Source organism: Phycicoccus sp. Soil803 (assembly GCF_001429685.1).
In the GTDB taxonomy this organism is placed as follows: domain Bacteria; phylum Actinomycetota; class Actinomycetes; order Actinomycetales; family Dermatophilaceae; genus Pedococcus.
Genome location: NZ_LMST01000001.1, coordinates 824,066 through 919,439, shown reverse-complemented (window position 1 = coordinate 919,439; position 95,374 = coordinate 824,066). Strand labels below are relative to the sequence as shown.

At 70.6% G+C, this 95,374-nt stretch carries 85 protein-coding genes, 2 tRNA genes and 1 pseudogene (1 of these 88 only partly in view); 39 read left to right on the top strand and 49 right to left on the bottom strand.

Annotated elements, in window-relative coordinates; translation table 11 throughout:
• Positions 1 to 238: 238 nt before the first annotated feature.
• Both ASG95_RS04315 and ASG95_RS04310 read right to left on the bottom strand, forming a co-directional pair.
• Complete coding sequence (locus tag ASG95_RS04315) at positions 239 to 931, bottom strand: 50S ribosomal protein L25/general stress protein Ctc (protein WP_056923126.1); 693 nt, start codon at positions 929 to 931, stop codon at positions 239 to 241.
• A gap of 150 nt (positions 932 to 1,081) precedes the next feature.
• A complete protein-coding gene (locus ASG95_RS04310) occupies positions 1,082 to 2,056 on the bottom strand; it encodes a DMT family transporter (RefSeq protein ID WP_057376692.1) in 975 nt (324 codons plus the stop codon).
• Between the two features lie 88 nt (positions 2,057 to 2,144).
• Here ASG95_RS04310 and ASG95_RS04305 point away from each other — a divergent pair, with 88 nt between their 5' ends.
• From ASG95_RS04305 to ASG95_RS04290, 4 genes are all read left to right on the top strand, one after another.
• On the top strand, positions 2,145 to 2,693 hold the full coding sequence (locus ASG95_RS04305) for a CGNR zinc finger domain-containing protein (RefSeq protein WP_057376691.1): 549 nt from the start codon (positions 2,145 to 2,147) through the stop codon (positions 2,691 to 2,693).
• 224 nt (positions 2,694 to 2,917) lie between these two features.
• Positions 2,918 to 5,161, top strand: coding sequence for an ABC transporter substrate-binding protein (locus tag ASG95_RS04300; RefSeq protein ID WP_057376690.1), 2,244 nt, complete (start codon positions 2,918 to 2,920; stop codon positions 5,159 to 5,161).
• An 11-nt stretch (positions 5,162 to 5,172) separates the two neighbouring features.
• A complete protein-coding gene (locus ASG95_RS04295; protein ID WP_057376689.1) occupies positions 5,173 to 6,441 on the top strand; it encodes a hypothetical protein in 1,269 nt (422 codons plus the stop codon).
• Between the two features lie 5 nt (positions 6,442 to 6,446).
• Positions 6,447 to 7,625: a hypothetical protein gene (locus tag ASG95_RS04290; protein ID WP_157581725.1), complete on the top strand. Its 1,179-nt coding sequence runs from the start codon at positions 6,447 to 6,449 to the stop codon at positions 7,623 to 7,625.
• Positions 7,626 to 7,630: 5 nt separating this feature from the next.
• On the opposite strand, the gene ASG95_RS04285 is transcribed toward ASG95_RS04290, so the two are convergent.
• Positions 7,631 to 8,917 (bottom strand): hypothetical protein, encoded by a 1,287-nt coding sequence (locus ASG95_RS04285; protein WP_057376687.1) that lies wholly within the window; start codon positions 8,915 to 8,917, stop codon positions 7,631 to 7,633.
• An 82-nt stretch (positions 8,918 to 8,999) separates the two neighbouring features.
• On the opposite strand from ASG95_RS04285, the gene ASG95_RS04280 reads away from it, so the two are divergent.
• The 4 genes from ASG95_RS04280 to ASG95_RS04265 are packed head-to-tail and all read left to right on the top strand — an operon-like array spanning position 9,000 to position 13,850.
• Positions 9,000 to 9,683 carry a hypothetical protein gene (locus tag ASG95_RS04280; RefSeq protein ID WP_056923133.1) on the top strand — a complete coding sequence of 228 codons (684 nt, stop codon included), beginning with the start codon at positions 9,000 to 9,002 and terminating at the stop codon, positions 9,681 to 9,683.
• Positions 9,680 to 10,843, top strand: coding sequence for a PP2C family serine/threonine-protein phosphatase (locus tag ASG95_RS04275; RefSeq protein ID WP_057376686.1), 1,164 nt, complete (start codon positions 9,680 to 9,682; stop codon positions 10,841 to 10,843). Before ASG95_RS04280 ends, ASG95_RS04275 begins: the two co-directional genes overlap by 4 nt.
• Positions 10,840 to 12,726 (top strand): FHA domain-containing protein, encoded by a 1,887-nt coding sequence (locus ASG95_RS04270; protein ID WP_057376685.1) that lies wholly within the window; start codon positions 10,840 to 10,842, stop codon positions 12,724 to 12,726. The genes ASG95_RS04275 and ASG95_RS04270 overlap by 4 nt, the downstream gene beginning before the upstream one ends.
• Positions 12,723 to 13,850 (top strand): BTAD domain-containing putative transcriptional regulator, encoded by a 1,128-nt coding sequence (locus ASG95_RS04265; RefSeq protein ID WP_057376684.1) that lies wholly within the window; start codon positions 12,723 to 12,725, stop codon positions 13,848 to 13,850. The genes ASG95_RS04270 and ASG95_RS04265 overlap by 4 nt, the downstream gene beginning before the upstream one ends.
• On the opposite strand, the gene ASG95_RS04260 is transcribed toward ASG95_RS04265, so the two are convergent.
• The gene (locus ASG95_RS04260; RefSeq protein WP_057376683.1) at positions 13,820 to 18,481 is read right to left on the bottom strand and encodes an FtsK/SpoIIIE domain-containing protein; all 4,662 of its coding nucleotides are present in this window, start codon (positions 18,479 to 18,481) and stop codon (positions 13,820 to 13,822) included. The two genes, ASG95_RS04265 and ASG95_RS04260, sit on opposite strands and share 31 nt — an antisense overlap.
• Before the next feature lie 274 nt (positions 18,482 to 18,755).
• On the opposite strand from ASG95_RS04260, the gene ASG95_RS21580 reads away from it, so the two are divergent.
• The 5 genes from ASG95_RS21580 (at position 18,756) to ASG95_RS04235 (ending at position 22,600) form a co-directional block, all read left to right on the top strand.
• Positions 18,756 to 19,928, top strand: a complete 1,173-nt coding sequence (locus ASG95_RS21580; RefSeq protein WP_057376682.1) for a hypothetical protein — start codon at positions 18,756 to 18,758, stop codon at positions 19,926 to 19,928.
• Between the two features lie 113 nt (positions 19,929 to 20,041).
• Complete coding sequence (locus ASG95_RS04250; protein WP_056923139.1) at positions 20,042 to 20,302, top strand: WXG100 family type VII secretion target; 261 nt, start codon at positions 20,042 to 20,044, stop codon at positions 20,300 to 20,302.
• 10 nt (positions 20,303 to 20,312) lie between these two features.
• A complete protein-coding gene (locus ASG95_RS04245; RefSeq protein ID WP_056923140.1) occupies positions 20,313 to 20,603 on the top strand; it encodes a hypothetical protein in 291 nt (96 codons plus the stop codon).
• Positions 20,600 to 21,709: a hypothetical protein gene (locus tag ASG95_RS04240; protein WP_057376681.1), complete on the top strand. Its 1,110-nt coding sequence runs from the start codon at positions 20,600 to 20,602 to the stop codon at positions 21,707 to 21,709. The genes ASG95_RS04245 and ASG95_RS04240 overlap by 4 nt, the downstream gene beginning before the upstream one ends.
• Positions 21,710 to 21,751: 42 nt before the next feature.
• Entirely contained in the window at positions 21,752 to 22,600 is an 849-nt protein-coding gene (locus ASG95_RS04235) for a hypothetical protein (protein WP_057376680.1), read from the top strand.
• 3 nt (positions 22,601 to 22,603) lie between these two features.
• On the opposite strand, the gene ASG95_RS04230 is transcribed toward ASG95_RS04235, so the two are convergent.
• Together ASG95_RS04230 and glmU are read right to left on the bottom strand one after the other, a co-directional pair.
• Positions 22,604 to 23,584 carry a ribose-phosphate diphosphokinase gene (locus ASG95_RS04230; RefSeq protein ID WP_057376679.1) on the bottom strand — a complete coding sequence of 327 codons (981 nt, stop codon included), beginning with the start codon at positions 23,582 to 23,584 and terminating at the stop codon, positions 22,604 to 22,606.
• On the bottom strand, positions 23,581 to 25,035 hold the full coding sequence (glmU, locus tag ASG95_RS04225; protein ID WP_057378712.1) for a bifunctional UDP-N-acetylglucosamine diphosphorylase/glucosamine-1-phosphate N-acetyltransferase GlmU: 1,455 nt from the start codon (positions 25,033 to 25,035) through the stop codon (positions 23,581 to 23,583). Before glmU ends, ASG95_RS04230 begins: the two co-directional genes overlap by 4 nt.
• Before the next feature lie 299 nt (positions 25,036 to 25,334).
• Between glmU and ASG95_RS04220 the strand changes: the two genes are divergently transcribed.
• A complete protein-coding gene (locus ASG95_RS04220) occupies positions 25,335 to 25,787 on the top strand; it encodes a hypothetical protein (protein WP_157581720.1) in 453 nt (150 codons plus the stop codon).
• A gap of 133 nt (positions 25,788 to 25,920) precedes the next feature.
• On the opposite strand, the gene ASG95_RS04215 is transcribed toward ASG95_RS04220, so the two are convergent.
• Complete coding sequence (locus ASG95_RS04215) at positions 25,921 to 26,202, bottom strand: PspC domain-containing protein (protein ID WP_057376677.1); 282 nt, start codon at positions 26,200 to 26,202, stop codon at positions 25,921 to 25,923.
• A gap of 266 nt (positions 26,203 to 26,468) precedes the next feature.
• Here ASG95_RS04215 and ASG95_RS04210 point away from each other — a divergent pair, with 266 nt between their 5' ends.
• Positions 26,469 to 27,842: a GAF domain-containing serine/threonine-protein kinase gene (locus ASG95_RS04210; RefSeq protein WP_235543354.1), complete on the top strand. Its 1,374-nt coding sequence runs from the start codon at positions 26,469 to 26,471 to the stop codon at positions 27,840 to 27,842.
• A 219-nt stretch (positions 27,843 to 28,061) separates the two neighbouring features.
• Here ASG95_RS04210 and ASG95_RS04205 read toward each other — a convergent pair.
• Positions 28,062 to 28,143, bottom strand: a tRNA-Gln gene (locus tag ASG95_RS04205).
• A 189-nt stretch (positions 28,144 to 28,332) separates the two neighbouring features.
• Here ASG95_RS04205 and ASG95_RS04200 point away from each other — a divergent pair.
• Positions 28,333 to 29,295, top strand: a complete 963-nt coding sequence (locus ASG95_RS04200) for a fatty acid desaturase (RefSeq protein ID WP_057376676.1) — start codon at positions 28,333 to 28,335, stop codon at positions 29,293 to 29,295.
• Between the two features lie 17 nt (positions 29,296 to 29,312).
• On the opposite strand, the gene ASG95_RS04195 is transcribed toward ASG95_RS04200, so the two are convergent.
• Complete coding sequence (locus ASG95_RS04195; RefSeq protein WP_157581719.1) at positions 29,313 to 30,143, bottom strand: peptidoglycan recognition family protein; 831 nt, start codon at positions 30,141 to 30,143, stop codon at positions 29,313 to 29,315.
• 83 nt (positions 30,144 to 30,226) lie between these two features.
• Between ASG95_RS04195 and ASG95_RS04190 the strand changes: the two genes are divergently transcribed.
• On the top strand, positions 30,227 to 30,826 hold the full coding sequence (locus tag ASG95_RS04190) for a TetR/AcrR family transcriptional regulator (protein WP_200961326.1): 600 nt from the start codon (positions 30,227 to 30,229) through the stop codon (positions 30,824 to 30,826).
• Between the two features lie 48 nt (positions 30,827 to 30,874).
• On the top strand, positions 30,875 to 31,528 hold the full coding sequence (locus ASG95_RS04185) for an O-methyltransferase (RefSeq protein ID WP_056923277.1): 654 nt from the start codon (positions 30,875 to 30,877) through the stop codon (positions 31,526 to 31,528).
• 14 nt (positions 31,529 to 31,542) lie between these two features.
• Here the strand turns inward: ASG95_RS04185 and ASG95_RS04180 are convergent.
• Together ASG95_RS04180 and ASG95_RS04175 are read right to left on the bottom strand one after the other, a co-directional pair.
• Positions 31,543 to 31,770, bottom strand: a pseudogene (locus tag ASG95_RS04180) (VOC family protein); the annotation flags it as partial.
• A 140-nt stretch (positions 31,771 to 31,910) separates the two neighbouring features.
• The gene (locus tag ASG95_RS04175; RefSeq protein WP_057376674.1) at positions 31,911 to 32,717 is read right to left on the bottom strand and encodes a methyltransferase domain-containing protein; all 807 of its coding nucleotides are present in this window, start codon (positions 32,715 to 32,717) and stop codon (positions 31,911 to 31,913) included.
• A 74-nt stretch (positions 32,718 to 32,791) separates the two neighbouring features.
• Between ASG95_RS04175 and ASG95_RS04170 the strand changes: the two genes are divergently transcribed.
• Positions 32,792 to 33,292: a MarR family winged helix-turn-helix transcriptional regulator gene (locus ASG95_RS04170; RefSeq protein ID WP_056923152.1), complete on the top strand. Its 501-nt coding sequence runs from the start codon at positions 32,792 to 32,794 to the stop codon at positions 33,290 to 33,292.
• 28 nt (positions 33,293 to 33,320) lie between these two features.
• Here ASG95_RS04170 and ASG95_RS04165 read toward each other — a convergent pair whose 3' ends face one another.
• A complete protein-coding gene (locus tag ASG95_RS04165) occupies positions 33,321 to 35,192 on the bottom strand; it encodes an ATP-binding cassette domain-containing protein (RefSeq protein WP_057376673.1) in 1,872 nt (623 codons plus the stop codon).
• A gap of 3 nt (positions 35,193 to 35,195) precedes the next feature.
• Complete coding sequence (locus ASG95_RS04160) at positions 35,196 to 36,131, bottom strand: 4-(cytidine 5'-diphospho)-2-C-methyl-D-erythritol kinase (RefSeq protein WP_057376672.1); 936 nt, start codon at positions 36,129 to 36,131, stop codon at positions 35,196 to 35,198.
• A gap of 153 nt (positions 36,132 to 36,284) precedes the next feature.
• Between ASG95_RS04160 and ASG95_RS04155 the strand changes: the two genes are divergently transcribed.
• Positions 36,285 to 36,989 carry a response regulator transcription factor gene (locus ASG95_RS04155; RefSeq protein WP_235543351.1) on the top strand — a complete coding sequence of 235 codons (705 nt, stop codon included), beginning with the start codon at positions 36,285 to 36,287 and terminating at the stop codon, positions 36,987 to 36,989.
• Positions 36,986 to 39,508: a DUF4153 domain-containing protein gene (locus ASG95_RS04150; RefSeq protein WP_200961865.1), complete on the top strand. Its 2,523-nt coding sequence runs from the start codon at positions 36,986 to 36,988 to the stop codon at positions 39,506 to 39,508. Before ASG95_RS04155 ends, ASG95_RS04150 begins: the two co-directional genes overlap by 4 nt.
• 12 nt (positions 39,509 to 39,520) lie before the next feature.
• Here the strand turns inward: ASG95_RS04150 and rsmA are convergent, their stop codons facing one another.
• The 4 genes from rsmA to metG form a co-directional block, all read right to left on the bottom strand.
• Entirely contained in the window at positions 39,521 to 40,387 is an 867-nt protein-coding gene (gene rsmA / locus ASG95_RS04145) for a 16S rRNA (adenine(1518)-N(6)/adenine(1519)-N(6))-dimethyltransferase RsmA (protein WP_056923156.1), read from the bottom strand.
• Between the two features lie 128 nt (positions 40,388 to 40,515).
• Positions 40,516 to 41,634, bottom strand: coding sequence for a resuscitation-promoting factor (locus tag ASG95_RS04140; protein WP_057376671.1), 1,119 nt, complete (start codon positions 41,632 to 41,634; stop codon positions 40,516 to 40,518).
• A 321-nt stretch (positions 41,635 to 41,955) separates the two neighbouring features.
• Positions 41,956 to 42,816, bottom strand: a complete 861-nt coding sequence (locus tag ASG95_RS04135) for a TatD family hydrolase (RefSeq protein WP_057378710.1) — start codon at positions 42,814 to 42,816, stop codon at positions 41,956 to 41,958.
• Positions 42,803 to 44,650, bottom strand: a complete 1,848-nt coding sequence (gene metG / locus ASG95_RS04130) for a methionine--tRNA ligase (protein WP_057376670.1) — start codon at positions 44,648 to 44,650, stop codon at positions 42,803 to 42,805. Before metG ends, ASG95_RS04135 begins: the two co-directional genes overlap by 14 nt.
• A 208-nt stretch (positions 44,651 to 44,858) precedes the next feature.
• On the opposite strand from metG, the gene ASG95_RS04125 reads away from it, so the two are divergent.
• Positions 44,859 to 45,803, top strand: coding sequence for a hypothetical protein (locus ASG95_RS04125; RefSeq protein WP_235543349.1), 945 nt, complete (start codon positions 44,859 to 44,861; stop codon positions 45,801 to 45,803).
• 186 nt (positions 45,804 to 45,989) lie between these two features.
• Positions 45,990 to 46,553 (top strand): hypothetical protein, encoded by a 564-nt coding sequence (locus ASG95_RS04120; RefSeq protein ID WP_057376668.1) that lies wholly within the window; start codon positions 45,990 to 45,992, stop codon positions 46,551 to 46,553.
• Positions 46,554 to 46,693: 140 nt separating this feature from the next.
• On the opposite strand, the gene ASG95_RS04115 is transcribed toward ASG95_RS04120, so the two are convergent.
• From ASG95_RS04115 to ASG95_RS04105, 3 genes are all read right to left on the bottom strand, one after another.
• Complete coding sequence (locus ASG95_RS04115) at positions 46,694 to 47,548, bottom strand: glycerophosphodiester phosphodiesterase family protein (RefSeq protein ID WP_057376667.1); 855 nt, start codon at positions 47,546 to 47,548, stop codon at positions 46,694 to 46,696.
• Positions 47,549 to 47,670: 122 nt separating this feature from the next.
• A complete protein-coding gene (locus ASG95_RS04110; protein ID WP_057378709.1) occupies positions 47,671 to 48,348 on the bottom strand; it encodes a response regulator transcription factor in 678 nt (225 codons plus the stop codon).
• Positions 48,345 to 50,444: a sensor histidine kinase gene (locus ASG95_RS04105; RefSeq protein WP_057376666.1), complete on the bottom strand. Its 2,100-nt coding sequence runs from the start codon at positions 50,442 to 50,444 to the stop codon at positions 48,345 to 48,347. Before ASG95_RS04105 ends, ASG95_RS04110 begins: the two co-directional genes overlap by 4 nt.
• Positions 50,445 to 50,631: 187 nt before the next feature.
• On the opposite strand from ASG95_RS04105, the gene ASG95_RS04100 reads away from it, so the two are divergent.
• The 3 genes from ASG95_RS04100 to ASG95_RS04090 all read left to right on the top strand — a co-directional run bounded on the left by ASG95_RS04100 (position 50,632) and on the right by ASG95_RS04090 (position 52,841).
• The gene (locus ASG95_RS04100; RefSeq protein WP_057376665.1) at positions 50,632 to 51,276 is read left to right on the top strand and encodes a hypothetical protein; all 645 of its coding nucleotides are present in this window, start codon (positions 50,632 to 50,634) and stop codon (positions 51,274 to 51,276) included.
• 142 nt (positions 51,277 to 51,418) lie between these two features.
• Positions 51,419 to 52,018: a DUF4126 domain-containing protein gene (locus tag ASG95_RS04095; protein WP_057376664.1), complete on the top strand. Its 600-nt coding sequence runs from the start codon at positions 51,419 to 51,421 to the stop codon at positions 52,016 to 52,018.
• A gap of 49 nt (positions 52,019 to 52,067) precedes the next feature.
• Complete coding sequence (locus tag ASG95_RS04090) at positions 52,068 to 52,841, top strand: CPBP family intramembrane glutamic endopeptidase (protein WP_057376663.1); 774 nt, start codon at positions 52,068 to 52,070, stop codon at positions 52,839 to 52,841.
• Here the strand turns inward: ASG95_RS04090 and rsmI are convergent.
• Positions 52,834 to 53,694 (bottom strand): 16S rRNA (cytidine(1402)-2'-O)-methyltransferase, encoded by an 861-nt coding sequence (rsmI, locus tag ASG95_RS04085; protein WP_057376662.1) that lies wholly within the window; start codon positions 53,692 to 53,694, stop codon positions 52,834 to 52,836. The genes ASG95_RS04090 and rsmI overlap by 8 nt on opposite strands.
• Before the next feature lie 98 nt (positions 53,695 to 53,792).
• Here rsmI and ASG95_RS04080 point away from each other — a divergent pair, with 98 nt between their 5' ends.
• Together ASG95_RS04080 and ASG95_RS04075 are read left to right on the top strand one after the other, a co-directional pair.
• Positions 53,793 to 55,349: a dolichyl-phosphate-mannose--protein mannosyltransferase gene (locus ASG95_RS04080; RefSeq protein ID WP_057378708.1), complete on the top strand. Its 1,557-nt coding sequence runs from the start codon at positions 53,793 to 53,795 to the stop codon at positions 55,347 to 55,349.
• A 336-nt stretch (positions 55,350 to 55,685) separates the two neighbouring features.
• Positions 55,686 to 57,305 carry a hypothetical protein gene (locus tag ASG95_RS04075; protein ID WP_057376661.1) on the top strand — a complete coding sequence of 540 codons (1,620 nt, stop codon included), beginning with the start codon at positions 55,686 to 55,688 and terminating at the stop codon, positions 57,303 to 57,305.
• 193 nt (positions 57,306 to 57,498) lie between these two features.
• On the opposite strand, the gene ASG95_RS04070 is transcribed toward ASG95_RS04075, so the two are convergent.
• Complete coding sequence (locus tag ASG95_RS04070) at positions 57,499 to 58,356, bottom strand: alpha/beta fold hydrolase (protein WP_057376660.1); 858 nt, start codon at positions 58,354 to 58,356, stop codon at positions 57,499 to 57,501.
• Positions 58,357 to 58,472: 116 nt separating this feature from the next.
• On the opposite strand from ASG95_RS04070, the gene ASG95_RS04065 reads away from it, so the two are divergent.
• A complete protein-coding gene (locus tag ASG95_RS04065) occupies positions 58,473 to 58,940 on the top strand; it encodes a MerR family DNA-binding transcriptional regulator (RefSeq protein WP_057376659.1) in 468 nt (155 codons plus the stop codon).
• Positions 58,941 to 59,077: 137 nt separating this feature from the next.
• Here the strand turns inward: ASG95_RS04065 and ASG95_RS04060 are convergent, their stop codons facing one another.
• The 5 genes from ASG95_RS04060 to ASG95_RS04040 all read right to left on the bottom strand — a co-directional run bounded on the left by ASG95_RS04060 (position 59,078) and on the right by ASG95_RS04040 (position 64,472).
• The gene (locus ASG95_RS04060; protein ID WP_057376658.1) at positions 59,078 to 59,893 is read right to left on the bottom strand and encodes a hypothetical protein; all 816 of its coding nucleotides are present in this window, start codon (positions 59,891 to 59,893) and stop codon (positions 59,078 to 59,080) included.
• Positions 59,894 to 60,070: 177 nt separating this feature from the next.
• Positions 60,071 to 61,555: a M81 family metallopeptidase gene (locus tag ASG95_RS04055; protein WP_057376657.1), complete on the bottom strand. Its 1,485-nt coding sequence runs from the start codon at positions 61,553 to 61,555 to the stop codon at positions 60,071 to 60,073.
• Between the two features lie 46 nt (positions 61,556 to 61,601).
• Complete coding sequence (locus ASG95_RS04050) at positions 61,602 to 62,300, bottom strand: copper homeostasis protein CutC (RefSeq protein ID WP_057376656.1); 699 nt, start codon at positions 62,298 to 62,300, stop codon at positions 61,602 to 61,604.
• Positions 62,297 to 63,268 (bottom strand): ROK family protein, encoded by a 972-nt coding sequence (locus ASG95_RS04045; protein ID WP_235543346.1) that lies wholly within the window; start codon positions 63,266 to 63,268, stop codon positions 62,297 to 62,299. The genes ASG95_RS04050 and ASG95_RS04045 overlap by 4 nt, the downstream gene beginning before the upstream one ends.
• A gap of 19 nt (positions 63,269 to 63,287) precedes the next feature.
• A complete protein-coding gene (locus tag ASG95_RS04040; protein ID WP_235543345.1) occupies positions 63,288 to 64,472 on the bottom strand; it encodes a YibE/F family protein in 1,185 nt (394 codons plus the stop codon).
• Between the two features lie 325 nt (positions 64,473 to 64,797).
• Here ASG95_RS04040 and ASG95_RS04035 point away from each other — a divergent pair, with 325 nt between their 5' ends.
• A complete protein-coding gene (locus tag ASG95_RS04035) occupies positions 64,798 to 65,073 on the top strand; it encodes a hypothetical protein (RefSeq protein WP_057376655.1) in 276 nt (91 codons plus the stop codon).
• A 9-nt stretch (positions 65,074 to 65,082) separates the two neighbouring features.
• Here ASG95_RS04035 and ASG95_RS04030 read toward each other — a convergent pair whose 3' ends face one another.
• Entirely contained in the window at positions 65,083 to 67,686 is a 2,604-nt protein-coding gene (locus ASG95_RS04030; RefSeq protein WP_057376654.1) for a response regulator, read from the bottom strand.
• A gap of 190 nt (positions 67,687 to 67,876) precedes the next feature.
• On the opposite strand from ASG95_RS04030, the gene ASG95_RS21715 reads away from it, so the two are divergent.
• Positions 67,877 to 68,284: a response regulator gene (locus tag ASG95_RS21715; protein ID WP_235543342.1), complete on the top strand. Its 408-nt coding sequence runs from the start codon at positions 67,877 to 67,879 to the stop codon at positions 68,282 to 68,284.
• Between the two features lie 53 nt (positions 68,285 to 68,337).
• On the top strand, positions 68,338 to 68,706 hold the full coding sequence (locus ASG95_RS04020; protein WP_162259361.1) for an Hpt domain-containing protein: 369 nt from the start codon (positions 68,338 to 68,340) through the stop codon (positions 68,704 to 68,706).
• Here ASG95_RS04020 and ASG95_RS04015 read toward each other — a convergent pair.
• A complete protein-coding gene (locus ASG95_RS04015) occupies positions 68,692 to 70,482 on the bottom strand; it encodes a HAMP domain-containing sensor histidine kinase (RefSeq protein ID WP_082592315.1) in 1,791 nt (596 codons plus the stop codon). The two genes, ASG95_RS04020 and ASG95_RS04015, sit on opposite strands and share 15 nt — an antisense overlap.
• 172 nt (positions 70,483 to 70,654) lie before the next feature.
• Between ASG95_RS04015 and ASG95_RS04010 the strand changes: the two genes are divergently transcribed.
• Positions 70,655 to 71,410, top strand: coding sequence for a S9 family peptidase (locus ASG95_RS04010; protein ID WP_056923176.1), 756 nt, complete (start codon positions 70,655 to 70,657; stop codon positions 71,408 to 71,410).
• 55 nt (positions 71,411 to 71,465) lie between these two features.
• Here ASG95_RS04010 and ASG95_RS04005 read toward each other — a convergent pair whose 3' ends face one another.
• Positions 71,466 to 71,921, bottom strand: coding sequence for a hypothetical protein (locus ASG95_RS04005; protein ID WP_057376651.1), 456 nt, complete (start codon positions 71,919 to 71,921; stop codon positions 71,466 to 71,468).
• 160 nt (positions 71,922 to 72,081) lie between these two features.
• Here ASG95_RS04005 and ASG95_RS04000 point away from each other — a divergent pair, with 160 nt between their 5' ends.
• Both ASG95_RS04000 and ASG95_RS03995 read left to right on the top strand, forming a co-directional pair.
• Complete coding sequence (locus ASG95_RS04000) at positions 72,082 to 72,804, top strand: response regulator transcription factor (protein ID WP_057376650.1); 723 nt, start codon at positions 72,082 to 72,084, stop codon at positions 72,802 to 72,804.
• Positions 72,801 to 73,847: a sensor histidine kinase KdpD gene (locus ASG95_RS03995; protein WP_057376649.1), complete on the top strand. Its 1,047-nt coding sequence runs from the start codon at positions 72,801 to 72,803 to the stop codon at positions 73,845 to 73,847. Before ASG95_RS04000 ends, ASG95_RS03995 begins: the two co-directional genes overlap by 4 nt.
• 273 nt (positions 73,848 to 74,120) lie before the next feature.
• Here the strand turns inward: ASG95_RS03995 and ASG95_RS03990 are convergent, their stop codons facing one another.
• The 6 genes from ASG95_RS03990 to ASG95_RS03965 form a co-directional block, all read right to left on the bottom strand.
• Complete coding sequence (locus tag ASG95_RS03990; RefSeq protein WP_235543340.1) at positions 74,121 to 75,062, bottom strand: carbohydrate ABC transporter permease; 942 nt, start codon at positions 75,060 to 75,062, stop codon at positions 74,121 to 74,123.
• On the bottom strand, positions 75,062 to 75,949 hold the full coding sequence (locus ASG95_RS03985) for a carbohydrate ABC transporter permease (protein ID WP_057376647.1): 888 nt from the start codon (positions 75,947 to 75,949) through the stop codon (positions 75,062 to 75,064). The genes ASG95_RS03990 and ASG95_RS03985 overlap by 1 nt, the downstream gene beginning before the upstream one ends.
• Before the next feature lie 128 nt (positions 75,950 to 76,077).
• Positions 76,078 to 77,433: an ABC transporter substrate-binding protein gene (locus tag ASG95_RS03980; RefSeq protein WP_057376646.1), complete on the bottom strand. Its 1,356-nt coding sequence runs from the start codon at positions 77,431 to 77,433 to the stop codon at positions 76,078 to 76,080.
• Complete coding sequence (locus tag ASG95_RS03975) at positions 77,430 to 78,284, bottom strand: PfkB family carbohydrate kinase (protein WP_057376645.1); 855 nt, start codon at positions 78,282 to 78,284, stop codon at positions 77,430 to 77,432. Before ASG95_RS03975 ends, ASG95_RS03980 begins: the two co-directional genes overlap by 4 nt.
• An 11-nt stretch (positions 78,285 to 78,295) precedes the next feature.
• Entirely contained in the window at positions 78,296 to 79,321 is a 1,026-nt protein-coding gene (locus tag ASG95_RS03970; RefSeq protein ID WP_235543338.1) for an SIS domain-containing protein, read from the bottom strand.
• A gap of 2 nt (positions 79,322 to 79,323) precedes the next feature.
• On the bottom strand, positions 79,324 to 80,322 hold the full coding sequence (locus ASG95_RS03965) for an SIS domain-containing protein (RefSeq protein ID WP_057376644.1): 999 nt from the start codon (positions 80,320 to 80,322) through the stop codon (positions 79,324 to 79,326).
• A gap of 289 nt (positions 80,323 to 80,611) precedes the next feature.
• Here ASG95_RS03965 and ASG95_RS03960 point away from each other — a divergent pair, with 289 nt between their 5' ends.
• Positions 80,612 to 81,703 carry a LacI family DNA-binding transcriptional regulator gene (locus ASG95_RS03960; RefSeq protein WP_082592314.1) on the top strand — a complete coding sequence of 364 codons (1,092 nt, stop codon included), beginning with the start codon at positions 80,612 to 80,614 and terminating at the stop codon, positions 81,701 to 81,703.
• Between the two features lie 35 nt (positions 81,704 to 81,738).
• Here the strand turns inward: ASG95_RS03960 and ASG95_RS03955 are convergent, their stop codons facing one another.
• From ASG95_RS03955 to ASG95_RS03935, 5 genes are all read right to left on the bottom strand, one after another.
• On the bottom strand, positions 81,739 to 82,758 hold the full coding sequence (locus ASG95_RS03955) for a LacI family DNA-binding transcriptional regulator (RefSeq protein ID WP_057376643.1): 1,020 nt from the start codon (positions 82,756 to 82,758) through the stop codon (positions 81,739 to 81,741).
• Between the two features lie 115 nt (positions 82,759 to 82,873).
• A complete protein-coding gene (locus ASG95_RS03950) occupies positions 82,874 to 83,923 on the bottom strand; it encodes a hypothetical protein (protein ID WP_057376642.1) in 1,050 nt (349 codons plus the stop codon).
• Positions 83,920 to 85,050, bottom strand: a complete 1,131-nt coding sequence (locus ASG95_RS03945; protein ID WP_057376641.1) for an ABC transporter permease — start codon at positions 85,048 to 85,050, stop codon at positions 83,920 to 83,922. The genes ASG95_RS03950 and ASG95_RS03945 overlap by 4 nt, the downstream gene beginning before the upstream one ends.
• Positions 85,047 to 86,549, bottom strand: a complete 1,503-nt coding sequence (locus ASG95_RS03940; protein ID WP_235543337.1) for a sugar ABC transporter ATP-binding protein — start codon at positions 86,547 to 86,549, stop codon at positions 85,047 to 85,049. Before ASG95_RS03940 ends, ASG95_RS03945 begins: the two co-directional genes overlap by 4 nt.
• 177 nt (positions 86,550 to 86,726) lie before the next feature.
• The gene (locus tag ASG95_RS03935) at positions 86,727 to 87,719 is read right to left on the bottom strand and encodes an ABC transporter substrate-binding protein (protein ID WP_057376639.1); all 993 of its coding nucleotides are present in this window, start codon (positions 87,717 to 87,719) and stop codon (positions 86,727 to 86,729) included.
• Positions 87,720 to 88,028: 309 nt separating this feature from the next.
• Here ASG95_RS03935 and ASG95_RS03930 point away from each other — a divergent pair, with 309 nt between their 5' ends.
• The gene (locus tag ASG95_RS03930; RefSeq protein ID WP_057376638.1) at positions 88,029 to 89,087 is read left to right on the top strand and encodes an aldose epimerase family protein; all 1,059 of its coding nucleotides are present in this window, start codon (positions 88,029 to 88,031) and stop codon (positions 89,085 to 89,087) included.
• 77 nt (positions 89,088 to 89,164) lie between these two features.
• On the opposite strand, the gene ASG95_RS03925 is transcribed toward ASG95_RS03930, so the two are convergent.
• Together ASG95_RS03925 and ASG95_RS03920 are read right to left on the bottom strand one after the other, a co-directional pair.
• The gene (locus ASG95_RS03925) at positions 89,165 to 89,512 is read right to left on the bottom strand and encodes a J domain-containing protein (protein WP_057376637.1); all 348 of its coding nucleotides are present in this window, start codon (positions 89,510 to 89,512) and stop codon (positions 89,165 to 89,167) included.
• Between the two features lie 582 nt (positions 89,513 to 90,094).
• On the bottom strand, positions 90,095 to 90,517 hold the full coding sequence (locus ASG95_RS03920) for an Hsp20/alpha crystallin family protein (RefSeq protein ID WP_057378702.1): 423 nt from the start codon (positions 90,515 to 90,517) through the stop codon (positions 90,095 to 90,097).
• 149 nt (positions 90,518 to 90,666) lie between these two features.
• On the opposite strand from ASG95_RS03920, the gene ASG95_RS03915 reads away from it, so the two are divergent.
• Positions 90,667 to 91,038 carry a MerR family transcriptional regulator gene (locus tag ASG95_RS03915; protein WP_235543335.1) on the top strand — a complete coding sequence of 124 codons (372 nt, stop codon included), beginning with the start codon at positions 90,667 to 90,669 and terminating at the stop codon, positions 91,036 to 91,038.
• Positions 91,039 to 91,238: 200 nt separating this feature from the next.
• On the opposite strand, the gene ASG95_RS03910 is transcribed toward ASG95_RS03915, so the two are convergent.
• The 4 genes from ASG95_RS03910 to ASG95_RS03895 all read right to left on the bottom strand — a co-directional run bounded on the left by ASG95_RS03910 (position 91,239) and on the right by ASG95_RS03895 (position 93,432).
• On the bottom strand, positions 91,239 to 91,799 hold the full coding sequence (locus ASG95_RS03910) for a HutD family protein (RefSeq protein ID WP_057376635.1): 561 nt from the start codon (positions 91,797 to 91,799) through the stop codon (positions 91,239 to 91,241).
• Between the two features lie 147 nt (positions 91,800 to 91,946).
• Positions 91,947 to 92,019: transfer RNA gene (locus ASG95_RS03905), tRNA-Ala, on the bottom strand.
• 103 nt (positions 92,020 to 92,122) lie between these two features.
• On the bottom strand, positions 92,123 to 92,923 hold the full coding sequence (locus ASG95_RS22265; protein WP_057376634.1) for an anti-sigma factor: 801 nt from the start codon (positions 92,921 to 92,923) through the stop codon (positions 92,123 to 92,125).
• Positions 92,920 to 93,432: a sigma-70 family RNA polymerase sigma factor gene (locus tag ASG95_RS03895; RefSeq protein ID WP_056922290.1), complete on the bottom strand. Its 513-nt coding sequence runs from the start codon at positions 93,430 to 93,432 to the stop codon at positions 92,920 to 92,922. The genes ASG95_RS22265 and ASG95_RS03895 overlap by 4 nt, the downstream gene beginning before the upstream one ends.
• Before the next feature lie 147 nt (positions 93,433 to 93,579).
• On the opposite strand from ASG95_RS03895, the gene ASG95_RS03890 reads away from it, so the two are divergent.
• Entirely contained in the window at positions 93,580 to 94,017 is a 438-nt protein-coding gene (locus ASG95_RS03890; RefSeq protein ID WP_056922289.1) for a DUF2231 domain-containing protein, read from the top strand.
• A gap of 75 nt (positions 94,018 to 94,092) precedes the next feature.
• Here the strand turns inward: ASG95_RS03890 and map are convergent, their stop codons facing one another.
• The gene (gene map, locus ASG95_RS03885; RefSeq protein WP_057376633.1) at positions 94,093 to 94,869 is read right to left on the bottom strand and encodes a type I methionyl aminopeptidase; all 777 of its coding nucleotides are present in this window, start codon (positions 94,867 to 94,869) and stop codon (positions 94,093 to 94,095) included.
• Between the two features lie 65 nt (positions 94,870 to 94,934).
• Positions 94,935 to 95,374 carry the final stretch of a hypothetical protein gene (locus ASG95_RS03880; RefSeq protein ID WP_057376632.1) on the bottom strand. 529 nt of this gene lie beyond the right edge of the window, so 440 of the gene's 969 nt are visible here — the last part of the coding sequence; its start codon lies off the right edge, out of view — the gene reads right to left on this strand; the stop codon is at positions 94,935 to 94,937.

Genomic DNA, 95,374 nt, shown 5'->3' with positions numbered 1-95,374 from the left:
GGCTACATCGTCATCCGCGTCGTCTGGTCGGACCTCGACCAGCCAGCGGAGGTGGCCTTCCGGATCCGGCGGGCGGTGGCGCAGGCGTCGGCCCTGGGCGCAGTCATGCCAGCGCCCTGAGATGACCACTGCGCCGCCGGCCAGACGCGGGCGCGGGCGGAGCGCCCTAGAGCCGGTATGCCGGAAGGCCAGGTCCGTGTCGGACCNTGGCCTTCCGGCATACAACGGTGAGTGGGACTCAGGCGTCCTCGGACTCGGCCTTCTCGCCCTCGGGGGCGTCGCCCTCGGCGGACTCGGCGGCGTCGCCCTCGGCAGCCTCGCCGTCGCCGGCCTCCTCGTGCTCGATGCCGGCCTCGGCCTCGGCCTCGGCCATCTCGGCGTCCAGCGCCTCCTGCGAGATCTGCTGGGTGATGTTGACGACCAGGGTGTCGGCGTCGACGACCAGGGTGGCGCCGGACGGGAGCACGAGCTCGGACGCCTTGATCTGCGTGCCGGCCTCGAGGCCCTCGACGGAGACGACGATGTTCTCGGGGATGTGGGTGGCCTCGACCTCGAGCTGGACGGTCTGGGAGTCGACGGTGACGACGGTCTCCGGAGCGGCCTCGCCCTCGACGTGGACGGGCACGTCGACGGTGACCTTCTCGCCCTTGCGGACGATGACCAGGTCGATGTGCTCGATGACGGGCTTGATGGCGTCGCGCTGCACGTCCTTGGCCAGGGCGAGCTGCTCCTTGCCGTCGATGACGATGGTGAGGAGCGCGTTCGCGACCTTCAGAGCCATCATCGTGTCGTGGCCGGGCAGGGTGATGTGCACGGGCTCGGCGCCGTGGCCGTACATGACGGCGGGGATCTTGTGGTCGCGGCGAATCTTGCGGGCAGCGCCCTTGCCGAACTGCGTGCGCGTCTCAGCGACGAGCTTGTTGTCAGACACGGAAATCTCCTGTGCGGTGGGGGACTCGAGGATGCGGTGGGCCTCGACGCGGGGCGCAGCACGGAGACCACACCGCGTCGAATTACGGACGTGACCGACCCCAGGTGGTGGCAGCCGTGCAGTGTCCCTCGCCGAGGCAACCCCGAGAGTCTAGGCGACGCCTGCGGGGAGTGGGAAATCCGCGTCCTCGGCGGCCGCCGGGCCCTGCTCCGGGCGACCCCGCCGCAGCTCGCCGAGGCGCACGGCGACCACCCCGGCGACGATGCAGACGCCACCGGCCAGCTGGACCAGGCCGGGCAGCTCGTCGAGCAGCACCCAGGCGAACAGCACGGCGAAGAGCACCTCGGTGAGGCCCACGAACGAGGCCACCGTCGAGCCCAGCATGCGGGCCGCCGTGACCCCGAGGAGGTATGCCGCGGCGGCGGCGATGAGTGCCAGCTCACCGATGGCGAGCCACCAGGGCACGTCGCCACCCACCAGGCTGACCGGGGTGGCGGCGAACTCGAGCGGGATGACGTGGACGGCGCCGAGGATGCCGAGGGCGACCGAGCCCGCGGCCATGCCGAGCCCGGCGAGCGCGACCGGCGGGAGGGTGCTGTCCTCGGCCGCCAGGACGAAGAAGGTGGCCAACCCGGTGGCGGCGACCAGGCCCCAGGCAACCCCGACGAGGTCGGGCCGGCTCTGGCCGGAGAGGTCGAGCACGAGGACCAGCCCCACGATCGCGAGGACGACGCCCAGGCCGGTGAGGGCGCTCGGGGCGCGACGGGTGCGCAGCCACACCCAGAGCACGACGAGGACGACACCGAGGTACTCCAGGAGCAGGGCCACGCCGACGTCGAGTCGCTGCACCGCATAGAAGTAGGCCACCTGGCAGCCGGCCACGGCGACGGCGCCGTAGGCAAGGATCGTCACGAGGTTGTCCCGGACGAGCGACCAGCGACCGCGCAGGGCCAGGATCGTCGGCACGGCCAGGACGAGGGTGGCTCCGGCCACCCGGAGCAGGACGATGGCGCCCGAGCTCCACCCCTCGACGAGCAGCGACTTCGCGAACGGACCGCTGCTCCCGAAGGTCGCCGCCGAGGCGAGCGCGAACCAGAGCCCGAGGCTCTTCGACCGTGCCGCCATGCCACTTCCCTTCGCTGCCTGCCATACCTGTAACGGGTCAAACGCCTTATACTCATGACGGTAGCGATCGAGGCGGTCAGGAGTCAAGATGCTTTTTGCCCATGACACAGAGGTGGCGCTGCGCGGGGCGGCCGCCCTGGTCAACACGGCGGCGACCCTGCCCACCGACACCGAGGACCTCGCCACCGTCGCCGACCTCGACGAGTTCGTCCGCGACTGGGAGTGGACCGGCGCGCACAGCGGTGAGCCGGCCGAGCTCGAGGCCGTGAAGGAGCTGCGGCCGAGGCTGCGCCGGCTCTGGACCGCCGACACCGACGACGCCGTCGCCCTCGTCAACGAGCTGCTCGCCGAGGCGGGGGCACTCCCCCAGCTGGTGCGGCACGGCGAGTGGTCCTGGCACCTGCACGCCACCCCACCCGAGGCACCGCTGGCCACGCGCATGGCGGTGGAGGCGGCGATGGCGATGGTCGACGTGATCCGCGCCGACGAGCTCGCCCGGCTCAGGGTCTGTGCGGCCGACGACTGCGAGGACGTGGTGGTCGACCTGTCCAAGAACCGGTCCAAGCGGTTCTGCGACGGCGGCTGTGGCAACCGCGCCAACGTCGCGGCATACCGGGCCCGCCAGCGACAGCGCTAGGCCACCGCAGGCAAACGCCCGCCCCGCCCGCCGCGCGCTCATCCCTTTGCGGGATGGTTCATCCCATATCGGCGACCACACTTTCGGCCAGGCGTCATTTGCGTGGTGAAGGGCCGGGCACATGGTCGATGGACGGGTGGGCTGTGCACGCCTTCCGTGCTGCCCCCACACGACGGGCTCCATCCTTCAGCGACCCTTCAGGGGTCAGGACTCTGCTGTGGCCCATGGATAGGCCGACCCCCCACGACGCACTGGCCCAGGTGCTGCGTGACCACGGTCGGGTCGTCGGCAGCAATCCCGACCGGGTCCGCGGCCTGCTCTCCGACATCCTCGGGGTCGACGGTCGAGCCTTCCGTGCCGAGGTCGACGCGCTCGTGGTCGCCTGCGAGGAGGGCGTGCCAGCCCTCCTGATCGGCACCGTCGAGTCGGCCGACTCGGCAGTCACCGAGGGAGTGGGGCTGCTCGAGGCACGTGGCCTGACGACGGACCGGGCAGCCGACGCGACCCTCACCTGGGCTTCGGCGCTGGACGCGCCGGTGTCCGAGTCCTTGTGGACGTCCCTGTCGTCCCGGCGATCTGACCCCACCCCAGGCCCGCGCGGCGGTGCGGTCCTGGCCACCGACGACACCTACCTCCCCCCTCCGCCGACGTTCGGCGCGTCTCCGGAGGCGCCGGGGACCTCCGCACCGGCCGCCCCTCCTCCGTCATCCGCCCCATCCAGGCCGACGCCGCCCCAGGACGTCCTCGACGTTGACGAGGCGGCAGGCCCCCGGTCTCGCCGGGTCGCGCTGACGATGGCGCCGGGGAGCAGGGTGCCGGTCGCCGCCGCACTCGTCGTGGCGGCTCTGGTCGCGAGTGCACTGGGAGCCAAGGCGCTCTGGCCCGACCGCCCAGACACCGCACACCCCCGTCCCGCGGCCGCGAGCGGGGGAACGCTGCGCATGACCGCGAGCAGTGCACTCACCTGGGACCCCATGGAGACGACCGACCCGGGCTTGCGCCTCCTGATGAACCGGGCGCTCTACCGTGGGCTCGTCGCCTTCGACGCCGCCGCCGACGACCGACCGGCACAGCTCGTCGCCGACCTCGCGACCAGCACCGGACGGACCGTCGACAAGGGAAAGACCTGGTCCTTCGAGCTGCGTCCCGACGTGCGGTGGGAGGACGGGACACCCGTCACCTGCGCCGACGCCAAGGCCGGGGTGGCCAGGGCCTTCGGAGCTGCCAGGTTCTTCGGCTACTCCTACGAGGCGGCAGTCCTCATCGACGTGCCGCAGGGTGCGGACGGGCTGCCGACCTACAAGGGGAAGGGCACCGCAGGAAAGGCGGCCTTCGACCGCGCGGTGAGCTGCGCGGGGTCGACGCTGACCTTCCGGCTCGCGTTCCCGGAGTACGAGTTCCAGCGCTACCTGGCCCTACCCGAGCTGGCTCCCTTCCGGGCCGCCCCCGCGGTGGGAACCGGCACCCGCTCACTGTCCAACGGACCCTACGTCGTGGACGCCAGGAGCGCCTCGGCCACCACGGTCGCGTTGGTGCGCAACGGCCGTTGGTCCGCGACCACCGACGGCCTTCGGCCGGCCTTCCCCGACCGCATCGAGATCACCACCGCGGACGTCGACGACGTCGCCGCGGGACTGGCTGCCGATGCCGTCGGGTACCGCCGGACGGTGACCCTCACCGCGCTCCCCGCAGCGGTCGACAGCGCCTTCGCCAGTGCTCCGGACCGCTCGCAGGTCGCCCCGGCCGGCGTCACCGAGCTCCTCGTCCCCAACCCCAGGACGGCGACGATGGCGTCGACGGCGAACCGCCGGGCGTTTGCGCTGTCGACCGACCGCGCGTCATACGTCGCCGCGATGGGCGGCCCGGCGTCCCGGATGGAGCAGCGTTCCACGGCGGGCACCTACCACAGCGGCCCCACCGTCGCGTTCGACCTGCAGCAGGCCCGCAACCTGCTGGCCGGCGACAAGCCGCGCCTGAAGGTGGCCTACCACTCCACTCCAGAGTCGGAGCGGGCCATGGCCGCGCTCTCCGCGGGGTGGAAGCAGGCCGGTTTCGCCGTCAACCTGGTCGCCTTCAAGGGCGACAAGGGCGCCTACGTCAAGGCCATGGCGGACGCGGCGACGACGACCACCTACGACGTGGTGCGCGCCGACCACGTCGACGGCCTCGACCGCTCCCGGACGGCCCAGAGCGTCGACCCCCGGTTCGTGGCCGGTCTGCCGGCCGCCGAGGCCGCGACCCTGACCTCCGCCATCGACAGCGCCATCGGGACCGCCCCGGGACCTGCTCGTGACACGGCCTGGCTCAACGTCGACGACGTCATCTCCGTCCTCGCCCTGCTGGTCCCGCTCGCCAACCGGGCGTCCCTCGTCGGCAGTGGCTCCGCGGTGCACGGGGCCACCACCTCACTCGAGTTCTCCGGGGCCATCGACCCCCTCCGCATCTCGCTCGCCCCCACCGAGTCCTGAAGGAACCTGCCATGTCCGAGAACCAGCCCGAGGCCACAGCCGAAGCCCTGCAGCGTGCCGTCCGAGACCTCGGTCGACGCGTCGGAGAGAGCCCCGACCGGGTGCGTGCCGTCCTCTCGGACGCCCTCGGCGCCGCCGCCCGCGAACACCGCTCCGAGATCGACGCGCTGGCCCTGGCGAGCGAGGAGGGGATCCCCTCGACTCTCATCGGCCGCGAGGAGTCGTTGCTCACCGAGTCGGACGTGGCCCTCGACGACGGCAGGCTCCGGGCTCGACTCGTCGAACGCGGGCTCTCCGACGGTGCTGCTGACTACGCCATCGGGGTGTGGGCGGCTGCCCTCGGGTCCGTCACCACCCTGAGCGCCACCGGGGGCCTGACCTCGGCGGTGTCCGGCCCGAGCGTGGGGTCGGTCTCCGATCCCGCGACGGAGCTGCCGCACGAGGGCGCAGCCGACGGCGCGGTCGACGACGCAGGTGATGCCGGAGGCATCCTCGGCTTCCCCGTGTCCGCCGACCAGCCGGCCCGCCACCGACAGGTGGTCCCACTGGGTCGACGCGTGATGGCGGGATCGGCGGCCGCGGTCCTGGCCGTCGTGGCCGGGGCGGTGTGGTTCTCGACGGTCGGCGACGGGACGGACCGGACGACCCTCACGGACTCCGCGCTGCGCAGCCCGAGCGGCACGACGACGTCGGGCGCGACCACGGCCACCACCGGTGCCGCGACGAAGGTCCCGCCGGTGACCGCCACGGCGACCACGAAAGCCCCCACCAAGCCGCCCACCAAGGCGCCCGCGGCGCACACCAGCACCTCGACGCCGCCGAAGCGCACGTCGAGCTCGACCCCGCCGAAGCGCACGTCGAGCTCGACCCCGCCCAAGAGCTCGTCGACGACGTCGAAGTCCGTCGCGCCGCCGCCCCCTGCGCCCAAGACCCTCAGGGCCGGCAACACGAGCGCAGCCTGGACCCCCAAGTTCTACGAGGACGGCATCGGGCAGTGCGTCGACTTCGTTCCTCCCAACGCAGCCGACAACCTCTGCCAGGCCAAGATCAACGTCGTCAAGTCGGGGACCGTGACGACCTGGTCGATCGCCAACGCGTCCTCGGTGAGCGGACACGGCTCGGTCAGCATCAGTGGCCACCAGATCCTCTACACCCCCCACCACAACGGGTACTTCACCGACACCATCAGGTACCGGCTCACCGGGAGTGGCGTGACCAGCAACTGGGCGACCATCGCCATCACGGTCTACTGCAATGAGCAGATGGGGTGCTGGGGGTGAAGGACGTGCGACTCACTGACCGTTGGTCCAGCCCGGTGGGCGAAGCGCTGGCCGCCGCCCTGGCGGGGAACCCCTTGGCGTTCGCCGGGCAACCCTCACAGCTGCGGCTCAAGCTGACCCGCCTGCTCGGCGACGACGCCCACACCTACCGCGCCGACGTGCACCTCGTGGTGACGGCGCTCGACGAGAACGTGCCGGCCGAGCTGCTCGCCGCGGCTCCGCTCACGTCGGCCGACCTGCACCGCCACGCGCAGATCCTGGCGCAGGCCCGCGGCTGGACGGACGACGCCGCGCTCACTGCGATCGGCCACTGGGTCCGAGCGCTCGGGATCGATGCGGCCGAGGCTCCCGACCCCGCATCCGTGTCGGATGGTGGCTGGGTCGGGTCGACACCGTCGGCCGGAAGCATCTCCAGCACCGACTCCGACCAGGCACCGGGCTCGACCCACGGTTCGGACGGTGCGGACCGGGGCGACGACCCCGATGGTCGCGCGACCGCGGCACCCGGCGGCATCGGAGTCCCCCTCACCTCGGGGGCGGAGGACGCATCCACGGTCCTGCCTCCCGACCGCAGGCTCGACCCGATGGCCACCGAGCTGCCCGACCGGTCGTCGGTGGTGGCACTCCCAGCAGAGCCCGCACCTGCGCCCACTCCCGGCCGCACCGGCGTCCCCGCCCACCAGGCCGGGGGCGAGGCCGCCCCCACGGTCCCCTGGCCCGCATCGTCCCGCTTCGCGGTTGCTCAGGCGATCCAACGCGAGGGCTTCCCGATCGGGGCCTACTACGCGTTCCGCGGCAGGAACCCGCACCTGAGGTATGCCGCCGTGGCCCTCTTCGCGGTCCTCGCTGCGGCCTCGCTCGTCCTCCCCGCAGGCCTGGCTCGCATGGGCGTCCTGGCGGTGCTCATCGCGGCGGTCCTCGTGGTCCCGCTGAAGCTCGTGCGCAACGGCATCATGGTCGTGGACGACAACGGATTCCGTTGGTATCCAGCACTTTCCAAGACTGGACCACCAGAGCTGAACGTCCCATGGTCAGGGGTCCAGGTCGCACCTGGCAACCCACCGCGGTTGCTCACGCCCCAGGGGGACCTGTGGCTCAAGGGTCGCACGGGCCTGGTCGAGGCACTCGAGTCGCGCACGCCAACGGCGCAGCAGCAGCCGTCGTCACCGGCGAGCCCCCGATGAGTCGGTCAGGTGGCCAGGCGGGCCTCGACGTCGCCGAGGCGGAGCACGGTGTCCGGGACGAGTGCCACGGCCTGTCCGGGTTCGATCTGCGTCGGCTCCCGCCCCGGGATCCGGGCCTCCCAGGTGGCACTGCCGGTGTTGCGCAGTCCCCACACGTCCCGCGTCGGGTGCCGGGTGACCTCTCCGACGGTGCGCTCGTAGTCGTAGTCCTTCGCGATGTGGTGGCGGTAGATCCGCGTCCCCGCGCCGAGCGCGAGCTCGGTGTGGGGGAAGACCAGGCGCATGGGCTTCGGCAGCACGGCCGAACAACCCCAGCAGGTCGTGGGGACGCCCGGCCCGGAGAAGTTCTCGCGGCCGCAGGCCTCGCAGGTCCGGACCGCGTCCAGGAGGCGCGCGAGGGTGGCGCGCCAGACACTCTCCCGGACCCGTCGCTGCGGGTTGCGGATGCCCTCACCGAAGGCCTGCACGAAGAGCCGCTTGACCGGTTCGGGGTGGATGGCCCAGTTCGCGAGCACGGTCTGGTGCTCGACCGGGTCGGGGGCGTTGGCGTCGTCGGTGGGGTCGAAGACGAAGAGGGCGCGGTCACCGAACAGGTCGCCCTCGGCATCGCGGTCCAGGCAGGGGTACTCGAGCTCACGCCGGCCGAGGAGGGGGTGGTGCACCATCAGCACGTAGAAGATGAGCACGGCCAACGAGTAGAGGTCCGTCTCGCTGCCCGGCTTGGCTTCCCCGCGCACGATCTCGGGGGCCATGAACCGGCGCGTCCCGAGTACGCCGCTCTCGCTCTCCCCGTCCACGCCCACGTTGTCGTTGTCGCAGATCAGGATCGCGCCCGACCGCGGGTCGAAGGAGACGTTGCCGAAGCTGATGTCGCGGTAGCAGAGGCCCTGCGAGTGCAGCAGCAGGAAGCCGTGCGCCATGCCCAGGCTCAACCGCACCGCCAGGGACGGGGTCACGTCGACACGGCCTCTCAGCATCTCCCCCAGACCCACGAACTCGGGCGGCCGGATCGGCATCACGTAGCCGAAGCTGCCGTCGGGTGCGCTGATCACCTCCATGGGCCACAGGAACATCGGACCCGGGCTGTGCCTCGCTGCGACGGCCGTGATCGCAAGGCGCTGCTTCTCGCTCACCGACCTCGCGGCATACCACTTGAGCGCCAGGCGTCGGGCCGAGCCGTCCTGGGGTACCAGCTCGTGGACCGTGCCCTGACCACCCTCGCCCAGGAGCCGGCCCACGGTCCACTGCGTGGCAGAGCGACGCAACGTCACCACGTCACCGGGCCTGACCACGGGCTGGCCCTCCCCTCCTCGTCCACGCCCATGATGGCACCCGCACCTCGCGCTCGGGGCCCGATTGCCCGGAGGTTCGACCATGCCTGAACGACCCGGCAGCCGACTCGCCCAGCGGCCCCTGCACTTCTTCATCCTCGCGGACTGCTCGGGGTCGATGGCCAGCGACGGGAAGATGCGGGCGCTCAACGCCGCGATCCGCGAGGCGCTCCCACACCTGAGCGAGGTGGCCGACGGCAACCCCCACGCCGACCTGCTGGTGCGGTGCATCGCGTTCGGCACCGGGGCCCGGTGGCACGTCGAGACCCCGACGCCGGTGGACGAGCTGGTCTGGGACGACCTGGGCAGCGGCGGCTACACCGACCTCAGTGCCGGCCTCGACCTGCTGAGGTCGGTCCTGACCGTGCCTCCGATGGAGACCCGCGCCCTGCCACCGGCCATCGTGCTGATCTCCGACGGCATGCCCACGGACGAGTACACCGAGTCGCTGGAGCGGCTCGAGGCCGAGCCGTGGGGCTCCCGCAGTGTCCGGATCGCCGTGGGGATCGGGCGAGATGCCGACCACGCGATGCTGGTGCGGTTCATGGGAGATCCCGATGCGGAGCCGATCCGCGCCAACAACCCCGAGGACCTGGTCGCGGCGATCCGCTGGGCGTCGACCCACGTCTCACGCGTCGCGTCGGCGCTCGCCCCGGCGGCCCCCGAGCCGGTGTTCAGCAGGGCTCCCCACGCCGCCGATGCCGATGCGTCCGAGGTGGTCTGGTGAGCCGAGGGGCGACCGCGTGGGTGGCCGAGGGCGCGAGCCGTCGCGGCTCCTCCCACGAGCGCACGGGCGCCCCCAACCAGGACGCGTATGCCGTGCGGCGCGTCGGCGCGTCGGTCGTCGCCGCCATCGCCGACGGACACGGAGGTCGTCGATACGTGCGCAGCCAGGTCGGGTCGACCCTGGCCGTGCGGCTGGCCATCGAGCTCGGCGCGGAGCTCCTGTCCGCGCGACGTCCCGACGCAGCAGCGGCGGCACGCGCCCTACCCGCCCGGTTGGTGCCCGCGTGGCGGGCGGCAGTGGATGAGCACTACGGCCGGCACCCGCTGACCGCCGACGAGGAGGAGAAGGCGGGGGGAGAGACCCGCGACCCGGCGATCCTGTACGGCGCGACGCTCATCGTGGCCCTGGCTGCCGACGACGTGGTCGCGGTCGCCCAGATCGGCGACGGGAGTGCCTTGGGGGCAGGTCCACAGCGCCTCGAGCACCTGGTGCCCGGTGATGACCGACTGGTCGCCAACGAGACGACCAGCCTCTGCCTTCCCACCGCGCTGGCTGACTTCCGTTGGGGCTCAGCACATTTCGACAGCGGGTCAGCCATCCTGCTGTCCACCGACGGGTACGGCAACTCGTTCGCCAGCGAGGGCTGGGAGGCCGAGGTGATGTCCGACCTGGTCGGCGAGCTGGACTCGCACGGCTTCGACGAGGTCGCGGGGTCGCTCGAGAGCTGGGCTGCCGACTCTGCGTCCGTCGGCGGCGATGACGTCACCCTGGTCCTGCTCTCACGAGCTCCCGTCGACACCCGTGGGCGCAAGCCGGGCTGGCTCGCCCTGGGAGGGCTCGGCATCCTGGCCGTGGCTGCGGCGACCGTCGTGGGACTGGGCAGCCGGGGTGACACCCCGACGCCGCGCGAGACGCCGGTCCTCGCCACCACCTCGACCCCGACTCCCGCCACGAGCGGAACCGCCACGTCGGGTGCGAGCTCCCCGACCCGCGCCACGCGATCCGACGCCCCGGCCCAGCCGGTCGACACCCCCGGAACGAGCACCGCGCCGACCACCGTTCCGCCGACCACCACCTCGGCCGCGAGCACCCCTTCACAGATGCCGGCCAAGAGCTCGTCGGCCTCGGCGAGCGACGCACCCACGGGCACCGGGTCATGAGCACCCTCGTCGTCACCACCCCGGCGGGCCGCACCGTCCACGAGCCCGGGACGAGCGTGTCCATCGGCCGTGACCACGACTGCACCATCCGCCTCGACTCACCGGTGGTCTCGCGCCACCACGGGACCTTCGAGTCCGTCGATGGCGCCTGGACGTTCCGCGACGAGTCCAGCTCGCTCGGGAGCTGGGTCGAGGGGCAGCGGGTGCGCGCGTACCCACTGTCGACCGCCGACGTGATCGTGCTGGGCCAGGGCGAGAAGGCCGTGCCCATCCGTGTCGAGACCCAGACCCTGGCGCAGCGACCCGGCGGACCCCTGGTGGCCGACCCAGCTCTGGACGCCGAGACCCTGACCACCGGCGACGAGCTGCTGCTCGAGTGCGCCGGCCAGTCCTGCCGGCTGGCGGCTGGACAGACGGCGGTCGTGGGTCGGGCAGACGACGCGACGATCGTCTCGCACAACCCGCGGGTCTCCCGCCACCACCTCGAGGTGCGCCACACCGGCACCGAGTGGGAGGTGGCGGACACCGGGAGCACCGGAGGCGTGTTCGCGCAGGGAAGGCGGGTCACCCGCATCGCCGTCAGCGGCACGGTCGAGGTCATGCTCGGCGACCCGGACGTCGGGGAGCGGCTCGTCGTGTCGAGCCAGTCACCACCAGCCCGGGCCCGGCGCGGCGACCTGCTCACCCGGCTCGGGGCGTTGGTCCCGGGTCAGCGCAGGACCGTCGCGGCAGTCGTGGCCGGGGCGTTGGTGGTGGTCGGTGTCGGTGGCTGGGGCCTCGCACGCGCGGTCTCCGGGCCGTCCGAGCCGGATCTGGACCGGCTGGCCCAGGCCACCGTCCGGGTCGTCACCGAGAGTGGGTCCGGGTCGGGAACCGTGGTCGACGCAGCGCGCGGACTCATCCTCACCAATGCCCACGTGGCGGCGCCGGATGCTCCCGGACAGGGTGTCGTGCAGGGCGTGCTGGGTCAGGCACTCACCCCGTCGCCCACGTCGATCACCATCGCCGTCTCCAGCGGCCGGGACCAACCAGCCACGGAGCGCTATCGCGCCGAGGTGGCCGCCGCCGACGGCTACCTCGACCTCGCCGTCCTGCGCATCACCGTCGACGACAAGGGCAGCGCCCTCCCCGAGGGCGCCCTCGACGACCTCGTCGACGTGGAGCTCGCCCGGTCGGCGGACGTCCGATCGGCAGATCCGGTCTGGGTGGTCGGGTTCCCGGGCCTGGCGCAGTCGGACGCCGCGACCTTCACGCGCGGGGTGGTCTCCGGCACGGTCCACGACCCGAGGCTCAAGGACGCCGTCTCGCTCTTCAACAGTGACGCCCGGCTCAACCCCGGGAACTCCGGAGGACTCGCGGCAGACGCGGACGGGCGGATCATCGCCGTGCCGACCCTCAACAAGCACACCCGCGATGACAGCCTGCTCGCGGGCCTGGTGCCGGTCGACCTGGCCCGGCCCCTGATCGACGCGGCAGCCAGGGGTCGGGCGTACACCAGCCCCTGGGTCGTCGGCGAGACCGAGGGGGCGGTCACCAGGCTGAGCCTCGGTCGCCCGGGGAGCTCGCCGGGGGTGACTGCGGGATGCGCCGAGTCCGGTGCCCGCAGCACCAGTCGGCGGCTCGGTGTCCTCGTGACGTACCAGGGCCTCGCCGACCTTCCCCACCAGGACTGGTTGGTGACGGTCAGCCGGAAGTCGGACCCGCTCCAGCGGCTGGGGCGGGTGTCGTCCGCGAGGCAGTGGCCGCTGAAGCTCCCCACTGAGGGGTGCTTCACCGCCACGATCGACATCGGCGAGCCACTCAGCCCCGGCACCTACGTCATCGAGGTGGGGCTGGGTGGCAACCACACGCGGATCGCCACCCTGACCTACACGCTGTCATGACGGATCGGTCGCGCCTCCTGCTGCTCGGGCCGGTGGACCTCCGGGTCGGGGACACCTCCCTCGTCCTCGGCGCCCCTCGCCACCGCGCGCTGCTGGCGCTGCTCGGTCTCGCAGCCGGACGGGTCAAGCCCGTGACCGCGATCGTGGACGAGCTCTGGGGCGACGACCCACCGTCGACCGTGGTCAACGTGGTGCAGGTGTATGTCGCGAGCCTCCGCAAGGTGCTCGCGCCTGCGGGACTCACGGCGTCCCTCGTGACCCAGTCGCCCGGGTACCGCCTGATGCTCCCGCCGGGCACCGTGGACGTCGAGCTCTTCGACCAGGAGCGGCGGGCCGGAGCGCGACGCGAGGCCCGCGGCGACCACCACGGCGCCGCCGCGGCATACCGCACCGCCCTCGACGAGTGGCGCGGCACCGCGCTGGCAGACCTCGACTTCGCGCCGTTCGTCGCGGTGGAGCGAAGCCAGCTCGAGGAGGCCAGACTGGCGGCCGTCGTGGGGTGGTTACGGTGCCTGGCGGCACTCGGTGTCCACGACGAGGCGATGCCGGCCGTTGAGCGGGAGCTGGCTGCCAACCCGCTCCACGAGGAGCTGTGGGGACTGCGTGCCACCATGCTCTACCAGGCCGGCCGACAGTCGGACGCCCTGACCACGCTGCGCCGAGCGCGGCGCCTGTTGTCCCGTGAGCTGGGGGTCGACCCCGGCCCGGGCCTGCTCGAGGTCGAGCGGCGGGTCCTGGCCCAGGACCCCTCCCTCACGCGGGTCGCGAAGCGGCCCCTCTCGGGATCGGCCGTGACCCACGTCGCGACCAGCGCCTCAGGGGGCTTCGCGGTGGTGCTTCCCGACGGTAGGCGCCTCGTGCTCGGCAGACGCGGAGCGGTCGTCGGGCGACACCCCGACTGCGAGATCGTCCTGGACCACCGGGACGTCAGCCGGACCCACGCCAGGATCGCCGCCACGAGTCGCGGCCACAGCGTCGAGGACCTCGGGTCGACGAACGGGACCGCGGTCAACGGTGAACCCGTCGTCCCCGGGCCCGAGGGCCGGCCCCTCTCGCACGGGGACCGCATCGAGATCGGTCCGCTGATCGTGCGCTATGAGGCCGGGCCCGCTGCGACCTCTTGATCCGGGTGACCCGGGAGACCGGCCTGCACCGCCCGGGCGTCCGGCGACACCGAGTCCGACGACCGCGCCGGCTCGACGTGGTCTGCCGGGTCCACGAGCCTGGTCACCTGCACCAGCTCGGCGCGGCCCCCAGCCACCAGGAAGCCACGACCCTGCACCATCGGCACGACGGTGGCGGGAAGTCTGACCTCCGCCGCCATGGCCGCCTCCGGCGTGGGCGCCAGGAGCAGCGCCACCCGCAGGCTGGCGAGGTACCGGGCCCACCCGTCGAAGAGCCGGGCCCAGTCGGCGGTCCGCGCCCCGACCACGGAGCGGAGCTCGGTGCCACGGGCATCTCGGAGGAGCCGGTCGAGCCGCTCGCCGGCGGACACGGGGGCTCCGATCGCCTCGGCGTCGTCGATCACCAGCACGACGGGGGCCGTGCTCGACTCGACCGCGGTGAGGAGGTCGTCGAGCTCCTCGGGGCCCTGGGCCACCGCGAGCTGGCGGGGCAGGGAAGCCCACCCACCGGCGGAACCCCGGCGGCGGGTGACGACCGCGAGGACGCGGCGCGGGTCCTCGACCAGCAGCCGGCCTGCGACGGTCTGGAGGGCGGTGGTGCGGCCGGTCAGCGACTCGCCCAGCACGACCAGGTGCGGTCCGTGGCGCGGCCCGAGCCAGACCGGAGAGGCATCGTCGCCGCCCACGCCGATCGGCACCTGGCCCGGGGGCCAGGTGTCGCGTCCGCTGGTGGCCTCCTCGCGGTGGTCGGAGGGGAGCCGGACGAGGAGGCGGGGTCGACCCTGCCCGTCGCCCCCACGCGACCGCGGCACACTCATCTGGTTGACGACCTGGACCTCGTGGCCGCCCCGGACCAGCGCCCGCCCGGGGAGGTCCTCGGGCATCTCAGCGGGGCTGAGACGCACGTCGACCACGGCGTAGTCGACGGCCTCCGGCTGCCGCAGCAGGATCTTGGTCTGGAAGTGCGAGGCCAGGGTCAGGCGCAGGTCGCTGACCTGGCCGCAGGTCATCACCACATGCACCCCGAGGCTGCGCCCCTGGGACACGAGGCTGAGCAGCTGGTCGTTGAGCCGGTCCTGGAGGATCGGCTGGCTGGCCTCACGGAAGGTCGGGTAGTCGTCGACGACGAGCACCACCCGGGCATCCACCGACGGGTCGAAGCCGTGCTCCCTGCGTTGCTCGACGACGCGCGCGACGCGGTCGACCAGGCCGGCCAGCAGCTCCAGCTCGTGGACCCCTGCGTAGCCGCCGGTGTGGGGAAGGTCCGCCACCTCCCGCAGGCTTCCGCGCCCGTCGATGACGTAGAGGTGGAGGAGCCTCGGAGGCCGGGCCGTCACGAGCTCAGCGACGATGCGTCGGACGGTCGTGGTGCGCCCCGAACGGAACACCCCGCTCACCAGCACGTTGGTGAGGGCGACGTCGAGGTCGAAGGGGCGTTGTCGCGCGGACTCCGGTTCGTCGACCAGCCCGAGCCGCACGGGGAGCCGGTCGTCCCCGTCCGACAGCGCAGCCCCGGCGCCGGCCAGGGCCGGGTCGTCAACGGCAAGGTCGTCGGTCAGGGGTGCGATCCAGAGCGAGGACGGGGCCGTCGCACCAAGGGCAGCGTGCGCGGCCACCGCCTCCGACACCAGTCGGTCGAGCTCGGTGCGCACCGGCCTCCCGACCCGGGTGTCCGGACGCCAGGTGGCTGGCGGCGGCTCCCCGAACGGCGTCACCCGCACGTCCACCGGTCCTGAGGTGGCGCTCCCGATCGTGACTCGCGCGGTCTGGAAGGCGACCAGGCTGCGCTCGGCCCCGCGCCGGAGGTAGGCCCGTCCGGGCGCGTCGTTGGGGATCTGGGCGGCGTCGCGCGAACCCAGGACCTCCATCGACTCCGCGTCGTTGACCACACGCAGGCAGAGCCAGATGTTCGTGTTCGCGCGGATGGCTGGGGTGATCACCCCTCCCGGGGACTGGGTGGCCAGCAACAGGTGGATCCCGAGACTTCTCCCTTGCGCCGCGATGGCGTCCAGCCTCGGCTTCACCCGCGGTTGTTCGGTGACCAGCAGGGCGAACTCGTCGATGACCACGAGCAGGGTGGGCATCGGCGGCGCCGCCACCAGCCGCTCGTAGGCCACGAGATCAGGCACTCCGTGCTCCGCCAGCACCCGCTTGCGGCGAGCGATCTCGGCATCCAGTGACGTGAAGGCGCGCTCGGACAGTCGCTCGGAACCATCGAGGTCCGTCACGTAGCCCACGACGTGGGGAAGCTGTTCGAAGGACGCGAAGGTGGCCCCACCCTTGAAGTCGATGAGGAACAGCACCAGTCGCTCGGGTGGGTGCTGCGCGACCAGCGAACCGATGAAGGACAGCAGGAGCTCGCTCTTGCCCGAACCGGTCGTGCCCGCGATGATCCCGTGCGGGCCGTCCCGTCGGAGGTCGACCGAGACCGGCCGTCCCTGGTCGTCCGCGCCGAAGCTGCTCTCGACGCCGGGTCCGGCGTCGAGCCAACGGTCGCCCACGGTCACCGCGTCGGAGAGCCCGGAGAGCTCGAGAACGCCCCGGGGGCCTGCCGAACCCCCGTCCAGGGACCTCGGGTCTCGCAGCCGCCCGAGGTCCACCGCGACGCGGCCGGCAGCCTCCGGAGCGACGACGGACGGGGAGAAGGGACCGATCGGACCGTCTTCCCACACGCCGTCGGCGACCACCTGACCGGAGGCGGACACGGTGCACACCACCTGGCACTCCGGCGGCAGGGACCGGGCGTCGTCGTCCAGCACCACCACGAGACCGTCGGCCGACGTGACCGCCCGGATGGCGTCGATCACCGCAGGGTGCGCCGAGCTGCCCTGTCCGACCACGAGCAGCACCCGCGCGTCTCCGCCTCCGCGCCCCGGGGCACCCAGCCGCAACGCGGCCTCGAGGTCACCCGGGTCCACGGCCCCGGTCGCCAGGAGTCGCGTCGCCGCCCGGGACACGTGGGGCAGCCACCGCACCCACCTCCAGTCAGGACCTGCACCCACGAGGACGATCCTCAGCACCGAGGGCGCGTGGAGGACGGCCGCCTCGAGCACGGCGGAGCTGACCATGCCGGTCACGGCCGGCCTGGGTCCGGCGACCCCGACGACTCCCGCGGGCGGTGTGACGATCGGGACGTCCGGGGTCGTGCGGTGGTGGTCGCGGCACGCGGCCAGCTCGTCGGCATACCGTCCGCTCGCCGGGTGACGGGCCCCCGAGCCGGTGACCTTGGCGGCGCGGGCGCGCGCTCCGGTGCCCAGACGCAGTCGGAGGAAGTCCTCGTCACCGGGGCGCCGCTCCCAGAGGCGGGGACCCTGTGCCGCCACCCACTCCGCCAGCTCAACCCGGTCGGGGCTGAGCGCCCGGAGGGTCTCGGCCTGCCTCCGTCCGATCTCCTCGAGCCGTTCGTCGAGGCGGCCGAGCTCGGTGTGGAAGGTCTTGACGCCGTGCTTGCGCCTCGACTGGTCGCCGAGGATGCCGAACCCGATGGTCGCCAGCCCGGCCACGGCCGCCACCCCGGCGAAGAGCATGGCGGCCGGGTAGCGGATCGCCACCACTCCGGCCGCCAGGACCGCGACCAGTCCCGCCGCGACCTGCCAGCCCACGCCACGCCCGGAGAGCTCGGTGCCCTCGGGCAGGTCGGGTGCTGCGACCTCGACCACCGGCACCGGCGTCGTCGACCTCGGCGGGGTGTTCACGGTGGTCTCGGCGGGGTCGGCGAAGGCTCGGTCACCCGCTGCCGCGCGGGGGGCGAGGGCCTCGTCGAACGCCGCGAGGGTCATCAGGTCACCTCGCCGGATCGGCACCGATGCCCAGGCGTCGTCGTTGCGGAGGAGCGCCCCGTCCTCACCTCGGTACAGGCTCCAGGCCGTGCGGGGGCCTGCGGTGAGGTCGAGGTAGCGCGCCAGGGACGAAGCCACGTCACCCACCGAGGCATGCTCCGGAGTGCCGAGGGTGACCGCCTGGACGGACGCCCCGGTCTCCGAGCGGACCTGGAGCTCGGTGGCGGGGGCGGCCCCACGCCGCGCCGAGACCACGGAGATGACCGTGCGCGACCGTCCGAGCATGATGGTGTCACCCGGCAACAGGGCCCTGGCGCCGTGGACGCGCTGGCCGTTCACCTTGGTGCCGTTGAAGGAGTCGAGGTCGGCCAGCACGAGGCCGTCCGCCGTGGAGGTCACGGTCGCGTGCCGGCGCGAGACGCTGGAGTCGTCGAGGAAGAGGTCGCTGGTCCGCTCCCTGCCCAGGAGTACCTCGCCCCCAACCGGGAGTCGCGCCACCTCGACGCCCTGGTGGGTGGCCACCAGCACCGCGCCGTCGGAGCCGGGCAGCGCTGCCCGGACCTCGAGGACGACCGCGGTCGACTCACCGAAGGACACCTGCCCACCGGGGCGCACCAAGGTCGGCGCACTCACCGTGCGGGCCTCGACCAGCGTCCCGGTCCGCGAACCGGAGTCGACGACCAGCACACCCCCGTCGCGAGGCTCGAGCAGGGCGTGCCGTCGCGACACCGAAGGGTCCGTCAGCCGGAGCTCGGCCTCCTGCCCTCGCCCCACCACGACGCGCGCGACCACGGTCCGGACGAGTCCCGCATCCGGACCGGACACGAATCGGAGCAGCATCCGACCGCTCATCGCCACCTTTCGCAGTGTCGGTCGACGGAGCGTCGCATCGACGGAGCCGGTCGACGCCGAGGCCTGTCCCTGAAGGCAATCTCCAATCGACCGGGTGCGGAGCCGTCGGCGGGATGAGGGCCCGCTCCCCCTTTTGCCCGATTCCCTCCCGTCGCGGCTGTGCTCGACTTCGCACAGGCCTTCCAGCCGACGCACCGGGTGGAAGAACCGGAGGAGTCGCACATGAGGCCGATGGCTGAGCGGGTGCCTTGCGCCATGGCAGCGGACCGATGACATGAGCGAGGCAGAGCAGGGGCTCGCTCGCGTGCTGCGTGGCGTCCTGGCTGACCACGGCCGACGGGTGAGCGAGCATCCAGAGCGCGTCCGCGCCCTGCTCTCGGACGCGCTGGGCGCTCGCTCGAGGGAGTGGCGCGCCGACATCGACGCCCTGGTGATGGCAGCCGAGGAGCGGGTCCCGGCCAGCCTCACGGCCGCGGTCACCGACACCGGCACCGGCACCGGCACCGGCAGTGACGACGAGGCCCTCGTGCGCGCGCTGACCCACCGCGGTCTGGCGGTCGAGACGGCCCGCGCCGCGATCGACCTGTGGCGGTCGGCCCTGACCCTGCCCCCGGCGAGCCCGACGCGGACGGCGAGCCGGCCCGGCACGGCGAGCCGGCCCGGCACGGCGAGTCGGCCCGGGACGGGGATGCCGGTCCTCGCCGAACCGGCGGCACCCACCGAGATCCCGCTGGGCGATGGTGCGCCGGCCCCCGTACCCGTTCGAGTGACGAGCGGCGCAGCCGCGGGCGCGGCCCCGGGCGCCGCGCCGCCGCCGACTCCCTCCCCCGCCGTCGGGTCGTCCGCACCGAAGGTCGTCACCATGGGCCGAGCTCGGGCCGCAGGCCTCGGCGGAGCTGCCCTGGTCGCGGCGGTGGTGGCCGGCGGGATCGGCGCCCGCCAGCTGGACCCCGCGCCGCAGGCCGCCCTGGTCGCGGCGACACCCACGGTGAGCACGTCGACGGTCACCAGCACGTCGGTGGAGACCGTCACCGTGACCGCGCCGCCCAAGGTGGTGCGGTCCACCGTCGTGATCAACGCGGCGAAGCTGCGCGCGGTCAACCTGAGCGGGACCACGCGCACCTACGTCACCTTCGCCGGTTCGGGCGGGTGCACACCCAAGCCGCCGAAGGCGGGGATCGCCTACCGGGCCTGCTCCACGTGGGACTACGTCGCGGCGAAGGGCACCGTCAAGAGCTGGAAGGTCACCTCCGCGAAGGTCATCTCCGGCACCGGCACCGCCTCCGCCGAGGGGAAGCGCGTCAACTACTACTACACCCGCAACGGCCCCTACACGGCCACGGTCCGCTACACGATCGAGGGTGGCGGCTACCTCAGCACCGGGTTCTACACGTTCAAGGTGCAGTGCAACCCGAGCTTCCCGTGCAAGCAGCGGTTCCCGTCGTGACGCAGCCCTGCGGTGGCGTCGGCCCGTGCCTTCAGCGCCTCTTCAGCGCCTCCCGGTTTCCTCGTTCCATCCACCCCCCGACGCACCGTCGGGACTGACACAAGGAGCACACCATGGCCATCGCCGGCGATCTCGAGCAGCTCATGACCCTTCAGCAGGTCTTCACCCGCAACAGCCAGTCGGTCGAGGAGCTCAGCTCCTCCATCCGGTCGCAGCTGCAGAACACCCGGTGGGAGGGCCCTGCCGCCGACCGGTTCCGCTCCGCGTGGAACACCGAGTTCGAGACGGCCCTGCGCCGCCTCGGCGAGGCCTTGTCCGACTGCTCGGCTGAGGTGAGCCGCCGCCGCGAGGCGCTCGCCCAGGCCGGTAGCTGACCTGACTGTCATGTCCCTCACCGGGATCGCCGAGGACCCCGTCGCGCTGCGTGGCACTGCCGCGCAGCTGCGGCGCGAGGCCGACGTCATCGTCTCCGCCGCGCGGTCGACCTCCCACCGGGCCGCCGGCATGGCTTACGCCGGTCCCGCCGCGGACCTCTTCCGCACCGGGATCACGGCTTCCGGAGCGGTCTCCGAGCAGCTCGGGGCTCGACTGATGGAGCTGGCCCAGTGGCTCGAGACCTGCGCGGTGCAGGCCGAGGCGGAGATCGCCGCCCGGCGCGCGGCAGGTCTGCCGTGACCACCACCGAGAGCAGGTCGACCCCCCCGACCACGTGGTCGGGGGTCGACGTGTTGCACCTCACCGACGGCGGGGAGGCCGTTGTCACGCTGTGGACCATCCCCATCCCGGCCTCGGCGCCGGTGACCTCCGAGACCCTCCTGGAGGTCGCCGCGATCCATGCGGCCGCCCTCGAGGAGGCCGGCGACTGGCAGCCCCACGACCTCGCCGAGCAGCCCGACGGGGTCGGCGGCACGTACTTCACCCGCGAGCTCACCTCGACGGGGGACGCCTCGTCCGCAGCCATGGGCGCGTACTTCCCGAGCCAGGGTGGCATCGCCGTCGCCACCGCTGTGGACCCGGGCGGCGACGACCTCGCAGCCCTCTTCGCCGAGCTGGTGGGCGCCAACCGGCCCCGGTTCCTCCTCACCGCGGAGGACGTCCTGGCCCTGGCCGAGGCGACCGGACTCGCGGCTCCGCCGGTCAGCCCCACGGCATACCCCCCGGACGCTCTCGAGGAGGTGCGGCAGGCGGCCCACCTCGCCGCCCGCGGATCGCTGCTCGCCCGCGGGCTGCTCGTCGCCGACGGCGACCGGCTGGCGCCCGTCGCCGACCTCCGCGCCGCCCTCGCCCTCCTGCTGGACGGCGACCGGCTGCTCCTGGTGTCGCAGCTGGGCACCGAGGGCGTCCACTCGACCGCGCTACTGGGTGGACGGGGAGGCGCCGTGGCGACGCTGCGGCCGGGCGCGCCGGGTCTGCTCGAGCTGGCCACCGACGGCGCGAGCCGGACGGCGTCGAGGTATGCCGCGTGGCTGACGCCGCGCGACGGTGCCGACAGCGAGGGGCTGGCGCCCTGCACCGTGAGCCTGGCCGACCTCCGGACGTGTGTCGGCAGCGAGACCGGGCCAGCACCGCTCCGTGGCGCCCGGTCGATGGTCTCCGTCCGCGGTCTGCGTCGCCGCGGCGACGACGCCGCGACCTACGAGGCCAACTGGGTCGAGGACGCCTCCGGTCGGCTGTGGTCGATCTCCGCCACGGACGACCTCGAGAAGGCGGACCTGGCGCCGGCCGATCCCGACGCGATCGGCCAGAGCCTGGCCACGGCGCTCGACTTCAGCGCCCCTTAAGGGCGACCGGGTTTCCTGACAACACCATCGAAGGAGGAGACCATGAACGACTGGATCTGGTTGGACCCACAGGAGCTCGCGAGCGCGGGCGTGCTGCTTCGCGACGTCTCCCAGGAGCTGATCGACAGCACCCACCGCACTCGAGCCGCCTGCTGTGTCACGGGGCTGGGTCGTCACGCCGGACCGCTGATGGGCGAGGCCGAGACGGTGGTGCGCCAGGTCGAGACCGTCACGGAGGTCTACCTCCGACTGGCGATCGACGTCCTGCAGCGCGCCATCGCCGCGGTCCAGGATGCCCAGATGCCATCGGCCGTGGGGAGCGTCGGCTCGGTGTCCTCGGCGATCATCGGCGGGTCGACCGTCGGCGGGTTCGTCCTCGGCGAGGCCTCGCCGGTGTCGACGGCCGTCATCGGCGGGTCGACCGTCGGCGGGTTCGTCCTCGGCGAAGCCTCCTCCGTGTCCACCGCGATCATCGGCGGCACGACCGTCGGCGGGTTCGTCATCGACAGCCCCTCTTCCGTCGGGATGTCGGTCATCGGCGGCGCCACTGTGGGCGGGTACTTCCACGGCGGGGGGAACTGGGGCAGCGGCGTGATGGCGCTGGCCCAGGCCGCCCAGAACTCCCAGGAGCGGCAGCAGGCGATCCTCGGGCGACTGCAGGCCTCCGGCGGTGGCAGCGCACCCAGCGGCGACCTGGGCACCCAGATGCTGACCAAGATGAACAACGACGCCATGCTCAAGAACATCAGGGAGAACGAGATCAAGATGGCGGCGAGCTCGCCGATCGCCGGCCTGACCCAAGCCCATGCCGCGGACCAGATCGACCACCTCGGCCGAGAGGCGAGGATCCTGGACCAGCAGGCGTGGGAGAAGAAGAGGTACGGGTACTGAGCCTCAGGCGTGGCCGTCGAACAGGCTGGTCACCGAGCCGTCCTCGAAGACCTCCTGGATCGCCCGGCTGATCAGCGGCGCGATCGACAGCACGGTCAGCTTGTCGAACTCGTGGGCCTCGTCGATCGGCAGCGTGTTGGTCACGATGACCTCGGAGGCGCTGCAGTTCTTGAGCCGGTCGATCGCCGGGCCGGAGAGGATCGCGTGGGTCGCGGCGATGACCACGCCCGCGGCGCCGTCGGCCATCAGGGCGTCGGCGGCCTTGGTGATGGTGCCGCCGGTGTCGATCATGTCGTCGACCAGGACACAGACGCGGCCTTTGACCTCACCGACGACGCGGTTGGCGACGGTCTCGTTGGGGCGGTTGATGTCACGGGTCTTGTGGATGAAGGCCAGCGGCGCTCCCCCGAGCCGCTGCGACCACTGCTCGGCGACCTTGATCCGGCCGGCGTCGGGCGAGACGACCGCGAGCTTCTCGTGTCCGTACTTGTCGGCGACGTGGTCCGCGAGGATCGGCAGCGCCATGAGGTGGTCGACCGGGCCGTCGAAGAAGCCCTGGATCTGGGCCGTGTGCAGGTCCACCGCCATCAGCCGGTTCGCGCCGGCCGTCTTGAACAGGTCGGCCATCAGCCGGGCCGAGATCGGCTCCCGACCGCGGTGCTTCTTGTCCTGCCGGGCATAGCCGTAGAAGGGCAGCACGACCGTGATCCGCTTGGCGCTGGCCCGCTTGAGCGCGTCGATCATGATGAGCTGCTCCATGATCGCCTCGTTGATGGGCGTCGTGTGGCTCTGGATGACGAACGCGTCGGACCCGCGCACCGACTCCTCGTAGCGCACGTAGATCTCGCCGTTGGCGAAGTCGTAGGCACTGGTCGGGACCAGCCCGGTGCCGAGCATGCTCGCCACCTCTTCGGCGAGCTCGGGGTTGGCTCGCCCGGTGAAGACCATCAGGTTCTTCTCGGTGGTCTTGGTGATGCCGGTCACGCCTGGGCCTGCCCTTCGCTGGAGTCTTCGGTATGCCGCGGGCTCGCCTCGGCGGCGTCGTCGCCCTGGGGTCCGGCGTCGTTCGCGAGCGCGGCGGCTGCCGCCTCGGCGGTCTTCGTGCCGGCCCGGGCCCGGGCGACCCAGCCGTCGATGTTGCGCTGGCGGCCCCGGGCCACCGCGATCTGCCCGGGGTCGACGTCACCGGTGAGCGCGGACCCGGCGCCGACGTAGGCGCCGTCGGCGATGGTCACGGGCGCGATGAGGACGGTGTCGGAGCCGACGAAGCTGTGCCGGCCCACGGTGGTGTGGTGCTTCGCCACCCCGTCGTAGTTGGCGAAGATGGTGCCCGCCCCGATGTTGGCGCCTTCCCCGATCGTGGCGTCACCGGCATACGTGAGGTGCGGGACCTTGGCCCCGGCGCCGATCTTGGCGTTCTTCGTCTCGACGAACCCGCCGATCTTGCCCTTCGGCCCGAGCTCGGTGCCCGGTCGCAGGTAGGAGAACGGGCCGACGGTGGCCCCCTCCCCGATGACGGCGAGGAGCGCCTCGGTCCGCTTGACCTCGGCGGCCTCCCCGACCTCGGTGTCGGTGAGCGTGGTGTCGGGGCCGATGGTGGCGCGCGCCCCGATCGTGGTCGCACCCAGCAGCTGCGTGCCGGGGAGGATCGTCACGTCGCGACCGATGGTGACGTCGCTGTCGATCCACGTCGTGTCCGGGTCGATGATCGTCACGCCCTCGCGCATCCAGCGTTCGGTGGTGCGACGGTTGAGCTCCTTGCCGAGTCGGGCGAGCTGGACCCGGTCGTTGACGCCCTCGGTCTGCCAGAGGTCGCCGATCAGGTGGGCACTGACCCGGCCACCGGCCTTGCGCGCGATGGCGAGGACGTCAGTGAGGTACTTCTCGCCCTGGACGTTGTCCGTCCCCACCTGGCCGAGCGCCTCGACCAGGACGGCCGCGTCGAACGCGTAGATCCCGGAGTTGATCTCGGTGATGGCGAGTTGCTCGTCGGTCGCGTCCTTCTGCTCGACGATCCCCTCGACGCCGTCGTCGGCGCCGCGCAGGATCCGTCCGTAGCCGGTCGGGTCGTCGAGGTGGGCGGTGATGACCGTGACCGCGCTCTGGGTTGCCACATGCTCCTCGACCAGGGACTGGAGGGTGTCGCCGGCCAGCAGCGGCACGTCGCCGTAGGTCACGAGGACGGTGCCCTCGAGCCCGGCGGGCAGCGCGGCGAGGGCGCACTCCGTGGCCCGGCCGGTGCCCTTGACGTCGTCCTGGTCGGCGATCACGGCACCGGGGTCGACCTCGGCGACGTGTGCCGCCACCAGGTCGCGCTCGTGGCGGACCACCACCGCGAGGTGCTCGGGATTGACCGCGCGTGCTGCGGCGATCGCGTGCCCGACGAGGGTCCGGCCCCCGATGCGGTGCAGGACCTTGGGGGTCGCGGACTTCATCCGGGTGCCCTCACCGGCGGCGAGGACGATGACTGCGGCGAGGCGGTGCGATCCGGTGGGGCTGTTCACGCGCGAGGCTCCAGCGATCTGGTCGGGTGCGACGGGACGGGCGTCATGCTACCCGCCGGTCGGACCCCGTTCGTCCAACGGTCAACCACCCCGGGTCGTGACAAATCACCACGACACGCACTCCGGCTCATACCGAGGGTGGAGACAGCCGTCGCCCTTCGACGCGATCCGGTCCCCGCTCGGGCTGGTGAGACTGGAGTTCCGTCTCAGGGAACGTTGGAAGGGGAATCATGAGGACACTCACCATCAACAGGTGGACCTTGCCGGCTGCAGGCGCCGCCATGGTCGCCGCGGCGGCGATCGCCATCAGCATGGGCCCGGCGCAGGCCGCCGACACCATGCTCGTGCACGTCAAGCAGTCCAGCATCGCCGACCACGCGGGTGACTGCCCCGATGGCATCATCGGCGCCCACTTCGTCATCACCCAGATCGCCTCGGGCCCCGCCACGATCGATGTCCAGCTCGCCGACGGCAGCTCGCAGACCGTGGACCGGTGGAAGCAGAGCGGCACCGTCGCCCACTACAACGCCTACTTCACCGGCACCACCGTCACGGACGCGACCGCCTACGTCCCGACCAGCTGGACCGGCCAGTTCAACCTGTCCAACTTCATCTGTGGTCCCAGCACGTCGACGTCATCGAGCTCCTCGAGCTCGAGCTCGTCCTCACAGCCGACGAGCTGACCCGACCACCTGCCCGTCCGGCAGGTCAGCACCCCCAGAACGAAGGGCCCGACCACCACCTCGTCCACGTCGAGGTCAGGAGGTCGGGCCCTTCCGCGTCCCCGAGGGGCCGGGGGCGCGGCTGGCGTGTGGGTCAGGAGGCGACGGTCGGCGCCTGGCCCGGGTAGGTGGGGCCGGCGGGCCGGGCTGCCTGGGCGGTGGCCACGCTCTCGGACGGCATGAGGATCCAGAGGATCGGGTAGATGAGGATCTGGCTGCCGGGGATCACCATCAGCAGCAGCACGAACAGGATCCGCGCGGGCCACGGCGCGATGCCGAACCGGCGACCGAGGCCGGACGCGACGCCGCCGAGGACGCGCTCGTCACGCGGTCGGACCAGGCCCTGCTGGGCGAAGCTCGAGTGGATGTCCTTCATGGGTGGAGCACTTCCTTCGGTTGGCGCCAGGGGCTCTCCCTGACACCTCAAGAGTGCTCGCGGGCGGGCGGCCCGGCCATCGGGTGCGCCCCTGACCCGACCCCGGTTTGTCCGACCGGCCGCTCAGGGTGGACTCGGTGCGCACTCAGGGTCGGGCCAGCTCGGCGGAAGGGCACAAACCTGCAGGTCACCCTTGGTTTGGGACCGTGCGACGAAGGCGCCGACCATGACGTATCTTGTCTCTAATTTTGAGAGAGCGGAAGCACGTGTCGGAAGTGTCAGTCACCGGATCCAGAGGCGCCCTGCTCGGGGGGCGGTACCGCCTCATGGACGAGATCGGGCGAGGCTCGGTGGGGACCGTCTTCCGGGCGAGGGACGAGTTCCTGGGCCGGGACGTCGCGGTCAAGCTCATCGAGCCGAAGCTGCTCGACGCGGCGGACCTGCGCCGCGACGAGGACGAGGTGAAGCTCCTCGCCCGCCTCAACCACCACTGCCTCGTCACCCTCTTCGACGCCGGCTCGGACCTGTCGGACCCGCAGCATCCGCGGATCTACCTCGTCATGGAGCTCGTCGACGGGCCCGACCTGCGCGACCGGCTGGCCCGCGGACCCCTGCCGGCCGTCGACGTCGCGCAGCTCGGTCGCGACATGGCCAAGGCCCTCGCCTACGTCCACGACCACGGCGTCATCCACCGCGACGTGAAGCCGGCCAACGTCATGGTCTTCGACTACGGCAAGACCGCTACCCGGCTCCGCGCGAAGCTCACGGACTTCGGTATCGCTGTCCTGGTCGAGTCTCCCCTCACCGACGGCAACGGCGCCTTCGTCGGGACTGCCGCGTACGTCAGTCCCGAACAGGCCAAGGGCGAGCCCCTCGGGCCACCCAGCGACGTCTACTCCCTTGGCCTGGTGTTGCTCGAGTGCCTCACCGGTGTACGGGCCTTCCCGGGGGACCCGCTGCCCAGCGCCCTCGCCCGGCTGCTCCAGCGTCCCGAGATCCCGGTCGACCTCGACGCACAGTGGACCTGGCTGCTGAGGGCGATGACGGCGACCGACCCGGACGCGCGGCCGTCCGCGCGCGATGCAGCCCTGGCCCTCGGTGAGCTCGCCATCGCCGAGTACGGTCGGCTCGCGGACACTCGACCGGCCTCGCTCACCGACGAGGTGGCGAGGATGGAGGCCGTTCGACGCTTCCAGATCCTCGACACGCCCGAGGACGGGGCCTTCGACCGGATCACGGCGCTGGCTGCCCGACTCTTCTCCGTGCCCATCGCCATCGTCAGCGTCGTGGACGAGGACCGCATCTGGTTCAAGTCGCACCATGGCCTGGACGTCAACCAGATCGACCGGGAACCGGGACTGTGCGCCTCGGCTGTCCGGCAACCCGAACCGTGGATCATCGAGGACGCTCGCCTCGACCCACGGACGCTGTCCAACCCCCTGGTGGCAGGGGAGCTCGGGCTGCAGTTCTATGCCGGCATCCCGCTGCGGACCCGCGACGGGTACAACCTGGGCACGCTGTGCATCATCGACCGCGCCCCACGGACGCTGTCGGCTGCAGAGGTCCTGACGCTCGAGGACCTCGCCGCCATCGTCATGCACGACCTCGAGCAACGACTGCAGAACCTGCAGTCCGCCTGACCACGTTGGCGCATCGCCACCTGCCACGGCGGGGTCCGAAACCACGACGTCCGTCGCACAAGATGTGCAAGGTGAAGAACGATCCGCCGGAAAGGATCAACCCGGATGGGCACATCATCCTGGATGGGCAGCCTGCTCAGGTGAGGTCGACGCTCCTCGACGGTTCGATGTGAACGCGCCGGGGATCTCCGGCGGGTTCACATCGAACCAAGGGTTATCTGGCTCCCCGGGTAGGAATCGAACCTACGTCGCTAATCCTGATTCAAAGTCAGGCGGGCCTTGCCAGCAGACCAACCGGGGAACGCCCCCAACGGGGACCCGCCAAGGGTAGCCAAGCACGCGGCATACCTCGGCACCGCCGCAGTCGGCCGGTGACCTGAGGCGCCCGACAACCGGGCGCGCGGTCACGATGACAACCTACGAATCCGTAGGTTACGGTTTCGTAAGTTGACGATGCCTCCAGGCGACCACGAAGGAAGGTTCCCCGGCGATGACCACCGCGACCCCCTCCGCACAGTCCGCTCCCGCGACACCGCCCCCTGCGACCCAGACCGTCGAACCGGAGCTGAAGCGCGGCGGTGAGCAGGTCGCCCTGGCGCTCTTCATCGGCATCCCGTTCCTCGCCCTGCTCGCGGCCGTCCCGGTGGCCTGGGGGTGGGGCCTGGGCTGGCACGACATCGTCATCTTCGTCGTGATGTACGCGATCGCCGGCCACGGCATCACCGTCGGCTACCACCGCCACTTCACGCACGGGTCGTTCAAGGCCAACCGCGGCCTCAAGATCGCGCTGGCCGTCGCCGGCTCGATGGCCATCCAGGGACCGGTCGTGCGCTGGGTGGCCGACCACCGTCGCCACCACGCCTTCTCCGACCGCGACGGCGACCCGCACAGCCCGTGGCGCTACGGCGAGACCATCCCGGCGCTCGCCAAGGGGCTCTGGTGGGCGCACACCGGGTGGCTGTTCGACATCGAGCAGACGCCCAGGAGCAAGTACGCCCCCGACCTCGTCGCCGACCCCGACCTGCAGAAGGTCGACCGCGCCTTCCCGCTCATCGTCGCCGGCTCGATGCTGCTCCCCGCGGTCGTCGGTGGGCTCTGGTCGATGAGCTGGCAGGGCGCCCTGACCGCCTTCTTCTGGGCCTCGCTCGTGCGCGTCTCGCTGCTGCACCACGTGACCTGGTCGATCAACTCGATCTGCCACACCATCGGCGAGCGGCCGTTCAAGAGCCGCGACAGGTCGGGCAACGTCTGGTGGCTGGCCTTCCTGTCGATGGGCGAGTCGTGGCACAACCTGCACCACGCCGACCCGACCTGCGCCCGGCACGGCGTCGAGAAGGGCCAGATCGACTCGACGGCTCGGGTCATCTGGGCGTTCGAGAAGCTCGGCTGGGCCACCGATGTGCGCTGGCCGGTGGCCAAGCGGATCGACGCCCGCCGGGTCGCCGCTGCCTGAGGCAGCCTGGGGCGCCCTCAGGGAGCCTGCGTCAGCAGGCGACGGAACGCCCCGACCTCCGGCGCCTGCCAGTCGACGTGGTCGTTGCGCCAGCCCTCGAGATCGCGAAACTCGTTGGCCTGGTTGGCCATCGCGTGACCGATCACCTTGTCGTCGGAGATCGCGAACCGGCGCTGCAGGTGCTCGACGAGAGCGACCCCGGCGGCCGCCTGCGCCCGGCGGGCCAGCACCTGCTGGGTGGCCCAACGGGGGTCGTGCCCGCGCGAGGACTGGACGAACTCGATGCCGATCGCGACGTGGTTGAGCCCCACGGTGTGGCGGCAGACCAGGGTCGGCGGCACCAGCTCGTGGATCGTGCCGTCCTGGTCGACGACGAAGTGCGCGCAGGTCCCCGGCTCCTCGCCCCGGTTGGGCAGGTCCGCCTCGAACAGCGAACGCACGGAGGAGTATGTGTCACTCTCGCTGTAGTGCAGCACGATCATCGTGGGCCGCAGCCGCGAGGTGCGCGTCCCGTAGTGACGTGCTGCATATGCCGCGGTCTCGGCCTTGCGCGGCGCACCGAACGTCAGGTGGTCGGCGACGATGCGAGGCGCGGCCGGGACGTCGAGGGCTGGCGCAGTCGTGGTCGGGCTCGGTGCCGGACTCACGGGCGAGGCGCCCGCGCCCGTGGGTGCCGCTGACGACGGCGCGCCAGCGCGGACGCCGGACACCCAGCCGCGCGTCGCGGACCCGGCCCGCCCGAGCAGCCCCTGGTCGAGGGCCACCCCGAGCACCAGCAAGGCGACCACGACCGCGGTCGCCATCGCCACCCGTCGTGCTCCCCCGGCATACCCGGCTCCGCCCTTCACGACCACCACGCTACGCAGGAGGCATGATGGACCGCGTGACCGACGCCCGCGAGAAGTCCCCGACCCCGAGCTCCCGCTCTCGCATGACGGGCAAGCAACGGCGCGAGCAGCTCATCGAGGTCGGTCGGAAACTGTTCGCGGACAAGGGTTTCGAGGGCACGACGGTCGAGGAGATCGCGGCCAAGGCGAGTGTCTCGAAGCCGGTCGTCTACGAGCACTTCGGTGGCAAGGAAGGCCTCTATGCCGTCGTCGTCGACCGGGAGATCGCCGCGCTGCTCGGGGGGATCACCGGCGCCCTCAGCGCCGAGCTCAACAGCCGGGAGACCCTCGAACGGGCCGCGGGCGCCCTGCTCGACTACATCGAGAGCAACACCGACGGCTTCCGGATCCTCGTGCGCGACAGCCCGGCCGGGCAGTCGACCGGGTCGTTCGCGAGCCTCATCTCCGACGTCGCGAGCCAGGTCGAGCACATCCTCGCGGCGGAGTTCAAGCGTCGCCGGCTCGACCCGAAGACCGCTCCGCTCTACGCGCAGATGCTCGTCGGGATGGTGGCGCTGACCGGCCAGTGGTGGCTGGACTCGCGCAAGATGAAGAAGGCCGACGTCGCGGCCCACCTGGTCAACCTGGCCTGGAACGGCCTCGCCGGACTCGAGAAGAAGCCCGGCCTCATCAGCGCGGACTGACCGTCGTCAGCGCGGACTGCCGCGGCCGGCGCGGACTACCCTGACGGCATGCGCTCGTTCCTGGTCACCGACGCGGTTCGCGACTACTCCGCAGCGCACAGCTCGTGGCGGCCCGACCCCGTGGTGCGTGAGCTGCAGGAACGCACCCGCGCGCTCGGCGGCCCGGCCGGCATGCAGATCGGCGACGACCAGGGCCAGCTCCTGACCATGCTCACGCACCTGGTCGGCGCCCGCACCGCGGTCGAGGTCGGCACCTTCACCGGCTACTCGAGCCTCTGCATCGCCCGGGGGCTGGCCGACGGTGGCACCCTCGTGTGCTGCGACATCAGCGAGGAGTGGACCTCGATCGGCGTCGAGGCCTGGCAGGCGGCCGGAGTCGCCGATCGCATCGACCTGCGCATCGCCCCGGCGCTCGACACCCTGCGGTCGCTGCCGACCGCACCCGCGATCGACCTCGTGTTCATCGACGCCGACAAGGGCGGGTACGCCGACTACTGGTCCGAGCTGGTCCCGCGGGTGCGGCCGGGCGGACTGCTCCTGGCCGACAACGTGTTGTGGAGTGGCGAGATCGCCGACGACGAGAAGTCGGGTGAGAACCTCGAGGCGCTGCGGGCGTTCAACGACCTGGTCGCGGCGGACGAGCGGGTCGAGGTGGTCGTGCTGACCGCCTTCGACGGACTGACCATCGCCCGCAAGCTCTGAGCTCGCGCGGGCCGTCAGGACTCGACGCAGAACTCGTTGCCCTCGGGGTCGGCCATCACCACGAGGTCGTCGCCAGCGCGGAGGACCGACGCACCCAGGCCGACCAGGCGCTCGACCTCGTCCTGGACCGATCCCATGGCGCGGAGGTCGACGTGCTGCCGGTTCTTCGCGGTCTTGCCTTCCGGGACCCGCTGGAACCACAGGTTCGGTCCGCCCCATCCCGCCGGCTCCACCCAGGCCCGCTCGTCAGTGCTGTCCTCGTCGACGTTGGACCCGAGCGCTGCGGCCCAGCAGCGCGCTCGAGCAGTCGAAGGTCACCGACTTCACGAAGGAGGGCATGGTCAGACGGTAGAACTCATCGCGCGGGCGAGCGACCTGTTTGTCAGTCGCCGGGGCGGTGGGCGACGAGGAAGATGCGGCGGAACGGGAAGATCACGCCGATCGGCGTCCTCGGGTATGCCGCGCGCAGCCTCGCGTCGTAGTCCGCCAGGAAGGCGTCGCGCCGGGTCTGGTCGGTCAGGGCGTCGAGCACGGGCCGCAGTCCGGTCCCGCGGACCCACTCGAGGACCGGGTTCGCCTGGCGCGCCTCGGGGTCGAGGACGTGCTGGTAGGTCGTCTCCCAGCCGTCGACGTCGAGGCCGACACTCCCGAGCAGCTCGACGTAGACCGACGGCTGCTCGACCTGCAGACGGTCCAGCGCGGGACGGAGGAGGTCCGCGTCGGGGTGGTCGCTCGCTACCGCACGCATCAGGGCGTGCGACGGTGCGTCGAGGTTGCCCGGCACCTGCATCGCGAGCCATCCGCCCGGGGCCAGGGCGGCTGCCCACTGCGTCAGGAGGTCGAGGTGGCCGGGCACCCACTGCAGGGTCGCGTTGGTGACGATGACATCGGGGGCGCCACCGAGCGTGGCCGGATCCCATTGCGCCACATCGGATTCCACCCACTCGACACGATTCTCGGTGTCGAGCGACCGCGCCGCGTCGAGCATCTGGGGCGAGTGGTCCACCCCGACCACCCGGGCGTCCGGCCAGCGCTCCGCGAGCGACAGCGTCAGGGGGCCGTTGCCACAGCCGAGGTCGACGACCAGGCGCGGCGCGGTCGCGCCCACCCGTGCCATCAGGTCGCCGAACGGACGGGACCGGTGGTCGGAGAACTTGGCGTACTGCTGGGGATCCCAGGTGGTGCTCATGACGGTGACCTCTCGACGACCCACATGGCAGTTATCTTGACATCAAGATACTTGATGGAGGGTAGAGTTGTCACATGTCGACTCCCCCGCCCGACGACGTCGACCGCATCGTCCAGGCGTGGCACCGCGAGCGGCCCGACCTCGACGTCGCACCGCTCCAGGTGCTGTCCCGCGTCTCGCGCCTGGCCCGCAGGCTCGACCTCGACCGCGTGCAGGCGTTCGCCAGCCACCAGCTCGAGGGCTGGGAGTTCGACGTGCTCTCGGCGCTGCGCCGGGCCGGCGCTCCCTACCAGCTCTCGCCGGGACAGCTCATCCGCCAGACCCTGGTCACCAGCGGGACGATGACCAACCGGGTCGACCGCCTCGAGCGACGTGGTCTGGTGAGCCGCAGCCCCGACCCGTCCGACCGGCGCGGCGTCATCGTGCGGCTCACGCCCACGGGTCAGCGCACCGTCGACGACGCCATGGCCGACCTGCTCGACCGCGAGCGCGACCTCCTCGCGGAGCTGTCCACCGACGACCGCGACGAGCTCGCCGCGATGCTGCGGCGGCTGCTCTCCCCGTTCGAGACCTGAGCAGCGAGACCTGACCCCTGCGGAGCCATCAGCCGACGATCTCGGCGGCCGCGAGCCACTCGAGCTCGAGCCCCTCGCGCTCGTCGACGATCTCGCGCAGCTGGCCGTTGAGGGTCAGCACCTTCGCGTGGTCGGTGGCCGACTCGGCCATCTCGGCGTGGATGCGTTCCTCGCGCTGGGCCAGCCGGGCCAGCTGCTTCTCGACCCGCGCCATGTCCTTGCGGGCCTCGCGCAGCTCGGCGGGGCTGTGCGTCGGGGCAGGAGGCCCAGTCGACGAGGTGGCCGCCGGACCGCCTGCAGGTTTCGTTCCGATTGGGTGAGAAACCTGCGGGGACGAGGGCGACGCCGACGTGCGCGGCGAGAGCGTCGGGGCGGGCTGGGCGTGCCGCAGCTCGAGGTACTGCTCGACCCCACCGGGCAGCTCGCGGATCTTGCCGTCACCCATCAGGGCGACCTGCTTGTCGCAGGCGCGCTCGAGCAGGTAGCGGTCGTGCGACACGACGAGCAGCGTGCCCGCCCAGCCGTCGAGGACGTCCTCCAGCGACGTCAGGGTCTCGATGTCGAGGTCGTTGGTGGGCTCGTCGAGGAGCAGCACGTTGGGCTCGTCCATCAGGAGACGGGTCAGCTGGAGCCGGCGCCGTTCGCCACCGGAAAGGTCCGACACCCGCGTCTGCTGGCGACCCCCGGTGAAGCCGAGCCGCTGCGCGAGCTGCGACGCGCTGATCTCCTTCTTGCCCAGACGGATGTACTTGCGGACGTCCTCGATCGCCTCGATGACGCGCCAGTCGGCATACCGCTCCAGCTCCCGCACCTCCTGCGTGAGGTAGGCGAGCCGCACCGTCACGCCCTGCTTTCGTTTGCCGGACGACAACGGGACCGATCCGGCAATGGCCCGCAACAGCGTGGACTTGCCCGCACCGTTGACGCCGACGATGCCGACCCGCTCCCCCGGCGCGAGGTGCCAGGTGATCCGGTCGAGCAGCAGCCGGTCGCCGAGGGTCACGGAGGCGTCCATGAGGTCGACCACGTCCTTGCCGAGGCGGGTCGTGGCGAAGCGCGTCAGCTCGACGTCGTCGCGCGCGGGTGGCTCGTCGGCGATGAGGGCGTTGGCCGCGTCGATGCGGAACTTCGGCTTCGAGGTGCGCGCCGGCGGACCGCGGCGCAGCCAGGCGAGCTCCTTGCGGAGCAGGTTGTCGCGCCGCTCGGCGGTGACCGCGGCCATCCGCTCGCGCTCGGCCTTGGCGAGCACGTATGCCGCGTAGCCGCCTTCGAAGGCGTTGACCTTGCCGTCGAGGACCTCCCAGGTGGCGGTGGCGATGGCGTCGAGGAACCAGCGGTCGTGGGTGATCGCCACGACGGCGTTGTCAGGCCGCGCGCGGTGCCGCACGAGGTGCTCGGCCAGCCAGGCCACCCCCTCGACGTCGAGGTGGTTGGTCGGCTCGTCGAGGAACAGCACCGTCGGGTCCTGGACGAGCAGCCGGGCCAGCCCGAGCCGCCTGCGCTCCCCGCCCGACAGCGGCCCCACGAGCGCGTCGAAACCGCCGACCGACTCGGCCTCGATCCCACCCAGCAGACCCGTCAGGACGTCGCGGATGCGGGGGTCACCGGCCCAGACGTGTTCGGCGAGGTCACCGAGGACGGCCTCGCGCACGGTGTGCTCCGGGTCGAGGATGTCCTCCTGGGCGAGCACGCCGACGCTCGAGACCCCGGCCCGGGTGACCCGGCCGGTGTCGACGCCGCGCTGGCCCGCGAGCACCCGCAGGAGCGTGGTCTTGCCACCGCCGTTGCGGCCGACGACGCCGATGCGGTCGCCACCGAGCACGCCGAGGGAGACCTCGTCGAGCACCTGGGCGGTGCCGAGGGCCAGGGACGCGCGCTCGACACTGATGAGGTTCGCCATCGGTCAGCCCGGCCGCGGGGCGCTGATCACGTGGGCGCCATGGGCCGGACCCGTTGCGCGGCGTACGTCCTGCACGGCGCCGGAGGCGGTGAGGGACACGGCCAGGTCGAGGGCCGCCTCGTTGGACTCTGCGACGAAGGCGATGGTCGGGCCGGACCCGGACACGATGCCACCCAGGGCACCGAACTCCAGCCCCGCGTCGAGCACGTCACCCAGCGCGGGCATCAGGGAGATCGCCGCCGCCTGCAAGTCGTTGGTGAGGGCCGCACCCAGGGCGCGGGCATCGCCGGAGCGCAGGGCCGTCATCATCTCCGGGCTCGGTGAGGGCTCCGGGACGGGACGGTCGCCACGCAGCCGGTCGCACTCGGCATACACGGCGGGCGTGGAGAGCCCGCCCTCGCTGAGGGCGAACACCCAGTGGTAGCTGCCCCGCGCGAGCACCGGCGCGAGGACCTCACCACGCCCCGACCCCATGGCGGTGCCGCCGCCGAGCAGGAAAGGGACGTCACTCCCGAGGCTCGCGGCGATCTCCTCGAGCTCGGGCCGGCTCAGGCCGGTGCCCCAGAGGTGGTCGCAGGCGACCAGGGTGGCGGCGGCGTCGGCGGAACCCCCGGCCATCCCACCCGCGACGGGGATGTCCTTGCGGATGGTGATGTGCACGGGTTCGTCGACCCCGCCGACCTCCGCCAGCCGCTGCGCCGCCCGCGCCGCGAGGTTGGTGCCGTCGACCGGCACGCCGAGGGACTGCGGGCCCGACACGGCGATCCCCCACTCGGGCGCGCTCATCACCGTCACCTCGTCGAAGAGGTTGACGGCGTGGAAGATCGTCGAGAGCGGGTGGTAGCCGTCGTCCCGCGGTGCGCCGACGAGGAGCTCGAGGTTGACCTTCGCAGGGACGCGCACCGTCACCGACGACGGCGGCAGGGCTGCAGAGGTCATGGCCGCCACCCTAACGGGGTGCGGGTCACCGCGCGGATCGGCTGGTCCGCGCTCCGGCGGGGGCCCGCGACGCAGCGCGGATCGGGACATCTGCACAGAACCTTCACACCATCTGCGCCTCCCCTGCGCGGTCACTCTCCTACTCTCGAGAATGTGAGCACCAAGCCCCGCGTCCTGGTCGTCGAGGACGAACCCACCATCGCCGAGGCGATCGCTGCCCGGCTGGTCGCCGAGGGCTTCGACGTCGAGCAGGTGCACGACGGGCTGGTCGCCCTCGACCGCGCCGCGGCCTGGGATCCCGAGGTCGTGGTGCTCGACGTGATGCTCCCCGGCCTCGACGGCCACGAGGTGTGCCGCCGGCTCCAGGCCGAGCGTCCGGTGCCCGTGCTGATGCTCACCGCGCGCGACGACGAGACCGACCTGCTCGTGGGGTTGGGGATCGGCGCCGACGACTACATGACCAAGCCGTTCTCCATGCGTGAGCTGGTGGCCCGGATCCGGGCCCTGCTGCGACGGGTCGAGCGCGCGGCCGCCGCCGGTGCCGGAGGGGGCGCCGGCACGGTCCCGCCCACGGTCGACGTCAACGGGCTGCGGATCGACGGCGCGCAACGGCGGGTCTGGTCGCGCGACGACGAGGTGCACCTGACCCCCACCGAGTTCGACCTGCTCGCGTGCCTGGCCGCCCGGCCCGGCACCGTGCTGACCCGCGAGGCGCTGCTCGCCGAGGTGTGGGGCTGGGCCGACGCCTCCGGCACCCGCACGGTCGACAGCCACGTGAAGTCGTTGCGCCGCAAGCTCGGCGCCGACCTCCTGCGCACCGTGCACGGTGTCGGTTACGCGTTGGAGGTGGGGCGGTGAGGTACGACGTGCGCCCGCTCGACAGCATCCGGTCGATCAAGGTCAAGCTCGGCCTGCTCGTCGCCGTGACCGTCACGGTCGCGTCGGTCCTGGCCGTCGTGGGCACCCGAGCGGGGCTGTCGCCGTGGGCGACCGTGCCGGTCGCGGTCCTCGCCGCACTCGGCGTCACCCAGCTCCTGGCCCGCGGCATGACGTCGCCGCTGCGTGAGATGACGAATGCCGCCCAGCGGATGGCGACCGGCGACTACTCACAGCGGGTGCACGCCACCTCCCGCGACGAGGTCGGTGAGCTGGCCAGGGCGTTCAACCGGATGGCCGCCACGCTCGAGCTCGTCGACCGCCAGCGTCGCGACCTCGTGGCCAACGTCTCGCACGAGCTGCGGACGCCGATCTCCGCCCTCCAGGCGGTGCTCGAGAACCTCGTCGACGGGGTTTCCGAGCCGGGACCCGAGGAGCTCCGCCTCGCCCTCGCCCAGACCGAGCGCCTCGGCCGGCTGGTCAACGACCTGCTCGACCTCTCGCGCGTCGAGGAAGGCGTGACACCGTTGCGGGTCAAGGAGATCCGCCTGGCGGACTTCCTGACCGAGGCGGTCGCGCAGGGTCGGGTCGACGGGCTGCGCTACGCCGTGACGGTCGAGCCCGAGACCCTGACCGTGCCCGCCGACCCCGACCGGCTGCACCAGCTGCTCGCGAACCTCATCGACAACGCCTCGCGGCACAGCCCGTCGGGCGGCCTGGTCCAGGTCAGCGCCGAGGCTGCCGGAGGGGACGTGCTGGTCGCCGTCGCCGACGAAGGACCCGGCATCGCGGCCTCGGACCGCCGAGCCGTCTTCGAGCGCTTCACCACCAGCGCTGCCCACAACAGCGGCACCGGCCTCGGTCTGGCCATCTCGCGGTGGGTCGCCCAGCTGCACGGCGGCAGCATCGCCGTCGCCGACAGCGACCGGGGCTGCCGCATCAACGTCCTGCTTCCGACGGATGCGGACCGTCCGACCACCACGAAGGAGCCCGTCATGAGCACCCTCACCCCACCCGCCCCGCTCCCGGAGAGCCCGCCCACACCGCCGCGCGACTCGCTCGCGTCGTGGTGGCCGGACGCACCGCGCCGCCGTCCCGCGATCGTCACCGCAGCGCTGGTCACCGGTGCCGCCGCCGCCATCGTCATCCCCGACCGCAGTGAGGGACTCGGCACTGCCCTGGTGTTCGCCGCGGTCGTCGGGACCGTCTTCGCGGCCCGCACCGCCGTCGGTGCACAGCCGCGCTGGTCCTGGCGCGACGGCCTGGATGCCGCGATCGTAGCGCTGCTGTTGGCGACGCTGGTGCTGCGGGACGCGGAGTGGATCACCATCCTCTGCCTGCTCGCCGGCCTCGCGCTCGTCGCCGTGAACTCGACCCGGGCCCGCAGTGTGGTGGGGCTGCTGGCGACCGCCGCGGCCGTCCCGTTCGCGAGCCTGCGCGGCCTGCCGTGGCTCGGACGCACCCTCAAGCCCCGCACCAGCGTCGCGGCGTGGCTCCCGGCCGCCCGGACCGCCCTCGTCTCGGTGGTGCTGCTGCTCGTCTTCGGTGCGCTCTTCGCCTCCGCTGACGCGCTGTTCGCCTCCTGGGTCGACAGCGTCACCCCCGACATCACCTGGAACGACCTGCCGGCCCGCGTGGTCCTGGCCCTGTTCATCGCGGCTGGGACGCTTGCCGCGGCATACGTCAGCATGGCTCCGCCGACCGTAGACCGACTGCAGCTGCCCCTGCGACCCAGCCGCCGGCAGTTCGAGTGGCTGGCGCCGGTGACGGTCGTCAACGCGGTGTTCCTGCTGTTCCTCGTCGCCCAGGCCACGGCCCTGTTCGGCGGACACGCCTACCTGCAGCGCACGACCGGGCTCACCTACGCCGACTACGTGCACGAGGGGTTCGGCCAGCTCACCGTCGCGACGATCCTCACCGTGACGGTGGTCGCGTGGGCCGCCCGCAAGGCCACGCCGGGCCGCACCCGTGACCTCGCCCTCGGCTTGCTCTGCGCCATGACCATCGTGGTGGTGGTCTCGGCCCTGCACCGGATGCACCTCTACGAAGAGGCCTACGGCTTCACCCGGCTCCGGCTGCTCGTGTCGGTCTTCGAGGGCTGGCTCGGTGCGGTGGTGCTGCTGGTGATGGCGGCCGGCGTCGTGAAGGCACGCGGCTGGCTGGTGCCGATGGCGGTGCGGCTCGGGGCGGTCGGCCTGTTGGGGCTCGCCGTCTTCAACCCCGACCTCTACATCGCGGAGCAGAACCTGGCCCGGCCCGACTCGACGATCGGGACCGACTACCTCTACCTGGCCAACCTGTCGACGGACGCCTACCCGGCGATCTGGAAGCTGCCCCAGGAGCCGTTCGCCTGCGTCACCGGGACGGGCGAGCTGTCCAGGCCGTCCGGCGACGACTGGCTGGAGTGGAACCTCGGCCGGGCTCGGGCCCGTGACCTGCTGGCCGAGCGGCCGATCGCCACCAGCGAGCCCGCAGGCGACGTCTGCCACCCGACCCGCTGACCGTGGGCGGACCTAGGCGGGGGTGAGTGCGGCCCGGGCGGTCGCGATGGCGGCGAACTCCTCGATCCCCAGCTGCTCGCCGCGCGTCCGGGGGTCGATCCCGGCCGCCCGCAGGCACTCCTCGGCCCGGGGCGCCGACCCCGCCCACCCCGCCAGGGCGGCGCGCAGGGTCTTGCGCCGCTGCGCGAACGCGGCGTCGATGCAGGTGAAGGTGTCGCGCCGGCTCGCCGTGGTGATGGGAGCGGCGCGTCGTTCGAGCAGCACCAGGCCGGACTCGACGTTCGGCACCGGCCAGAAGACGCTGCGGGGCACGGTCCCCGCGAGCCGCACCGCGGCATACCAGGCGGCTTTGACGCTCGGCACCCCGTAGGCCTTCGAGCCGGGCTTGGCCGCGAGTCGCTCGGCGACCTCGAGCTGCACCATCACGAGCACGCGTTCGAGGGTGGGGAACGCCTCGAGGAAGTTCAACACGACGGGCACGGAGACGTTGTAGGGCAGGTTCGCGACGAGGGCGGTGGGCTGTGGGTCGGGCAGCTCGCGCACTTGCATCGCGTCTGCGTGCACGAGTGTCAGGCGGTCCGCGTATGCCGGTGCGAGCCGGCGCACCGTGCCCGGCAGGGCTTGGGCGAGGTTCGGGTCCACCTCCACCGCCGTGACGTGGCCGACCTCAGGCAGCAGCGCGAGGGTGAGCGACCCCAGGCCAGGGCCCACCTCGACCACGGAGTCGTCGGCGGTCACCCCGGCCAGGCGCACGATCCGCTTCACCGTGTTGGCGTCGACCACGAAGTTCTGGCCCCACTGCTTGGTCGGGCGCAGACCCAGGTCGGCGGCGATCTCCCGGATCTGGGCGGCTCCGAGGAACCCGCTCTGCTCGACCATGGCGCCGACTCTAGGGGACACCCGCGCCCCACCTTTATCGGGTCATGGGACAAAGGTCCGCCTCACCCGACAAACGTTCTCGGGTGAGACGGACCTTTCAGGGGTGAAGCCCCGGAGGTGTCTGCGGGTCAGGCAGCGTGCGCGCAACCCCACGGGCCGAGACCGGCCTTGGCGTAGTAGCGGTTGGCGACGGTGATCTGCTCCGCCCGCGAGGCCAGGTCGGGGCGCGACGCGAAGTCGTCCCCGCCGTTGGCCAGCCACGAGCTGATGCTGAACTGCAGGCCGCCGTAGTAGCCGTTGCCGGTGTTGATCGACCAGTTGCCGCCGGACTCGCACTCGGCGATCCGGTCCCACATGGCGGCGTTGGACAGGTTGATGCCGGCGCCGGAGGTGTCGCCCGCGTCGCGGGTCGGACGGGACTTCGTGCCCACGGCGACGATCCGGCCGACTGGCTGCTGCGTCACGGTGGCCGAGATGATCTTCTTGCTCTCGACCTTGCCGTCGACCTTGGTCACCTTGTAGGTGACGACCTTGGCGCCAGCGGAGCCGGCCTTGATGGTCTTGGTCTGGTCCTTGTAGAGGCTCGAGTCCGAGCGCTTGGTGACCGGCGGCGCGATGGCCTTCGTCTCCTTGACCCGCGTGGAGGTCACCCGCAGGACTGCGATCTTCAGGCCGGGCGTGACCGCGGTCGTCGCACCGGGCTTGACCCGGTCGTCGGCGTCCTTGGTGATCTTCAGCTCGGACAGCACGTCAGCGACGGTCGCGCCGGTGGTGGTCGCGGTGCGGTTCTTGCCGTCGACCCGGACGACGACCTGCTTGGGCGTGGTCACGGAGAGGACCAGGCCCTGGCGGCCGAGCGGCATGGAACGGGAGGCCGACAGCTTGGCGGAGTCGGCGCGGATGCCGAGCTCCTGCAGCGCGGCCGAGACGGTGGTGGCGGTGGTCCAGTAGTCGCGCGTGCGTCCGTCGATGGTGACGGTGAGCTTGCGTCCGTAGCGGACCACGATCTTCTGGCCATCGGCGACCTGGGTGCCAGGTGCCGGGACGACCACGTCGTGCTCACGAATCGAGATGTCCTGCTTCTTGAGGATGTCACCGACAGTGCTGCCGAAGGCGTGGACTGTCGAGGCCTTGCCGTCCACCGAGAGGGTGACGGACTTGTCAAGGTGCGAAACGCCGACGGCGCCAGCGACGAGGCTGGTGACGACCGCGGCTTGGGCGATGCGTCGAACGGGACGGGTGATCACAATGCTCCAGAGTTCGTACTCCCCGGGCATCAGTGCGGTGTCGCGGCCCGTGTCCCGGTGGTACCTGGGACAAAGGCAGAGGGGCCGCTCTGGTCCGCCGTCGTGGCGGTTGAACAACCCCTGGTCGCGTCACCGGGAGGGTCTGACCCCGGCCAACAGTCATCCACCATGACCACCTTTTCGGCAAAGGTCAAATTTTGGTAACGGAAGAGTCCGGGTTTCGCCAAGCCACATCGATGTGATTCGCAGGGTCGTGGGCGGGGCCCTCCGCGGGTCGTCCGCACGTCGTCCGCGGGGCACCGCGGGTCGTCCGCGGGGGTCTCACCAGGGGCCGTAGACGGCCTCCGCGTTGTCGCTCACGGCCTGGCAGAGGGTCGGCACCGCGACGCCCATGACCCCCGCCATCGCCCGGACCGTGAGCGGCACGAGGTACGGCGCGTTGGTCGCGCCGCGCCAGGGCGCGGGCGTGAGGTACGGCGCGTCCGTCTCGACCATGACCCGGTCGAGCGGCGTCACCGACAGCGCGTCACGCAGTCCGCGGGCGTTCTTGAAGGTCACCGTGCCGGCGAACGACAGGTAGTACCCACGGTCGGCGCAGGTGCGCGCCATCGAGACGTCGCCGGAGAAGCAGTGCATGACGGTCCGGTCAGGCGCCCCCTCCTCCTCGAGGATGCGCAGCACGTCGTCGTGGGAGTCCCGGTCGTGGATCTGCAGCGCCTTGCCGGTGCGCTTGGCGAGGTCGATGTGCCAGCGGAACGAGTCCTGTTGCACCCCAACGCCATCCGGTCCGGTGCGGTAGTAGTCCAGCCCGGTCTCGCCGATGACCCGCACTCTCGGGTGCGCGGCCAGCTCCTCGATCTCCGCGTATGCCGCGTCGAGGGTCCCAGCCTCGGCGAGCTTCGGAGCCTCGTTGGGGTGCAGGGCGATGCCGCCCAGCATCGCGGGGTGCCGGTCGACCATCTCGACGGTGAACCGTGCTCCCGGCAGGTCGCAGCCGATCTGCACCAGCCGGTCCACGCCGACCGCCTTGGCGGCCGCGATCGCGGCCGCCACGTCGGGCGCCCCTTCGCCGTCCCGGGCGATGTCGAGGTGCGTGTGGTTGTCCACGACCGGGATCGGCAGGGGGTCGGGAGCATCGGGCACCCGGTGGTGACCCCCCTTCCCCGGGTCAGCCTTCGCCATCACCAGGGGTGTCGCCCTCACCCGGGGCATCGTCGCGGAGCCGGGCGAGCTCCTCCTCGACGACGGCCTCGTCGAGCTTGGTGAAGATCGGTGTGGGCTTCACCACAGTCGCCCCGATGACCACGGGTTGGGACTCCCAGCGGGGGGTCTGTGAGTACTCGCCGGTGATGATCGGGTAGCTGCGGTCGGCGTCACCCTCGTCCAGTCCCGAGACGTCCTGGAGCACCGGCATCGGCATGAAGGCGTCGTCGCCACCGCCGAACGCCGCGTGCACGGCGTTGGACGAGTGCGGCAGGAACGGCGCCAGGATGCGGTTGAGATCGGCCACGCACTGGGTGAGCGTGTGCAGCACGGTGGCCAGCCGTTCGCGCTGGTCGTCACCCTTGAGCTTGAACGGCTCGGTGTCGGTGACGTACTTGTTCACCTCGCCGACGGTCCGCATCGCCTCGGCGACCGCGGACTTGATCCGCTGCTTGGCCAGCAGGTCGCCGACGACGTCGAACGCGGCCAGCACCTTGGCGCGGACCGCCTCGTCGACCGGCTCCAGGGGCCCCGGCTGCGGGATCTCACCGAAGCTCTTCGCGACCATCGCGGCCGTGCGGTTGACCAGGTTGCCCCAGCCGGCGACGAGCTCGGTGTTGTTGCGCTGGACGAACTCGGCCCAGGTGAAGTTGGCGTCCTGGTTCTCGGGTCCGGCGGCGCAGATGTAGTAGCGGATCGCATCCGGGCCGTAGCGCTCCAGCACGTCGCGGATGTAGATGACGTAGCCCCGGGACGTGGAGAACTGCTTGCCCTCCATGGTGAGGTACTCGCTCGACACGACCTCGGTCGGCAGGTTGAGCACCCCGAACTCACCGGGCTCGCCCCCACGACTGCCGCGACCGGCATACCCGAGGAGCTCGGCCGGCCAGATCTGGGAGTGGAAGGTGATGTTGTCCTTGCCCATGAAGTAGTAGGACAGCGCCTCGGGGTCGTTCCACCACTCGCGCCAGCGCTCGGCGTCGCCCTGGCGACGGGCCCACTCGACCGATGCGGACAGGTAGCCGATCACGGCGTCGAACCAGACGTAGAGCTTCTTGGCGGGGTTGTCGCGCCACCCGTCGAGGGGCACGGGGATGCCCCAGTCGATGTCGCGGGTCATCGCGCGCGGGCGGATGTCGTCGAGGATGTTCAGGCTGAACTTGATGACGTTCGGTCGCCAGGTGCCGCTCTCCTCGCGACCCGCCAGCCACTCGCGCAGGGCGTCGGCCAGCGCGGGGAGGTCGAGGAAGAAGTGCTGCGTCTCGATGAACTCCGGCACCTCGCCGTTGATCTTCGACCGCGGGTTGATCAGGTCCGTGGGCTCGAGCTGGTTGCCGCAGTTGTCGCACTGGTCGCCGCGCGCCTCGGGGTAGGAGCAGATCGGGCAGGTGCCCTCGATGTAGCGGTCGGGCAGGGTCCGCCCGGTCGACGGTGAGATCGCACCGCTCGTGGTCTGCTCGACCATGTAGCCGTTCTTCCAGACCTGGGTGAACAGCTCCTGCGCGACCGAGTAGTGGTTGGCCGTCGTGGTGCGCGTGTAGAGGTCGTAGGAGCAGCCGAGGTCGGCCAGCTCGGCGGCGATGATCGCGTGGTTGGTGTCGACCAGCTGCTGCGGTGTCACACCCTCCTTGTCCGCGAGGACGAGGATCGGGGTGCCGTGCTCGTCGGAGCCGCTGACCATGAGCACGTCGTGGCCGGCCATCCGCATGTACCTGCTGAAGACGTCGGAGGGCACGGCGAACCCGGCCACGTGGCCGAGGTGCCGGGGACCGTTGGCGTACGGCCAGGCGACAGCAGACAGGACTTTGGACACACCTGAATCCTAGGGGTGGCCGCCAAACGCATTTCGGCCGCTGTCGAGACCCGCCCCGCTGCCGCACGCTCCGCCGACTTTCGGCCAATTGCCCGACTTCGCAGGGCCAGCCGCCTCCCAGCCCCCTAGCTTTCGGCCAATCGCCCGCTTTTCCATGGCGTTGTGGAAAACCGACGGCGCGTCCGCGGCGGACCTTCACCCTTGAGGTATGCCGCGTCGCTCACTTCCCGCCCGGGCGTTCGACCCTCAGGTGCCATTCACCAGAGCCGAGGCTCTGGCTGCGGGCGTCACCGACGTCGAGCTGGCCGGCGCGGCATACCAACAGGTGTTTCGGGGCGTGCACCTCTCGGCGACCGTGGAACCCACGCTTGTCATGCGTACGCTCGCGGCGCTGACCGTTGCACCCGCGCGGTCCGTCGTCACCCACCACACCGCGGCGCGGCTCTGGGGGGCGATTCCCCCGGACTCCAGTGACATCCACCTGACCATGCCCAACCTCAACCGACCCAAGGTCGCGGGAATCCGGCCGCATCGGGTCAAGACGATGCCTCCTTCGGTGAGGCGTCGAGGTTTCCCGGTCACCAGCCCCGAGCGCACGTTCCTCGACATGGGCCGGTGGTCAGACCTCGTGGACCTCGTCGTGCTCGGTGACTCGTTGGTTCGGGCCGGGGCCACGACCCCCGAACGCCTCCGCGAGGCAGCGAAGGTTTGGACCGGAACACACCGCGCGCTGGTGGCCCGCGCCGCGTCGTTCGTCCGGGAGAAGGTCGACTCCCCCATGGAGAGCAGGCTGCGCATGCTGATCATCCTGGCCGGCCTCCCGGAGCCGGTGGTCAACTTCGAGGTCGTGGATGTCGACGGTCAGGTGCAGTACCGCATCGACCTTTCCTTCCCGGACCAACGGCTGGGCATCGAGTTCGACGGCCGTCACCACATCGAGCGCGTAGGACAGTGGGAGGGCGACCTGCTCCGGCGCGAGGACCTGGAGGCGCAGGACTGGAAGTTCGTCGTCGTCGTGGGATCGCAGGTGTATGGCGATCCGGGAGGAGTCCTCTCACGTATCGAGGCGGCCATGCGGTCTCGCGGCATCAGGGTGGCGGCGAGTGTTTCGCCGGAGTGGCGGCGCCACTTCCCTGGCCGCGCGGCAGCGTGAGCCGCACCGCACCGCAGAAGCGGGCGATTGGCCGATTCCTTGGGCTGACAGGCCTGATTCTCGCGGAGAAGCGGGCAATTGGCCGGTTGCACGACTGCGAGAAGGACTACGGGTTTTTCCCGATGTGAGGCCACGTAGGGGCGAGGACCGTGAGGAGCGCAGGACCACCCATCGGAGGAGGAACCCATGATCCGCAGGACCATCGCCCGGGCCGCCGTTGCCGCCGCTGCCCTTGCCGTTGTCGTCGCGACCCCCGCGAACGCAGCCATGTACAGCCACGACCGCTTCGAGTTCACCTTCGCCGAGACCTTCGACGAGTGCGGCATCACCATCGACCACACGGCCGAAGGCCACGGTGGCTTCACGATCCGCACGATCAAGGGCACCGACGAGGCCTACCTGGGCTGGCAGCAGCTGTCCGCGGTGGACACGTTCACCAACCCGGCCAACGGGCGGTGGTTCACGATCAGCAACCGGAGCCTGTTCCGCGAGACCAGCGGCACGCACCTCGAGGGCAACATCTGGAGCTTCGACTCCAAGACCTCGGGGGCCTCGTTCACGGTCCGCGACAGTGCGGGCCAAGTGGTCTACCGCGACTCCGGCACCCTGCGGTTGGTCACGACGTACGACCTGCTCGGCGACGGACAGCCCGGCGGCGAGCAGATCGGCGACCCGGTCGTCACGGCGCTGAACGGCCGGTTCACCGAGGTCGACTTCTGCGCTGACCTCGTCGGCCCGCTCTTGGGCTGACGAAGGCGGCCAATTGGCCGAGTTCTGCCGGCCTTGACGGGCCGTAGGCGCTTGGAAGCGGGCAATTGGCCGAATCCTGCAGGGACGGGGCGAACGCCTGACGGGGACGGTGGTTGCGGACACCGTCCCCGCCGACGACGTCAGCCCTTGCGCAGGATGTCGCGCAGCACCGAGGGGTAGTCGGTGATGATCCCGTCCACGCCCCAGGTGATGCCGCGGCTCATGTCACCGCCGAAGTTGACGGTCCACACGTGGATGTCCAACCCGAGCGCGTGCGCACGGTCGACGATCCCCTGGTCGATGTTGCCCAGGGCCGGGTGCACCGAGTCCAGCCAGGTGCTGGCCGAGACGAGCTGCTCGTCGGTCGGGCGCGTGTAGTAGAGCAGTCCGACCGGCACGTCGGGAGCCAGGTCGTGGTAGCTCCGCAGCCACGGCTCGTCGCCGGCCTGCATGATGACGCGACCGGAGGCCAGGGCCTTCCCGAACGCGGGGATCGACCGCAGCTCCTTGTCGATGTCGAGCTCGATGCCCGGGAACGCCCAGGGGTCCTTGGCCTCGAGCAGCATCCCGGCGCGGGACCCGACGGCCTCCACCCACTCGCGCAGCGTCGGCACCCGCTGACCGGCATACGAGGCACTGAACCACGAGCCGGCATCGAGCTGCTTGATCTCGGCGAGGGTGAAGTCCTTCGTGTTCCACGGCGCACGGTCCGGGAAGACCTGCTCCACGTTCGTGGTCCGGGCCAACGTGAGGTCGTGCATGATCACGAGCGCCCCGTCGCTGGTCCGCATGATGTCGTTCTCGATGTAGTCGGCGCCTTGCTGGAGGGCCAGCAGCACCGAGGCCAGCGTGTTCTCCGGTGCCATCGCGCCGGAACCCCGGTGGGCGATGTTGGCGACGCGGTGGGAGTCGGCTGCGGATGCCGATCCCGGCGCGAAGCCGAGCAGGGTGGCTGCCGCGAGCAGCAGGATCGCGAGTCTGCGCGGTCCGGACATGGGTCCACACTCCTTCAGGTGTGTTGGGGACGAATCGGATGTAAGCGGTTACATCCAGACATTCCACCCTCCCAGACCAGGCCCGGCCGTGGGCCGCAGAGCGCTCACCAATCGACGAACGGTCAGTCGCGCTGGCCCATCCCGGCGTCCCGCGCGCGGATGATGACCTCGGCCCGATCGGTCGCCTGGAGCTTCGACAGGATCGCCGACACGTTGTTGCGGACGGTCTTCGGCGCGAGGAACAGCTCGGCGGCGATCTGTCCGTTGGAGCGCCCCGCGGCGATCAGGTCGAGCACCTCCCGCTCGCGCTCGGTGAGCATCGGGAACTCGGTGGCCTGCCGCGCGGGCGACGGCGACAGCAGGTCGCCGATGCGGGCGGCCAGGGACGCCCCGAACACCACGCCTCCCGCAGCGACGGCGGTGATCGCGCGCACCACCTCGTCCTGCGCGGCTCCCTTGACCAGGTAGCCCCGCGCGCCGGCGCGCATCGCCGAGAGGAGGGTGCCGTCGTCCTCCCCCATCGTGAAGACCAGCACCCCGACACCCGGCTGCTCGGCCAACACCCGCCGGGTCGCCTCGATCCCGTTGACGTGCGGCATCTGGATGTCCATGACGATGACGTCGGGGCGGTGCTCGGCCGCGAGGGCGACCGCCTCGGCGCCGTCGGCGGCCCGCCCGACGACCTCGATGTCCGGGTGCGGTTCGAGCAACGTCGCGAGCCCGTCGCGGAAGATCGGGTGGTCGTCGGCGATCAGCACCCGCACGGGGCGACCACCTGCCCCGAGTCCGTCGTCCGTCATCCGTTGCCTCCCACCGGCAGCCAGGCCCGCACCGTCGTCCCACCACCGGGCGGGCACACCACCTCGTAGCGCCCCCCGAGCTCCTCGGCCCGCTCGCGCAACGACCGGAGCCCGACGCCTGCCACGACGTCCGGCGCGATGCCGCGTCCGTCGTCGCGCACCTCCACGGCCAGGTCGGCCGGTCCGGTCGCAAGCATCACCGTGCACGACCTCGCGCGGGCGTGGCGGGCGACGTTCGCGAGCGCCTCCGAGACGATCCGGTATGCCGCGACCTCCACGGCCGCGGGCAGTCCGGCGACGTCGTCGGCGCGGACCGAGACCTCGAGTCCCGCGGCACGGGTGCGGTCGGCCTGCTGCTCGACGGCGGCCAGCAGGCCGAGGTCGTCGAGGGCGGGCGGGCGCAGTCCGTGCACGAGCCGCCGCACGTCGGCGAGCGCCTCGGTGATCTCGGCACGCGACTGGACCACGAGTCGATGGGCGGTGGCCGGGTCGGAGTCGACGGCGTTGCCGGCCGCGTCGAGGCGCATCGCCACACCACCGAGGACCGGTCCGAGGCCGTCGTGCAGGTCGCGTCGGATGCGCCGCCGGTCCTCCTCGCGCGCGAGCACCAGCTGTTCGCGCGACTCCTGCAGCTCTCGGGCCAACAGGCTGCTGCGCACCGCGATGGCGGCCTGACGGACGACGTCGACGAGCAGCACCTGGTCGCGCCGCGAGAGCATCCCCCGGATGCCCCCGTCGGGTAGCTCGATCGACCCGATCCGCTCACCGCGGTAGGTGATGGGGAACGACCGGCTCGCCGTCGGCTCGGTCCCGTGCGTGGCCGCCATTCCCTGCCCCCCGGGTCCGAGCACCTCAACGCGCACGAACGGCACCCGGAACGCCTCGGCCACGCTCGCCGCGAGCGCCGGCAGCTGCTCTTCGAGCCCGCCGGACTCCTCGAGGCGTTCGGCCAGGGCCGAGACCACCTCGTACCGCTCCCCCCGCCTTCCCAACACGCGACGCCGCACCTGCGCCGTGAGCCAGGATCGCAGCGGACCGTATGCCGCGACGGCCAGGACCAGCACGAGCACCGTCACCTGCCGCTCCTCGAACCGGTCGCCGAGCAGGGCCGCCGCCGCAGCCACGACGCCGAGGTCGAGCAGGACGAACAGTGCAGCGATCCCGCCGTAGACGAGGGTTCCCCCGACGAGGGCGTCGATGTCGCCGGTCTCCGGCCGCACCACTCCGACGACGACCGAGACGCTGGTCGCCACGAGGGCCAGGACGAGGGCGGCGAACCCGACCGGCCCGTTGACGTCGAGCAGCATCACGCCGCCGGCGAGCAGGCAGACGATCGCGGCCCAGAGCAGCCAGCGCAGCTGGGTGCGCTCCACCCCGGTCGAGTGCGAGTGCCGGGCGAAGACCGTGGCGGCGGCCAGCGGCATCGCGAGCAGGGTCAGCACCTGGCCGACATGGAGCGCGGCGACCGCCACCGCGTCGGACCACGGCAGGGCGACCTGCGGGAGCAGCCGCACCACCTCGTCCGGGAGCCGGCCCTCGTAGATCGTGCTGTCCGGGGCCAGGACGAGGCTGAGCGGCAGGGTGAGCGACATGACCAGGGCGGCCACCGCCAGGGTGCGCCAGCGGCCCTCCGGCAGGCGACCCGTCGGGTAGAGCACGAGCACCAGGGGCAGGGCCACCAGCAGCAGCGACCCAGCCTCGGAGACGACCCAGTAGGCCAGGCCGGTGAGCGGAAGGATCGGTTGCTCGTGGAGGCCCACCACGGCATACGACTCGCAGAAACCGTCGAGCGCCCAGAAGGCGCCGGCACCTGCGAGCACCAGCCCGACGACGTGCCGCGGACGGAAGGTGAGGATCGCGGCACCGCACAGCCCCACGAGCGCACCGATGGCCCCACTGACCACGCCGCGTTCCGAGACGTAGAGCGCACGCTCGGCGTCGGTCGACCTCGCATCGAGCAGCACGCACCCGACGACGAGGGCGACCAACGCCGTCACCAGCAGACCGGGCACCACGAGGTGCCGCTGGCGGGCGTCCGGGCCGGGCGCGGCAGGACCCGGGGCCTGGGCGGCGCGCAGGGCTGGCACGGCGGTCACCTCGCCAGTGTGCCAACGCCGGTGTCCCGTCGTCAGGGGATTGCTGTCCCGATCCGACGGGACAACGTCAGGACGCGGAACGGGACGCCGGGCCCTGACGCCCGGGTCGTGGGGCGCCGCAGAGTTCTCGGCAACGGCACCGACCGGGTGCCGACCACTCATTCGAGACAGACCAAGGAGACCGACCATGTCGCTCACGAAGACCTCCGCACCGGCGCGTTCGGACGTGACAACCAGCGCCACCGCTCGCCCGACGCCCACCGTGCCACTGACCCAGCGTCCCTACTTCCGCCACGGCACGATGCTCACGGTCGGCGCCCTCGCGTGGTCGAGCATGATCGTCGTGTTCGGCCTCAACAGCGAGGGAACCGCCTACCAGTACGCCCACAACGCGAGCGCCTTCCTCTTCCAGGTCGGAGTCCTCAGCCTGGTGCGGGCCCTGTGGCGCAGCAACGCGATCGGCTCCGGCAGGGCTGCCCGCACGGTGCTCCGGATCGAGGCGGGGGCGCTCGCGCTGGCGATGGCCTCCACCGCGTCCGACTTCTTCGGCCTGACGAACCTCGACAACCCCGCGTCGCTGGCGCTCGACATGTTCTGGCCGATCTCCATGCTGGGCATGTTCCTCATCGGCATCCGCATCGCCGTCGCCGGCCGCTGGCAGGGCCTGTCCCGGTTCTACCCGCTGGTCGCCGAGAGCTGGGCCGTCGTCACCGTCCCGACCATGGGCATCTTCGGGGAGGGCGTGGCCCGCTGGGTCGGCGCTGCCCACCTGGTCATCGGCTACGCCGTCCTCGGCCAGATCGTGGCCCGCAAGCAGGCCGACGGCAGCTGACTGACCCAGGGGTATGCCGCGTGCGGACTCCCGCACGCGGCATACCTCTGTCTGCGGAACCGCCCTCGGAACCGCGCACCGGGCAGCCGCGTCGAGTAGACATGTCTTCACAGGTGCACCGCACCCGCACAGGAGGTGGCCGATGATCGCCGCACTGACCGGCATGGGGTTGTCCGCGGCAGCGGGCCTCAACGCCTACATCCCGTTCCTCGTCGTCGCCCTGATCGCGCGGTTCACCGACTTCCTCACGCTGCCCCAGTCGTACTCGTGGATCGAGTCGTGGTGGGCCATCGGCATCGGTGCGGTGCTGCTGCTCACCGAGGTGGTGCTCGACAAGATCCCCGCGGTCGACACCGTCAACGACGCCGTGCAGACGTTCATCCGGCCCAGCATGGGCGGCCTGGTCTTCGCCGCGACCTCCGCGGCCGAGGGGCTCGACAACTCGACCTGGATGACGCAGAACCCCTGGGTGGGGGTGGTCCTCGGCATCATCGTCTCCGGACTGGTGCACGGCGGGAAGACCGTGGCCCGACCGGCGATCAACGCCGGGACGCTGGGCTTCGGCGCCCCCATCGCCTCGACCGTCGAGGACGGGGCGTCGATCGGGCTGAGCCTCGTGGCGGTCTTCATCCCGGTGCTGGTCGTGCTGTTCCTGGTGCTGCTCGCCTGGCTGCTGGTGTGGCTCTGGCTCAAGGTGCGCCGATGGCGCAAGAGACGGGACGGCCGCGCAGCCCTGGCCTGACGGGCCGCGCTTGCATGATTCGTCCAGCCGGGACCGCGAGGATGGCCCCATGACCGTCGCCGCAGCCCCACCGCCCACGCGTCGTGCGCTGGTCACCGAGACCGTGCTTGTCCTCGGGGTCAGCCTCGGGTCGTCCGGCATCTACGCGTTGCTGTCCCTGGTCAACAAGCTCACCCGCAACGTGCCGCTCAACCAGCAGACGACGGCGATGAACTCCTCCGTCACCCCCGACCGGCCGTGGCTCGACCTGGCGTACCAGCTGGTCGGCATCGCGCTCGCCCTCGTGCCGGTCGCGCTCGCGCTCTACCTGTTGGCCCGGGACCGCCCCGACGCGCGGCACGCGATCGGGTTCGACCTGCGCCAGCCGGGACGCGACCTCGTGCGGGGGGTCGCCCTGGCCGCCGCGGTCGGCCTCCCCGGGCTCGGCCTCTATGCGGCTGCCCGGGCGCTCGGCCTCAACACGACCATCGCCGCGGCCAACCTCACCGACGTCTGGTGGACGATCCCGGTGCTCATCCTCGCGGCAGCACAGAACGCCGTGCTGGAGGAGGTCGTCATGGTCGGGTACCTCTACACCCGCTGGTTGCGCGCGGGGTGGTCACTGCCGGCCGTCGTCGTCACGTCTGCGCTGATCCGCGGGTCGTACCACCTCTACCAGGGGTTCGGCGGGTTCGTCGGCAACGTCGTGATGGGTCTGGTCTTCGGCTGGATCTACACGCGCACGCGGCGGGTGGGGCCGCTCGTGGTGGCCCACACCCTGCTCGACGTGGTGGCCTTCGTGGGCTACGCCCTGCTCAAGAACCACCTGGCCTGGCTCAGCTAGGCACGCCCGGGGCCGGGCGGCGCGCGGCCAGCGCGGCGTCGTAGAGGATCTTCTTCGACAACCCGGTGGCCGCGGCGACGTCGGCGCACACGTCCTTGAGCCGCTCACCTGCGAGAACACGCTCCTGTATGCCGGGCAGCGCCTCCTCGACGGTGGTCACCGCCGGGGTCGCGCCGGCCACCACCACGGTGATCTCGCCACGGAGCCCGTCGGCCGCCCACGCGGCCAGCTCCGCCAGCCCGCCGCGCCGCACCTCCTCGTAGGTCTTGGTCAGCTCACGACACACCGCCGCCCGCCGGTCGGCGCCAAAGGCCTCCGCCATGGCCAGGAGCGTCGCGTCGATGCGGTGGGGTGCCTCGAAGAAGACCATCGTCCGACGCTCGTCAGCCAGCGCTGCCAGGCCCCGCGCCTTCTCGCCGGGCTTGCGCGGGAGGAACCCCTCGAAGCAGAACCGGTCGACTGGCAGGCCCGACACGGCCAGGGCCATCAGGACGGCGCTGGGGCCGGGCACGCAGGTCACCCGGATGCCGGCCGTCACCGCGGCGTCGACCAAGCGGTACCCGGGGTCCGACACGGACGGCATACCGGCGTCCGTCACGACCACCACCCGCGCTCCGGCACGGAGCCGCTCGACCAGCTCCGGCGTGCGCGAGGCCTCGTTGTGCTCGTGGTAGCTGAGGACCGCGCCGCTCGGCGTGATGCCGAGGTCGTTGCAGAGCCGGCGGAGCCGACGGGTGTCCTCGGCGGCCACCACGTCCGCGGTGGCGATCTCCTCGGCCAGCCGGGGGGCGGCATCCCTGGGGTCGCCGATCGGTGTCGCGGCGAGGACGAGGACGCCGTGGTCGGAGGTCACGTCGCCATCCTGTCAGCCTGCACCCTGAACACCCTGGGGGCGCCCCAGGTTGCAGGGGAGTCAGGGGTGCCCGAGTTGCTGTGCATACGATGGCGCGCATGACCCGGATCGAGCTGCTGCGATCACGGCTGCTCGGATTCCGGCCCACCGACACCCTCTGGGGCTGGCTCGGACCCCTGTTCTTCGCGGTCGTGGGTGGCGGCATGCGGTTCTGGTCGCTGGGTCGCCCGCACCAGCTCGTGTTCGACGAGACCTACTACGTCAAGCAGGGCGTCTCGATGCTGGAGTACGGCGTCGAGATGCGGGTGCCGGACACCCTCAAGAAGCCCGACCAGCTGTTCACCCAGGGCACCCCGGACGTCTTCGGCACCGAGGGCGACCTCGTGGTCCACCCACCCGTTGGCAAGTGGGTCATCGCGGCCGGTGAGCACCTGTTCGGGCCGACGTCCTCGATCGGGTGGCGCTTCTCGGTGTGTGTGCTCGGGACGCTGTCGATCCTCATGATCGGGCGAGCCGCCCGGAGGATGTTCGGGTCGTCGCTGCTAGGCACCATCGCGGCGTTCCTGGTCGCCTTCGAGGGCCACCACTTCGTCCAGTCGCGCACCGGCCTGCTCGACCTGATCGTCATGTTCTGGGCCCTGCTGGCGTTCTGCGCGCTGCTCATCGACCGCGACCGGTCGCGGGCGATCCTCGCCGAGCGAGCCGCCGGTCGGTCGAACCACGAGCTCGCCGCCCGCCTCGGGCCCTGGCTGGGCGTGCGGCCGTGGCGATGGGTCGCTGGCATCAGCCTGGGGCTGTGCGCCGGCACCAAGTGGTCGGGGCTGTTCTTCCTCGTGGCGTTCGGGCTGATGACGGTCTTCTGGGACATCGGAGCTCGGCGGGCCGTGGGGGTGCGGCACTGGTTCACCTCCGCGGTCGTCACCGACGGGCTCTGGGCCGCCCTGGTGATGTGCTCGACGGCGGTCGTGACCTACCTCGCGTCGTGGGTGGGCTGGTTCCGCTCCCCGCTGGGCTACGACCGCGAGTGGGGACGGATCCACCCCTCGCGCGACACCCCGTGGGTGCCGGACGCGCTGCGCTCCCTGTGGCACTACCACCAGGAGATCTACACGTTCCACGTCAACCTGCACGACAACCACCCCTACCGGACCAACCCCTGGTCCTGGGTCATCCAGGGCCGGCCCACGTCCTTCTTCTACGAGGGTCCCAAGCGGGGCGACGGTGGCTGCGCGGTCGCCCAGTGCTCCAAGGCGATCACCTCGATCGGCACGGTCTCGGTCTGGTGGCTGGGGGCCGCGGCGATCGTCGTGCTGGCGTTCTACTGGATCTTCAAGCGCGACTGGCGGGCCGGCGCCATCCTCGCAGGGCTCGCTGGGGGCTACCTCCCCTGGTTCGGGCTGGAGGAGCGCACCATCTACTCCTTCTACACCGTCGCGTTCGAACCGTGGGTCATCCTCGGCGTCGTCTTCGTGCTCGGGCTGGCCCTCGGTCGGCGCACCGACTCGTGGCGCCGACGGGAGATCGGTCTCTACGTCGTGGGGGCCTACTGCCTCCTGACCCTGGCGATCTTCGCGTTCTTCTGGCCGGTCTACACCGCCCAGGTCATCCCCCAGAGCCAGTGGTCGCTGCGGATGTGGTTCCCCAGCTGGGTCTGAGGCATCAGCCGGACCTCGGAGACGCGGGATCATCCGTTTGGCTGGGAATGGGTCGATCCCTGACGATTTCTTGACCAACGTCCCGGTCGTTGAATTCTGGACATACCGGCATAGTCACGACAAAGCCGGATAGCCCTGTCCGAGTCGAATGGAGGGCTTTGCCTCCGTTGGGGATCGAACGGGCCACTTTACGTTCTGCATACCGTCTCTTTACTATCTCTTGACCATTCCCAGACCTCCACCACACACTCGGCGCACAACGCCAAGGTGTGGCTCGAACCACTGAACCTCACCCCGGCGTCACCACCATTCGGGACAAGAGGGCAGGGGCTCTACATGAACACCAAGCGGGTATCGATCGCGGTTGCGGTCTCAGCACTGGGTTTGGCCATCGCACCGGGGGTGGCGTCCGCAGCGGACGGCCAGGTCGGATGCGGGACGCCCGCCAAGCAGGCGGTCTACTCCACCGTCGTGGTCCCGGGCACGGCTGCCGTGACCCACGAGGAGTACGAGTGGAGCTCGGTCTCCGAGGTCATCGAGCAGCAGTGGCACCAGTGGCTGGTGGACTCCGCAGCCATGGACGCGGTCTACGAGACCGTCCACCACGCCGCCGAGTACACGACCACCACGGTGCCCGGCACCGCGGCGTACGACGAGCAGGTGCTGGACGTCGCGGCGCACGACGAGCAGGTGCTGGACGTCGCGGCGCACGACGTGCAGGTGCTGGATGTCGCGGCGCACGACGAGCAGGTCGTCGACGTCCCGGCCCACGACGTGCAGGTGTTGGACGTCGCGGCGCACGACGAGCAGGTCGTCGACGTCCCGGCCCACGACGTGCAGGTGCTGGACGTCGCGGCGCACGACGAGCAGGTCGTCGACAACCCGGCCTACGACGAGCAGGTGCTCGTGACCGCCGCCTACGACCAGCAGGTCCTCGTGACCGCCGCCTACGACCAGCAGGTGATGACGTCTCCTGCCGTGTACGCCACCGAGTACCTCTTCGTGAACAAGAACGGCAAGGAGAACTGGGACACCGACCCCAACTGGAACGCCAACAACAACGACAAGTCCAGTGGCTGGGTCGCCATGAACCAGACCCGCCAGGGCGCGCTCATCTCGGCGGCGGTCTACACGACGGTCCACCACGACGCGGTCTACACCACCGTTCACCACGACGCGGTCTACACCACCGTGCACCACGACGCGACGTACAAGACCGTCCACGTCGCAGACACCTACAAGACCGTGCACGTCGACGCGACGTACAAGACCGTCCACGTCGCGGACACCTACAAGACCGTGCACGTCGACGCGACCTACAAGACCGTCCACGTCGCAGACACCTACAAGACCGTCCACGTCGCAGACACCTACAAGACCGTCCACGTCCCCGACACCTACAAGACCGTCCACCACGACGCGACGCCCGACACCACGACCCAGGTCCTGGTGTCCCCGGCCTGGGACGAGCAGGTGCTGGTCACGCCGGCCACCGACGAGGTGGGCCACTGGGAGGAGACCTGGTCGGTCGAGTCCCCCGGTGCGGCCTGGTCGGCCACCGGCGAGACCCGCACGGTCGACGGGGAGACCGAGCTGGTCTGGGCGGCGCAGTCGCCCGGCGAGGAGTGGACCGCAACCGGTGCCTACCGCACCGTCGAGGACACGCCGGCCGTGCCGGACTCGTCCGAGCAGGTGCTCGTGAGCGCCGCCGTTCCGGCCGGACCTGCCTGCGAGGAGCCGGTGACCGGTGACGGCGCCACCGTGGTGCCCGAGCCGGCCGACCCCGCACAGCCCGCCTCAGCGGTCCCGGCCGCGGCCGGTCTGGCCAAGCCGGCGGCCGTCAACGAGCTCGCCTTCACCGGCTCGGACCCGACGCTGCTGTGGCTGGGCATGGGCTTCCTGCTCGCCGGCATCGGCGTCTCGGCCGGCTACCGCAAGGTCGCGCAGAAGCACTGACCGCAGGACCTGCATGGCGTGGGGTCCGCGGCCCAGGGGGTGGGCCGCGGACCCCTTCCATGTCCCTGGTGCTCCACGTCCCTGGGAGCTCCAGCTCACAGCGGCTCCACGTCCCGGGAGCTCACTGTGACAGTGCCGACCCGGCACCGGCCACCAGCCGGTGCCGGGTCGACCAGTTTCAGCGCGGGGTGCTCTAGGCGTTCTTCCGGAGCCACGGGACGACGGTGTCGCGCAACAGATCTGCGTCCTCGATCATCGGGAAGTGGCTGGCACCCTCGAGGATGGCGAGGTCGGCACCCGGGATGGTGTCGGCCAGGAAGCGGCTCCACTCGGAGGGGATGGGGTCCAACCCCGAGTGGACGACGAGGGCCGGCGTCTCGATGCCGGCGAACGTCCCGATCGGATCGAGCGAGGCAAGGCTCCCGATCATCCGTTGGGGCGCCGCCTGCACGTTCGCGGCCGTGATCTCGGTGAACCCCAGGCTGACTCGCCCCGTCGTGGCACGGTCCTTGAAGAACGGGAGAAACGTGTTCAGCTGGTGCCGCTCCAGCGCTCCCGGCTCCCCGGACCTGAAGGCGTGTGACTCCTCGATCGTCTTGCGGGCGACCTCGTCGTCCGGGGTGCGGCGGCGCGACATCTCTGCCCCGAAGCGCGCCATCAGCTCCGGCGCCAGGGGCGGCCCCGGGTTGAGCAGCACGACGCTCTCGACCACGTCGGCGTGGTGGGCGGCGTACAGCGCGGCCAGGTAGGCGCCCGCCGAGTGGCCGAGGACCTGCACGTGGCCCAGGCCGAGCCCTTGGCGGAGCCCTTCGAGATCCGCGACGCCGCCGGCGAACGACACGCGTCGGGTGTCGCCCACCGGGGTTTCGCCACTCCCCCTCTGGTCGTAGTAGACGAGCTGGAACTCCTCGGCCCAGGGGTCCAGCGCGCGCAGGTAGGTGCTGCCCAGACCGACCGCTCCGTGGAGGACGACCAGCGGCGGGCCCTCGCCGACCAGGGTGCACGCGATCTCGATGTCGTCGACGGGAACGGTCTTCCTGATGACTCGCATGATGTCTCCTCGGTCGGGACCGTCCGTCGGTCCGTCGGCGCGACCGTATGCCTTGCACCCGAGTGCAAGGTCAAGACCTTGACCCTGAACCCGGGTGACGGGTTTACCGTGGACTCGTGCGCATCTCCGAGGTCGCCGAGAAGGTGGGCGTGCCCGTCTCGACCGTCCGCTACTACGAGCGGATCGGCCTCCTCGCCGCGCCCGCGCGGACCCCGTCGGGCTACCGGGCCTACGACGACGGGTCCGCGACGCGACTGCTCTTCCTGACGCGAGCCCGGAAGCTGGGCCTGACCTGCGACCAGATACTCGAGCTCCTCCCCGTCTGGGACGGCACCCACTGCTCCACGACCCACGAGGAGGTCGCCCGGCTCATCGACGGCAAGCTGGCCGAGATCGCCGCCCGCATCGAGGAGCTCTCGACCTTCGCCGCCCAGCTCGAGTCTGTGCGCCAGGACCTGGCTGCCGCTCCGCCTCCGCAGGCGTGCCGGGACGACCTGTCGTGCTGCGTGCCGTCAGCACCGGGGTGCTTCGTCCCGCTGACGGCCCTGACCACGCTGACCACCCTGACGGCTCGCGTCAGCTAGCCAAGGACGCGGCCGGTCAGGGCAGGCGCCGGTCGAGGCGGCGCAGCAGTGGCCCGATGAGGGGCCAGTCCTGGGATCCCGCCCACCTCCGCTGGGCGCCGCCCCCATCGGGGGGCGACGCCCAGCGAGTCAGCGCACTACTTCTTGTTGGTGCTCAGCTGGACCGTCTGCTCGGTGTACCCCAGCGAGCACTCGAACAGGCCGCACGCGAACGCGAAGGCGACCGTGGCGCCCTTGCCTCCACGGAACAGCCCGGTGTCGCTGACAACGATGGCCTCCCACGGGTGGGTGGCTCCGTCACACTGCAACGGGTTCACGAAGAAGAACCCGCTGATCTTCACCCGCCCGACCCGCTGGGTGAGGGTGCCTTCGATGTCGGAGAAGAAGTCGTCAGCGTTCGTGCACGAGTACGTGCCGGTGAGCTTGGCGCTGCCGTCCTTGTATGCCGTCCCCTTGGGGTTCAAGGTCAAGGTCACCTCGGGGGCAGGCGGTGCGACGTCGAACGTCACCTCGAGCTGACCGCCCACCGTGGTCGTGTCGGAGAACGCGACCACGTAGTAGGTCTGCCCGGCGGTGGTGGAGAAACCCACCGTCGTCGGCCCGCAGGCCACGAGGGCGCCGCCGGCGGGGTCACCCTCGGTGACCATGAATCCGCCGGAGTAGGAGGAGGCCGACATGTCGGCGACGACTCCGCCGTCTGTGGCGGCGGTGTACGTGAACCAGACGCTGGCGTTGGTGAACGGTGCGCCGCAGTTCGCGTTGAGGGCAGCGTCGGTGGCGTCGGTGGTGGCGCCCGTCGTGTCCTGGCTGATGGTGGTGGGTAGGGACGAGACGACTGTCGCGTTGACGGCGGTGTCGTTGGGTGCCGCTGCCGCAGAGGCGGCGGTGGCCATGACCGGCAGGAGCAGCGCTCCTGCGGTGGCGGCGGACAGGATGGAGCGCAACATCTTCATGTGATCCCCCAGCTGTGAACCCGACCCCCCGTTGGGTCGTGCCACGCACATTGCCGCATCCGGACCCCAACGCACCAGACCCCTTGAATCGTAGATTTTGCAACAACGGAGGCCTGCCCCCTCACCGCCGGCGCGTGGTGACGATGAGTCGATGGTGTCTGCTGGGGAGGGTCGTGGTCAGGAGAGGCGGACCGACAGGTCGGGCGGCTCGGGGAACGCGTCGAACGGATGCATCGGCCGCATGATCCGGGAGTGTCCGAGCCGCTCGAGGTCCTGGTCGACCGGACCGGGCGTGAGCGCAAGGGTCCACCCCTGCGCGATGTCGTGCAGGGTCGGCTCGAGGTAGCCGATCTTGGTCACGACGATGGCGGCCTCGGTCGGCTCCAACCCGATGGCGCGGAAGTCAGCGGTGTCGTGGAACGCCTTGCGGAACTCCGTGACGACGGCGCGGATCCCGCCGATGCGCACCACGGCGATCCGGCCGGCGTCGGGGTCCCCCGCGTGCAGGCTCACGAGCTCGCCCTCGATGCGGACCGGTCCGCAGACCCGGTGGTCGACCCGGGCCCCGGCCGTCACCGAAACCCGCTCCCCCGGCTGCGCCTCGAAGAGCTGCTCGGTGGCCGACTCGTCGAAGATCGAGGCGACGTGGACGACCGGCGAGTCCTCGCGGGTCAGCTCCGACATCGCGAGCAGTTCGGTCAGCGCCCACGTGACGTCGCCGGTGCCACCGGCCCCGGGGTTGTCGCCGCTGTCGCTGACGAGGTAGGGGGCGCCTCCGCCGGCCGCACGGTGGGCCAGTCCGGCCGCGATCCCCTCGGCCAGCGTGCCGGTGGGTCCGACGAACCCGAAGTCGTCGCGCGCGTCCCAGAGCCGTTGGGCGAGGGTTGCGGCGGGCCCGACGATCGCGTCGGCGTCGTCGCCGGTGACGAGGACCGAGGCGTGACAGCGCGGTTCGTCTGCCCACGCGTAGCCGATCCAGATCGAGGCATCCGTCACGCCGGGCTGCCGCTCCACCTCGGCGAGCCCCGCATAGAGGCTCCGGGCCGGCTCGACGCGCGTCGACGTCTTCTCCCCCGGCAGCAGGATGGGCACGCGCACCCAGGCACGGCGTGGACGTCCACCACGCTCGAGCCAGTCCACCAGGTTCCGGGCAGCACGCTCGCGGGTCTCCCACGCGTCCTCGTGCGGAGCGAGCCGATAGGCAGTGGGCAGATCCACACCGAGGGCCAGGCGCTCGGACACGTTGCCGTGCAGGTCCATCGGCGCTGAGATGATCGGCTCCGCGCCGATGACGTCGCGGATCGCGTCGACCAGGTCTCCCTCGGCGTCGTCCATGCCCTCCACGCTCATGGCGCCGTGGAGGTCGAGGTAGAGACCGTCGAGCGGAGCGGCCTTCGCGAGCCCGTCGAGGATGCGGGTCTTGAAGTCGTCGTAGACCTCGCGGACCACGGGCCCGCCGGGGATCGAACGCGCGTAGAACACCCCGACCCAGTCCGCTGCATCGCCCAGAGTCGTTCCGGTGGAAAGGAACTCGTACCGCTCGACAACCACCGGACCTTCGCGCACGTCGAAGTCGCGATAGCCCGCCCGGTGGGCCGCGTAGATGCTCGACTCGATCGCCATCCCCGCGACAGCGATCCTCGGGGTGCGTCCGTGGGCCATGGTCGTCAGTCTGCTCGATGGGTATGCCGCGTGGCTGGCCGGGTGGTCAGCCGGCCGAGCGGCCGAGCGCGTCGAGCACGGCCGTGATGCCGGCCGCCGACGTGCGGCTGCGGCCGCCGTCGTCCGCGGGGGCTCGCAGGTGCACCTCCCGCACGCCGGTGGACTCGACGAGCTCGGCGACGTTCAGGGCGCGCACACCGCCCGCGGCGAGGACGCCGATCCGTGTGCCGGCGTGGCGCACCAGGGCGCGGAGCTCCTCGTGGTGAGCCGCGGCCGGCCCCCTGCCACCACCGGTGAGGACCCGGTGCACCCCCAGGCGGGCCAGCACGTCGAGGGCCGCGGGCTGGTCCACGACCTCGTCGAACGCGCGGCTGAAGGTGGTCGACGCGTCGCCGGACGCTGCGACCAGTCGGCTCGTGACGACTTCGTCGATCCGACCATCCGCGGTCAGGGCATTGACGACGAAACCCACCGGCACCCTGGTGGGGAGCCGTCGGATCGCGGCGATGTCGGCGAGCATGCTGGCCACCTCGTCGGCGTCGTAGACGAAGTCGCCGCCCCGCGGTCGGACCAGGACGTGCACCCCGATCCTGCTCACTGCCGCAAGGCTCGTGCCGATCATCCCGAGGCTCGGCGTGATCCCGCCCTCCAGCAGGTCGGCGCACAGCTCGACCCGGTCGGCTCCACACGCCTCCGCAGCGCGGGCGCCGGCGACGTCCTCGACACAGATCTCGACCAGGGTCACTGGCGCTGGTCCTGGCTCGCGCCCACGCGCCACGACGCCAGCAGGTCGTCGCGTCCGGCAGCCCGGAAGGCCAGGACGGCGGCCCCGAGCCGCCCTGCGCTCTCACCCAGCTCGCTGACCACGACACGGGGCCGGCCGCGCCAGGCCAGCCCCGACTCCATCCTCGCGGTCAGCGGCTCGAGCAGGAGGGCCCCCGCCCGGGACAGTCCACCGCCGATCACGATCAGCTCGGGGTCGAGGAGGATGGTCAGGACGTTCAGTCCCTGGGCGAGCACGGTGACGGCCTCGTCCCAGAGGCGGTCTGCCGTGGCGTCCGAGCCAAGCGAGGCCACGACCTCCTCGGCGGTTCGTGCGTGACCTTCGGCCGCGGCATACCGTCGTGCCAGGGCGCCGGCCGAGGCATAGGCCTCGAGGCAGCCGCGCTGCCCGCACGGGCACAGCTCACCGCCCGGCACCAAGGGGATGTGGCCGAACTCCCCTGCAGCGCCAGTGAATCCGACGACGAGTCGGCCGTCGTTCACGATCGCGGCGGCGACGCCCGTCCCGATCGGCACGAGCACGAAGCTGTCCGAGCCACGTCCCGCGCCGAGCAGCTGTTCTGCCACCCCGGCCGTCCGCACGTCGTGCCCCACCGCCACGGGAAGGTCGAGTGCGTCGCCCAGGCGGTCGCGCAGGGGCAGGTCGCGCCATCCGAGGTTGGACGCGTAGCGGACGACGCCGCGCGCCTCGTCGACCGAGCCGGGTGTCACCACACCCGCAGCCACCGGGGTGACGCCGGCGTCGCCGGCGATCACGGACAGGTCGCGCACCAGCTGCGTCAACGCGGAGACGACCTCGCGGTCCGGGGTGGGCACGGTTCTGGTGATGAGCTCACGACCCGAGCCGTCGACCACGACACCCTTCATGGAAGAGCCGCCCAGGTCCACGGCCACCACGGCCGCGGTGCTCCCCGTCAGGGCCTCGGTCACCGGTGCACCGTATCCGGCCTCACGCGGCGGACCGGCGCGGCCGGGCGACGTAGGCCGCCGCGGCGGTCGTGATGGGGACCGCCGCGATCAGGCCGATGGTGCCGACCGCACTGCGGACCAGCTCGGTCGCCACCAGCTGGTCCGACAGCACCTGGCCGAGCGGGTCGTCGAGGGCGACGATGAGCACGAGCAGCGGCAGCGAGGCGCCGGCGTAGGCCAGCACGATGGTGTTGATGACCGAGGCGATGTGCGCCCGCCCGACTCGCGTCGCGGCGGCATAGAGCTGCCGGCCACCCAGCTCGGGGTTGGCCCGGGCCAGCTCCTCCACCGTCACCGCCTGGGTGACGGTGACGTCGTCGAGCACACCCAGCGAGCCGATCAGGATGCCGGCCAGCAGCAGCCCTCTCAGGTCGACCCCGTGGGACTGGCCGAGGATGAACGAGCTCTCGTCGCCCGCGCCGGACAGGTTCATCGCCGCGACGGCCAGCGCCGAGAGCAGGCCGGTCAGCAGGAGGCTCGCCAAGGTCCCGGCCAGGGCCACCGTGGTCGTCCTCCCCAAGCCATGGGTCAGGTAGAGGACGACCAGCACGATCGCGGAGCAACCGACGATCGCCACGGGCAGGGGCGGCTTGCTGTCGAGGATCGCCGGGATGACGAACCCGAGGATGACGGTGAAGGTGAACCCGAGCCCGAGCAGCGCGGTCAGACCCCGCCAGCGACCGAAGGCCAGCACCGCGAGGACGAACGCCACGAGGAGCACCCACAGCTGGGTGCCTCGCTCGTGGTCGATGATCGCGTAGCGGGACCCGGCCTCGTTGCCGGGCGAGTACGCGAGGACCGCCTTGTCGCCGACGTGGACCGTGGGCGACCCGACACCGGTGGGCAGCGGGACCGTGAACGTGGTGCCGGCCTGGTCACCGGTCGTCAGCCTGACCTGGGCGCTGCCGCACACCGAGCTGGCCGCGGGTGGTGACTGCTGCAGCTGGTCCGTGGGTGGCGGGCAGGGCTCGACGTCCATCGTCGTGATGACACCGTTGACCTGCTGGGTGTCCGGGGCGCCGGCCACCGCCGCCTTGCTGTCCGGCCACAGCCAGACCATCGCCAGGGCCACCGCACAGAGGACGACGGCCACCGCGACGAGCACCGTGGGTGACGTGTTCAGCCCGCCGGCGTGCGCGTGGGGGTGCGCGTGCCTTCCCGCCACCTCTGCCTCCGTCCGGTCGCCCGTGTGCCGCGGCCGCCGGCTCGTCGCGTCCGTTCCGGCTGACCACGCTCCCGGGTCATCCTGCCGTGCGGGTCAGTCGGCGGGTAGCGAGGGGCCTGCGACAGGGTGGGTGCGGGGCGCTCGGTCGCCGCGCTGATCGGGAGCTGGCGGTATCAGCACCTCGACCCACGCCTCTTCACCATGAGGCGTTCAGCCCCGGCAGCCTCGCCCGTTCGTCCTGGCACTTCCGGCCCATCGCCCGATTACCCAGGGCGGCTCGCAGAGGTTGGATGGATGCACGGAAACGATTTCAGGAGGTGATCCGATGTTCGACTCGACGCCCGAGCAGTCCAATGACCCGGTCGCCGCCTGCACGGCCGACGCGGTCCATCGCCGCGACCACCACCACGACGGTGGTGAGACCTGCCACCCGCACCGGATCGAGGTCGTCCACCTCGGCCACCGCGCGATCGCGGTGTGCCACGACTGTGGACGGGACTCGGGTTTCCTCCCGGAGCGCGACGCCGACCAGGTGGCTGCCGCGCACCGCGACGAGACGGTCGCGGACGGCCAGCTCCCCTTCACGTCGCGGGTCGCCTGAGCTCCCTCCCTACGGAGCGGTGGGTGCGGTGATGGACCGGAGCAGGCCGATGACCTGCCGCTCGAACTCCGCCGGGGACTCCCCCGCCTTCGTCACGAACCGCGTCTCGCCCAGCCGGAGCCGGCGCCGGTCCGCATCGTCGAGCTCGCGGCCCGTGTAGACGACCATCGGCAGCGAGCGCAGCCGCTCGTCGGCACGCAAGGCGCTCACCACGGCATACCCGTCGATGTCCGGGAGCCCGAGGTCGAGGACCAGCAGGTCCGGTGGCACGTCCCGGCTCATCGCCAGCGCCTGCATCCCGGTGTGCGCCACGCGGGCGTGGACCCCGTGGTCGGCGAAGAACACCTTGAGGACCTCGCCGACGTCCTCGTCGTCCTCGACGACGAGGACGCTGGTCGTCGCATCGGTGCCCAGGGCCTCGCGCAGCGAACCCATGAGTGCGCGCTGGTCGACCGGCTTGGTGAGCCAGGACGACGCGCTGGGGACGTCGATGCCGTCGGGGGTCAGCGCGCTGAGGATGACGATCGGGATGTCTGCGGTCGCCGGGTTCGCACCGAGGGCGGCGATGGCCTCCCACCCCGACATGCCCGGCATCCTCAGGTCCATCAGGATCAGGCTGGGGGCGTGGACGGCGGCGAGGTCCAGGGCCTGCTGCCCGGTGTGCGCGGTGAGGGTGGCGTAGCCGTGCGACTCGAGCATGGCAGCCAGGACCTCGACGACGTCCGGGTCGTCGTCGCAGATCAGGATCGCCCCGACGGGTGGCGGGCCATCCGGCTCGTCCTTCGGCGTGGGGGCGGCCCTGAGGACGAACGTGAACGTGCTGCCCGACCCCGGGTCGCTGGTCGCCCAGATCCGGCCGCCGTGCTGCTCGACGATGCCCCGGCAGATGGGCAGGCCGAGACCCGTGCCGGTCTTGGCCCGGTTGTCCGTCGCATCGGCCTGCGCGAAGCGGTCGAAGATGGTCTCGAGCTTGTCGGCCGGGATGCCGGCGCCCTGGTCGGTGACGGTGAACTGCACCAGGCCGTGGTCGTCGCCGTCGGACGGCGCCGGGCCGGCGGTCACCGTCACCACGCCTCCGGCGGGGGAGAACTTGATGGCGTTGCTGAGCAGGTTCGTCAAGGTCTGGGCGATCCGGTCGCGGTCGGCGAGCACGAAGGCGTCGGAGGGGGCCGCACTGAACGTGACGCCCGCCTGCGCGGCCATCGCGCGCATCTCCTCGAGGGCGGCCCCCACCAGGTCGTCCACCGGCAGCGGCTCGAGGTCGAGCTCCAGCTTGCCCGCAGAGATCTTCTCCACGTCGAGGATGTCGTTCACCAACCGGACCAGGCGCTCGGAGCTGTTGAGGGCGACGTCGGCCATCCGTTGCGCCTTGGGTGGAAGGGTGCCGACGGCTCCGCCGGCCATCAGGCCGAGCGCACCTCGGATCGACGTCAGCGGGGTCCGCAGCTCGTGGCTGATGACGCCGACGAACTCGTCCTTCATCCGCTGCACCACGCGCTGTTCGGTGATGTCCTGCATCGTCCCGACCAGCCGGACGACGTGTGCGGACTCGTCGCGCACCGCCCGGCCGACGGCGCGGACCTCGCGGACCGTGCCGTCCGGTCGCACGATGCGGTACTCGGAGCGGATCTCGCCCGGCGCGCTGGCCGCCTCCTCCTGTGCGCGCAGGAAATCCGCCGCGTCGTCGGGGTGGACACGTGCGGCGAAGAGCTCCTCGCGGTCGCCCTCGGTGTCCGGGTCGAGGCCGAGGATGCGGTAGAACTCGGCGCTCCACTCGGTCCGTCCCGAGCCCAGGTCCCACTGCCAGCTGCCGATGTGGGCGAGGTGTTGGGCATCCTGGAGCTCGGCATTGCTGGAGGCGAGCTGGTCGGCCTGCTCCTTGACGCTGCGCAGGAGCTCCTCGTTGCCGGCTCCGAGGCGATACAGGGCGAACGCGAGCAGCAGCATCGCGCCGAGGGTGGCTGCAGCGACGATCGCGGTCCAGCGGATGGCCTGGTCCTGCCGGCGTTCGGCTGCCTGGTTGGCCGCGTCCGCCTCCCGTGCGAGGGCTGCCAACAGCTGCGACTGCGGCTCAGCCAGCTGGTCGAACGTCACGTCGAAGTGCTCGTGCTGCTCCCGCGCCTCGCCGGGCGACGTGGCGGCGAGGTCGCTCAGCCTGACTGCCTCGACGCCCAGGTCTCGCATCGCCGTGTGGAGGGTGCGGACCTGCGCGGCGAGGGAGGGGGGCGGGCTCGACGCGTCGAGCTTGCGCAGGTCGTCCTCGAGCTGGGTGAGGTGGGCTCGCGTCCGGGCCGCCAGCTCAGTGCCGGTCTCGTTGTTGCCCTCGGGAGCCTCGAAGGACTCCAGGACGTCGCCGTGGAGGCTCGCGGCCATGGCGCTGGCATCCAGCAGGTGCTGCTGGGCCGTGAGCAGCCGGAACGCGTTGGTGTGGGCTCGGTCGACGGCGGTGAAGCCGGTGAGCGCCGTCGTGACCACGAGCAGCGGCAGCACGACCGCGACGACGGCGGCCACGAGCAGGGCCCGTCCCAGCGGCAGGCCACCGAGGGGGTCGCCCGTCCAGGACCGGCGTCCCTCACTGGTGGCACCCCGGGCCGCCCCTCGGGCGTCGCTCATCGATGGCCCGGATTGCGTGTGGACGCTTGTGTCGTCATGCGGTCAGTCTGCCCCTTGTCCAGCCCTGCGCCACCGCACGACGCGGCCGCGAGCGCCGACTCTGCCGTCAGGGCGAGAGTGCGCAGGGGGTGAGGGTGCTGCACACTGTCCGCATGGAGCCCACGGAACCCCGACGGAACGACTGCAGCGGGTGAACGCGGCCGCGGACGCCAGCCCGCCGGGGATCGTTCGCCGGGTCCTCGTGGTCGATGACGACGAGCTCATCCTCGAGGTGGCCACGATGAGCCTCGAGATGGTGGGCGGCTGGAGCGTCACGACGGCAGCCGACGGCCAGGAGGCACTGGACCGCGCTCGGGCGGAGCAGCCCGACGCCATCGTCATGGACGTGATGATGCCCCGCATGGACGGACCCACCACGGCCATCGCCCTTCGCCAGGACCCGGCGACCGCCGGCATCCCGATCGTGCTGCTCACGGCGAGCGTCCTCGCTGCGGAGCGCGCAGCGCTGGCCGAGCTGCCGGTCGTGGGCGTCCTGAGCAAACCATTCGACCCCATGTTGCTCCCCGCGGAGCTGTCGGCCGTCCTGGGCTGGTCCTGATGCCCACCGACCCCGACCGAGCCGCTGCGGGTGGGGACAGTGAGGGTGCGCCGATGGACGCTGCCATGGCCGCCTTCCGCGACCGCGCGAGGGACACCAACCTGGCCCGGGTCGAGGTGATCGAGGAGGCACTCGGCCACCTTCAGAGCGGCGTGCTGCGCGAGGAGGCCCGACTGACCGCCCGCCGGGCCGCGCACTCGCTCGTGGGTTCCGCGGGCACCTTCGGCATGCGCGAAGCGAGCGAGCTCGGCCGCACCCTGGAAGCCATCCTCGACGACGCCACCGGCGCGGTGGGTCCCCAGGTCCGGGCGGGCCGCGGACTGGAGCTGGTGACCCGCCTGCGCGTGGCGCTGGGCGGCTCGGACGGATCGGACGGCTCGGGTGCTCCGAATCGCCCGGGAGGCGGGTCAGACAGCTGGTAGGCGGACGGTGAAGGTGGTGCCTTCGCCGAGGCCGGACGTCACGTCGATGCTGCCGCCGTGGCGCACCACGATGTGTTTGACGATGCTCAGCCCCAGCCCGGTGCCCGGGACGGCGAGGGCATCGGGGTTCGTGGAGCGGAAGAACTCGGTGAACAGCCGGGCCTGGTCCTCCTGTGACATGCCCAGGCCCTGGTCGGTGACCTCGAGGACCAGGTGGTGGTCGCTCCGGTCCACGCGAACGCCGACCCGCCCGCCGCGCCGGCTGAACTTCACGGCGTTCCCGACCAGGTTGGTCACCACCCGTGACAGCTCCTCGCTGCTGCCGGACACGGCCACGTCGACCGGCTGCTCGTGCTGGAGCGTCACGCCGTTCTTGGTGGCTTCGGGGGCGAACATCTCGAGGGCGTCGCGCACGAGCTCGTTGACGTCGACGCTGGTGCGGACCAGGGGTCGGTCCGGGTCGCTGAAGCGACCCAGGTCGAGGAGATCGTCCACCAGTCCCTGCAGCCTGCGGACGTTGCGGTCGATGACGCCGAGCGACCACGCGGAGTCCCCCTCGGGGTCGTCCTGCAACATCTCGACGTGGCCGACCACCGACGCCAAGGGGTTCTTCAGCTCATGCGACACCGTGGAGAACAACGTGGCACGGGCCCGTTCCGCCACGCGAAGGTTCGACACCAGCTTCCGCTCGAGGGCGAACAACCGTGAGTTCAGCACCGAACGGCCCAGGTCACGGCCGATCTCGAGGGCGGCTGCGCGCTCGGCGTCGCTCCAGGTCGGGTACGACCCTGCGCGGGTGCAGACGACGTACCCCAGGCACTGGGAGGCTGCGCCGATGGGAACGAGCAAGAGGCTGTGCGAGGCGCTGCTGCTGACGAAGTCGATGATCGCGGCTTCCTCCGCGGCCGTGACCAGGTCACCGGCGCTCGCTCCGGTCGGTGCCACCGTCACGGTTCGACGAAGCCCCCAGGCGTCGTGCGCCACGCGACGGGCGACCTCGACCAGCTCGGGCGGGGTGGGCGTTGCAGGGTGGGGGTAGGTGGCGAAGTGGTCATCACGGATGTCGTCGCCGAAGGTGCGGATCCACAGCTGTGAGCAGCCCAGCCCCTTGGCCACCGGCTCGGCCACCGCAGCGACCACCACCTCGGGCTCGAGCACCTCGTTCGACACGCGGGCCACCGCCTGCACCGCTTGGGTGAGGCGGACGCGCTCAGCCAGCCGCGTGCGTTCCTGCGCTGCCGCCAGGACGACGCCGGCCTGTCCGGCGAACACCTCGAGGACAACCCGTTGGAGCGGCCCGGGTCGCTGGCCGTTGAGGGGAAGATCGACGTTCAAGGTCCCGGCAAGGTCACCGGAGGCGGTGAAGAACGGGGCGAACAAGGTGTCGTTCGGGTGCCACGGGTCGACGTTGCTGTCCCCTCCCGACCAGGTGGGGTCGGACCACCCCACGGGGGACGATCCTGGCAGCCGGTCGTGCGGGACGAACCGCAGTGCGCCCCACTGCTCAGCCGCAGCGAACTCGGCATCGACGACGTGGCGCGGGGTGACGCGGCCCAGGACCGCGTCGCGTGCGCGTGCGTCGCCGCCCACGGCCACGGCCTCCAGGTCCCCGTTCGGTAGGACCAGGCTGAGCGCGGCGACCTGGAAAGCCGCCACTTCCGCAGCGCTTTCGACGATGCGGTCGAACAGCATCCGGTCATCAGCAGCCGTCGCTGCCTGACTCATGATGAGGCCGATGCTGCGCAGCGCAGCAATCTCCCAGGTATCGACTTCCACGTCACATCTCCCTACTGGCGTGCGCAATCTATCCGGCAGACCTGGGGCAAATGAAACGAGTGCTGAGGAATGGGACAAAAGGGTGAGGCGGGGGAAGCAGTTCGACCGATGCGGACGTCGGCACCTCACGAGTGCTCAGCGGGGCCTCGGCGACTTTGGAAGGATGGACGCCATGGCCGAGCCAGTGTGGTTTCCGAGCACCAGTGGGCCGCGCCTGGCCGGTCTGGTCGACCACCCCGAAGGCGCCGTTCGCGGCTGGGGAGTGTTCTCCCACGGCTTCACCCTCGGCAAGAACAGCCCCGCTGCCAGCCGGATCTGCAAGCAGCTGGCCCACGAAGGGGTGGGGATGCTGCGTTTCGACAACCTGGGCCTGGGCGACTCCGAGGGCGACTGGGGAGACGGCTCCTTCTCGCACAAGGTCGCCGACACCGCTCAGGCAGTGCGGTTCATGAACGAGTCGGGTCGGACGGTGCGGCTCCTGGTGGGCCACTCCTTCGGTGGGGCCGCAGTCATCGCGGCGGCTCACGAGCTGGACTCGGTCCGAGCCGTGGCGAGCATCGGCGCGCCGTACCAACCGGGGCACGTCGAGCACAACTACGACGCCCTCGTGGAGCGCATCATCGCCGAGGGAGAGGCCCCGTTCCTGATCGGTGGCAAGGCGCTCGTCCTTCGTCGGCACTTCATCGAGGACGTCCGCGCGGCTGACCTGCGCGAGCAGATCCGAACCCTGCGCCGCGCCCTGATGGTGCTGCACTCCCCCACCGACAACACGGTCGGCATCGCGAACGCCAGCGAGATCTTCCGGGCAGCTCGGCACCCCCGGAGCTTTGTCTCGCTCGAGGGCGCCGACCACCTCCTCACCGGTCGGGACCAGGCCAAGCGTGCGGCCCGGATCATCAGCGCATGGGCTGATCCTTACCTGGGTTGACGCTGCTGACCTGGTGGAAGCATGGCGTTGAGCCGCACCACCTGCGGCGCTCCGCTCAGGGGCGGGCGGGCACCTTGTTCAGGGTACAGACGAAGTACTTCACGATGCCGTCGTCGACGAGGGCGCCGGACGCCAGGGCTGCCTGGATCTCCGAGGCCGAGTCCAGGACCCCGTTGCCGTCGAGGTCCCCGGCGGCCAGCGCCGCGGCATACCCGTTGGGAGTGGACACCTTGTGCACCTGCCAGCGGCCGCCGTTGAAGCCCGGGTCGCCGGGCGCCGCCGTAGCCACGCTGGGCTGCGCGCCGAAGAAGTTGTAAATGGTGTCCCAGCTCTGCGCGGGCGCTCCGGTCCCGGACAGCTCGGTCGGCGTCGCAACCGTCCGGTAGAGGACGTGGTCGACGTAGATCGCCGGGCCCGAGACCCCGGACGCGTATGCCGCCGTCCCCAGGCCCAGCGCCGCGACGCCACTCGTCGCGATCACACCGATGACGCGGAATGCCTTGCGATTCATGGTCTTTCCTCACTTCCCACCGCCACGGTGGCGGCCTTGGGTCGAGTCAAGCGGGCACCGCACCGGCTGGCCATGACGTGGCCGTTACGCCCTCCTTACGAGGTCCTGACCAGCCCTCACACAGGACGCTCGAAGGCGGGACTGCACCTATCCTCGAACCATGGCCAGCGCCCTCGTCGTCGACGACGACCCCACCGTGGGCGATGTCGTCGGCGCGTACCTGGCACGTGCCGGGTTCGACGTGCACCGCGCCGCCGACGGGGTGACCGCACTGGACCTCGCCGCTCGGATGGCGCCGGACGTCGTCGTGCTGGACCTCATGCTCCCCGGGATGGACGGGCTCGAGGTCTGCCGGCGGCTGCGCCGTGACCAGCCACAGGTCCCCGTCGTGATGCTCACGGCGCTGGGCGGGGAGACGGACAGGATCGAGGGCCTCGAGCTCGGTGCGGACGACTACGTGACGAAGCCGTTCAGTCCGCGCGAGCTGGTGCTCCGCGTGCAGGCCGTCGTCCGCAGGGCCTCGGGCCAGTCCGCCGAGCGGCCCGACGACAGGACGGCCTCGCTCCCGCCACGGATCACCGACGGCGACCTCGTCCTCGACCGGCTCGCGCACGTGGTCACGCGGGCCGGCTCGCCGCTCGCGCTGACGACGCGCGAGTTCGCGCTCCTCGACTGGTTCCTGCGACATCCGGGCATGGTGTACCGGCGCGACGAGCTCATCCGTGACGTCTGGGGGTGGGAGTTCGGCGACCAGTCGACCGTCACCGTCCACGTCCGCCGGGTGCGCGAGAAGGTCGAGGACGAGCCGTCCACTCCGCGGCGCCTCGTCACGGTCTTCGGCGTCGGCTACCGGTGGGACCCCACACCCCCGGACGCCCCGTGAGCCCCGCCCAGCTCTCGGCGGTGGGGCTGTCCGCCGCCGTCGCGCTCGCGGTCGGGCTGCTAGGCGTCGCCCTGGTCGTGGCCCTCACCCGTCGGTCACTGGGCACGGCCGCGGTCGCCGCACCGGTCGTCGTCGTCATCGCCGTCGCGGCGGGGGTCTATGCAAGCTCACGTGCCATGTTCCTGCGCCCCGAGGACTCCACCACCATCCTGCTCGTGCTGCTCGCCGCCGTCCCGGTCGCTGCCGGACTGGGCGGCCTGGTCGCCCGGCGGGTCATCGCCGCCGACCGGGCCGTCACCGCCGAGAGAATGCAGAGGGAGCACGAGGCACGCGCGGAGTCCGACCGGCGCGAGCTGGTCGCCTGGGTCTCGCACGACCTGCGGACCCCGCTGGCCGGGATCCGCGCCATCAGCGAGGCCGTCGAGGACGGCGTGGCCGCGGATCTCCCCGCCGCCATGCGGATGGTGCGCGACTCGGTGATGCGCATGGACGACCTGGTCAACGCCCTGCTCGCGTTGTCCCGGCTCCAGGCCGACGACCCGGGCCTGACGATGAGCGACGTCGACGTGGGCGACCTCGTCTCGGACGCGGTGGCCGGCCTGCTTCCGGTCGCCAGCGCCCGCGACGTCCGGCTCACCGGTTCGGCCACCCCGGGCGTTCGGGCCACCGTGGCCGCGACCGAGATCCAGCGTGCGGTGGCGAACCTCCTCGTCAACGGGATCCGGCACACGCCGTCCGGCGGCGAGGTGGAGACGACCGTCACGGCACACGGGGACGACGGCGTCCTGGTCACGGTCCGGGACCAGTGCGGCGGCATCCCCGAAGGCCTGGCCGCGCGCATCTTCGAGACCGGGTTCCGAGGGAGCGACGCACGGACCCCCGGGGACGGCGGGGGCGCCGGCCTCGGCCTCGCCATCGTGGCCGGTGTCGCGAAGGCGCACGGCGGAACCGTGTCTGTCGTCAACACGACGGACGGGTGTCGCTTCTCGCTGTACGTCCCCGCCCACCAAGGTTCGCGGCTGGCACAGGTGACGACGCCCTGACTCCCTGAGCTCGTCCCGGCTGCCCGGGCCGCTGCGACGCCGGGCGGGCTGTCCTCGCCCACCACGCACCCGCCTGGCCTCACTCCCATGGTTCGGGCGGCGAGGAACCGCTCCATCACCTGGTCGGCGCTGAGCTCCCACCCCAGGCTGGTCAGGACCGTGGCACCGATCCGCGCCCCGATCGGCTCGGAGTCGACCAGGACGCCGGCACAGTCGACGATGACCAGGTCCACAGCCACGCGGCCCGTTCAGTCTCGGAGGGGGTACGGAGCGCTACTTGCCGATGCCGTCGGTCAGCCCGCGCAGGAACTGCCGCTGGCCGATGAGGAACAGCACGATCATGGGCAGCGCGGCCATGGTCAGCCCGGCGAACTGCACCGGCCAGTCGGTGAGCAGCCGGCTCTGCATGTCCATCAGCCCCACCGGCAGCGTCTTGAGGTCTCCGGTGCTGATGAAGACCAGGGCGAACACGAACTCGTTCCACGCGAAGAGCGCCTGCAACAGGGCCGCGGAGACGAGGATCGGTCGACACATCGGCAGGATGACCTGCCAGAACGCCTGGGTGGGCGAGCATCCGTCCAACGTGGCCGCCTCGTCGACCTCGGAGGGGATGTCGATCATGTAGGCCCGGATGAGGAAGGTCGTGAAGGGGATCCGGAAGGCGGTGTAGAGCACGATGAGTGCCCAGTAGCTGTCGTAGATGTGCAGCCGCTGCAGCAGGCCGAAGAGGGGGATGAGCGCCACGGTCGGGGCGAGCATCAGGCCGCCGAGCAGGAGCCCGAGGATCGTCCCCCCGAAGGGGACGCGCAGACGCACGAGCCCATAGGCGGCCCAGGCGCTGAAGAGGACCGTCGTGAGGATCGAGGCGGAGGTCACGAGGACGCTGTTGACGAAGTAGCGCACGACCCCGGCGCTACCGGCCCTGCCGAAGTTGCCCCAGCGCAGCTCGCCCGGCAGGCCCCATGGGCTCGCGAAGACCTCTTGGTTGCTCTTGAAGCTGCTGAAGACCATCCACAGCAAGGGATAGAGGACCGCGACGACGAGCAGTGCGAGCCCGAGCCACACGGCCAGGCGCGTTGCGCGGGCCCCGAGCCGCGCCGCCCGCGTCGACCTCCCGACTGCCGGGGTCATCGCCGACGTGGCCGCGGTCGGACTGGCCGGCTTCCGGCGGGTCGGAGTAGTGGCCGGGGTCGGGGTCGGGCTGGGGGCAGACATCACCATTGGATCCTCCGTCGGCGGCTGACGACGATCTGGACGGCGCCGATCGCGAGCGTGATCACGAAGATGACCGTGGCGATCGCGGACGCGTATCCCATGTCGTCGTTGAGGAAGGCGTTGCGGTAGAGCCAGGTGCCGAGCACCTGGCTGGAGTTCGAGGGCCCACCTGCGGTCATGACCATCACCTCGTTGAAGACGAGGAAGGCTCCGGAGACGGTGAGGATGATGATGAGCGTCGTCATCTCGCGGACCATGGGCACGGTCACCGAGAAGAACCTCCGGATCGGGCCAGCGCCATCGACCTTCGCGGCCTCGTGGAACTCCTTGGGGATCCGCTGGATCCCGACGACGAACAAGATCGCGGTGTAGCCGATGGACTGCCACTGGCTCATCGCGATGATGCTGCCCATGGCGGTGCTCGGCTCCCCGAGCCACGAGTGCTGCCAGCTCTCGAGCCCCACAGCGCCGAGGAGGCGGTTCACGAGCCCGATCTCGGGGTTGTAGAGGAACGAGAAGAGAATGCCCGCGACGGTGATCGAGATGACGGCGGGGATGAAGTAGATCGTGCGGAGGATGCCACGCAGTCGTTCGTGCACGAACTCCTCGAGCAGGGCCGCCAGGACGAGCGAGACCCCGACCTGGAAGACGAGTGACACGATCGCGAACACCGTGTTGTTCCGCAGTGCAGTCCAGAAGATCGGGTCGTGGAACGCCGTGCGGTAGTTGTCGAGCCCGACGAAGGTCGGCGCCACCGAGAACGCGTTCCAGGAGAACAGGCTCAGCCGCAGGTTGTCGACGATGGGGTAGTAGACGAAGACGAGCAGCAGGACCAGCGCGGGCAGGACCCAGGCCAGCGACCGCCATCGCATCAACGTGGTGCTCATGTCATGCCCTCCTCGGGTGGGCGTTGGTCGGTCGACGCTGACCGACCGTGTCGAGGTCGGACCGGGTGGTCCTCGGTCAGTGGGGCGGGCAGGTCCCATGATCCGCCCGCCCCACCTGGGTTGTGCGGTCAGCCAGCCTGCTTCTTGGCCTTGGCAGCGGCCTCCTGGACGCCGGTCATGACGTCCTTGCTCGACTTCGAGCCGGAGATGACGCCCTCGATCCCGGAGAGGTAGGCGTTGGCCACCTCCGCGTTGGTCACCGTGTCGAGCCAGATCGCGAACTGGTTGGCCTTGCTGATGTCGGCGAGTGCTGACTGCAGCTGTGGGAACGAGTTCGCCGAGGTCGCCGAGCCCTGGACGGGACTCAGCCAGCCGATGTCAGCCGTGAGCTTCGCGGCATTCTGCTGGGTGGTCATGAACTTGAGGACGTCGACGGCGAGCGCCGCGTTCTTGCTCTGGGCGTTGACCATGAACCCGTCCGGTGCGCCTGTCAGGGCTCCGGCGTCACCGGCCGCCCCCTGGGGTGCGGGCAGCCGCATGAAGTCCCAGTTGTCGGCCAGCTCCTTCGGCGCACCCCCCTTGGTGGTGAGCGCCTGGAACTCGACGGACTCCAGGTAGTGCATGGCGGCCTTGCCGTTGAGGAAGTTCGCCTGCCCGGCCTCGTGCGAGACGCCGTTGGCGTCCTTGCTGGAGCAGTGCGTGACGATGTCCTTGAACTGGTCGACCGCCTTGGCGTAACCGGGATCCGTGAACGCACCGGTGGCCGGGTCGTAGTCCTTGGCGAGGGTGTCAGGTGCGACGTTGTACGCGTTGAGCTGGGTGATGTAGTGGATCGCCGGCCAGCCGTACTGGTTGCCGAAGGCGATGGGCGTGTAGCCCGCCGTCCTCAGCTTGTCGCAGTCCCCGATGAGCTCCTCGAGCGAGGCGGGAGCGCCGCTGATCCCGGCCTTGGTGAAGGCTGCCTTGTTGTAGGCCAGGTACTTCGCGTCGAGGTCGATCGGCACACCGAAGTTCTTGCCCTTGGTCTCGAACGCCTTGAGGGCGGCCGGCGAGAAGGTCTTGCCCCACTCGGTGTCGGGCCCGATGACCGACGTCAGGTCGGCGGCCAGACCGGCACGGACGAACTTGTTGGCGAAGTCACCGGCCCACGAGAAGTAGATGTCGGGCAGCTGCTTGGACGCCGAGAGCACCCGGATCTTGTCCTTGTAGGGCTGGTCGCCGACCTGCTCGAGCTTGATGGTGACCTTGGGGTTGGCCTGTTCGTAGGCCTTGGTCACGCTCTCGAAGTACGGCGCGTACTTGGGGTCGGCGAACTTGGTGACCATGGTGATGGTGCCGGACTTCTCTGCTGGTGCGGTGAGGCTCTGGTTACTGGCTCCTCCCGCACCAGGGTTGGCCGTCCCGGGCGCGCCGCAGGCGGCCAGGGCCACCGCGGTCACGGTGGCGAGCACGGCGAAGGATGCGCTGCGCGTGGTGTTCTTCATGAGAGGTCCACTCCTTTGTGGATGGGGTTGAGCGGTGCAGTGAGTCCCTCGAGTGAGGTCTCGTACCCGAAGGCGCCGAAGGTGGCGCAGGTGCTTGAGGCGTATGCCGTCGCGGCGCCGAGGAGCGTCGTGAGCGGCGTGTTGGCGATGAGGCCGGTGAGGAGCCGGCCGATGAAGGCGTCCCCGGCTCCGAGGGTGTCTACGACGGGAGTCGCAGGCGCTTGGGCGTACACGACCTGCTCGCCCTGGAGCGCCACCGCGCCACCGGAGCCCATCGTCACCGCGACGAGGCTCGGGCCGAGGTCCTGGATGCGCCGGGCCTCGTGGACGGCTTCGTCGACGCTGGCGAAGGGCAGCGAGCGGATGGCGATGTCGACCAACCGCGCGTGCTCGGCGATGTAGTCGTGCGGACGCTCGGAGAAGTCGAAGGAGAGCCGCGGGGCGGCCGCGGCGATGTCGGCCAGCTGGTCCTCGACCATGGAGCACTCACCGGTGTGGACGATGGTCGCCGCTGCGACGGCTGCGAAGTCCGCCGGCGTCAGCACGAACCTCGACACCCCGGGGTCCCCGTGGTCGAAGACACGGTTCCCGTCGACGACCCGGACGTCCGCCGAGGCGTTCGGCCCCTCGACGATCCTCAGCATCGAGGTGTCCACCCCCTCGGCCACGAGCGCGTCGAGGACGGTGCGTCCGGCGAGGTCGGTGCCCACCGCCCCGATGTATGCCGCGCCGGCGCCACATCGACGTCCGTGCACGGCCACGTTGACCGCGTTCCCGCCGGGGTAGAGCACCTCCCGTTCGAGGTACCGGTCGACGACGTTGTCGCCGAGGGTGAGCAGGGTGACGTTCATGGTGCCGTCCTTCAGTAGGCCATGCGGCGGTAGTAGCGGCGGGTCGTCAGCGGGTGGTCACGCAGCACCTCGAGGTGGGCGCTGACCCGTTCCAGCAGTGCCGCCAGGATGACCGGCGACACCAGGGCCCGCGTGGTCGGCGAGATCCCGGGCAGCTCCACGTCAGCCGTGTCGAGGACGAGAAGCTTCTCGGTGAGTCCCGACACGAAGCGCTCCACCCGGTCGGCGAGCGGCCGGGTGGCGTCCTCGCCCTTGAGGAGGAGGACGCTCACGTCGGGCTCGACCAGCTCGAGGGTGCCGTGGAAGAAGTCGGAGGCGTGGACCGGACGGGTCCGGATCCACTGCATCTCCTCGAGGATGCACATGCCGTAGTAGAAGGCCTCGGGCCACGTGCTGCCCGACCCCGTGACGATGTGCCACGGTTCGGCCGCGATCGCCTCGGCCAGCTCGTGCGCTCGCGGCTCGAAGGCAGCCTTGGCGTCGAGGAGGAGCTGCGGTAGCTGCTCCAGCTCGGCGACGACCGCGGCGTGGTCCTCCAGCCCGTCGGTGCGCGCCATGATCGACAGCGCGAGCAGCAACGACTGGAGGTAGAACGACTCGCAGGACGTGTCGTCCTCGGCGAAGTTCACCAGGCTGACGTCGGCCTTGGTCCCCAGCGGGGTGTCGGCGTGGCCGGTGAGCACCAGCACCCGCGCGCCGGCAGCCTTGACGAACTCGAGCGCCGCGATGCTCTCGGCGGTGGTGCCGGACAGCGACGGGATGACCACCAGGGTGTCCCGGCCCACCGTCGCGGAGCCCGTCACGACGAGCTCGGCGGGCAGGACGACGTCGGCGCGGAACGGTGAACGGTCCCGCAGGAGGGCGGCCGCGGGCTGCATGAGGATGCCCGCGCCGCCGGCCCCGGCGAAGGCCACGTTGGTCACGCCGGAGCCGAGGGCGTCAGCCACCACGGCATCGATCTGCTCGGCCAGGCCGACGGCACCCGACTGGATGCGCAGGTAGCGCGCCGGGTCGAAGTTGAGCAGGTCAGAGGTCATGCTCAGTACTCGACCTTGAACATGTACCGACGGGTCTCGAGGTCGTGGCCGCGGGCCGACTCGTAGTGCTGGGCGAGCCGGTTGGCCAGCGCACCCACGACGATCGGCGACACCTCACCGCGGACCGACTCAGGGATGCCGGGCAGCTCGAGGTCGCGCACGTCGACGTACTGCGCCTTCTTGCAGTACTGGTCGAGGAAGCTCTTCGCCCGCTCCCCCATGGGCCGAGATGCGTCGTCGCCGATCCACAGCAGGACCGCGGTGTCGTCGTCGACCATCTCGAAGGCACCCTGGAAGAACTCGCCGGAGTTGAACGCCGCCGCGTGCTTCCACTGCATCTCCTGCAGGAAGCACATCGCCAGGCCGTACGCCCAGCCGTAGCTCGGGCCGGATCCCAGCACATAGGTGATCGGCTCGTCCTTGAACGCCTCGGCGATGTCGGCGAGCAGCGGCTCGGCCTGCTCGACCGCGTCGCGGACCGCAGCGGGCAGAGCCGCCAGGGCTTGGTCGACCGCTTCGGTGTCCAGCTCGGCGCCAGTGCCAGCGAGCAGCTCGAACGCGACGACCAGCTCGAACAGGTCGCTCTTGCCGGTGAACGCCACGTCGGCTGCCTCGGCGAGCGGGCTGCCGGCCTTGGCGGCCGCGATGACGGTGGCGCCGGTGGCCTTGGCGGTCTTGGCCGCGGCGACCGTCTCCTTCGTCGTGCCCGTGTAGGAAGCCAGCACGACCAGCGAGCCGGGACCCATGAGTGCGGGGACAGCCGTGTTCAGCTCGTCGCTCTGGACTTGGAAGGCAGGGAACGACGCCTTCTGCTGGAGCAGGTAGTGGGCCGGGTAGCTGCAGATGATGGAGCCGCCGGCGCCGACGAAGTACACGTTGCGCAGCCCGCGCTCCACGACGTCGCGCACCACGGTGGCAATCGCCTCGCGCTCCGCGACGGTCGCCGTCAGCTTGTCGACGATGTCGGCGTCGATCGGCTTGAGGGGAAGGGTTTCGGTCATCGGTGCTCCTGGTTCCAATCTGCGAGTGGCTCGCTTTGATAACGTTCTCAACCTGATGAGTGAGAACGTTCTCAACCCGGCGGTCTCCTGTCAAGGGGGTTCCCGGAAATTGGTCAGATCCGGTGCGGCGAGGCAGTCCGACACCGGCTAAGGTCAGCCCAGGAAGTCGGCGGGGGTAAGCCGCCGATGGGTCACCCGGGACCCGCGCGCTCGCGGCGACCGGCCGGCATACCCGACGACGCGGCAGACCACCAAAACCGTTGGCACGACACGCATTCGAAGGAGCACCGTGAGCAGGAGCGTTGAACCGCGCGGCATCGCCACGGTGCCGGACGTCGCGCGTGAAGCGGGAGTCTCCACAGCCACCGCCGCCAGGGCACTCGGCGGCTACGGGTCGGTGCGCGAGAGCACCCGGGAACGCGTGTTGGCAGCAGCCGAACAGCTGGGTTACCGAGCGAACAGCCTGGCGCGGAGCATGATCACCGGTTCGACCCGCACCCTCGGCGTCGTGATGTCAGACATCGAGAACCCCTTCTTCCGTCGTTCACTGCGCGGCATCGCCGACACGGCGCGGGCGCAGGGGTTCGAGGTGCTGCTGGCCAACACCGACGAGGAGCTCGACAAGGAGGAGACCGCAGTCCGGGTGATGACCGAGCGACGCGTGGACGGCCTGGTCGTGTGCCCCGCAGACGGTGGCGACAGGTCCCACCTCCGCGCGGTCATTGCAGCCGGCATCCCCGTGGTCCTCCTGGACCGGACCGTGGCGGGCCTGCAGGCCGACACGGTCGGTATCGACAACCGCAAGGCCGCGCGAGCTGCCACCGAGCACCTGCTGGCCCACGGCCACCGGGACATCGCGATCCTCACCGGTGGGACGCACACGATGCTGGAACGCATGCTGCGCCCCGACATGAAGGGCGTCGAACGGGCCTCGGCGACGACTGTCGGCGCCCGCGCGGCCGGGTTCCGCGATGCGATGACGGCGGCTGGTGTCCCGATCCGACCGGAGCTGATCTCCTCCGGTGGCTACCGACGCGAGGACGGCGAGGCGGAGACGGCCAGACTGCTTGCCCTGGAGGACCGGCCCACGGCGATCCTCGCCTTCGACGCCATGCAGTCGCTGGGGGCGTTCCATGCCATCGCGCGCGCGGGGGTTCGCTGCCCGGAGGACGTGTCGCTCATGGGCTTCGACGACACCGAGTGGGCTGACCTGGTCAGCCCGGCGCTGACCGTCATCGCCCAGCCGACCTACGAGATCGGGGTAGCGGCGTGCCGCCTGCTGTTGTCACGTATCGAGGGCGCGGGAGGTGCGGTGGCGCATCGACGGTTGCCGACCGAGCTCATCGAACGCGGCTCGGTAGGTCCCTGGCCTCCGTCCTGAGGGGTTCGATCGCCTCTTGTCGTGCGGCTTTCCGACTACGAGCCGTAGGACCTGGGGGGCCCTGTGCTGGCCCTCACGACAAGGCTCGGCTCCAGCAGATCGACGGCCGGTTTTTGGCCATTCATCAGCATGCCGAGGGCTTCGATGGCTCGCATGCCCACCGCGGCAAAGTCTTGCCGAACCGTCGTCAGCGGCGGGATGAGGAACTCGGCTTCCGGGATGTCGTCAAACCCGATCACGCTGACGTCCTCCGGCACGTACCGGCCCGACTCGTGCAGGGCCCGCAAGACGCCGATGGCCATCTGGTCGTTGGCCGTGAAGACGGCGGTGACGGCTGGCATGTCGCAGACAGCCCGGCCAGCAGCGAATCCACTCCGGGAGCTCCAGTCCCCGAGGATGGGCTCAGCGGGTCGGACGCCGGCGTCGTGCATGGCCGACCGCCATCCCTGGAGTCTCGAGCGCGCCTCGGTCCAGTCCAAGGGTCCACTGACGTGGACGATCTCCCGATGACCGAGGTGCAGCAGGTGCTCGGTGGCAGCTCGGGCACCGGCAACCTGATCGACACCCACCACGGCCGTGTTGCCGCGGTCGAGCTGGCCCTCGACGACAACGAAGGGCGGGCCGGACCGCTGGGCCCGCACGATCTCCAGAGCCGCGTCGTGGGCAGCAATCATCACCATGCCTTCCACGCCGACCGTCATGAGGTGTTCCACCGCACCATCGAGGGCATCGCGAGTCATCTCGGTGAGATTGACCGAGCTGGCGAGAAAACCAGCATCTCGGGCGGCTTCCTCGACTGAGCGGTGAATGCTCACGGGCCCGAACTCGGCTCCGGCAGTCCCGATGATGCCGATCATCCCGCTTCGACCTCGGCCCAGGGCTCGGGCGGCCGTGTTCGGGCGGTATCCCAGGCTCTCAATCGCAGCTTGGACCCGTGCCCGGGTCTCAGGGCGCAGCTTCGGCGAGCCATTGATCACTCGGGAGACGGTCTGGTGCGACACTCCCGCCAGGCGAGCGACGTCGGCCATCACCGGCGCCTTGATGTGCTCAGCCATGGGGGCGAGGGTCCAGCAGCTGCACCACGACGGTCATGAGCGCGATTCTGACAGGGTTCACCCCCGGTTCGCCCCACGGTGCGCGTCAGCGCCGCGCGCCGCGACAGTGCGCAACCTATCGAGCCCAACGCCGGGAGGCGATGACCCGCTGGAGGACGATGAAGAAGAGCACCAGTCCGCCGATGAGGATGCGGGTCCACCCAGTATTGAGATTGCCGTCGAACTCCTTGTAGGCGTAGATGGTCCCGAGCGTGAGGACGCCGAGCACCGAACCGAAGACATAGCCTGCGCCACCCGAGAGAAGCGTGCCACCGATCACCACGGCGGCGATGGCATTCAGCTCGTATCCGATGCCGGCCACCGGATCTCCGGATGCGGTGTAGAAGGAGAAGAGCAAGCCCGACAGGCCTGCGCAGAAACCGCTGATGGCGTAGACCATCACCTTGGTGCGGTCCACGGCGAGGCCCATCAGGGACGCTGAGGGCTCACTGCCGCCCACGGCATACACGGTCCTGCCGAAGTGGGTGTAATGAAGCACGGCGAAGGCCACGAGGACCAGACCCAGGGCGATCAGTACCGAAGGCGTCGTGTAGACGTCGACGGTTCGGGTGCGACCTCGGACGTTGGTCACCTGTGCCTCGAAGAGGTTGAGGTGGGCCAGGTTGACCTTGCGGAACAGGGTGTCCTTGATCGTGATCGACCGGTCGGTGATCACCAGGCACAGACCTCGCGCAAGGAACATCGCCGCGAGGGTGGCGATGAAGGGCTGGATCTCGAACTTGCTGATGACCGTGCCGACGAGGGTGCCGAGCACGGTCCCGGTCAGGAGCACGGCGATGATGACGGCTGGGGCCGACCAGCCCTGCTGGAGGAGAGTCGCAGCAATGACGGAGCCGAGGGCCATCACTGCCCCGACCGAGAGGTCGATCCCTCCGCTGAGGATGACGAAGGTCATGCCGACCGCGAGGGGGATCAGGAACGCGTTCTTGCCCAGCAGGTCCACCAGCGCCTGTGGTGAGGTGAAGTTCTGGTACAGCGTGGCGCCGACGGTCAGCATGATGGCGAGGAGCACGACGGTCGTCGCGACCTGGGAGTAGCCACCCAGTCTGCCCAGAACCCGGCTGAGTGGCTTGCGGCCGGGATGAGTATCGGCTGTGGTGCTCATGAGGTCCTCGTTTCGAGATCCTGGGTGTGGTCCCCGTCCACAGCCGGCACCGAGATGGCCGGCACGGCCAGAGGTGCCGCGTCAGGTGCTGTGGGGGACACGGTCGGCGGAGGGGTGCGACGGCCAGTGGGCCGACGAACCACACCACCGAACCACCTGCGCGCCTTGGGTGACTGGAGGAGGCACACGACGACGACGACGCCAGCCTTGAACACGTCGGTACTACGAGGGGAGATGGCGATGACCACGAAGCTGTTCATCGTCTCGATGATGAAGGCGCCGATGAGCGTGCCCCAGAGGGAGAACCGGCCACCGGTGAGAGAAGTGCCGCCGATCACGACTGCGAGGATGGCGTCGAGCTCGATGAAGAGGCCGATCGAGTTGGGATCGGCCGAGGTCGAGTTGGATGTCAGCATGAGACCAGCCAGCCCGGCGCAGAAGCCGGAGAAGACGTAGACCACCAAGATGATCCTGGTCGCGCGAATGCCCGCCAGCCGGCTGGCCTCCGGGTTGACGCCAACGCTTTCGATGAGGGTGCCGAGGGCGGTCTGCCGGGTCAGTGCCGCAGTGAGGGCAAAGATCGCTCCGGCGACCAGGATCGAGAAGGGGACACCGATCAGGTAGCCGCCTCCGATGAGCTTGTAGCCCGGGGTGTTGTCGGGGTACAGGATCTTCTCGTTGGTGATGACCTGTGCCAGCCCTCGCCCGGCTGTCATGAGCACCAGGGTTGCGACGATGGGCTGGATTCCCAGGACGGACACCAAGAGACCGTTGAACAGACCCGCGACGACGGCCATGACGAGCGCGACGACGACGGCTACGAGGACGACGCCGACGGACGTCCGGTCCGAGGACGACACGATGTGCATCGACGCCCATGAACCGCTGATCGCTGCCACCGCGCCGACCGACAGGTCGATGCCACGGGTCGCTATGACGAGGGACATACCCAAGGCGACCAGGACGATGGGCGCGGCGCGGCGCAGGATGTCCACCAACGGCCCGAACAGGTTGCCGTCCTGGAGCGTGATGGACAGGAAGCTGTGGTTGGCCAAGAGGTTGGCGACCAGCAGTGCCACGAGCACCGCGAATGGCCACACCAACCGCTGTGAAGTGAGCTTGCTCATGGGGACTTCTCCGCTTCAGCAGCGATGATCTCGAGGATGTCCTCTACGGCCAGGTTGTCATTGGTCAGCTGCGCGACCTTTCGCCTGTCTCTCAGCACCCCCACCTGATGGGACAGCCTCACCACCTCCTCCAGCTCAGCGGAGATGAAGATGACGGCAAGGCCCTCTTCGGCCAAAGTCGCTACCAGCTTCTGGATCTGAGCCTTGGCCCCGATGTCGATACCTCGGGTCGGCTCATCGAGGATGAGCAGCTTGGGCTCCAGGAGAAGCCACCGACCCAACAGCACCTTCTGCTGGTTGCCGCCCGAGAGGTTCCGGACGAGCTGGTTCGGGTTGGGCGGCCGGATGTCGAGGGCCTTGATGTAGCGGTCGGCGATCTCGTCCTGCTGGTTCCGCGGGATCTGGCGCACCCAGCCGCGGGCGGCCTGCAGCGCCAGGACGATGTTCGCCCGGACACTCAGGTCGCCGATCAGTCCTTCCGCCTTCCGGTTCTCCGAGGCGAAGGCTATTCCCCGGTCCAGCGCCTCACGTGGACTCCTGAGCTTGACGACGTTCCCGTCGAAACGCACTTCGCCCTGGTCGTGTCGATCCGCCCCAGCGAGCAGGCGGACCAGCTCCGTTCGCCCGGAGCCCAGGAGACCGGCCAGACCGAGGACCTCGCCACGGTGGATCTCCAGGTCGAACGGCTCGATCGTGCCCTTGCGACCCACCTGCGTGGCGGTGACGAGGGCTCCGCCGTCGACGCGCTCGGCGGCCTCCCGCTTGGTGCCCTCTTCCAGGGCCTCCAGCGCGGCCAGGTCCTTGCCGATCATCGCCGAGATGAGGTCGAGGCGCGGAAGCTCCGCTGCCGGGTGCTCCCCGACGAGCCTGCCGTTGCGAAGCACGGTGATGCGGTCCGAGATCTCGTAGACCTGGTCGAGGAAGTGGGAGACGAACAGCACCGCGACGCCTTGTCCACGCACGCGACGGATGACGCCGAACAGCTCCTCGACCTCTCGCTGGTCCAAGGACGACGTGGGCTCGTCCAGCACCAGGACGCGAGCCCTGACGTCGACTGCACGAGCGATCGCGACCAGTTGCTGAACGGCGATGGAGTGGGTCGACAGCAGGGATGACGGATCGATGTCGAGGTTCAGCGTCCTCAGCACCCGCTTGGCGTCCGTGCGCATCTTGCGGAAGTCGATGAGACCGAGGCGTCGGGGCTCACGTCCGAGGAAGATGTTCTCGGCGACACTCAGGTTGGTCACCAGGTTGACCTCTTGGTAGACCGTCGCGATACCCGCCCTCTGGGCGTGTGCCGGCGAGGTGAACTCCACGGCCTGCCCGTCCAGGCTGATGGATCCGTCGTCAATGCCGTAGACGCCGGTGAGTGCCTTGATCAGGGTCGACTTCCCAGCCCCGTTCTCACCCATGAGGGAGTGGACCTCACCGGGGAAGAGCCGGAAGGAGACCTCGTCCAACGCCTTGATCCCGGGAAAGCTGATGCTGATGCCGCTCATCTCGACGATCGGATCCGCGTCTGTCTGCGCGTCACGGGGTGGCGATGTGCTGAGAGCTTCCGGCCCCATTGTCGGTTCTCCTTCGGTGGCTTACTCCCGGGCCAGTCTGTGCGCGGAGAGGGCTGCGCTGTGCAGGGTGTGCCCGGCGACCACCTGGCCGCCGGGCACCCACGCTGATCAGTACTTGCGGTCGGGCAGTGCCGCTTTCGCCTGAGCCTGGTTGAACTCGCCCTCTTCGGTGATGATCCGGGCCGGGATGTCCTTGCCGGCAAGGACGGAGCTGGCCGCGTCGAAGAGCTGGTCACCGAGGAGGGGGGAGCACTCCACGATGTAGTTGATCTTGCCCGCCGCGAGGGCTTCCATGCCCGCCTTGACGGCGTCGATCGTCACGATCTTGATGTCCTTGCCGGGGACCTTCCCAGCAGCCTCGATTGCCTCGATCGCACCAAGGCCCATGTCGTCGTTGTGCGCGTACACCAAGTTGATGTTCGGGTACTTGGCCAGGAAGCCCTCCATGACCTTCTTGCCCCCGTCACGGGTGAACTCGCCGGTCTGGGATGCCAGCGTCTTGAACTTGGTCTCCTTGCCGAGCACGTTGTCCCAGCCCGTCTTCCGATCGTTCGCGGGCGCGGAACCGGTGGTGCCCTCGAGGACGACCATGTTGACCGCGGCGTCGTTGGCGAACTCGGTCTTGGCCCAGGTAGCGGCCTTCTCGCCCTCCTTGATGAAGTCCGAGCCGATGAAGGTCTTGTACAGGCTGGGGTCGGCGTCCACAGCGCGGTCCGTCAGGATCACCGGGATGCCGGCGGCCTTGGCCTCCTGCAACACGGCGTCATATCCCGTCTCCACGACGGGCGAGAACGCAATGACGTCGACGCCCTGGGTGATGAACGTCTTGATGGACGCGATCTGCTTGGTCTGGTCGCCCTCGGCGGACGTGAACTTGAGGTCGACGCCGTACTTGGCGGCAGCCGCCTTGATGCTGTCCGTGTTGGCGCTGCGCCAGCCGCTCTCGGATCCAACCTGGGCAAAGCCGATGACGGCGCCCTTGATACCGGTCGACGACGAAGCGCTGTCCCCTGAGGGCGCGTCACTGTCGGACCCGCAGGCAGTCAGCCCCGCAACCGTGAAAGCAGCCGCAAGGAGCGCCGCGCTCTTCCTGAACTTCATTGTTCCTCCAAGGAGTGGTGGGATGTCGGGCGCGTTATCGCTCCTGATCACCATGCGTCGCCCTGGTGAGACGTCCAGACGGCTCAGCCAGAGCGTGGGCCTCGGCGCCGATGCCGCTTGCGTCCGAAGGTGGGAGCTGGAGCCGCGTCGTCGAGTTGCTCGTGGACGAGTGTTAGCGTTCACACGCGTTTCGTCAAGAGGCTTCGTACCGAAATACTGCGGGAATTCCAAGGAGAAATGGCCGAGCCGAATGAGGCTTTACGTCTGGACATGTGACCGCTAACATTCGTCCGTCCCGAAGGGAGATAGGTGAACGTCAGCAACCCGTCCGGGCCACTCGCGAAGCTGTCAGATCCGATCGCCCTGACCGGTACGGGTCGGCTCGGGCTGACTGCGCAGATCCTGCCGCGAGGCGCCTCACTACGGAGCCTGTGGGTCACCGACATCAGTGGGCGTCGGCTGAATGTGGTTCTGGGACATCAGGACCCGGACTCGTACGGACGACTCCCCGGCTACCTCGGAGCCACCGTCGGGCGGTATGCCAACAGGATCCGGGGCGGTCGGTTCACGCTGGACGGCCGCCGCTACTCCGTCGAGCGCAACGAGGGCCCGAACGCCCTGCACGGCGGTCGCGTCGGATGGGACCAGAAGCACTGGGAAGTCGTGGATCGCTCCCCGTCCGAGGTGCGTCTCAGACTGACGAGCCCGGACGGCGATCAGGGCTTTCCCGGTGCCGTCCGGGCCGAGGCCACCTACCGCGTCGGCAACGACGCGCTGACCATCACCTACACCGCGACCACGGACGCACCGACCGTGATCAGCATCGCCAACCATGCCTACTTCAATCTTGACGGTGAGGCGGCCGGCCCTGTCGATGACCACGTCCTCGGTGTGAGTGCCGACAGCTACACCCCCGTTGCTGACGACCTGATCCCGACAGGCCTGCTGGAGGAGGTGAGCGGCACAGAGTTGGACTGGCGCCAACCCTGCCGTCTCGGCGACCGCATCACCTCGCCTCGAGCCGAGCTAGCCGCTCCTCAGGGGCTGGACCACAACTTCGCGCTCAACGGCGGCGCGCCTGCTGCCACCCTGTGGTCGCCCCGCTCGGGTGTGTTCGTGGAGCTGACGAGCAACCAGCCGGGACTGCAGGTGTACACCGGTCAATACCTGGACGACACGCTTGTCGGCACGTCCGGCCGGACATACGCGGCTCGAGCCGGGATCGCCTTGGAAGCGCAGCAGTTCCCCGACTCACCAAACCAGTTCGCCTTCCCGTCATCGGTCCTGTCGCCAGGGCAGGTGTTCTCGGCCACCACGCGCTACGCCTTCAGCCACCACGGGCGACCGGGCCACACCGCTGGCCGATGACGGGCCACGTCCGTTCCTGTCCGCCGGACGATGCAGCCGGGACTGCGACGTCACGCACGGGCAAGTTCAGTTGCTGGTCACCGGCCGGAACCGTGCCAGCGCACGGGACCGGCCTGGATTGGTGGCTGGTCGGGTGCGTTGCGGGGGAAGGGCGTCCGAGGGCGAATCCGGGTTGGGGTGCTGGTCTCAGGCGGGCCGGTGTGGTCGTGGCCGGCTTGGCGGGCTGGATCGCTGAGGATCGCGTATGCGGCGATGACCTGCTGGAGTGTCGCGTCTGAGGCGACCTTGTCGGTTGAGTCGCCAACGGCGCGGGTGTCGGGGTGGTTCTGGCGCAGCAGCGTGCGGTAGGCGCGCCGGATCTGGCCTTGGGTCGCGTTCGGGCTCAGGCCCAAGGCGGCGTAGGGGTCGGTGCGGTCAACGGTCATGGGCTACGCCGAAAGGTTCAGCTTCTGGGTGAGGTTTGTCCCATCGCTGGGGGGCGGGTGACCCCACCTTCATCGTGGGGTTGTGGTGTCACTGATGGGCCTCGCCTGGGCCGCGAACGGATACGCCGTCAAGGCGTGGGCGTCGCGCAGCCTGCGTCAGGCGCGATGGCACGAACGCGGCCCAGGCGAGAGTCTGGTCTTCGTATCGTCGTGGTGCTGGGTGTCGGGCGATCACCTACCTTCGTCCATCCACTTGTTCGGTTTCTGACCCTGGTTGCGGGTGAGCCGCGGGGGCGAGCGTTGCCGACTCCACCCGTCGGCACCGGGGTGTTCGGGTCGCGGGGACGCCACGGCACCGCAACGCAGCCGATGCCTCCGCGGCCCGTGGCCCGTGCCAGACGATGCAGCAGGTAGGTCAGCCGGAGGGGGTGTGCCTGACCATTCCCGGGCGATGATCGCGTCGAACTCGGCCCGCAGCAGGTCCTCGTCCGCGCACATCAGCTCGAGGAACTCCTCGTCCACGCCGCGCACGGCACCGGCTCGGTCAGCAGCGACAGCGAGCATGAGCCTCACCACCAGAGGTCAGGCGGTAATGGCCTGCTGGCCTTCGTTCCGGCTGCTGATCTCGATCTTCCGCGGCTTGGCCTGCTCGGCGACCGGGATCTTCAGCGTGAGCACTCCCGCGTCATAGGCGGCCTCGATGCGCTCGGTGTCCAGGTTGTCTCCGAGCACGAGCTGACGGCTGAACACCCCGCGAGGGCGCTCCGCGGCGAGCAGTTCCGCGTCGCTGGCGCGGTCCGGACGTTCGGCCTTGACGGTGACCACGTTGCGTTCCACGTCGATGTCGATCGAGTCCTGGCTGACACCGGGTAGGTCGAACTCGACGTGAAACACGTCTCCGTCGCGCCATGCATCCATCGGCATCGCTGAGGGGCGTGCCAGCGTGCCAAAAGCCTGTTGGGTGAGCCGGTCGAGCTCGCGGAATGGGTCGGTGCGCATCAGCATCGTCTTCACCTCCATCGTGTTTGCCTGATGCTCCAAGCGCCGCCACAGCCGTCGCAGATCTATGGCGTTCGCTATAGGTTTTATGTAGCACCAAGGGCATACTGATGCAAGGGCCGATACAAAGATTTTCCAGGAAGGACGGGCCACCCGTGACATTGCCCGCAACGGACGGGGAACGCGGCGTCTACGCGATCTCGGTAGCTGCCGATCTGGTCGGCATGGGCGTGCAGAACCTGCGCCTCTACGAGGCGCGGGGTCTGCTCGATCCGGAACGGACCAGTGGAGGCACCCGCCGGTACAGCCCGAACGACCTGGACCGACTTCGCCGGATCGGGGACCTGCTCGACGCCGGCCTCAACCTGGCAGGCATCGGCATGGTCCTCGACCTGGAGCGGCAGAACGCTCGCCTGCGTGAAGAACAGGAGGTGCCACCGTGGCCCACAGTCGTGACAACCACCCGAACACCGCGGTCCCGGAAGCCGACCGACTCGACCAAGAACAGCTGGCCGACCCCACAGTAGCCAGCGACCAGACGTGGCCAGCCAAGCCGAACCAGGACGTCGACGAAGCCGACCTCTTGGAACAGGCTCAACCGGTGCTCACCGACCCCGATGAGGACTACGCGCCGGACGCACGCTGAGGGCCGACGAGCGGCCTCTAGCCAGCCAGGTGGACTGAAATCGCGTGCTGCGCAAGGGCTTCGGCGAACCACAACGCATCTTTATGTCAGGTTGCTGAATCTGATCACCACGATCCGTCCGCCCGACACGGTCTCTCGCTCCCCTTCCTGCAGCCAGAGCGTGTCCTGCGGAGCCATCGCCAAGCTGTGACCGCCGAGCATCGTGTGCTGGGTCAGCGCGACCAGGCACGACCAACCCGCGGCCGGCGACTCAACCACCAGATCGGCCTCGGCGTCCTCGATGGTCACCTGGGCGGTGACCTGCCCGGGACGCGTCATGACGTTGACCGCGGTCACCGGGCCGCGCGCCACTTCGCACGACACGCTCGCTCCCCCGTCGAACGCGGCGATCGAGCCGGGACCCAGGGTGCGGCGGTGGTCGTCGATGACGAGAGTCAGGGGCTCGTCCCCCGCCACGATCAGCTGCCGGTGCAGGCCCGGATAGGCGGAGAACGGTCCAGACCGATCCACCTGCGCCACGCTGAGGCGCCAGCTGAAGTCATCAGGGCTTGCGGCCGACGGCCCCTGGGCCATCACGCGGGTCCGTCCGCCACCGTTGCGCCACGGGCTGACCGGACGCTGCGCCACGTGGATCAGCTGCATGGGACGACCATGACAGATCACGCCTGGTGCGGGGTACCGGCGTCCACGAGCTTGGGGAGCCGCTGGGAGGCGTTGATGGTGTTTGCGACGGGAAGACACCCTGTCCATCCTGCGACGATTGCGCAGGTCAGACAGGGTGTCGATCGGTGGAGCTGAGGGGATTCGAACCCCTGGCCTTCTCATTGCGAACGAGACGCGCTACCAACTGCGCCACAGCCCCTTGATGCGGACGAAACAATAACACCAGCACCCGGCCCGACGGAAAACGGTGCCGCGCCCGCCAAGGGGACCCAGCGCCGGCATCCGGCACCGCGGGCGAGGACTCAGGTCAGGCTCGCCCGCATCACGGTGTGACCGTTGTCGACCTGGCGGATCTCGACCGAGGCGATCTGCGCCACGGACAGAGTGGACACCCCGACCGGGTGCATGATCCGGTCCGGCCGGGCCGTCCAGTCGCGCAGCTCGGTGGCCTTGCCGGCCCGGTCGACGACCCAGATGGCGTAGTCGATCCGGTAGTCCCCGCCGGAGGCTGCACTGTCGGGACGCGTGGGCGACGGCGTCAAGCTGCTTGACGTCGCGCTCGCACCACCCGTCTGCCGCGCGTACTGGCACTCCACCCGCAGCTCGGTCCCGTTCGCGATCGGCACGACATCCACGACGGCCGTCATCAGCGACGGCTCGACGGCCGTGAACGCCAACCGCCCGGGGGCGGTCAGCGGCCCAGTGGTGCGGGTCGACCCAGCGGTGGCCCCCGGGCCGGGTGAACCGTCGCGCCCGGCCGACGACACGGCATACCCACCGACGCCTCCGATGAGGAGAGCGGCGGCCGCCGCGGCCAGCGGAGCCAGCCACCGGCGGGACAACGGTGACTCGGGTGCGACCGGTAGGACGGGCATCAGCGAGGCGGGTGGCTGCAGGTCTCCCCCACCGTCGATGTCCATCGCGAGGACCTCGCCCGGTGGCAGCTGGGCGAGCAGGCCCGGCATACCGGCCAGCTCGGCGACAGCGGCCCGGCACGCGGCGCACCCCGCGAGGTGCGACTCGTACTCGCGTCGCTCGGCGACCGGCAGGGCACCGAGCACGTAGGCGGCGTCCCAGTCGGTGTAGTCGTCGGGGCTGCTCATGGGCTCGTCACCCCCTTCTCCTGCAGGACGAGACGCAGGCTGCGCAGCCCATAGTGGAGCCGTGACTTCACGGTCCCCTCGGGCACCCTCAGCTCGGCGGCGATCTCGGCCACCGTTCTCCCTTCGTAGTACGCGGCGGCGATGACCTGTCGGTGCTCGCGCGACACCGAGCCCAGCGCGTCCGCGATCAACCACCGGTCCAGGACCTCGCCCGACCGGTCACCGACGCCCGCCTCGACAAAGTCGATGCCAGCCACCTCGTGCCGGGACGCGGCACTGCGCCAGCGGTCGACGACGAGGTTGCGCACGACGGTGAAGAGCCACGCGCGGGCCTGTGGTTCGGAGCGGGTGCCCAGGGCGGGGTCGCGCCAGGCACGCAGGAGCGACTCCTGCACGACGTCCTCGGCGACCTGCGGGTCACGGGTCAGTCGCAGCGCGAACCGCCACAGCTCCGAGGCATGGCGGTCGTGCAGACCCTGGAGGGCCGCTTCCCGCTGACTCGCCGCCACCAACCCGCTCCTTCGACCCTCGGAAGCCGACACGACCGATCCTCCCCGGTCGGGGAAGTCTCCGTAAAGGACGAGACACCACCCGTCCGGGTTCACCCGGTGAGCCGGGCAGGTGAACCACACCGGCCTCGGCTACGTTCCTGCGACATGGAGATCAACGGACTTCCCGCACACGCCCTGCTGGTGCACCTCGTCGTCGTGCTGTTGCCGCTGACCGCCGTGGCCGCCATCGTCGTGAGCGCGTGGCCCGCTGCCCAGCGCAAGCTGACCTTCCTCGTCCCCCTGGGAGCAGTGGTCGGTGCCATCGCCGTGCCGATCACGACCCGGGCCGGCGAGGACCTCGCGAAGAAGCTCGGCAACCCGCCCTTCATCGACAAGCATGCGAACTTCGGCGACATGGTGCTCCCCTGGGCCGCCGCCCTGGCCGTGACGACGCTCGCGCAGTGGCTCTACCTGCGTCGCGGCGGCGCGACCGCGCCACGGCTGGTGCTCGCGGTGCTGGTGATCGCGAGCGCCATCGGCACCGCGACCATCGTCGCGCTCACCGGCGACTCGGGCGCTCGCGCCGTCTGGGGCAACCGCTAGGGGCAACCGCTGAAAGGTGGCCTCCGGGTCGGAGCGGGAACTACCGGATCTCCGGCAGTTTCGCTTCCAACAGGGCTAGGACGCGGTCGGCAGGGTGAGGATCTCGGCCCCGTCGTCGGTGATGGCGATGGTGTGCTCGCTGTGCGCCGTGCGACACCCGGTCGCGCTGCGCAGGGTCCACCCGTCGTCGTCGGTGACCAGCTCGTCCGTGTCGGCCATGATCCACGGCTCGAGGGCGAGCAACAGCCCGGGCCGCAGCGGGTAGCCACGACCCGGGCGCCCGAAGTTGGACACGTGCGGGTCCTGGTGCATCGTCGACCCGATGCCGTGCCCGCCGAACTGCGTGTTGACCCGGTACCCGGCCTCGGTGAGGACCGTGCCGATGGCGTGCGACAGGTCCCCGATCCGAGCACGGGGCCGGGCGGCGGCGATGCCCGCGGCCAGCGCACGCTGCGTGGTCTCGACCAGGGCGACGCTCTCCGGCTGGCTCGACCCACCCACCACGAAGCTGATCGCCGAGTCGGCGGCCACTCCGGCCTTGAGGACGGCCAGGTCGAGCGTCAGCAGGTCGCCGTCGGCCAACGCGTAGTCGTGGGGCAGGCCGTGGAGCACCGCGTCGTTGACCGAGGTGCAGATGTAGTGCCCGAACGGTCCGCGCCCGAACGACGGCTCGTAGTCGACGTAGCAGGACTGCGCCCCGGCGTCGCGGATCATCGCCTTGGTCCAGCGGTCGATGTCGAGCAGGTTCGTGCCGACCGTGGCGCGGCTCTTGACCGCCTGCAGGATGTCGGCGACGAGGGCGCCACTCTCCTTGGCCCGCACCAGCTCGGCGGAGCTCAGGATCTCGATCACGGGGTCGCCTCAGTCATGCGACCCACTATGGCAACCACCGTGACCGGCCGCGCGACCACCCTGCGTCAGGCGCCGGCGACGCGTCGCTCAGGAGCCTCGTCGTATGCCGCGTACTCGGTGTCGGCGTCGCCGACCAGGTCCGCGGAGGTGGGGGCGGGACGGGTGACCCGCGCCTTCATCGTGTACGTCGGGCGGGGCACCGGCACCGGGTCCCAGGTGAGCGGGATGTCGTCCTCGTCCACGAGCGGGCGGGCCGGGGCGGCGGGCGCGGCGACTGGCGTGGCCACGCGGGCAGCGGCCGGCTGTCGGAGGCTGGTCTCGACGGCCTGGACGTCGTAGAGCTCGCCCCGCACAGGGACCGGCGCCGAGGTCGGCACCTCGTCGGCGATCTCGGCCCCAGCGGTGACCGGAGCGGTTTCGGCGATGGGCGCGGCCGGGGCGGTCTGCGGCGCAGGCTCGGCGGTGCGTCGCTCGGCGACCGGGCGTGGCTGGCCGGCTCGGCGAC

Excerpts from the sequence above, each read along its gene's own strand:
- ASG95_RS03940 (WP_235543337.1), bottom strand. The coding sequence starts at position 86,549 with ATGAGCGGCATCAGCATCAGCTTTCCCGGGATCAAGGCGTTGGACGAG.
- ASG95_RS04000 (WP_057376650.1), top strand. The coding sequence starts at position 72,082 with ATGGCCAGCGCCCTCGTCGTCGACGACGACCCCACCGTGGGCGATGTC.
- ASG95_RS04115 (WP_057376667.1), bottom strand. The coding sequence starts at position 47,548 with ATGTCCGGACCGCGCAGACTCGCGATCCTGCTGCTCGCGGCAGCCACC.
- ASG95_RS04100 (WP_057376665.1), top strand. The coding sequence starts at position 50,632 with ATGTCGCTCACGAAGACCTCCGCACCGGCGCGTTCGGACGTGACAACC.
- ASG95_RS04095 (WP_057376664.1), top strand. The coding sequence starts at position 51,419 with ATGATCGCCGCACTGACCGGCATGGGGTTGTCCGCGGCAGCGGGCCTC.
- ASG95_RS04165 (WP_057376673.1), bottom strand. The coding sequence starts at position 35,192 with ATGGCGAACCTCATCAGTGTCGAGCGCGCGTCCCTGGCCCTCGGCACC.
- ASG95_RS03985 (WP_057376647.1), bottom strand. The coding sequence starts at position 75,949 with ATGAGCACCACGTTGATGCGATGGCGGTCGCTGGCCTGGGTCCTGCCC.
- ASG95_RS04030 (WP_057376654.1), bottom strand. The coding sequence starts at position 67,686 with ATGAGCGACGCCCGAGGGGCGGCCCGGGGTGCCACCAGTGAGGGACGC.
- ASG95_RS04185 (WP_056923277.1), top strand. The coding sequence starts at position 30,875 with ATGCGCTCGTTCCTGGTCACCGACGCGGTTCGCGACTACTCCGCAGCG.
- ASG95_RS04250 (WP_056923139.1), top strand. The coding sequence starts at position 20,042 with ATGGCCATCGCCGGCGATCTCGAGCAGCTCATGACCCTTCAGCAGGTC.
- ASG95_RS22265 (WP_057376634.1), bottom strand. The coding sequence starts at position 92,923 with ATGAGCAGCCCCGACGACTACACCGACTGGGACGCCGCCTACGTGCTC.
- ASG95_RS03965 (WP_057376644.1), bottom strand. The coding sequence starts at position 80,322 with ATGACCGAAACCCTTCCCCTCAAGCCGATCGACGCCGACATCGTCGAC.
- ASG95_RS04295 (WP_057376689.1), top strand. The coding sequence starts at position 5,173 with ATGTCCGAGAACCAGCCCGAGGCCACAGCCGAAGCCCTGCAGCGTGCC.
- ASG95_RS04010 (WP_056923176.1), top strand. The coding sequence starts at position 70,655 with ATGGCCGAGCCAGTGTGGTTTCCGAGCACCAGTGGGCCGCGCCTGGCC.
- ASG95_RS04235 (WP_057376680.1), top strand. The coding sequence starts at position 21,752 with ATGAACGACTGGATCTGGTTGGACCCACAGGAGCTCGCGAGCGCGGGC.
- ASG95_RS04075 (WP_057376661.1), top strand. The coding sequence starts at position 55,686 with ATGAACACCAAGCGGGTATCGATCGCGGTTGCGGTCTCAGCACTGGGT.
- ASG95_RS03990 (WP_235543340.1), bottom strand. The coding sequence starts at position 75,062 with ATGTCTGCCCCCAGCCCGACCCCGACCCCGGCCACTACTCCGACCCGC.
- ASG95_RS04090 (WP_057376663.1), top strand. The coding sequence starts at position 52,068 with ATGACCGTCGCCGCAGCCCCACCGCCCACGCGTCGTGCGCTGGTCACC.
- ASG95_RS04310 (WP_057376692.1), bottom strand. The coding sequence starts at position 2,056 with ATGGCGGCACGGTCGAAGAGCCTCGGGCTCTGGTTCGCGCTCGCCTCG.
- ASG95_RS04110 (WP_057378709.1), bottom strand. The coding sequence starts at position 48,348 with ATGACGGACGACGGACTCGGGGCAGGTGGTCGCCCCGTGCGGGTGCTG.
- ASG95_RS04055 (WP_057376657.1), bottom strand. The coding sequence starts at position 61,555 with ATGGCCCACGGACGCACCCCGAGGATCGCTGTCGCGGGGATGGCGATC.
- rsmA (WP_056923156.1), bottom strand. The coding sequence starts at position 40,387 with ATGGTCGAGCAGAGCGGGTTCCTCGGAGCCGCCCAGATCCGGGAGATC.
- ASG95_RS04175 (WP_057376674.1), bottom strand. The coding sequence starts at position 32,717 with ATGAGCACCACCTGGGATCCCCAGCAGTACGCCAAGTTCTCCGACCAC.
- ASG95_RS04080 (WP_057378708.1), top strand. The coding sequence starts at position 53,793 with ATGACCCGGATCGAGCTGCTGCGATCACGGCTGCTCGGATTCCGGCCC.
- ASG95_RS04305 (WP_057376691.1), top strand. The coding sequence starts at position 2,145 with ATGCTTTTTGCCCATGACACAGAGGTGGCGCTGCGCGGGGCGGCCGCC.
- ASG95_RS04125 (WP_235543349.1), top strand. The coding sequence starts at position 44,859 with ATGCCGCGTCGCTCACTTCCCGCCCGGGCGTTCGACCCTCAGGTGCCA.
- ASG95_RS03950 (WP_057376642.1), bottom strand. The coding sequence starts at position 83,923 with ATGAGCACCACAGCCGATACTCATCCCGGCCGCAAGCCACTCAGCCGG.
- ASG95_RS04070 (WP_057376660.1), bottom strand. The coding sequence starts at position 58,356 with ATGCGAGTCATCAGGAAGACCGTTCCCGTCGACGACATCGAGATCGCG.
- ASG95_RS03980 (WP_057376646.1), bottom strand. The coding sequence starts at position 77,433 with ATGAAGAACACCACGCGCAGCGCATCCTTCGCCGTGCTCGCCACCGTG.
- ASG95_RS04170 (WP_056923152.1), top strand. The coding sequence starts at position 32,792 with ATGTCGACTCCCCCGCCCGACGACGTCGACCGCATCGTCCAGGCGTGG.
- ASG95_RS04190 (WP_200961326.1), top strand. The coding sequence starts at position 30,227 with ATGACGGGCAAGCAACGGCGCGAGCAGCTCATCGAGGTCGGTCGGAAA.
- ASG95_RS03920 (WP_057378702.1), bottom strand. The coding sequence starts at position 90,517 with ATGCTGATGCGCACCGACCCATTCCGCGAGCTCGACCGGCTCACCCAA.
- ASG95_RS04200 (WP_057376676.1), top strand. The coding sequence starts at position 28,333 with ATGACCACCGCGACCCCCTCCGCACAGTCCGCTCCCGCGACACCGCCC.
- ASG95_RS04265 (WP_057376684.1), top strand. The coding sequence starts at position 12,723 with ATGACGGATCGGTCGCGCCTCCTGCTGCTCGGGCCGGTGGACCTCCGG.
- ASG95_RS04300 (WP_057376690.1), top strand. The coding sequence starts at position 2,918 with ATGGATAGGCCGACCCCCCACGACGCACTGGCCCAGGTGCTGCGTGAC.
- ASG95_RS03970 (WP_235543338.1), bottom strand. The coding sequence starts at position 79,321 with ATGACCTCTGACCTGCTCAACTTCGACCCGGCGCGCTACCTGCGCATC.
- ASG95_RS04245 (WP_056923140.1), top strand. The coding sequence starts at position 20,313 with ATGTCCCTCACCGGGATCGCCGAGGACCCCGTCGCGCTGCGTGGCACT.
- glmU (WP_057378712.1), bottom strand. The coding sequence starts at position 25,035 with ATGAAGTCCGCGACCCCCAAGGTCCTGCACCGCATCGGGGGCCGGACC.
- ASG95_RS03945 (WP_057376641.1), bottom strand. The coding sequence starts at position 85,050 with ATGAGCAAGCTCACTTCACAGCGGTTGGTGTGGCCATTCGCGGTGCTC.
- ASG95_RS04160 (WP_057376672.1), bottom strand. The coding sequence starts at position 36,131 with ATGACCTCTGCAGCCCTGCCGCCGTCGTCGGTGACGGTGCGCGTCCCT.
- ASG95_RS03890 (WP_056922289.1), top strand. The coding sequence starts at position 93,580 with ATGGAGATCAACGGACTTCCCGCACACGCCCTGCTGGTGCACCTCGTC.
- ASG95_RS03955 (WP_057376643.1), bottom strand. The coding sequence starts at position 82,758 with ATGGCTGAGCACATCAAGGCGCCGGTGATGGCCGACGTCGCTCGCCTG.
- ASG95_RS04135 (WP_057378710.1), bottom strand. The coding sequence starts at position 42,816 with ATGGCGAAGGCTGACCCGGGGAAGGGGGGTCACCACCGGGTGCCCGAT.
- ASG95_RS04035 (WP_057376655.1), top strand. The coding sequence starts at position 64,798 with ATGTTCGACTCGACGCCCGAGCAGTCCAATGACCCGGTCGCCGCCTGC.
- ASG95_RS04005 (WP_057376651.1), bottom strand. The coding sequence starts at position 71,921 with ATGAATCGCAAGGCATTCCGCGTCATCGGTGTGATCGCGACGAGTGGC.
- ASG95_RS04220 (WP_157581720.1), top strand. The coding sequence starts at position 25,335 with ATGAGGACACTCACCATCAACAGGTGGACCTTGCCGGCTGCAGGCGCC.
- ASG95_RS03910 (WP_057376635.1), bottom strand. The coding sequence starts at position 91,799 with ATGCAGCTGATCCACGTGGCGCAGCGTCCGGTCAGCCCGTGGCGCAAC.
- ASG95_RS03925 (WP_057376637.1), bottom strand. The coding sequence starts at position 89,512 with ATGACCGTTGACCGCACCGACCCCTACGCCGCCTTGGGCCTGAGCCCG.
- ASG95_RS04060 (WP_057376658.1), bottom strand. The coding sequence starts at position 59,893 with ATGAAGATGTTGCGCTCCATCCTGTCCGCCGCCACCGCAGGAGCGCTG.
- ASG95_RS21580 (WP_057376682.1), top strand. The coding sequence starts at position 18,756 with ATGAGCGAGGCAGAGCAGGGGCTCGCTCGCGTGCTGCGTGGCGTCCTG.
- ASG95_RS04215 (WP_057376677.1), bottom strand. The coding sequence starts at position 26,202 with ATGAAGGACATCCACTCGAGCTTCGCCCAGCAGGGCCTGGTCCGACCG.
- ASG95_RS04260 (WP_057376683.1), bottom strand. The coding sequence starts at position 18,481 with ATGAGCGGTCGGATGCTGCTCCGATTCGTGTCCGGTCCGGATGCGGGA.
- ASG95_RS04280 (WP_056923133.1), top strand. The coding sequence starts at position 9,000 with ATGCCTGAACGACCCGGCAGCCGACTCGCCCAGCGGCCCCTGCACTTC.
- ASG95_RS03975 (WP_057376645.1), bottom strand. The coding sequence starts at position 78,284 with ATGAACGTCACCCTGCTCACCCTCGGCGACAACGTCGTCGACCGGTAC.
- ASG95_RS04020 (WP_162259361.1), top strand. The coding sequence starts at position 68,338 with ATGGACGCTGCCATGGCCGCCTTCCGCGACCGCGCGAGGGACACCAAC.
- ASG95_RS04270 (WP_057376685.1), top strand. The coding sequence starts at position 10,840 with ATGAGCACCCTCGTCGTCACCACCCCGGCGGGCCGCACCGTCCACGAG.
- ASG95_RS03935 (WP_057376639.1), bottom strand. The coding sequence starts at position 87,719 with ATGAAGTTCAGGAAGAGCGCGGCGCTCCTTGCGGCTGCTTTCACGGTT.
- ASG95_RS04120 (WP_057376668.1), top strand. The coding sequence starts at position 45,990 with ATGATCCGCAGGACCATCGCCCGGGCCGCCGTTGCCGCCGCTGCCCTT.